This window comes from Orbus sasakiae, from assembly GCF_039542345.1.
GTDB lineage: Bacteria > Pseudomonadota > Gammaproteobacteria > Enterobacterales > Orbaceae > Orbus > Orbus sasakiae.
The window spans coordinates 1,095,761-1,211,103 of the sequence record NZ_BAABHY010000001.1 but is presented as its reverse complement, the minus strand read 5'-3'; the positions used below and the strand labels follow the sequence as shown (position 1 = coordinate 1,211,103).

The following is a 115,343-nucleotide window of genomic DNA, read 5'->3' as shown; positions in this document are numbered from 1 at the left end:
TATAAATTTGAACACTTAGCGCAAATTATTGATCAAGTCGAAGATAAATCAAGAGTTGGTGTGTGCATTGATACTTGTCATGCCTTTGCTGCTGGTTATGACTTACGAACGAAAAAAGCTTGTGAAGAAACGTTTGCTGAGTTCGAAAAAATTGTCGGTTTTAACTATTTACGCGGTATGCATTTAAATGATGCAAAAAGTGAATTGGCAAGCCATGTTGACCGACATCATAGCTTAGGTATGGGAAATATTGGTAAGGTTGCATTTGAGTTTATTATGCAAGACCCACGAATTGATGACATCCCGCTCATTCTTGAAACTGTCGATCCAGATATCTGGCCAGATGAAATTGCGTGGTTAAAATCACTTTCAGCCTCAGCATAAAGCTATCATTGCCTCACTAAACTGGCTAATTATAGCCAGTTTGTCGATTTTATTAACTTTCCTACAACGCTACTCACGACTTTTAATGGTTATTGCATCAACATTATGTGATTGGTAAGGTATAACCAAATCCTTATATTGCAAGGTTCGACTAAATTTTTCTTATAATTGTTCGCACTCGCGCATTATTCTTATATGATAATCAGCTCGATTATTTTTAATGATAAATTAGCCCAATTGCTCCTTTATAGTTGTGCATGTGTAATCGCGTATGAATCATTACTGATGATTAAATCAAATCTTGGTTTTCGTCGTTAAAATTTAAAATTCTGATTATATGGCATAACTTTTGCAATTGTGTAACAAGATGAAATTCAATTAAAATCATAATTAAATAAAACAATACGTAGGAGGTATTTTTCGTGTCTGATAGTAAAGATAGTGATAAAGATAATAAGATGCCAATAAGAATTGGTGTCAAAGCTTATCTTGCTTTAATTATTGCCATTTTATTCTTTTCGGGACTTTTCTTTAATGTTAATGGTATGAAGTGGCTTGGTGCTTTTGACTTTACCACATTAGGTGGTTCATTTGGAACCATGCAACATCCAGAAAAAAATACCTTTGTTGGGGAAGGTGGGATTAGCGCGAAAGCAGGCTTTTTATTTGCACTTTCATTAGTACCAACGGTGATGCTTGCGCTCGGTTTACTTGAAATATTTACCCATTATGGTGCAATTCGTGCCGCTCACAAGCTTTTAACCCCGCTTTTAAAACCTGTATTAGGTATTCCTGGTTTAACTGGGCTTGCACTGATCACCGATTTACAAAGTACCGATGCCGGTGCAGCATTAACCAAAGAGCTTTATGACAATAAAGAGATTCGTAAAAAAGATCTGATTATTATGGGAGCCTGGCAATATTCTGGAGCAGGGCTTATTAATAACTATTTTGCAATTGGTTCGGCGATGTTTGCATGGTTAATTGTACCTGTTGTCATTCCATTAATTTTAATGTTTGTAATGAAATTTGTTGGTGCGGTATTTGTCCGTATTGTTTTAAATACGTTTTATAAAAAGGATTTTACTGATGAGTAATCAAACCAAAAAAGAGACCAATAATCCCTTCGATATTTTTATCATTGGTGCGCGCAAAGGATTTAATATTGCGATCAATAACTTATTACCGAATGTACTTATGGCTTATGTGATTGCTCAAATTCTTAATTTACTCGGTTTAATGGACGTATTAGGCATAATATTTTCACCTGTCATGTCTGTGTTTAGTCTACCAGGTGTTGCTATCACTGTATTGTTAACAGCTTGGCTATCAGCATCAGCTGGTACGGGGGTTGCGGTAAGTTTATTTGCTCATCAGCAATTAGGAATTCAAGATATCACGATATTAGCCCCCGCTATTTTCTTAATGGGTTCACAATTACAATATATGGGGCGTTTATTGGGCGTCGCGGATGTTCCTAAACGTTACTGGCCATTATTAATGTTAACCAGTATTTTAAATGCGATTATTGCCATGTTTGTGATGCGTTTAATCATACAGTTTTAATTTGAGGTAGCTATCATGTCACAGGTATTTAAACATTATCAATATTTACATACTATTCCTGAATTGGGTTTTGAAGAGCATAAAACATCAGCTTATATTAGTGAGCAGCTTAAAAAAGCCGGTTATCAAGTTACAGAGCATGTTAACGGTACAACAGGTCTTGTTGCACTTTATGATAGTGGTAAATCAGGACCGACACTTGCTTTGAGAGCCGATATGGATGCTTTAGGCCATATTATCGATGGTAAACATTGTGCGATGCATACGTGTGGGCACGATGCTCATTCATCAATTGCGTTAACGACTGCACAGCAAGTTATGCAAGAAAACATTGTCAAAAAAGGTCGTATCAAGTTTATTTTTCAACCCGCAGAAGAGTTAGGTTCAGGTGCCCTCGCTATGATCGAAGGGGGAGCGATTGATGATGTTGATATCATTATGGGGTTACATTTGAGACCTAAAGAAGAGTGTCCGAAAGGGTTCGCAACCCCTGCAATGTATTACTCTGCCTCTACGACTATCGAAGTCGATTTTATTGGCGTGCCAGCTCACGGCGCTCGACCACATCTGGGTATCAATGCTCTTGATGCTGCGTCACTTGCTATTCAGTCGGTTAATGCCATTCATTTGAATCCTGCACTCTGTTATAGCGCTAAAGCAACACGTTGTCTTTGTGATGCGGGTGTGACTAATTCGATTCCAGCCAAAGCAAATGTATGTTGGGATTTGAGAGCCCCCACTAATCAAGCGATGGATGAACTAAAAGCAAAAGTATTACAAGCGATCGAATTTGCAGCTCGTTCTATCGGTGCAAGTGCTAATGCTGTGGTATCAAAAGAGATTCCTGCTGCTGAAATTAATGATGAAGTGACAGAGATTATTGCACAAGGGATTAAAGATGTACTTGGCGATAAAGGATTAATCGCTCCCGTTTATACGCCAGGTGGTGAAGACTTTTTTAATTACCCAAGACAAAAACCTACTATCAAAGCGGGATTTTGGGGACTAGGGGTCGATCTTCAACCAGGTCTGCATCATCCTAATATGCATTTTGACCTTGATGCAATGGATATTGGCGTTAACATATCAAAAGCTTGCGTGCAACGTGTATTAGGTTAGTTGTATTACATTATCAAATAAGGTTTGTTTGCGAAAACACAAACCTTATTTATCTCATTTTTTCTTATTTCTCCATACACCACTTCTCTATTGTATTTGTCATAATGCCGTCACAGATACTATTTATAGTATGTCATAGGTTTAACACAATCACTGGGGCATATCATGTATTCGCTAAAACGACTCATTCCTTGTCTAGCCATACTATTTTCAACATCCTCATTTGCTGACAAATTAACACTTTATACAAGTCAAATACCCGTTGATGCACAAATGACAGTCGACAGTTTTAATCTCATGTATCCTGATATTGAAGTTGATTGGATTCGAGATGGCACTACACAGCTAGTTACTCGCCTAGAAGCAGAGATTAAAGCGGGAGTGACTAAACCAGATGTTTTGCTTATTGCTGATTCAATTACAATGGCATCATTTAAGCAGCGCAATCTGCTATATGCCTACAAAAGTGAACAAGCACAATATTATGATACCTCATTTTATGATAGTGATTTTTATTATTATGGCACCAAACTAATCACGACCGGTATTGCTTATCATCGTCAAGCTGACTTTAAACCGACGCAATGGCAAGATTTGGCTAATCCCGCTATTAAAGGACAAGTTGTGATGCCAAGTCCTTTATATTCAGGTGCTGCAATGATTCACTTAGCAACATTAACGGCAATCCCCCAACTTGGGTGGAACTATTATGAAGCGTTAAAAGAAAATGGTGCTACTGCACAAGGGGGGAATGGTGGTGTATTGACCGCTGTTGCAAATGGTACTAAACCTTATGGCGTCTTAGTTGACTATATGGCGATTAGAGCTAAAGCCAAAGGCTCTCCCATTGAATTTATTTTCCCAAAAGAGGGCGTGAGCATTGTGACAGAGCCTGTTGCTATTATGGCTAATAGTCAAAATCTTTCTGCTGCACAAAAATTTGTCGATTTTGTATTATCACAGTCAGGTCAGCAATTAGTGCTTAAAATGGGGTATATTCCAGCTATGAATGATATGCCCATGCCAGCTGGTTTTCCAGAGCGAAACGCAATTAAATTGCTGTCGGTAGATAATCAAAATATCCTAAATAATGAGCAGGCAGCCAAAGCACGTTTTAAAACATTATTTACGCAATAAATACGATTGGACAATTCAATGCTTAATCACTATATGAAAAAGATACCGACCTATCTTTTTTGGGGCGTACTTTTTATTATTTGTGTTTTACCCATTATTCGAATCTTGCTTGAGGCATTGTGGGGAGTCAGTACGGATAATTCGGTATGGTTTGAGTTGATGTCAGATCCGCTTACTTATAGTGCGTTATATAATACGGTAGTAACTGGTGTATTGAGTACAATCGTTGCAACGGTATTAGGTACCTTCTTTGCCATTGTATTATCAAATTCAAAGATACGCTTTAGTGCAGTGTGGATTTTTGCCATTATGGTGCCATTGATTATTCCGCCACAAATTACCGCGCTAAGTTGGTTACAATTATTTGGTCCATCGAGTTCACTGTTACAAAGTATTAATTTAGCGCCTGCAATAGGTAGTCCTCAACCCTTGTATTCAGCTGGGGGGATTTCATTATTGATGGGGATACAACACATGCCATTAGTTTTTTTGACGGTAAGAACGCATATTGCATCTATTCCAAGTTATTTAAGTGAAGCGGCTAGTTTATCAGGTGCGTCACCGATTAAAATTTTATTGACGATTATATTACCATTATTACGTTCAGGTATTATGGCGGGCGCAGCTATTGCGTTTGTTGCCGCAATTGGTAATTTTGGTATACCGGCTATATTAGGTATTCCGGTTGGATATTATGTATTATCTACGCTTATCTATCAAAAAATGGCTTCATTTGGTGGTTTAATGATAGCACAAGTGGCTATTTTATCTTTATTGGTGATTTTATTAAGTTTGATTGGTATCGCTTTCCAACGAAGATTACAGCGGCATAGCATATACCAACTAACGGTGACATCTGGGTGTTCAGTGCAGATCATCTTTTCTAAATTTATTACCCGATTAATTTTAGTGATAATGGTATGTGTGTTGTTATTTATTTTAGTTGCACCAATGGCGGCATTAATAGTAAGTTCATTCGTTCCTTCAGTTGGTATTCCGCTTTCGTGGGAGACGTTGAGTTTCCATGCATACTATGAAATGTTGTTTACACAACCAATAACATTAAGGGCGTTTAAAAACAGTTTATTACTAACCAGTACCACTGTTGTGATTTTAATGTTCATTAGTGTACCGTTTGTATGGATATTACATCATACAAGAAGTCGCATATTACAACTTTCCGCTTCATTGTTTGACTTACCCTATGCCATCCCGGGTACAGTATTGGCCATTGCCTGTATTTTATTATGGGCTAATTTTATTCCTAATTATAGCTTACTTGGTACGATAACGATTATTTTGCTCGCTTATTTAGCGCGTTTCTTTGTTATCGTTATTAAGCCAGTTCAAGCGAGTTTTATACAACTTGACCCTGCGCTAGAAGAAGCGGCTAGACTAAGTGGCGCCTCAAGCTGGCAATCCATGCACCATATTGTTAGGCCGATTATTGCACCATCCATTTTTGCAGGTGGTTTACTTGTTTTCCTTTCGGCATTAAATGAATTAACCGTATCGGCATTATTATGGAGTGCCGGAAATGAAACATTAGGCGTATTAATTTTTAATTTTAATGATAGTGGCGATTCCGTCCTTGCCGCGGCGATATCTGTTGTGATTACACTATTCGTGTTGTTAGTGATGTTTTCTACGATTATATTTGGTCGATATTTACCGAAAGGGGCTATTCCATGGCAGGCTTAATGCTAAGAAACATCCATAAACAGTATGCAAAGCAAACCATCGTTCACGATCTGAATTTAGATATTGACCCAGGATCATTTATTGCATTATTAGGCCCTAGTGGATGTGGTAAAACAACAACATTAAGAATGCTTGCCGGATTAGAGAATCCAGATTGTGGAATAATAAGCTTAAATCAAAAATTATTATTTGATAGCACTCGTCAGACGAACATTCCCGCCGAAAAACGTAATATGGGGATGGTTTTTCAGTCTTATGCGTTATGGCCACATATGAGTGTGGCGGATAATGTGGGTTATCCCATAAAATTAAAAGGTATAAAAGGGGCTGAATATCAAAAACGCGTGAGTGAGGCGCTAGAAACAGTACAATTAGCGGATAAGGCGTCTTACTCACCATTAAAACTCAGTGGTGGTCAGCGACAACGTGTCGCGCTTGCCAGGTGTTTGATAGCCGAACCATCAGTAATATTACTTGATGAACCCTTATCTAATTTAGATCGTCATCTTAGAACGTCAATGGAGATGACTTTTCGTCAGTTTCATCGGCGTACAGGGGCAACCTTTGTCTACGTTACTCATGACCAAGCAGAAGCCATGGCCTTAGCGGACAAGATTGCAGTATTAGATAAAGGTGAAATTGTTCAATGGGCAACACCTGATACCATTTACCAGCAGCCTCAAAATCAATGGCTTGCTCAATTCATCGGCAATGGTTGCATTATTTATACTTCTGTTAATTATTGTCATCAACAGCTGAACACCGCTCAATTACAATCTATTTTTGCATCGTCAACTAAAGGTTCGTATCCCATCGTCATTCGTCCACAACATGTTCATATTATTGAACGTAATGGAATTAAAGCCAGAGTGATTGACAGTATTTTTAAGGGGGAGCGATATGAAATTACATTATCTTTTTTTGATGAGCAAGTGTTACTCGCATACCATCCTTTACCGTTATTACCTAATTGTATTGTTGATCTTCATATTACACAGGCTTGGGGCGTTGCATTATAGCCTTGGAGAGTGATATTTGCCTATTTGCCTATTTGACTCGTTTTAATCGTCATTGATTCATCAATTTTGTGTAATGTAGTGCTATGTACAAGAACGATATAACTAAATGCTATATCTTTATGCTTAATTCATATTTATTAGCTGCAATTTTTATTGTTAGATTATAAATGCAGCAACACCCTTAAATATTAAATTAGGAGTAAATAATGAAAAAGCTATTAACACTATTTTTGCCATTGATATTTATTGGTGGTTTAGTTGGTTGTGATAAATCAAATAATACGGTCAGTGCAGATAATCAACAAATCATTCGAGTAGGTACATCTCCAGGTCCTTATAGCGAATTGTTTATGACCGCCATCAAACCGATTCTAGAGAAAGAAGGGTATATCATTAAAACAACCGACTTTTCAAATTTAAGGTTAGCCGATATTGCGCTTAATGATGGTGACATTGATTTAAATGTTGATCAGCATACGGCTTATTATCAAGATTTTAATAAAAGCACCGATGGTGACTTAGTCGGTATCACTAAAATCCCCACAGTACCTGCCGGTATCTATGCAGGTAAAAAAACAGCATTAAATCAGGTAGCGAAAGGTGATAAGGTAGCCATTCCACAAGATCCATCAAATACAGCAAGGGCATATGCATTGTTGCAAAAGGCTGGCTGGATTACATTAAAAGATGGCACTATTTTAACTAAAGCAACAGCCAATGACATTGCGCAAAATAAATATGGTATTGACATTATTGAAATGGATAGTGCGACCATTCCAAGATCACTTGCCGATCTAGACTATGCCGTGATAACGGGCAGTATTGTGTACGCTGCAAAAGTTGACCCGAAAACGACACTATTACAAGAAGATATTCTCGAACCACTTGTATTAGTCGCAACCGTAAAGCAAACCAATAAAGAGTCTAAATGGGCTAAAGCCGTTGTGGAAGCTTATCGTTCTGATGAGTTTAAACAGTACTTAAAAGATAACAACCCTAATAACTATTGGTTTATTCCAACAGAATTACATTAAACATTAAGCCAATGTTTATGGTTAGTATTGAGATTACCATAAGCATTGCTAATTATTAAATAAGTCAATCAATATGATTAAATTATCGCATATAGATGTTGTTTTTAAAGATAAGCATAAACAGCCAGTGTATGCTGTTAATGATGTGTCATTGTCTGTTGATAAAGGTGAAATATTTGGGATTGTTGGTTACAGTGGTGCTGGTAAATCAACTTTAGTGAGGGTTATCAATTTGTTACAAAAACCGACTCATGGTCAGGTTGTTGTCAACGGTAATGATATGGTAGCCTTGGGTGAAAGAGAATTGCGAAATGCCCGTAAAAAAATTGGAATGATATTTCAGCATTTTAACTTGATGAACTCACGCACAGTTTATGGCAATGTATTATACCCCTTACGTCACACTTCTCTTAGCAAGCTTGAAAAGCAGCAAAAAATTAATCAGTTACTAGAATTTGTCGGATTATCAGAAAAACGTGATTTTTATCCATCGCAATTATCGGGTGGACAAAAACAGCGAGTGGCAATAGCAAGGGCATTAGCAAATGATCCAAACGTATTACTCTGTGATGAAGCAACGAGTGCATTAGACCCAAAAACAACGCAATCGATCTTAAAATTACTCAAAGAACTTAATCAAAAATTAAACTTAACCATTGTGATTATTACTCATGAAATGCAAGTCATTAAAGAGATCTGTGACAAAGTTGCCGTGATGCAGCATGGTCAGGTTATTGAACAGGGCGATATTGTGAGTATTTTTAGTTGCCCTAAACAAGCTTTAACACAAGATTTTATACGCAAAGCATCTAACATTGAGCAAGCGTATGATTCCATTTTCAATCATCCTTCTTTAGCCGAAAAATTGAAAGATCAACATTTACTCGAACTCCAATTTGTAGGCAATAATCATTTTAGCCCTTTTATCAGCCAGCTTTATCATCACTATAATATTGAGACAACCATTTTATATAGCAATTTAGAGATTATTCATGATCTACCGGTTGGTACTTTGATCGTATTATTAAGTGGTGATAACCATACTTTAGTTGATGCAGAGTCTTTTTTTAATAAACATCATATTTCAGTGAGTCGGCTCAATTCGTTGCAGCATGAAAACAATTATTCAATATAGTGGAGAGATAAATATGTATCAATTGTTTGAGCGCTATTTCCCCAATGTGATTTTGTTGCAAGATCGTTTTATTCAAAGCACTATTGAAACGATTTACATGACATTTTTCTCAGGGCTAATTGGCGGTTTGATTGGCGTATTATTTGCGATTATATTAGTTGCCACAAAACAAAATGGGATTTTAGAAAAGCGCGTCTGTTATTCTCTATTAGAAAAAGCCATCAATATATTACGTTCAATCCCCTTTGTGATTTTATTAGCACTTATCTACCCTTTAACACGATTGATTGCTGGTACCACCATCGGTTTAAATGCGTCGTTAGTACCATTGACGATTGGTTTTGCGCCTTTTTTTGCAAGACAAATTCAAAATGCATTACTTGAGGTTGATGAGGGAATCGTAGAAGCTGCGAAATCAGTGGGATCATCGCCGATTGATATTCTGTTTAATGTGTATGTTAAGGAAGGTTTACCCGCCATTATTCGTGCATCAGCGGTCAGTATTATTAGTTTAATTGGATTAACCGCTATGGCAGGGGCTATTGGTGCCGGAGGATTAGGTAATCTGGCGATTAATATAGGTTATAATGGTTTTAAAACTGACGTTGCGGTTATGAGTACATTCATTATTTTGGTGTTGGTTTTTATAACACAATGGATTTGTAACTTACTGATTAAAACCGTTACTCATTAAATGCGAGGCTATCATGATTATGAATTCAGATAGCCTCAAATCTCATAGTTTTAAATGCTCATCTAGGTTACTAAATGACTCGTTATTTTAGGCTGATTTCAACGGTTTTTAGTATACCTTTCTCTTCAACTTCTACTCTATTATGATAGGGGGAATGCTCTTTACTTGCCGTGATCATATTTTGTATATCAAAACCATATTGATTTAATGAATCAATAGCTGCTTTAGGTAAAATCGTATTGAGCATTGAAATGAATGCTATTGGGACAGTAAAAGATTCATCTAACTTACCTTGAATATATTTTTCTATTGTCAGTTTTTTCATTATGATTAACCTTATCGAGTTAATGGTTTTATTTAAAAACGGTACATGATACCTGTACCAATTAATCCAGTTGCTGAACGTGAGGTCATTGGGCTATCTTTCACGGCATGACTGACTCGACTATAACGCGCTAATACAAAGGCTTGCCAGTTTTGATTAAAATTATAAAAAGCATTTACGGCAACGTAAGGTGTTGTGCCATTGTTTGCTGAATAATAGTTAAGACCACTGCGTGATGATTCACTACGGCTAACACCAAAATAGTAGTCGTTATATTTGTGATTTTGCCATTCAACGCCAATTTTAGGTTCGATATAAAATTTATCAAACTGGAACGAGTATCCATAAGCCAATTCTGCTAGCGTACCATGACTTTTGCCACTTATATCGGTCATAATATTAGCATAAAGGCTACCCCATTTAGCATGATGGCTATAACCAACGCCGGCCATAAAAGATAACTTGCGATTATCAAGTTGTTTTAATGCAGCATTATCTGTACGCGATGTTTTAAACTGGCCGGGTAGGTAAGCGATATTAAAGTATAATTTATCACTTTCCGTATTAAACGCATAAACTCCTGCACTTGGACCTTTAACAAAAACATACTGATTTTGATAATTAATAATCGGCATAGGATAAATTTGACGATCATAATCCCGATAGGCTGTTTGCTCAATTAAGGCACCAGCCCCTAAAGAAAAAGAACTCGCCTGAGCAACGTGAGAAAGGATTGGCAATGAGATTAACATACTCATGCTAAGTCCTTTTAAAGCGATTGTAAGATTATTATTTCTATTCATTGTGGTTCCTTGCATTTTATAGTAATGAATGTTGTGACAAAGTCAGACGACTAAAAAAGATTTTTTGTTCAAGATAAATTAATAACATACTGATTATCAATAGGATTAAGGTAATAATAAATTTTGTTTCGGGCTCAATTTGTAATAATTCTGCTGATATGACTAGCATAAAATGAAACAAAATGATTGCAACGATATTGCGTTTACATCGGTAGTAGAGCCAATTTGCAAAAATTGTAGCTGGAAAAATACTGATAAAAAAGTTAATGATGTAAATTGGGCCTAATTCATATAATCCATGTTGATAAGTTTGATTAATAAAAAACAGTGGAACATGCCAGATTCCCCATAATAAAGCAAAATAGCAAGATGCCACAAATAAGCAGCGATGAGCTAATAGGCAGTCTATTCCATAACTTCGCCAGCCAAGTTCTTCAAAGGTTGCTGCAATCAATGCAAATGGCAACATACTCAATAAAAGACGTGAAATCGTCAATTGTTCAGCAGGAAAACCGAATAACAATGATATGAAAACAGCGACAAATAATGTGGTAAAAATAATGCTAATCATCAATAGCATAGCAAACCAAGATATATTATTGAGATTCGCAAATCGTCGTTTATAATCATCAAACAAGTTGTTTGCATCAAAAAAAATCATCATAATAGCCGCAACCATTGGACCTAATAAACCAGCAAAGGCGAATAGTATTGTGAGTACTATATGATCTATCTGGTAACTCATATAAGCCGAGATAAACCAGCAAGACCAGCTGATTAAAAAAACGAGACAGTAAAAAAGTACCGGGCGGTACGTGATGTTTGGTAAGATTATGCTCATCGTTTTTCCTCATTTAAACATTGGTTTAGAGCTATAATCATCGATCCAGGCTGGGCGCCAAAAGTGCGTTCTATTAGGATAATCATGGATTGTATTCTGGCTTGAGCTTGCTCGGGGGGCCAATTAAAGACACCTTCACCAAATAAAAACAGTGAACCCGCTAAAATAAACTGAATGGTACTTAAGGGATCCTTTACATCAAATAGGCCTTGCTGATTACCTTGTTCAATGACTGTTGCTAGAATTGGACCAAAAGTTAATACAATTTTGATGTTAATACGCTCATGAAGTTGTCGATTATCAGGAAGATGCATACTATCAACGACATTTTGTTGCTCGCTTTGCAGACGATTCTGTTCACTAATAATGGTAACTATTTTTTCAATTGCATTAAGCTGAGTATGATTTGCAATCTGTTCTGAATGGTAAGCCATATCAAGTACTAGCTGGTCGGCAAGGGCATCGAGAATCTGTTCTTTTGATTTAAAATAGTGATAAAACGTCCCTTTAGCAATACGTACTTTATTCACTATTTGATCAACGGACGTTCTGCTATAACCTTGCGTTTGAAATAATTGATTAGCGGCTGCGAGTATTTCAGATCGTCTTACATCCGGTGCTTTGACAACTCTCATTGTTCCACCCTGAGCTTTTCGATTTGTTGATACACTACATCACCGACCGACGGTCGGTCAATTTATTTTTAGCCCAAATAGGATAAAAAAAACAAAAAGATTGTGTAGATTTAAATGAATAGAAAGCTAGCCAGCCAGCCTGATTAAGGATGGCTATATAGATATTGGATTGGTAAGGTAAATGAAAAACGACTGCCTTTACCTAATTCACTGCTAATCTCCAATTTGGTATTAGCATGATTGAGTAAAGCATGTTTTACGATAGCAAGTCCAAGGCCGGAGCTGTCTTTTTCATGGGTTCTGGCACTATCAACTTGATAAAATCGTTCAGTTAATCGGTGTAAATGGTGTGTTGGTATACCTTGACCTGTATCTGTAACGCTAAAAAAAGCCCCTTGAGATGTTGGCTTCCAACAAACATGAATAGCAGTGTTTTCTGGTGTATGTTTAATGGCATTATAAATGAGATTACTCACAACACTGTATAGTTGATCTTTGTGACCCGTAATGAGCAATGTGTTATCAACATCAAAATGAAAACGATATTTGGGGTATATCTGACAAATATTGTGTTCAATTTTATGTAAGATTTCAGGCATATTAATTAACTGTAACTGATTTTTGATCGGGTTATTTTCAATATGACTGAGGGTGAGAATCTGACCCACTAATGATTCCATGCGGGTAATTTGCATTTGCATTGTATTAAATATTTGCTTTTGTTTATCTGCAGATACAAGATCATCACTTAACATATCCAAATAGCCTTTAACTACGGTTAGTGGGGTCCGGAGTTCGTGGCTAGCATTTGTAAAAAAGTCATGACGTTGTTGCTCGGCTAAATAAAGTTGATCAACGTCACGAACGATAATGACCCAATGGTTTTCAAAGTAGGGAATAATCCGAAATTCAATATAGTTTTTATTATTAAATAATAATGTTAATGGCGTGGCAAAATTTTTTTTACGCATATAATTAGCAAATTGAGGATGACGGATCAGATTAATAATGTTTTGACCTTTATCATCTGGCCAACGAATATAAAGTTGGTATTGTGCAATTTTATTACACCATTCAATTTTACCCTCTATATCGGTTAGCAATAATGAATCGGGAATTGATTCTGCGCCATATCGAAAACGTTTGATGATTTCTGCAAGCTCATTTTGTTTTTGACGCATTCTTTTTTGGCGTTTATGCAAGCCATAAGAGATAACGTCAAAACTGCCAATGCTGTTTGGCGGGTATAATGCATTTTGTTGCCATATCCAAGTCGATAACTTATGCAGGTTATAAGTATTCCAAACTAGCAATAATGCTAATGCTAACATTAAAAATAGCATCACATTATGACAGACGAAACCGACAATAGTTGCAATTAAAATAATCGCGCTAATCTCGATTAATGCACGTTGCCAAAAAATTTGTTTTAACAAAATAGCTCCGACTTATTTTTGCGTTTTTGCAGAAAATCGATAACCAGAGCCTCGTACAGTTTGGATAAATCGGTCATGCCCAGACTTTTCAAGCTGTTTACGTAAACGCCCTATGTGAACATCAATTGTTCTATCGTCAATGTAGGCATCGTGCCCCCAGACATGATCAATCAATTGATCACGGGTAAACACTCGTTCCGGTTTATTCATAAAAAAGAGTAGTAGCTTATATTCAGTAGGGCCTAGCTCAATTTCGATATCTTTAGCCATCACGCGATGTGACTGGGTATTAATTTTAAGATCATCAAACTCAATAATATTACTATTTTCCGGATAAGTACGCCGTAGTATAGCATTAATTCGAGCTATCAGCTCTTTATTCGAAAAAGGCTTTGTAATGTAGTCGTCCGCTCCAGAATCGAGACCAATAATTTGATCATCTTCTTGTTGCTTAGCGGTTAGCATGATAACGGGAATATTTTCAGTCTGTTCTTGTTTTTTTAGTTGCTTAATAAATTGAATTCCACTACCACCAGGTAGCATCCAATCTAATAAAACAAGATGAAATTCACTTGACTGACTCAATTTGAGTGCATCAAGGTAATCTTTCGCTTCAATCACATTGTATTCATGGTGCTCTAATAACATTTTGACCATATCACGAATGGCATGGTCATCTTCAACAATCAGAATCGTTTTTGTCATAACTTTAATGATTAACCGATAAATTATATGAATGCGACAATTATGTAACAATTATATGACAATTTTATGAAATGGGGAAAAAAATGTTCAAAGCGCAGAAATATAATAGTTTTTTAGGATGATTCAATGTGATGAATCATCCTATTATTTGCCGCTGTCATCAAAGGTTAAACTGGTATTCAATAATAAACTCACCTGAGATAGAGCTACCGCGTTTAAATTGACCATTACTGTAAAAAAGTGGTTGTTTGTTATCAATATTTTGATATGTGAGGCCTTTACCAATCATTGTCGAAACAATCAGGTTTTTTAATCTTGGATCACTTGGTGTCCAGCGATTGATAAAGTTGATTTCACCTACTTTAAAATGATTTTGTTTATAATGAAATTGACCATAATTAATCTGGATTGCCGAATAAAAATCGGGGTGATATTGATAATCAGCAAGTAAAGTTAATGCAAGTTCACCATCACGTTGATAATGGTAGGCGGCTTCAGTCATTGTATCAAAACGCCAGCGCGTATTATCAACGACATTGCGCTTGAAATAACCGAGATCACCATTATCCTTATTCGCTTTGGTATAAGCCACACCAAACTTGATGCCGATATCATCTTGTTGCCATTTTACATCTGCAGCATAATACCAAGCATTTCCATCCGCAGCTTTTAGCGATGATGGCATTTGGTTGTAAATTGATAGAGGGTGATTAATGTAGATTTGACTACCTAAGGTGAGTTGTTCAATCGGTTTGTAACTGATATCAAAGAGGTGGCGTTGCATATAGTGATCAGCTTCACCAAAGGCATAGGCAACGCTCAGCTGATCGGTTTTATAATTGATTCCTGCTGAGAGAATATGATCAATGTGTTTGTTATTTTCACTTAAAAATTGTTTTTTCTGCGGTGAATCACGGTCGATATAGCGAGTCACATAAAGCGTATCAAGTGAATAATTATGATTACCTAGTGTTCCAGAGTAACCTAAATAGGTATTTTTACTCAGTTGATTTGAAACTCTCAGTACACCGTACCGATCAAACACTTGCCAGCCTAATTTGGCGTTATAATTAATCTGTTGATCGTCGCCGAGTTTGATTTTGATATAGCGTTGGTCAAATTTATTAAAACTTTTTGCATTATGCTTATCAAAACCGGGGCCATCATTCCATAGTAATGATCGACTTGCAAAGTATTTGCTAGCACCTAATTTAACAACCCCAACAAAAGATCCATCGACACCGATAAAATCAGCAAAATAGCCTGAGGTGTAACGCATGGCAAAGGCTTGTCCCCAAGCAGTATGAACCATTTTATTACCAGCCATCTCATCATCATTCAAATACTTACCGTAATTACGTAATGATACTTGGATTTGTGAATCACGGGCAAATGCCGAATTGGCGATATTATCAAGCGTACTGGATTGTGATGGTTGCTCGGCATAAACTGAATTGATGAGTAGCATTAATATAATACAAATACCGGTTTGTTTTATCATTGTTTCTCCTTATTTAGAAATAAAAAAACCTAAATAATAACGTGGGTTACGCTACTATTTAGGTTCTGCCTACTCGAAGTAGTTACATCCTAAATGATGCAATTTTATTATTGTGCTTAATTTTTTAGGTTGTCATTTCAATATGATTGATGTGTTTGGCTCCTTGTCTCGCTATCATTTATGCAAAAAAAAACCTAAACTCACCAATTAGGGTGAATTTAGGTTTTGCCCAAAATAATATTATTATTTGGTAACAAGCCTATATCTTACTTGAATAAATCGTTAATAATCGTACTTAACAAAATAAAAACAGGGAAGCGGGGATTGTCATTTTTGTGATCAAATTCAAAATAATAAAAATTGTTGTTGCATAACTAATTATTTCATGACTATTATAGATTTAAATAGATACCTGATTTATTAGGTATGTCACTAGCTCGACTAGGCATAAACCTAAACGAAACTGAGTTCAATACAAATGGCTCAATTTTGTTTAGGTTTTTTTATGGCTAAAACTACTGAATAATTCATGAGGTGTGATTTGTATACAGTCAGCAAAACCATCAACAATAATGCAGTGCAAGTCTATGATAAGACTGGGAGAGAGATGATCATTGTTGGCAAAGGCATCGGATTTTCAGCGCGCAGAGGCGATATTTTGAATGATGATGCAGATAATCGTGTTTTTATTCATAAAAAAGAGGCTGAAATATTACATTTTATTGATTTTATTCCCGTCGATATCATTGAATTAACCAACAAAATCATTCAAAAATCAGAGCATCATCTTGATGAAAAACTCAGTGATTCTTTATTAATTGCATTAGCTGAACATATTTCTTTTGCAATCAAACGATTTGAAAAAGGGAATAGTGATGACATTCATATTCATGAAGTTCAGTTTCTTTATTTAAATGAATATGACATTGGTAAACGAGCTGTTGAATATATTAATAAAATAAAAAATATCCAACTCCCGGATTCAGAAGCCTCGTTAATTGCACTACATTTTGTCAACGCTCGCTTAAATAATAAGAATGTAGGTGAAACGTTAAAATTAACTAAACTGTCTTATCAAATCGCGAATTTAATTAGTTACCATTTTCATATAACAATTGATAAGTCATCATTAAATTTTTCGCGTTTCATTATTCATTTGAAATTATTGATTGTACGCTGTAAAGAACTGCAATTACATGGGATGAATAATAAATCATCGTCGTTAATTGATGATCTGAAAAGACAATTTTTAACTCACCACGCTTGTGCTGAGAAAATTGTGAAATTAATTAGTCATGAATACAATTTAACGGTACCCGATGATGAAATATTTTATTTAACCGTACATATAGAACGTTTATTACAAGTAGATTAACACATAAACAGCCCTCACAGGTGTGTTACTAGCATAAAAGACTAGGCATAAACCTGAACAAAATGACATGTATACGTTGTTTTGTTCAGGTTTTTTTTTGATCAATAGCTGAGCAATTTTTTGCTATTGAGTAATTAAGTATTAATAGGTGAAAAATGGATAATCAACAATTAGCACAACACATATTGGCTAAAATTGGTGGTAAAAAAAATATTAACCAACATTGGCACTGTATTACACGATTACGCTTTAACCTTAATGATAAACGTTTGGCTAATCTAGCTGAATTAAGCGCATTGGATGGTGTAATGGGTGTTCATTTTCAGGGGGATCAATTACAAATTATTCTTGGTAATAAAGTGAGTAAAGTATTTAATGAGCTCGATAAATTGGTTGGGGATACTCACCCATCAACAGCGGTCCATAAACCAAAACAGAGCATGATTAATGGTATTTTTGATTTTTTATCCGGTATTTTTACACCCATTTTACCGGCAATCGTTGGAACTGGATTATTAAAAGGGATACTGAGTTTACTGGTTGTGCTTAATTTTTTGTCTACTAACGATTCTACCTATAATGTTTTATACGGCATCTCAGAAGCTGCATTTTATTTTTTACCTATTTTAGTGGCATCATCAGCGGCTAAAAAGTTTAAAACCCATGAGTATTTAGCGATTACATTAGCGTGTATTTTACTTTATCCTTCACTATCAGCATCTTTACTCATTGACTCATTTACCCTTAGCGACGCCAATACTTTGGTTTTCCCTGAACGGCCTTCTTTTAACTTATTTGGACTATCAATTCCGAACAATATAGATTACCACGCCAGTGTTATCCCAATCATATTAAGCGTTTGGTTACTGAGTTATATCAATCGTTTTGTTGAAAAAGTAATACCCGCGTTATTCAAAATGATCTTAACACCCATTATTGTATTAGTCGTTACGTCGATCATTATGCTTATTGTGATAGCGCCTTTAGGATCTTATCTTGGTTATTATTTATCAGAAGGATTCAAATTATTATTCGATAGTGCTGGCCCCATTGCTGGCTTAGTCATGGGGGGAGGGATGTCACTATTAGTCATTACAGGAATGCATTATGCCATTTTCCCCTCAACCTTTGAGAATTTCAGACAACTCGGCTATGACTTTATGCTGTTGCCAATTAGTATAGTGAGTAATTTAGCACAAGCTGGTGCGACGCTAGCTGTGACAATAAAAATCAAACGGAATAAAGCGTTTAAATCACTGGCCTTTTCTTCGGCAATTTCAGCGATGCTGGGGATTACCGAACCAGCAATATATGGCGTGACAACTAAATTACGTAAACCATTCTATTGTGCACTTGTCGCTGGTGCGATGGGTGGGGCAGTCGTCGGCTTTTTTGCTGTTAAAGTATATCAATTTAGTCTACCTGGTTTAACGGCTTTACCAACCTATATCAGCACAGAGGTCAACGATCATGCTAATTTATGGTATATCATTGTTGCTATTTCGTTGAGTTTTATCAGTGCATTTTTGATGACTTTATGCTGTCAGCTTGATGAAAATTTAGTGAACTCACAAAACGAATCAGAGAAAAACATATCCAACAAATCATCTTCATGTCCAACTGCCATATTGACATTAATGGCTCCAATTAGTGGTGAAGTCGCACCTCTTGCACAGGTCCCTGATCATACTTTTGCAGAAAAAATCATGGGAGATGGCATTGCGATTTTACCAATAGAAAATCAAGTACTCGCCCCATGTAACGGTTATGTGTCAGTGATTACACCAACCCAGCATGCTATTGGCATCATATCAGATGAAGGCATTGAACTGTTGATTCATGTTGGCATTGATACTGTTTCGCTTAAAGGCAATGGTTTTAAATGTTTTGTAGAACAAGGGCAGCGAATCAGTGTCGGTGAATTATTACTTGAATTTGATATTGCACTGATTGAACACGCTAACCTTACAACCATTACACCGATTGTAATAACAAATAATGATCAATTTAAGATTGACCATTTTACTCAAGCACATCATGTCAAAGCTGGACAAGATGTTTTAATGAATATTAACAAGTCTATTAATCAATGAGGTATATATGAAATATAGTCAAATCAAAAAATTAAATACACATTTTCCAAAACATTTTTTATGGGGTGGCGCGACAGCCGCAAATCAAATCGAAGGGGCATTTGATAAAGATGGTAAAGGATTATCAACGTCCGATATGGCGGCTTATAAAGATCCTTATGCATCAGGTAAGGTGGATAATTTTACGTTTAATGTGACATCTAAAGAGCTAGAATTTTATGAAAATCATCCTGAAAAAACACTATTTCCAAAACGTTGGGGGATTGATTTTTATCATAATTATAAAGAAGATATCGCACTATTTGCCGAGATGGGTTTTAACGTCTTTCGTTTATCGATTTCATGGGTAAGAATATTTCCTACTGGTTTAGAGTCAGCACCTAATGAGGCCGGTCTTGCTTTTTATGACAAAGTATTTGATGAGTGTGCGAAGTATGGTATTGAACCATTAGTGACAATGTCACATTATGAAATGCCTATTGAATTGACTAAAAAATACAATGGCTGGGTGAACAGAGCTTTAGTTCAAATCTTTGAAAAATATGCCAAAGTGATCCTTGAACGCTACAAACATAAAGTTAAATATTGGATTACATTTAATGAAATGAATATGAATTTAAATAGTTTGTATACGGGGGCTGGCGTCCTTGCTGATTTAGTTGACAATCCATTACAAGCGGCATATCAAGCATCACATCATCAATTCTTGGCAAGCGCTTTAGCGGTAAAAGCTGCTCGTGATATTATTCCTGACGCTAAAGTTGGTTGTATGATTAATCATATTGAATCCTATGCGAAAACAACAAAACCAGAAGATCAATTACAATCAGTTAAATCAAATCAATTAAATATGTTTTATCCTGATGTGCAAGCTCGAGGTGAATATCCTTCTTATATAACTCGTTATTTTGCTGATCAAAATATTGATATTCAGATGCAAGATGAAGATGAAGCCATTTTACGTGAGGGTAAAGTTGATTATGTTGCTATTAGCTATTATATGTCACATGTTACTGAAGCACGTGAAGATGCGGCTAAATTAGCAGGTTCATTTGATAGTCCGATAAAGAATGAATATCTAAAATTGACACAATGGGATTGGCCGATAGATGCAACTGGATTAAGAATTGCCTTAATTAAGCTTTATGATCGTTATGAATTACCTTTATTTGTTGCTGAAAATGGCTTAGGTGCCAAGGATGTATTGAGTTCAGATGATAACATTCATGATGATTATCGAATTGATTATTTAAAACAGCATATTGCTGCGGTAAAAGATGCGATTGAAGATGGTGTTGATGTTTTTGGTTATACTGTATGGGGTTGTATCGATTTAATCAGTTGTGGGACATCTCAGATGAGTAAGCGTTATGGCTTTATTTATGTTGATCAAGATGATCAAGGTAAGGGCAGTTTAAAACGTATTCCGAAAGATTCTTTTTATTGGTATAAAAAAGTGATTGCTTCTAATGGTGAAGATCTTACTTAATCGAGATATCATTATGGGATAGTAAATTTTATGATGGCTCTTAGCGTTGGTTAAATAGACCAACGCTAAGTTTAGCGACAAAAAAACCTTAACATTAAAGCAATCACTGTTTTTTTAGCGGCTGTTTTTATCATTTATTTTTACATTGTAAATTATTCATTTAAAGTGTGGAAAATAAGGAATTTTTATCAGTTTTGTTCTACAATAATCAAACAATAATTCATCATAAATAAATCTAATTAAAGGAATAAATATGTCAATCAAACTCGTCGCTATTGATTTAGATGGCACTTTGTTAAATACCCATCATCAGATTTCAGCCGGTGTAAAAGAAGCTATTGATTATGCTATCAATAAAGGGATTTATGTTATTTTGGCTACAGGTCGACCTTTTTCAGGAATTACGCCTTACTTAGATGAATTGGGATTAAAACGTCAAGATCAATTTTGTATTAGTAATAATGGTAGTGTGATTCATGACACCAGTACTGGTAAACATCTGATGGAGTTTCCGCTGAGTTTTGACGATTACTTAGCAATTGAAAAGCTATCGCGTGATATTGATATTTCGATGCATGCGCTTGCCGATAATAAGATTTTTACGGCCAATGAAAATATTAATCACTATACCGTGCATGAGTCTTATATTACTAATACACCATTAATGTTTAGGCCTGTTGATAAAATGGATCCAAGCTTACGTTTTAATAAAATTATGCTATGCGGTGAGCCTGAGTTACTTAATCTTGCTGAAAGTAAAATTCCCGCTGAATTTTTTAATAAATATACGATGTTACGCAGCACACCATTTTTCCTTGAGTGCTTACATCCCGATGCGAATAAAGGCACCGCAGTTAATGCATTAGCAAAGAAACTCAATATTACAGAAGATGAAATTATGTGCATAGGTGATCAAAATAATGATTTACCAATGTTTGAGTTTGCTAAACATAAAATTGCAATGGGTAATGCGATCGATGCAGTAAAAGAGGCCGCCACATTTGTGACTAAAGGTAATGACGAAGATGGCGTAGCTTTTGCAATAAAAACATTTATTTAATTACCCATACATAAAAAGATAGCTAAGAAAGTCTATCTTTTTATGTGTCATTATGTTTAATTTGGGATTTAACGCTGATCACTCATCATTTCTATAACAAATTTACCTTTATTGGTATAGCAGATATTGGTTACAGTTGAATAATTAAGCCACAATATTGATAATATTTTAAGTTTCATTAATGCATTCTGAAATGAATCAATATGCTTTTATCGCATGAATGGTTTGTTGTAATGCACATATTCTGCGCTAGGAAAGTTAGGCAAGCCATGTTCGACTTGCCTATCATGTTAATCGATTACTTTAATGTTTCCCCATTTGACTGAATCACAGATTGGTACCAATAAAAACTTTTTTTACGGATACGATTTAATGTACCACTTCCATCTTGGTTCAAATCAACATAGATAAAACCATACCGTTTGCTAATTTCTGCTTTAGAGGCACTAATTAAATCAATAGGCCCCCAACTGGTATATCCCATTACTTCAACGCCATCTTTAATGGCTTCTCGTACTTGGACTAAATGGTCATTCATGTATTTAATGCGATAATCATCATGAATGCTGCCATCTGCTTCAACAGTATCTTTAGCACCTAACCCATTTTCAACGATAAATAAGGGTTTTTGATAGCGTTCATAAAGAAGGTTAAGTAAATAACGCATACCAACAGGATCAATTTGCCACCCCCATTCTGAAGCTTCTAAATAAGGATTCGGTACCATATCAAGAATATTACCTTTTTGACGCAATGAATTATCAGCAGTTGCACAACAGCTCATATAATAGCTAAATGAAATAAAATCGATGGTCTCTTTCAAGTCGTCACAATCTTGCTTGGTAATATCAAGTTTAATATTATTATCTTTAAAATAGCGTTGCATATAACTTGGATAGTAGCCACGGGCTTGTACATCACCAAAATATAACCAACCATGATTTTCTTGATGTGTAGTCCAAACATCTTCAGGTTTCGGGGTTAATGGATAAGCAATTGCGCCAAGTAACATATTACCAATTTTACTTTCCGGTATAATGTCATGGCACAATTTGACTGCACGACTGCTTGCTACCAATTGATGATGGATTGCTTGATAAATTTGTTGCTTATTACTTTTCCTATCAAGACCAACACCGGTAAACGGTTCATGTAATGACATATTGATTTCATTAAACGTCAGCCAATACTTAACTTTGTGCTTATAGCGAGTAAAGACTGTTTGAGCATAATGTGTAAAAAATGCAATCAGTTTACGATTACCCCAACCGCCATACTGAGTAATCAGATGATATGGCATTTCATAGTGCGAAAGGGTAACAAGTGGTGTTATCCCATATTTCGCCATTTCATCGAATAATTTATCGTAATATTCAAGACCTTTTTGATTTGGTTCGGCTTCATCACCATTTGGGAAGATACGAGTCCAGGCAATTGATACGCGCAAACAGCTAAACCCCATTTCCGCAAATAAAGCGATATCCTCAGGATAACGATGGTAAAAATCGATAGCAATATCTTTTAGTCCGTTGATCTCAGTTTTAGTACGATCAACAATATCACCAAAAATACCATTAGGCGTGCAGTCTGAGGTCGAAAGGCCTTTACCATCTTCTAAGTAAGCACCTTCAACTTGGTTAGCAGCAATTGCGCCTCCCCATAGAAAGTCATTTGGAAATTTTAAAGACATAGTTTCTCCTTATTTTTGTGATAACACTAAAAGTGATTGACCAAAAGCAATATCTTCTTGCTGACAAAGTGATTGTACATCATGATAGTTATCACTATTACTAACAATAATTGGGGTCGTGATTTCATATCCAGCTTGTTTTATCGCCTCAATATCAAAACTAACCAGTTTTTCACCTTGTTTAACTTTATCGCCCATTTCAACATGAGCAGTAAAATGTTGCCCATCTAACTTTACAGTATCCAGACCGATGTGAATCAGTATTTCGACTCCGGAATCCGTTAAAAAGCCAATTGCATGTTTTGTTCTGAATAATGAAACAACTTCACCATCTTGTGGTGCAACCACATAACCTATCGTTGGAATGATAGCGACACCTTTGCCCATCAGTTCACTAGCAAAGGTTTGATCATTTACTTGAGATAATGCAATGACTTGACCTTGCATTGGACTATCAATGATGATTTGATCAACAAGTTGATTATCAACGTTTGATGATAAATCAGATTGCATCGTATTAGCGGTTTTTTTTGGTAATCCGAAAAAATAACTTAGTAGCATAGCTATTGTAAATGCTGCGATGGTTGCAACGATAGCGGCATAGAAAGCGGCATTTATGCCCGTGGCAGGAATGATCTGAATAAAAGTAAAGACACTTGGAAAACCAAATGAATAAATTAATGTTTGGTATAAACCCATAATTCCGCCACCAATGCCAGCACCAATACAACCAAAAATAAACGGTTTTTTATTCGGTAAGTTAACACCATATATAGCGGGTTCTGTGACGCCAAATAACCCTGATAACACTGATGAACTAGCTAATGATTTAAACTCTTTATCTTTAGATCGTAACATCACTCCTAATGCAGCACCTGTTTGACCAAATACAGCAGGAATTAAAATAGGCAGAATAAAGTCAGAACCTGATGATACGATATTGTTCATAAATATTGGCACTAATCCCCAATGAACGCCAAATATGACCAATATTTGCCATACTGAAGCTAAAATCATTGAAGCCAATACGGAATTGAGCTGATATACAAACATAATACCATTTGAAATCGCATCACTTAAAAATGTTGCGACAGGGCCAATTAAAGCAAATGTTAATGGCACAGTAATCAGTAGTCCAAACAGCGGGGAAATGAACTTTTTAAATGAATCATGGAAAATTTTATTTAAGTTTTTTTCAACTAATGAGTAAAACCATGCGGCAAAAAACACAGGTATAACCGATGATTGATAGGGAATCAATTCAATGGGAATTGAGAAAAATTCAGTTTCCGCTTGTAAAGCTCCGCCCATCATCGCGACAATACTTGGATGAACCAGTGCGCCTCCTAGTGCCATACCAAAAAATGGATTACCGCCAAATTTTTTGACTGCACAGTACCCTAAAATAATGGGTAAATAATAAAAAGCGGAATCAGCAATGACGGATAAAAACGTATAGCTTGAGGTATTAGGATCGATGACCTCTAATATGGTTAAAAAAGAAACGATGCCTTTTAAGATACCCGCTGTAACAAGTACCGTCAGCATTGGTGCAAAAATGCTGGAAATAATATCTATCAGTTTTGACAGTATATTACGGCTATTTTTGCTAGCAGAGCTCGCATCGAGTTCGTTAAAATGGCCAATTTCCATGATGTCATTATAAACATCATTTACATTATTGCCGATAACAACTTGAAACTGGCCACCACTTTCTACGACCATGATCACGCCTTTTTGTTTTTTAAGCGTCTCTGCACTGGCGATAGTATTATCTTTGAGCACAAACCGTAAGCGAGTAGCACAGTGAACCAGACTCATAACATTGTCCTTACCACCGACATTTTTAATAATTGACTCAGCAAGTTCTTTATTTTTCATAAAAAAATCCTATTTTTAGGCCAAAAAAAAACCTAAATCCCCCGCGGTAGAGAGATTTAGGTTTTGCCTGTATTTATGTTTATCAAATAAACGTTACAGTAACAATCCAATAACTTGTTTTTTTAGACTAACACTATTTTAAATCATTTGAAAAGTAGAAATATAAATCACAATTTAATTTTGTGATCTATGTCGCATTTACTCTGATACAGCCATAATTTGCAATTCGTTACGCAAACGCTCAATGTGAATGGTCAAATAAAGACTTTCATCATCAGTGAGTGGATGTGCATATTGTTGAATCAAATGGAGATCGATTCGCTTCGTGCACAAATAAGCCTGATGATATTTTTCTTTGACGATTTCATATAACGAGATGTCTTGGCTAGCCACAAAATTATTATTCAGTATACGTTGAGAAAAAAACTTCAAGTGTGTTACAAAACGTTGATAGGTCAGGCTATCTTCATCATATTCAAATTTAAAATGGTATTTTACTATATTGAGTATCTCTCGCATAATTTTGGTCATCGTCACAATATTGGGCATCGTATCATTGAGCTGTGCGTTGATAATGTGAAAGGTTATAAAACCAGCTTCATCTTCTGGTAATATGACATTTAAACGTTGCTTTATGGTTTCAAGTGCAAAAAGTCCAATTTTAAACTCTTTATTGTAAAGTTTTTTTATTTCCCACAAAAAACCATTCGGAATATCAAAACCTTGTTTATGCCTTTCAATAGCGAAGTGAATATGGTCAGTTAATGAAATATAAATACTATCTTGTAATTTGCCATCTAATTGGCTTTTGGCTTGATTAATAATGATTTCACTGACACTTATAACGCTCAGTGGTATTTCAGATAAGAGTTCTGCAAACTTTGGTAAAATTTCGTTATTTGTTAAAGAAAACTGTTTTTCAATCAATGTTTGATCAACAAAATCGCCTTCTTTCTTCTTAAAAGCAATGCCGCGTCCCATAATGATCTGCTCATTACCTGATTTATCAAGTATTATAATTACATTATTATTTAATATCTTATGAACTTTCATTATTAATTTTATACACTAATTAAGGTAAAAGGTACATGATATTGTTATTTTTAACAATATGAAAAGAAATAATGTTATAGAGTGTGACCTACATCCAATTTTACAAAAATTTTTAAACAAAAATAGTCAAATAATTTAGTTATGGACAGAGGGGAGTATTTTTTTCATTTTTTTGATCTCATCGGGATTGACACAATAACGTAAAAATTCATTATTTGCAGTTTGGCTCATATTGACAAAGTGATTTTGATGTTGCATTAAAGAAGGTACAACCTGTGTTGCGGATGAATGGAATTCATTTAATCCAAGTTGTATAAACGGTGCTAAGTTGTCAGATCGAATACCACAGCCGGGCATTATTATGGTCGATTTTGACTTGTTTTTCAGTTGTTCAATTAATTCTATTCCCATCAGCGCATTTGCTTGTTGTCCTGAAGTCAATAAACGATCAATCCCGAGTTCATTAATTTGTTGTATTGCTTTCAGTGGTTGATGGCATACATCAAATGCTCGATGGAAGGTAACAGAAAGTCCTTTGGCTGCATTCATCAGTTTTTCCATGTTATCAAGATCGATGGAACCATCTGTTTGTAAACAACCAAATACTACGCCAACAAAATTCAGTTGTTTTATCAGCTTAATATCATGGCGCATACTATTGATTTCAAATTGGCTGTAACAAAAGTCACCACCACGGGGTCTGACGATGGGATGAATAGCAATCGGCAAATTAAGCTCTGATAGTTGTAATAAATCACCATAGCTCGGCGTTAAGCCACCATCACTGCGGCCTGAACAAAATTCAATGCGATCTGCACCATTATGATAGGCAGTTAAAATATCATCAATACTGTAGCAGCAAATTTCAAGTTTCATGGTTATTTTCTTCGAGAATATGACATTAATTGTATTATATCGATTGTTGTTAAATGATACAGGATTATAATAGATCAGTTTTATTTAAAAAGGTCATATTATGTTTTGTGATTCTGCTTTTCGGCAAAAACGAACCATTATTTTTGCCGCATTTTTACTTAGTACGTTTATCGTTGGTATTGCTGGTGCATTACAAGCCCCCACGTTAAGCCGTTTTTTATCATATGAAGTCAATGTTAATCCGATTTTTGTCGGGACATTTTATTCACTTAATGCAATTGCAAGTATTATTGGTAGTTTTATGCTAGCTAAATATTCAGATGTGAAAGGTGAACGTCGATATATTGTGATATTCTGCTGTTTAATGGGATTGTTTAATAGCCTTACTTTTGCTTATACTCGGCATTATTTTGTACTCATCACGGTTGGTATTTTCTTTGCTGCATTAGCGTCAGCAGCAATGCCGCAGATTTTTGCCCTAGCTCGTGAATATGCGGTAAAAACAGGACGTAATGTCGTTGCATTTAATTCTTTAATACGCGCTCAATTATCGTTAGCTTGGGTCATTGGACCGCCATTATCGTTTGCATTAGCTATGAATTATGGTTTTACAACGATGTATTTAAGCGCTGCCACGATGTATGTTATTGCCATGATTGTTATCATGCTATTTTTGCCATCGGTTGAACGTAATCCCGTATCAAAAGCTGATTTAAACGCGTTACCTAGTGATCCAGACCAACCAATTTTTAAAAACAAAAATGTGGTTTTTTTATTTTTGGCAACCGTCTTTATGTGGACAGCTAATATGATGTACCTGATAGATATGCCATTATACGTTGATGAAGTATTACATTTATCTACGTCACTACCTGGTAAATTGATGGGGATCGCAGCTGGAATTGAAATTCCCGTCATGCTTATTGCTGGATATTTAGTGCCTTATATTGGCAAGCGTAATTTGATTCTGTTTGCGGTGATCTGTGGTGTATTATTCTATATTGGTGTTATTACATTCCGTGGTGAGCTAGCTTTATTGCTACTACAATTATTTAATGCCTTGTTTATTGGTATCGTTGCGAATATTGGTATTATTTATTTTCAAGATCTTCTCCCAACTCGCATGGGGGTTGCGTCAACACTATTTAATAATGGTGTTACGTGCAGTGTTATTATTGGCGGGATGATTCAAGGATTTATATCTGATATGTATGGCCATGAAGTCATTTATTATATTGCATTGGCGATGATGTTCATTTCTTTAGTACTCTGTTTGCAGGTTAAAACAGCTAGATAATCTCTAGCTGTTACAAATATGATTATCTTATGTGTTGTTTGAGTTGTTCGATTTCTTTGATCCATTGCGCGTTTAATTTTTTAGCATGCCGAGGCATGTGCTTTATTCTAATTTGATATTCATTCAGTCTTATTTTTGCTTTATCAAACTCACCCCACTGTACTAGTGCCCTTAAATATTGAGATAATGCTTCAAGGCTAGGGTAATAGTCAATTAACGCTGAAAACTCCTCATTAGCACCTATTTTATCATTGAGTGAAACTAAAATTCTAGCATACAACAAGTGCCCTTCATCTGAACGAAAGCTAGGGTTATGTGTTCTTAACGTGTCAAGTGTATCGCGAGCTTTGAGGTAATCTTCACAAACAAAAAGTGCATAAGCATATTGCAATAAAATATCAGGTGCATATTGATAAATTCCAGTTAATGCATTTTGATAATAAGGCAAAGCATCTTTTGCTTTACCATTATCAACCAAGGCTTTTGCTAATCGTACTGTCGCATCAATTGTGGGAGATATTTCATAAGTGTTTTGCGCTTCTCTTAAGGCTTTATGCGGATCGATAGCTTTACGCAATGTTGATTCGATTTGGTAGCCAGCGCGACTTGTTCTCATACTTGGAATAAAAACAGCCAAACAATAAACAATACTACCAAGAAAGGGAAATACAAATAAAATAAACAGCCAATAACTATTTTGCCCACTTCGTACAGCATGAATAGCAAAGAAAATAGCAATAATCGTACTTAACCCAATTCCAATAAATGGCATAAAGAATCCTTATTTTAATTTTTATATTACTGAGTGATCAAGCTAATAGAAGTTACTAGTCGAATAATATCATCATAATATGATGGTTCTAAAGTCATATTATTTAATACTAAGCTAAAAGGGCAGTTAAGCCCTTTAAATGCTATTGAGGGATAATTAAACAAGTTTATCCGCTGACTTTAAAATAGATAACAATAATTGCCAGTATTTTTCAACGGTGTCAATGTTTACTTTTTCATCTGGTGAATGAGGGGAAACAATAGTTGGTCCAATCGAAATCATGTCTAAATAAGGATAGTGTTTAGTAAATAATCCGCACTCAAGTCCAGCATGAATAACGGTAATCTTAGCTTGTTGATTGAAAATATTTTGATAGTTATTTTCAGCTAATTTAAGTAATTTCGAATCCAAATTTGGTGTCCAGCCTGAATATCCACTACTAACTTCATAGTTTGCATTGATTAATTGGCTGTGAGAAATGAGCGATGACACAACTGCATCTTTTGCTGAGTCAACTTGTGAACGAATTAAAAAGTATGCTGAAATTTGATTTTCTTTAATTTCTACAATGCCTAAATTAAGGGATGTTTCAACAACACCAGCGATTTCATTACTCATTCTGACAACACCATTGGGTGCGCTGTTTAACCAGTCAAGAATTTTTTGTTGATGGTCCGTTGTCATAACGCGTTTGACTTTATTTTTTTCTAATGCTGTGTACGATAAATTGATATTCGGTTCAACATGCTTATATTCATGTTGTAATATTTCTTCAAACTCTTTAATCAGTAATTGTAGCGCAGGTAAGTCTTTTTGACTTAACGTGATTTCAGCAAATGCTTCACGAGGTATGGCATTACGTAAAGATCCGCCTCGAAAATCGGATAATCTAAACGGAATATCTTGTGCATACTCGGTTAAGAAACGAATTAACAATTTGATTGCATTGCCACGACCTAGATGGATATCACAACCTGAGTGACCACCTTTTAAACCTTTTAATGATAAACGAAGGTACGTATCATGAAAGTCAGGAATAACAGCATAAGTGACGGCAAACGTTGATTTAAAATCAACCCCACCGGCACAGCCAGTAAAAATTTCCCCCTCATCTTCAGAATCAGTATTTATCAGGAAGCGACTATTAAACCAGTTTGGTTGTAAACCAAATGCGCCAATCATTCCTGTTTCTTCAGAGGCAGTGATTAAAACTTCAAGCGGGCCATGTTCAACGCTTTCATCTGTTAACGCCGCAAGCGCGGAAGCTAATCCAATGCCGTTATCAGCTCCGAGTGTTGTACCTTGTGCTTTAACCCATTTACCATCAATATAAGGTTTGATTGGGTCGATTAAAAAATCATGTATGGTATCTTCATTTTTTTGAGGGACCATATCCATATGTGCTTGAAGAATAATCGATGGAAAATGTTCTTTACCTTGAGTTGCATTTTTACGTAAAAGAATATTACCTACTTTATCTAACTGACACTCAATTTTATGATGTGCAGCAAAATCGACAATATACTTAGTTATCATCGCTTCGTGATGTGAAGGATGTGGAATTTGACAGATCTGATTAAAGATAGTCCAAAGGGATTTGGGGGTAAGTGATGACAGCATAATAAACCTCAAGATTCTATTAATAAATTAGTAGTTTTTATTTACTACTCACACTATAATTAGGTGCAATTTTACATTCATTTTAAGTGTATTGATATGGCAATTTATGCGATAACACTATTTAACACTTAATTCTTCAAAATTGTAGGTTGTTTATTATGTCAACAAAGCAAAATGAGCTTGTCGAAGACGTCAAAGCGCAAAAACAAATCAAAGCCCAGCAAATTGCTGAAAAGAAAAAATATACCGTAACCTGGGATATGTTACAAATGTATGGTCGCGAGTTAGCTTGTCGATTATTACCCGCAACACAATGGAAGGGGATTATTGCGGTCAGTCGCGGAGGATTAGTGCCTGCGGCAATTCTTGCTAGAGAACTCAGTATCCGTTATGTAGATACGGTTTGTATCTCAAGTTATGACCACAATCATCAACGTGAAAAACTCATTTTAAAGCGCGCAGAAGGCGATGGTGAAGGGTTTATCGTTATTGATGATTTAGTTGATACGGGCGGAACGGCTCATTCAATCCGTGAAATGTACCCTAAAGCGCATTTTGTTACTATTTTTGCAAAACCAGCGGGTAAACCGTTAGTTGATGATTATGTTATCGATATTCCGCAAAATACCTGGATAGAGCAACCTTGGGATACGGGTATTTCGTTCATTAAGCCATTAAGTGACAAAGAATAATACTATCCGCACCATTGTGTGCGGTGAATTGATGTTAATGGAATCTAATAGGCATTACTATTCATGACCTCAAATAAAAATTTATCTGAACAGTTGTTTAAACCACAGTTTAATTATCCCGAAACATCATCACTGATTCATCGTGTTGATGTCGGTAACCATCAAGCTCGTTCATTACTTGATGGGGAAGGGCGTAATAATTGGTATAGAGTGATTAATCGATTGTCATGGTATTGGCATGGATTACCATTGATTGAAGTTGAGGAAGTCTTATCACGTATCGCTGCATCGCCACGAAAACGAACTAATGAGGCTTGGCTTGATACTGTTGAAGGTTATCAGTTTGGTAATTGGATATATGAGTTTTTAGCGCAATCAGTCAAATGGCAGCAAAAAGCAGAACAGTGTCATCAAATTACAGAACAATCGCAAGCAAAAGCTGGGTGCCATAAAGCGTGGTTGACGGCCAGTTTATTTGCAGGCCTTGCCAGTTACCCTTATTATCGTAACGATGATTTAGCCAATCAAGCGCAAGTGTTTGCTAATCGCTATTATCGTGAAGCGATGAACTATTCACCTTACCAAATTAAAGAATTAGAATTTATCGTTGAAAATAAATCGGTAAAAGCAATATTACATACACCATTGTTACACGATGATCAGCCAAAAGCATTTCCCGTGGTGTTACTTTGTGCGGGTCTGGGTAATTTACAAATCGATTTCTACCATTATTTTTCAAAATACTTAGCTCCACTTGGTGTTGGTTTGTTGACAGTTGATACGCCGTCAATAGGTAATAGTAAAGCATTTAATTTATCGCAAAATACTACGATTATTCACCAAGCTGTACTTGAGCAAATTAAATCGGTTCCATTGATTGATTATAGCAATATTATCCTAATGGGTTATCGATTTGGTGCTAATATCGCTATGCGACTAGCTTATTTGATGCCAAATAAAATAAAGGGGGTAATCAATGTTGCACCGATCATTCATCAATTATTTGTTGATAATCAGATGCAGGCAAAACTCCCTCTGATTTATCGCGATATGATAGCAAGTCGTTTAGGCTTAAATTCAGTCTCTAATCAACAATTAATGGCTGAATTGCGGTTTTTCTCTTTAAAAGAGCAAGGATTATTATCGAGGCCTTGCACTGTACCGGTATTAAATATTGTCTATGATGGTGATGCGATGAGTACACAGGAAGAAATGAAACTGATTACTTCTAGTAAAAAAGTGACGCAGATACAAATTAAAACGTCGACGTTGAAAGAGAGTTTATCGCAGTCATCAGATTTATCATCTAAATGGATTCAGACATTAATTAAATAATTTTATTCTCATTGAACGGTTAAAAAATGAAGCAACAAACTATTGTTATCAAGCTTGGAACAAGTGTATTAACTGGCGGTTCAAAAAAGATAGATCGCGCTAGGATTTTAGAATTAGTGAGGCAGTGCCACCAATTAATTGAGCAAGGTCATAACATTGTTGTCGTCACCTCAGGCGCAATCGCCGCGGGTCGTGAAAATTTGAATTATCCTGAATTGCCTAAAACGGTCGCGTCTAAACAACTGTTAGCATCTGTTGGGCAAAGTAAACTGATTCAAACTTGGGAACAGTTATTTTCAATTTATAATATCTATATCGGTCAAATGCTGCTAACGCGCGCTGATCTAGAAGATCGAGAACGTTTTCTCAATGCACAAGATGCACTAAAAGCGATGTTAGATAATCATATTGTGCCGGTTATCAATGAAAATGACGCTGTAGCGACCGCTGAAATAAAAGTTGGGGATAATGATAATTTATCTGCGCTAGCCGCAATTTTGGCGCAAGCAGATAAATTAATTTTATTAACCGACCAAGAAGGGTTATTTACCGCAGATCCGAGGAAAGACCCCAACGCAAAACTTATTACAGAAATTGAAACAATTGATACCGCATTAAAAGCCATTGCTGGTGATAGTATTTCCGGTTTAGGAACGGGGGGAATGGGGACTAAATTACAAGCGGCTGAAATAGCAGGTAAAGCAGGAATTGAAGTCATCATTGCGGCAGGTAGCAGACCGAATGTTATTCTTGATGTTGCTAAAAATATCGCTGTTGGAACCCGTTTCATGCCGAAAAAAACACCATTAGAACACCGGAAATACTGGTTGTTTGGTGCCCCGCCTGCGGGCAGTATTTTACTTGATGATGGTGCTGTAAATGCGATTTTGAATCAAGGTCGTTCCATTTTACCTAAAGGAATTGTTGAAGTTAAAAACAATTTCTCACGGGGTGAAGCTATCGATATCTGTAATCAACAGGGTGTCAGTATTGCTCGTGGGGTCTCTCGTTATAACAGTGATGCATTAAGGCAAATAGCCGGCCACCATTCACAAGACATTAGTAAACTTATTGGTTATGAATATGGTCCAGTTGCCGTTCATCGCGATGATATGATTGTTAAATAGCTTATTGTTAAGTGGAACCTATTATTATTAATATCACTATATAAATATATAGTTGAAAATATAAAACACATTAGGACTTATTAAAAGGAATCTCAGATGAAAACAAGTGCACGTAATTGTTTTTATGGTGAAGTGGTAGAACTTAAAAATGGTACTGTTAATGATGAAATTACACTTAAATTACCCAATGGAACATTAATTACAGCCATCATTACTCACGAAAGTACTTTAGCCTTAAATTTAAAACTAGGCGCATCAGCCTTTGCTTTAATAAAAGCATCTTTTGTGATCTTAACAGTCGGACCTAATACGATAAAAGTATCCGCACGTAATCGTTTATCTGGCAGAATCATAAAAATAAACCAAGGTGCTGTTAATTCAGAAGTTTCTATCGATTTAGGTCATGGGCAAATCATTGTTGCTATTATAACTAATGAAAGTTGTGAGAATCTAGAATTTCAAGTGGGTGATGATGCAACGGCAATGTTTAAAGCTTCACATGTCATTGTTGGCGTTGAGGATTAAGCATAACTTAAAATCATCGTAATATGAATGATCATTTCGTCTCACCAAATTATTATATTGATATGTATTTGAATACCACTGTAATAGCACTTATATGAGGTTATAAACTATGTTAGAGCAACTTGGTAAAGCAGCCAAAATCGCTGCATTTGAATTATCACAATGTTCAACAGCACAAAAGAATGCAGCGCTAAGTTGTATTGCCGATCTACTCGAACAACACTCAGCAAAAATCTTAGCAGCGAATTCGATTGATATTGAAGCTGCAAAAGCTCATGGCACAAGTGATGCTATTTTGGACCGGTTATTATTAACTCATGAGCGTTTAGCGACTATTGCTAATGATGTCAGAAAGGTCATTATGCTTGCCGATCCTGTTGGTGAGGTGATTGATGGATATACACTGGATAGTGGTTTAAAGTTACAACGTCACCGAGTGCCGTTAGGGGTCATTGGAGTTATTTACGAAGCGAGACCAAACGTAACTATCGATATTGCGACCCTATGTCTAAAAACAGGTAATGCTGCCATTTTACGTGGCGGTAAAGAAACAACAAATACAAATAAAGTGATGATTGAAGTCATTCAAGATGCACTGGCTCAAACACAGTTACCTTCAGCCGCAATCCAGTCAATTAATAATCCTGATCGTAAATATATCAATGAATTATTAAAACTTGATAAATATGTTGATATGATTATTCCGCGTGGTGGAGCTGCCTTGCATAAGCTTTGTCGTGAACATTCAACAATCCCTGTTATTACAGGTGGAATTGGTGTTTGCCATATGTTTGTTGATCAAAGTATGGATTTTGATACAGCCTTTCCAATTATAATTAATGCTAAGACCCAGCGTCCAAGTACCTGTAATACATTAGAAACATTACTGGTGCACACTGAAATTGCCGACCTGTTTTTACCTAAATTAAGTCAAATCATGGCAGATAACAAGGTGGTATTGCATGCCGACTCGTCAGCATTTGAAGTATTAAAACATGGTGTGGCTAATGTTTTACCCGTTAATGATGACGAATTACGTAATGAATGGTTATCAAAGGATCTAAATGTTGTCATCGTTGATTCTTTAGAACTCGCCGTCGAGCACATTCGTGAATATGGCAGTGCTCATTCAGATGCGATTTTGACACGTTCATTAGCCAGTGCTGAAAAATTTGTGAATTTGGTGGATTCAGCTGCCGTCTATGTCAATGCATCAACGCGATTTACTGATGGTGCGCAATTCGGATTAGGCGCTGAGGTTGCGGTAAGTACACAAAAATTACATGCAAGGGGCCCAATGGGGCTTGAAGCATTAACAACCTATAAATGGATTGGTTATGGTGATGATCTTATTAGGTGCTAATTCAAACATATTTTTTTACATTAACGCCGATATAATATTATCGGCGTTTTAACAGACAATCCCTCATTTCCTCTCACTTTATCTGAACAAATCGCAATGAATTTTCACTCAATTATTGCTAAAATTGATCTTGGCTATCATGATCCAAATGATTATAATAGCCGCAATTTTATAGGCTATGTTTTGTGAGATACTGCTCATTTACATAATGGTTAATCTTTTGATGTTATAAATAAAACATATATTCGAAAGATTGAAATAAATAATTGTCGGCTTATTCATCTTGTATCAAATTATCATATGCAATATAAAATAGTAAAAAAAATAATAAATTTATGATGAATTAAAGGAAATGAAAATGAAGTGTGTCAATTTCGTCTTCAATCGTTTGTTTTTAACAGCGGTTGGTTCGACAAGTATTGCTTTTATTCCCCAAGCGGTTGCTAATTGTGTCAGCGTACCAGCCAATAGTTTTAATTATGTTTGTTCAGGGGTAATGTCTTCAACTGAAGTCTTAATGAGTGATCAATCGCTTAATGTGTATATTGATAGTTCCTATCAAAATAATACTACTGATGAACGAGGATTAATACTTGAATCAGTTGTTGGTAGTAGTGGTAATTTGACTGTCGTACAAGAAGAAAACAGTGTAATTCATGCTAGTGATATTGGTGTTATGGCTAGCAACAGCGGGCCGGGTGTTGCGTCAGTGACAACCGCGGGGAGCATTTCTGGGGAAAAAGGCATTGGCTTGCAAGTTGATACAACTGGTGATGCAACGGGCTTATATATCGAACAAAAGTCAGGTTCAATTACGGGGTATAAAAATGGTATTTATGCGGTAAATTGGGCAAGTGGTAAATCCACAATGATCAGTTCTGGAAATATTACAGCTACAAGCGATGGCGCATTAGCTGCGCTTTATATCGAAAATGCCAATTCTAATGGTACAGATTTAATCGTAGAACAAAAAGCGGGTATAATCTCAGCAGGTCCAAGTTCAACGGCTGTTCTTGCTTATAATCATGGCACTGGCAGTACGATTGTTGACATCTCTGGCACGGTGATCGGCGGCGTTGGTATCAATACGGCAACAGGTATTGCCGGTAAAGAAACGATTATTACTATACATGATGGTGGTGTTGTTTCTGGGACGTCAGGTACTGCAATCAAAGATGATAGCGGTAATGCCACTGTCACGCTAAAAGATGGCGCTAAAGTGATTGGCAGCATCGTACTCGGTGGTGGCAGTGATACCTTAAATATTGATCAGGGAGCTGACGTTTCTGGACTCACTGTGCTTGATGGTGGTTCAGCGGATGGTACAACTAGTCGCACTGATACAGATACCGATACTTTAAATCTCAACCAATCGTTAACGGGTTCATCAGGCAGCATAGGGCAAGCAGGGAATATTTCGATTGTTAATTGGGAAGCCATTAATATTGGTACGAAAAGTAATGCGGCTTTAAGTCTATCTGGTGAGTTAACCGCTAACGATGTCACCGTTGATACCTACGGTACGCTTAATCTAGCAAGTGGTGTGGCTGATGCGAACGTTAATAGTAATGTTACCAACCGTGGTATTATTGATTTATCAGCAAGCTCTACCGCGGGGAGTACACTGACGATCAATGGTGACTATACCGGCGATAAGGGGCAACTAATCCTTAATAGTGTGTTAGGTGATGACAATTCCGCAACCGATAAATTAGTGATTAATGGCAATGCGTCAGGCACCACTTATGTGTCGGTCAATAATCTGGGGGGCAGTGGAGCACAGACTGTTGAAGGCATCAAAGTGATTGATGTAACAGGGACATCAAGTACTGATGCATTTGTGCAACAAGGGCGTATTGTCGCGGGCTCATATGAGTATTATTTAGGACATGGGACGGCCAGTGGTACTGATAACAATAGTTGGTATTTAACCAGTAAGTATATCGATAATAGTGAGGCCACAATCAGGCCAGAAGCGGGTTCATATTTATCTAATTTGGTCGCAGCCAATAGTCTATTTAATTTACGTTTGCACGACCGTTTAGGTGAAACCCAGTATACTGATTTACTTAACGGGGAACAAAAAGTAACCAGTATGTGGTTACGTTACCAATACGGTAATCAGAAGTTTAATGCTGGACATCAACTCAATAATAAGGCGCATTGGAACATCGTACAACTGGGTGGTGACATAGCGCAGTGGACAACCAATAATCGCAACCGTTTGCATTTTGGTATCATGTGGGGCTATGGTCGGAGTTCAAGTGATAGTGATTCCCAGTTAAGCGGCTACCGCTCAACGGGGACAATTGATGGGTATAGTGCTGGTGTATATGGCACCTGGTATGATAATGATGCTGATAAAAGTGGTTTATACATTGATAGCTGGTTATTGTGGAAAGACTTTGATGCTTCAGTTAATGGTCAAGAGTTGAATCAAGAAAGTTATAATCTCAGAGGCCTGACCGCTTCATTAGAATCGGGTTATAATATTAAATTAGGTCAAACAGCGGCTTATAGCTACTGGTTACAACCAAAAGGGCAGTTAACTTGGATGAATGTGGATGCTGATGAGCACCGTGAGGCAAACGGGACGCACGTTACAGGCAAGGGCAATAACTGGCAAACCCGTTTTGGTCTTCGCGCTACTATGAGCTCAAGCGATACGGTCAACCAACGTACCCATCAAGCAGGTCAGTTATTTATTGAGGCTAACTGGTTATATAATACTAAACCCTTTGCTATCAGTATGGATGGACAGCAAATCCAACAAGATGGTGCACATAATATTGGTGAAATCAAAGCGGGTTTAGAAGGCAATATTGCAAAACAGACCAACGTGTGGTTTAACTTGGCGTATCAATATAGCGATCACCATTACAGTAACAGTGCAGTGATGTTAGGGCTCAAATACAGCTTTTAGGTCACGATCTATTTTCACACTAAAAAAGGCACCGATGGGTGCCTTTTTTGGGTTGTTTAGAAATTACGCATTAATAGTGCATAATCAAGATTAATATCTTCAGGGATTGGGATATACACAATATGACCATCACCGAGTCCAGCAGGCACAGGTTGTCCTTTTTTATTTTGCATACTTGTTATTTCAAACGTAATATTGCCTTGTGGTGTCATCATTTCAACACTATCACCAACTGAAAATTTATTTTTAACAATAACTTCAGCTAAGCCATTTAGACGTTGTCCACTAAATTCACCGACAAATTGCTGTCTTTCAGATACGGAATGACTGTGCTCATAGTTTTGCAACTCTTCATGATTATGACGACGTAAAAATCCTTCCGTATAGCCGCGGTGAGCAAGGGAGTCTAGTTCAACTAAGAGTCTTGGATCAAACGGTTTTCCTGCTGCTGCGGCATCAATAGCATTACGATAAACTTGTGCTGTACGAGCGCAATAATAAAATGATTTCGTACGACCTTCGATTTTTAAAGAATGTACGCCGATTTTAGTTAAATCTTCAACTAATTCAACAGCTCTTAAATCTTTAGAGTTCATGATATAGGTACCATGCTCATCTTCAAAAGCTTGCATGTACTCACCTGGTCGTCCTGATTCCTCAAGCATGAAGACCTTGTCAGTCGGTCCATCGAGCACTTCGTTAGCGCCTACTTGTTTTACTTCAATAGGTTCATATTTGTGAACGATTTGACCTGTTTCGTTTTCTTTACCTTCAGCCACATTGTACTTCCAACGACAAGCATTAGTACATGTACCTTGGTTGGGATCGCGTTTGTTAATATAACCCGATAATAAACAACGACCAGAGTAAGCCATACACAATGCGCCATGAATAAAAACTTCTAATTCCATTTCGGGGGCTTTTTCACGAATTTCAGCGATTTCATCGATGGATAATTCACGTGATAATACTACTCGGGTAAGCCCCATTTGGTGCCAGAATTTGACAGTAGCCCAGTTAACTGCATTTGATTGTACTGAAAGATGAATTTCCATTTCAGGAAAATGCTCGCGAACAAGCATAATCAAACCCGGATCTGACATGATGAAAGCATCAGGTTTCATATCTACAACCGGCTTTAAGTCACGAATAAAGGTTTTAAGTTTTGAATTATGTGGTGCAATATTAACAACAACGTAAAACTTTTTACCTTGCGCATGAGCTTCGTTAATCCCAATGGCTAAGTTTTCATGATTAAATTCGTTATTACGTACGCGTAAACTATAACGAGGTTGCCCTGCGTAAACGGCATCTGCTCCATAAGCAAATGCATAGCGCATGTTTTTTAATGAACCAGCCGGTGAAAGCAGTTCGGGTTTAAAAGATTGTGTTTCCATTTAATAAAATGCCTCTGATATCAAGTCAGTGAGCTAACGTATTTATACATCTTGCTAACTCGTCTTAAAGCATTGAATAATTATAATTAATTACTATTTGCTATTCTAAATTTAAATGTGTCATTATAGGCTTGTGCCGTAAATGTGACATTGCTTGAATATTCTATCATATGTTCAGCGTTCAAATGAGCATATTTATTTACCATTTCAAGCGTCTCCCAGCCACCCATTGTTTTAAGTGTATATAATGGCGTTCCCGATTGGACATGCCAGCTTGCCCATGTATGACGTAAATTATGAAATCTAAAATTATCAATTCCTGATGCTTTTAAAGCTGATTGAAAAGCACCATGATCTACCTTGTTAATCCTCTTATTGTCTTTTCGAGTAAAAACATATCAATCATCGCTTTTAAATCTCAGTGACCTTAATAACTCAATTACATTATCATTTAAGCTATGCCTGATTTAGCGTTATTGGCCGTAACTAAAGCCACCTTATTAACGAAATCAACATTATTCCAAGTTAATGATAATATTTTGCTTTGTCTGGCTCCAGTTGATAGTACAAAAAAACAAACATCATATAGCCATTTTTGTTTTATGTTTTTAAGTAACAAGGTAGCTTTTTCTTTAGTTATCGATCTAACACGTACTTTTTGCAGAGCAAGTTGGAAGTAATCCCGTATGCTTTATACACAATCCGTCAATTTCTTCTTTTAATTCTTCTGTAATCATTTAGTCACCTATAAACTGTAATGCTTCATCTTCTGTTAAAAAATACCAATCTAGCGTATCAAGATAAGTTTGATATTTACCTCGACAAGATAAAGTCACCAACTTTTTAGAAATGCTGTTTAGATAGGGGAGAGGGTTGTTGACGCTAGAAATAATGCTGATTTGAAAAACTTTTTAAGATAAGGTAATAGTAATGGTAGTAACATAACTGTTAACGTGCCTGTAAATATAGGTGATCGCTCCGTAACAGAAGGCGACAGCAAGCAGCTAGGTCAGATGATAACGCAATCGATTATGAAGCATTATTCAAGAGCAAATGCGACCTAGTGGATTACTGAATAAGCGTTGATTTACTGATTTAAATTTCATACTATTAATTCACTTTAATTATTGGATTAATAGTATGAAAAAAATTGCTGCTTTATGCTTTATTAGTACTTTATTAGGTGGGTGCAGTGTTCATCATCAATTTAATGATCGCTTATCTTACCAATCTGTAAAGAAAATTAAATCTGAGGTGCATTTAAACTCCCGCCCAAGCTTAGATATTACATGGATTCCGACAGATTTTCCATCACGAGTAGACATTCAAGGCGCTTCTGGATTTATTGGTGGAGGCTCTCGCACAAGGATTCCTACAGGAATAGGAATATCATCTAGAATAGAATAGAAGAGGCCATAAATACATATGCTGATTTAAATAATGACGGGAGAAAATTATCCATAACAGTTAATAAAGCTGAAACAAATTTTACTTACGGAATGAGTAATATAGATTCGGCATATGTGTATTTGAATGTGACATTTGATTTAGCTGGGAAAAAATGGGAAAAAGAGTTTGTAACAAAACAAAATGATAAAGGGGTAAAGGATGCAAAAGTCACATCGACTATTGAGTATGCGTGGGATCAAATTGCTTTAGATGTAGCAAGAAATGTTGCTGAAAATTTATAGATAATTGAGGAAATATAATGAGAAAATTATTACTTATTATTTTTGTTTCACTTGGGTTGATTGGATGTTCCACTACACCACCATCCCAGAATGAAATAAAAAACGTGCCAATGGATAGAGTATTTAGTTATCAAAATAATGATAGCTCAAATATTATTGTTGTTCGTGATAAAGGTATTGTCGGTAGTGCTTGTTTTATAAACTTTTTTATTAATGGCAAAGAATCGGCAAAATTAGAAACTAAAGAAAGAGCCTCATTTTATGTACCTAGTGGTGAAATAATATTAGGTGCATCATTAGAAGGTAGAGGATTATGTAGCTTTAATGCGCCGAGACGGGAAAGGAGTTTTATTTTAAAGGTTGGTGATGTTCGCTATTTTAGGTTGTCAATAGATCCAAACGGCAATACAGATATAATGCCTACCACCTTATATTAAATAAAGCCCTTTCGGGCTTATTTAAATCTTTTGTTAAATGCTTGAGAGCTTTCTTTTCTTTCTAATCTGTTACTGCAGTATGGGCATAGATATTGTTTTTTACCTTCAATATTCCATTTATAATATTTTCTTTTGAATCGACTTTCGATAGCTTATAGAGTTTTTGGTTCATAGTCTGGATTCATCGGACTTAATGCTAATCTTGGCTCAAGTTGTAACTTTTTAATTGTGAATTCACTGTTAAGCATAACGACAACAACATCACTACCATGTTTAGCCTGTATTGACGAATCCGCCATTTTAAATCCTACCGTCACGCATCGATTCACCAAATACGCACAGTATGTAACTTGTTAGCCGACATTTTATCAGCAATTCATTTAAACCTGTATTGCTGTTATTTTTTCTGTTCATATATACAGTGCATATTTAATTTAGACAAAATCAATATCGATATAGCATAAACTTATTTTTATGATCACTAACTAATGATCATGAAAATTAACTTGTGCCATATTTGTGCCGTAAAATATATAAAATAAGTAATAAACAGTGAATAAATATACAGAAAATTAAGCTGATAACTTCATGATAATAATAGATTAAAAAATTGATATGAAAAATATAGCTCTGATGTCAAGTCAGTGTTGAACAAGTTGCTCAACGTAATAAGCAGTAATATGCGGCGCAGATTTTACGCTGAGGTTGTCAGAATAGCAAATTTATTATTTAACAGTTAAATCATAAGGTTATATTTCTATCAATTTTCGTTCTATAATAAAGGTCATTTTTCAGCAGAGGTAATACAATGAAACATAATCTCGGTTTTGAAACCTTATGTAAGGCAGCTCGTCAAACTGTGAAAACATGTTCTGTCGATGATGTAAAAAAGTTATTAGATAATCAGCAGTTACCTTTACTTATTGATGTAAGAGAAGAAAGTGAATGGAATCATGATCATTTACCTCATGCGGTTCATCTAGGACGGGGAATTATTGAACGAGATATCGAAACCCTTGTTCCAAATCAAGAGACCACCATCATTTTGTATTGTGGTGGAGGCTATCGTTCTATATTAGCTGCAGAAAGTCTAACTAAAATGGGGTACCGAAATATTATTTCGATGGATGGGGGTTATCGGGGATGGAAAGAGGCGGGTTACTCGTTAGTAAAAGAGTAATGTTCGTTATTTTTTTATCATAACATCTGATTATAGTGTAAAAATCACAATTTATTGCATTAACAACTTTATAAATGATAAATCAATACACCGTTGGCTGAATGTGAATTGTGTTGACAGTGTATTGATTAGTCCTAAAGATTACCTTCATAATCTACAAAGCAGCATTAACGGCCACATTAATCGCTGCTCCCCCTATGATTAGCCAAACAAATATGAAAAAACCTAATAATAATGGTTTAATCCCCGCTTTTTGAAAGGCTGAGTAATGGCTGGTTAAACCGAGTGCTGCCATCGCCATAGTCAGTAGAATGTTATCAAGCATAATAATAATACTGACAAACTGTTTGGGTAAGATATTGAGTGAATTGAGGCAAGCCATTAACAAAAAACCGATAGCAAACCATGGAATAACCAGTTTACGTTTTTGAGAATTGCCTTGTTGGTTTTTAATTAAATAGGCCGATAATACAAATAAGAAAGGTGCTAACAATAATACTCTGAGCATTTTACTAATTACTGCGGTTTCAACCGCTGGTTCACTTATGGCATTACCTGCAGCAACAACTTGGGCGACTTCGTGAATGGTAGAACCAATATAGATGCCAAAATAGCTGTCAGAAATAGCAAAATGAGTGGCAATATAAGCATAAAAGAAAGGATAAATAAACATTGCCAGTGTACCAAATATTACAACAATTGCTACTGCTATGGTCACTTTTTCTGGATTCGTGTTTATGGTTGATTCAGTGGCAATGACAGCCGCTGCACCACAAATTGAACAACCACTTCCAATTAAAATTACGCTATCTTGATCAAGATGAAATAACTTAATCCCCATCCACATAGTTAATAAAAAAGTACTGACTACCATTAATATATCGATAAGGATGCCTTGATAACCGACTAAAGCAATATCTTGAAAGGTCAGTTTGATACCAAACAAGATAATGGCTAAACGCAAAATTTTCCCTTTGCTAAAATCAACCCCAACATAGCAATAATGACTGAGTTTAGGATAAACACTATTACCTATCAGCAAACCGAGAATAATCGCTATCACAATTGACGATAAGCCAAGATGTTTAATATAAGAGATATTTGCAATTAACGAGGCAATCATCGCCAATAATAACGATAAGCTGATACCGGGAATATATTTTTTAACTTGCATGATAAATAAACTCTTCATTAAAAATAAAAACTACTATAACGTTGTTATTTAAATAAATAAAATTAATTTAATTTCTCTGATATATTAGATTTATTAATTAATAATATTGTGATTATCATGCCAGCAAAAATAACCTTAAAAGAGTTAACCGTTTTTCATTATGTTGTTAAATATAACACGGTAAAGATGGCTGCAGATCATTTGCATATTACTCAATCTGCTGCAAGCCAAGCATTGTTAAAATTAGAAACAATCTTAGATTCACCGCTGTTTGACCGTCACGGTCGGCAACTTATTCTTAATGAAAATGGGCGATTGTTATTACCGATGGCGATTAATATTCTTAATTCTGTGCAAGAGGTTGAAAATTTATTTTCAACTCATCCGACCGCGATTAAAATTGGTGCGAGTACAACGATTGGTAATTACATCATGCCAAATATGTTGGCATTATTTCGTCAACACTATCCATCTTCGACATTAGATATGATGGTGAGCAATACAGATGCTATCATTACTGCGGTAGCTAACTTTGATATTGATATTGGTTTGATAGAAGGAAATTGCCATCATGAAGATATTATTGTTAAACCCTGGCAAGACGATGAATTAGTGATGTTTAAAGCATTCTCTAAAGAACAAAAATATTTTGATCACCAACAATTATCATCAGCTCCGTGGCTATTAAGGGAAAAGGGCAGTGGTACAAGAGCAATAGTTGAACGGTTTTTACACGCACAATTGAATCAATTTCAAATTAGCATGGAGTTGGGTAATTCTGAAGCAATAAAATATGCGGTAGCGGCAGGTCTAGGCATAAGTTGTTTGTCGCATTATGTAGTAAGTGATTTACTTGCACAGCAAAAAATTAGTTTAATTCATTGTGATTTACCTAAATTGACGCGCCAATTTTATATTATCACTCATCGTAATAAAAAACGGACCCAAGGAATGACAAGGTTTATACAGCTACTTGAATCGAAAGAGTTTATTATCAACTGTATTACTGCTTAAAGCTATATGTAGATTTAGTATGAATGCAATTGCGTTAATTTTTTTTAGTTTGATATATTAAAGATTTACTTAACAGGTTAATTGAATAAGGTCTTTTTAATTTATTATTACTGTATTTAGCTATATAAGCGTCATCATAATTGGACCCTTGCTTTCTAATTTAAACATTTTAGATAAATCAGTGTGTTCAATATTTATCTTTTTATCCGAAGTAAAAAATAAACAAACAGTAAGAACAAAATATTTACAGTTATTGTTTGTTTAAACTTTACATATACTATGGCTAGCTCTGGTTGTATGGTGAACATTTATAGGTGCATACTTCCAGCGATTTTACTGCATTTATGTATTTCTCGGATGTCTTAAGATTTATTTTATTTTATAAAACATAATGATTGATGTATCCTAAATCACTTAATTTTTTAACCTTTATTTTATCTTGCCATTTCAATTCGCTAAAATTCAGCTAACTATTTTAATTCTAGCTTTAAAACGTTAGGACAAATATTCAAATATCCAATTTTTATGATATTTTCAGCTATTTCATGTTGATATATCACATTCATATGATATTTAATATTTCAGAGCAATGTCTTGTTCTATTTCTTTGAATAATTCATCTAATTCCATTTTTGATATGTCGTCGCCAATAGACGTCCTTTTATACTCTTTAGTAAATATTTGTTTGGCATTACCATAATTAGGCGCCCATGCGATATTGCTGTCAAATTCTCCTATTTGCATATTACTATAAATACTAATTAGTTTTTTATTGAAAGCATTACCAACATGTACTATAGACGTATCAACAGATATTAATAAATCACATAATTCAACTAAAGCAATCGATGCAAAAAAACTTGAAAAATTACCAATAAATACGTTTTTATGTACATTATTGATAAGTGATAATTTATTTTTTTCGCCAATAATAATCAACACAGAATCTTCATATTTTGACATGAAATTGATGATATTATTAATTTGCTGGTATGAAAAACTTTTTTCTGAAAATGAGCCAAAGGGATTGAAAGCAATAATTTTTTTGTTATTTATTTTATGTTCAAATAAAAAATTATTAACTTCATCGTAAGCTGATGGGGGTAAATTAAAATAATATTTTACATCATTGAATTTAACATTTAATAAATTTAATATTGTTGTCATTCTACTTGTAAAATGGTCATGATATTTTTTGTATTTTATTGATGTGTCGTACACGTGATTTTTTTGATTAAAGCCGATCGTATGCTTTGGTTTTATTGTATGAATAATTTGTATTCTTTTTTCTGTTAAATCATTAATATCCATTAGGTCAATTAACAAATCTATTCGATTGTCTTTTACTTGTTTTTTTAGCAAATCTAGGTCTCCAAAAAGTATCTTTTTATCAACGTCAATAAATCCGTCAAATAAATATGCAATTCTTTCTTCAACAATCACGCTGACATTAAACGATGAGTCTCTTAATGATTTTATTAAAAAAGAGGCGACTATTACATCTCCAATTCCGAGATCAGTCATTAATATAGTTATATTTTTATATTTAGCAGGAACTAATGAGGATCGTATTTTGATCAGACTAATGTAGGAGAAATAAATTTTCTTTTTTAAGATTTTAGTTTTTAGATTCCTTTGTCTATTTAGGTGTTTTAGCTTGTCCAACAATCGTTTTAACGACATCATCCATTCTCATCTATTATTTATATCATTAAATTATATCACAAGCCTTGGTAATTAACTACTTAGACGGCCTTACTCTAAGCTGTAAGATATTACGATTTTTTTGTTAAAAGCCAGGACTTATTTGATATTGATATCATAATCTTTATGATTTAGTTCTGATTAATATGTTTACTACATTGCTCTAACTAATTGAAATGATCTTGATACGTGAGATATAAATCTAAAACATAAAATAACATCAATAATGAAATAATCAAATTTAAAAATAGTAAAACACTAAAATACTAAGTGCTTACCCTAAATAGATAAAAATGTTCAGATAATTTATAACAATATCGAATAGCCCCTTATATACCGATAAATAGAGTTTTAGTAAAATTGTAGAACATAGAAAATATCATTTGCCATGATTTGATTGAAATTTTAATATACTCAATTTTTTAATACGGGTAGTTTAGATGAATAGTATATATTCTTTTAATAGTTTAAGATTTATTTTAGCTATTTTTATTTGTTGGCATCACACAGTAATAATTATTTATGGTAATGATAGTTATGAAAGTAAATATTTTAAAGCTGCACATCTAGCTGTAGAGTGTTTTTTTATTTTGTCAGGGTTTTTAATGGCGAAATCTTTTTATGCTAAATCATTAATCTCTCAAAATCCTACTGGATTAGGAAACTTTTTTTTAGCAAGATTTAAACGATTATATCCGCAATTTATTTTTTGTTTATTTGTTTTGTATTTCATTACGAAAAGCTTTGGAATTCACACTAGTACGAGTAGTTTCTTTTTAAGTAATATTTTATTATGCGACTTTAGTCGTATACCCACAATGATAGGTGGCATGTGGTTTGTAACAGTTTTGTTTTGGTTAGGTAGTTTTATTTATGCTTTAATGTTCTTTTTTAAAGAAAAAGCACTTTATCTTTTTATTCCTGTTTTAGCTATTTTATCATTATGCTATATGACTGCAAACATAGGTCAAGTTGCAGGGCATTCACAACCAATTATTTTAAATTTTTTATCTCAAGGTATCCTTAGAGGGACGCTAGGATTATCAGTTGGTATATTTGCTTATATGATTGTAGACTTTATAAATAAAAATGACTGGGGTAAATTAAATAAAAAAAGATGGAATGTGATTTTAATAATTTTGGAACTATTTTGTATCATTGAACTATGTAGACTTATTTTGTTTAGGAATGGAAATAATTTAACTGATTTTAATATTTATTTTGTTTTTTCATTTATTATTATTTTATTATTTTATAAAAAAGAGAAGTTTTTAAAAATACTATCTAATCCTTATTTAGCAAAAACTGGGGATATATCTTATATACTGTATTTATCTCATACTGGTTTGCTAGTTATTTTAAGTAAATATGCTGTTTTTTCAGAAATGAATAAAGTTTTAATGTTTACAGTTGTCACATTTTTATGTGTTATATTTGCAACAATATTGTATTTCTTATTTAAGAAAGTCTCATCAACAATAATAAATTTTATCACGGTAAAAAATTAGCAAAATCAAAAAAGCATATAGTATTTTTATTGATGACTATCACTGCTTTTTTTGTATTACTTATTGTTTTTTATGTGTACTTTGCATATCAAAAAGTAATCACATTAATCTTGAATAGACCGAAATACTTGAGTTAAGTGTCTATCAACAAACGAATTAAGACTGCTAACAGGCATTTATTACGTTCATTTAATTAATTCTGATACTTAATATAAAAACCAACTCATAAGATATCTAAAACATATCAAATTAAGTACAAAGTATTCTAATTAGATATTTAAGTAAGTTAACTTGATTTTTATCACTATTGATTTTAAATATTAAACTATTTATGGAGGCGCGTCCCGGAATCGAACCGAGGTCCGCGGATTTGCAATCCGCTGCATAACCACTCTGCCAACGCGCCAATCGTCTCTTTAATGATTATAAAAATATTATCGAGAGTTTGGAGCGGGAAACGAGGTTCGAACTCGCGACCTCAACCTTGGCAAGGTTGCGCTCTACCAACTGAGCTATTCCCGCATTGAGATATTACATTTTGAAATTGGTGCCCGGGGCGAGACTTGAACTCGCACGGCCAAAAAGGCCGAGGGATTTTAAATCCCTTGTGTCTACCGATTTCACCACCCGGGCTCAAAACAGCTACCTAAAGGTAATTACGTTTTGAATGCAGTGCATTTTACTCATCTTATCCGTTCAGTCAATAAAAATTTTAAATAAATCGGTTTGATTGGTTAATGTTTAGTTAATCTGTATGTAATATTAGCAAAATAGACGAATAATAGGTCTTATTATCACTAAGATTTAACTTATATTCCACCCCTGGTTTTGCTGCTGTATGGTATATAATTTATAAAATAATCCTGATTGTGCCATTAATGACTTAAAATTGCCTTGCTCAATAATATGACCATGATCCAACACGATAATTTGGTCTGCGTTTGTGATCGTTCTTAATCGATGAGCAATAACAATCACGGTCCGATTGTAAATAAGTTCTGAGATTGCTTGCTGAATTAATACTTCATTTTGTGGATCGAGAGATGCCGTTGCTTCATCAAGTAAGATGATCGGTGCATTTTTGAGGAGGGCTCTTGCAATCGAAATCCGTTGCCGTTCACCACCAGACAAAGTACCTCCATTTTCGCTCAATACGGTGTCATAGCTTTGTGGTAAGCGCATAATAAATTCGTCACAACGCGCTTTGCGCGCTGCATCATAAACTTGTTCTGCTGTTGCATTTTCATTACCAACACGAATATTATTAAAAATAGTATCGTTAAATAATATAACATCTTGGAACACAAAAGACATATAGCTCATTAATTTGTCGGGGTCAATATCCCTAATAGTTTGATTACCAATGATAATTGATCCTGATTTGACATCCCAAAACCGACCAATGAGGCGGGATAAGGTTGTTTTCCCACTTCCGGATGGCCCCACAAATGCTGTCACCTTATTGGCTGGAATCGTTATTGTGGCATGTTTTATGACGTCGACTTGATTATAAGCAAAGGTAACGTCGTTTAATGAAATATCAAAATTCGTTAGATCGATATCAGTGCGTCCATTCATTGGTTCTGTTCGCCTTAATTTTTGCATACTTTTGAGGGATTGTAAGAAGTGGAAAAATTCAGGCAATAATGTCATTAATGCAATAATAGGGGCATAGATACGAGTACTGACGAGAATAAACGTTAAAAAAGCAAAAATATTCAGTGTACCATTGCTGACTAACGTTACGCCAACTAAAATCACAATACCGATTCCCGTTTGTAATAAAATGGTGGAACCTGTCACAAACATACCCGCTAAAAATTCGAATTTAATGGCGGCTTTCATCATATTTTTAAGGCTAGAATCCAAATGTCTAAATTTCTGTTCAGATAAACCAAACGCCTTGATGACTTTAATGCCTTCTAAATATTCTTGTACTTGATCTGAAACCGCTAATTTAGCTTTAATATGTTGCTGTGATAACCCTTCTTCCAATTTTTTCCCAACAAACACAATAAAGGCAGCTAAAGGTAAAACACAGAATATAGCCAGTGCCATTCGCCAGTCATACACAGCAAGCATAATACAGGCAATAGTACTAGAAAGTGTATAGCCAATCATTTGCGGAACAACATGGCTCATGACATGCTCAATCGTAAAACAATTTGACATTAAATTGGTCGTTAAGTCAGCTAAATTACGTTGATTAAAAAAACTTAACGGCAGTTTACGCATTCGTTCAGCAACTTCAACACGAGTTGCCATAGATTCATTATAAGCCGCTGTATATGTCTTACGATATTCAATACGGTAAACAATAAAAAAAAGCAGAGCGGATAAAATACCAAATGCAAACAACATCCAAAGATGGTTGGTATCCAATGGCGTTTGTGTGACTAAAGGCATAATTAACGTAACGATCATTTGTAGCAAGACTACAAATGGTAAAAACAATGTTAAGTTTTCGAGCGTACATATAATAATGGCATATGTTAAGTTTTTATTACCTTCGCTAGTGAGGTTTAATGTATTTTTGAACATGAATTAATCCTCTGATTTTGTTGACACAATTTGCCAATTTAAGGTTTGGGTATAGCTTTGCCACATATTTTTGTAATACCCATGTTGAGCAAGTAAGGTTTGGTGTTGACCTGATTCTCTTATTTTACCTTGGTCTAATACTAAAATGTGATCAGCATGAATGATCGATGAAAGTCGGTGGGCAATGATAATGGTTGTTCTGCCTTTCATTAATGCAATCATCGCCTGCTGAATTTTATGCTCGTTTTCTGGATCGGCAAAAGCAGTTGCTTCGTCTAGAATTAAAATGGGGGCGTTTTTAATTATTGCCCTGGCAAAAATGAGCCGTTGGCGTTCTCCACCTGATAAATGGATGCCGTTACTCCCGACAACAGTATTGTAACCATTAGGAAGAGATTCAATAAAATCATGACATTGTGTTGCTTTAGCTGCGTCAATAATCTGTTCCATTGTTGCGTGATTATTACCAATTTTTAAATTATCAAGAATGGTTTGTTTAAATAAAAAAACATCTTGAAAGACAAAACTGACTAAAGATTGCAAATATTCGTTATCCATATTACGAATATCAATATCGCCAATTTTTATGCTGCCTGAATCAACATCAAAAAAACGTGGAATCAGATTTGCTATTGTACTTTTTCCACTTCCAGATGCGCCGACTAATGCTGTTATCGTCCCTTGTTTAGCGGTAAATGTAACATCATCAATTGCTAAAGGTGCCAACGGTAATTTTTGTTGATAGATAAAGCTGACATGATCAAAATGAATAGTGTAATTTTGCACCGTTTGAGGGTTTTGAGGTACGGGTAGAAGCTTTGTTAACAAAATATCATCAAGATGATCAATCCCCGTTGAAACGAGTCTTAATTGGTTAGAGACATACATTAATTTTAAAAAAGGTCCGGTAATAGAAACAGAAAAAACCAGATAAAAAATCGTCGATAATGCAAAATCAAAATAATTATCAATATGGAAAGATAACATGATAGCTAAGGGGATTAAAAATAGATAAATATTATTGAGAAGGAGTAAAAATAATCCCATGCTTGTCTCAAAGCTATGAGTGATTTTTAAACAGTAATCACGATATGTTTTGACGATGTCATAAAACTTTTTAAATGAAAAAAATGTGAGATTAAATGCTTTTATAATCGAAATACCGCGTACATATTCAACTGAAACATTATTCATGAGTTCTTGTTGTCGATGATAATTTTCAAAATGTTTTGTCGCACCTTTTTGTCCATAACTTTTAAATAATATGATGTAAGCTAAGATGACTGGGAATAATGTGGCAAGGCCAAGTCGCCAGTCAAAAAAGATTAATACAAAAAATAAAATAATCGGCATGGCAAAAGAACCCATTAGATCAGGTAATTGATGCGCAATAAATAATTCAATCTTTTCTATATTTTCATCGACAACTTTACGTAGTTCGCCTGTTGAATGATGGCTATAAAAACCCAGAGGCAATAGCGACAAGTGTTTAATAAAGTCTAATTTTAATTGGTAAAGCGTTTTAAATGCAGCAAAATGAGAGCATGCTAAGGCTGTAAAGTTCAAGAGTACTGCTGCAATTGCCGATCCACAGGCAAACCAACCGTAGCCAATCAGTTGTGCGCTATCCATCGCAATCCCCGTGTTTAAATAGGTCAGTATGGCTTTGATAATAAAATAGATAGCGATAAAGGGTAATGTTGCAAAAATTGCACTTAATATTGCCAGTAAACATGCGAATGAAACGAGTATTCGATGCGTGAATGCCAGTTGCCAAAGTCTGGCAGAGCCACGTTTTATCGCTTGGGGGGATTGCGTCATATCTTCGTCCTTAACTCATTTAATAATTAACATTTAGTTTAATCATTGGTATGAATATCGGTCATCTGAGGAAGGTATTTAGTATAACTTTAAATGATAATGATTATCAATATCATAAAAATAATTTAATGATCATCATCAATAGTGTAAATTTAATTCATTAATCGTTAGCGTAGGTTTAATCATGTGGTTCAACAGCATTAATCAAAAATCAGGGGGCGGTGCTATGTGTGGGAGTAAACAAAGCTGTAAGATCAACACCTTCAAGCTCAAGTAATTTAATTTTTTTATCAATACCACCTGCGTAGCCCGTTAAACTCCCATTTGATCCGACTACTCGATGGCAGGGGATAATGATTGAAATCGGATTGTGTCCAACCGCACCACCTACCGCTTGGCTAGACATTGTTTTACGGTTCATCAGCAATGCGACTTTCTTAGCAACATCACCGTAGGTCGTTAATTCTCCATAAGGAATTTGGTTTAAAATATGCCAAACATGCTGGCGAAAAGGGCTACCTGTTGGTGCTAATGGTAACCTATTGATGGTTGGGTTTTTAGCTAAAAAATAATTATCTAACCACGTTTTAGTCAAATTAAAGACGGCCAAATTATCATGTGGCGTTACAATCGTATCAACGCTGTTGGCAAAATATTTTTCATTTTCAAGCCACAATCCAATGAGTTGATTATTTTTGCTCATTAACGTAATTAAACCAATCGGGGATGAATAGGTTGATGAGTAAAACATTAAGGACTCCTTCGTCATTACCGCTGAGTGAATTAATTTGTTTTGTGATATGGATATAACCAAAGCTTATTATTATGCCATTCAGCTAAAAATATATCTTCTATTGCATAACCTTGTTTAACAATCTCAATATTTAACCATTCTTCAGTAAGGGATAATTCACTTAAATGATTATGATCGATACTACCACCTTCAATTAAAACAATAGCCATTGCGGTATCGCCTTTTTTTACTACTGTCATTTGCCCATTATATTCAAACCAAACATTTTGTAATTCATCTAAATTTGGGTAGCCACGTTGGTGTAAAAGCATAATAAAGTCACGAACTGATAATTTCGCCTGACCAAAATTTTCGGATAATACTTTACCATTTTTCATTAATTGAATAGAGCGTCCATCTACGACGTTTTTGACAATATTGCGTTTAAAAGAAAGATAGCGTACTAATAATAGCAAACCTGCCCATGCGCTGGCCGTACCTACTAATAAAACAATACTAATAGCTGGGTTGTATAAAGGTCCTCCAATAATAGCACCGAGTACAACATTACCAACTTGATCTAATGAGGAAATAGGGGCTAATGATCCTTTACCGGATAAATTAATATAAACCAGTAGAATAAAAAATGCGGCGGCCATTTTTATCATAATATTCATGTAGATTGAATCCATCAGATTATTCCTTACTTTTAACGATGCAAAATACCTAAATCTTATTATTCACTAATATTTTTAGAATCGCTACTGCATCAATCACTTATTTTATTTTTTAGTGTTTAATTAATAATCAATTCATAAGAAAAAATTTATATCATAAAAAACGTTATATAAAACAAGTTATATCGCAGAATAAATTAACTGAATAATTGATTTTTTGTTGTGGGTAATTAAGTGCGCAGTCTCTTATTTTTCAGTACTTTTGTGTTTTTTTATTAACTGATTATATTTTTTAAAATTAGTGATAAAAATGCGCTGGCTTGATACTTTTTTTTAACCATTATTTTTAATAATGAGGGTTTTATTTTCACAAAAGTAAAATTATTTAAGTAGCCGTCGTTGATAATTAGAATAAAATTTTGTATTTTAATATGCTAATCGGTATTGATTATCAGTTTAGTGTGTTTTGATGGTTTTTTATAAAAAAGACACCATTTTAATGAGTTTAAAGGCAATCAAATCGGTTTAAAACTGAATAATAAAGTTGTTGGCTCGGTTACAAGAGGTGTTTATTTTATTGATTCATTTTATGTCCTAAATAATGAACCATTTCAGTAACTAGCTTAATTCCAAGTTGTATTTGTTGTTAATTTTTCTTTTACTGATAAACGGATATAAATAAATGAAATACACAAAACTTACGCCTTACCAATCAATTTTTTATTATGAATGGTTAAATAATCCAAGCCGAAGTGATTACAACATCGTTATAGATAATACGGTAACAGGAAAGCTTAATCCACAACGATACAATGAAAGTTTTGAACAATTACTAAATGAACACTTTATTACTCGACATGTGATTAAAGACACGAAGCAAGGACTTTGCTGGCAGCTTGTTGAGCCGATTGTCAATTTAACGACATTTCATGAAACCCCATTAACAGACGAACAAATTTACGCACTTGTTACAAAACCTTTTGATTTGCACCATGGTCCTTTAGTTCGCATTCATCTTATCAAGTTAGCTGATGAGCGTTATCGTATGATCTTTATTTTCCATCATATTGTGGTTGATGGTATTAGTACGGCTGAAATATGGGATAAATGGCGTAATTTATATAATGGCGTCACATATCAAGTTCCCGCATTAGCTGACCAAACTATGATGCATCAAAGCCTGTATGACTATTTTGAGCAACTGTTTGCGGAACATTCAAGCACGATGCGAGCATTTTGGCAAAAACACTTACAGGGTATCCAAGGCGTTGATTTAAGTTTTTTACAAACTACACATAAACCGAAAAACCAATCAATATCATCATTTACTGAGTATCTTTTTAGTTATGACGAACATGTCACAAAACAAGTCAATGCGCTGCGTCGTCAATATAAGATCACGCCTTACTTATTTGGTCAAATGGTCATGGCGACCTTATTGCATAAAATGTCGGGGAATAATAACATTGCTTTGGCTTATCCTATTGCCATTTTAGAAGGTAAAGAGTTATTGTATGGTTCACACATCAATACAATGATTATTGACTACCGATTTGATGAGCACACCACACTCGACGCTTTAATTAAACAGACCTTATCGTTCTATAAAGACTTAAAAACGTCTCATGCGAAATATTTACCAATTAACGAAATTATTCGCTGTGGCGGTGATCCTTCAATCCTTAATATTGCCTTTGCACAAACTTTTTATCGTGATCATGAAGCTGGATTGATGAATGTCAAAAATGAATCTGTCAATCATGAGTTTCAAGTCGATTTAGCCAGTACATTACTTTTTGAACAGCAAGAACATAATCATCAAATTAATTATCGAGTACGGTTTGATAGTCAAATTCTTGACCAAAATTTGATTAAAAATTTGATGCTGTATTATCAAAAATTATTTATCGAAATGTTAACTGCGCTGACCTCTGGCCAGGCACAAACGGTAATTAATAATATTGATCTTATTGAACCAAAACAATTTTTGGCTACAACACTGACTAAAACAATAGAACAACCAGTGTCAAACAATGTGGTCACTCAATTTGAAGAGATTGCAAATAAGTATCCCGAACGGATTGCTGTTATCTATAATGATAACAAACTGACTTACCAACAGCTTAATCAGTATTCAAACCAACTTGCACACCACCTAATCTCGCACTATAAATTACAACCCGATGACCTTGTTGCATTATGCCTTGAAAAGTCAGCATTCATGCCAATCAGTATTCTTGCTGTGTTAAAAACAGGCGCGGCTTATGTTCCGCTTGATCCCAAGGCGCCAAAGCAAAGGTTAAGTTATATATTACAAGATACGAAAGCTAAAGTTATACTGTCTGAGCAATCAGCCAATGACTATTTAGTTAGTGTCATTAATGAAACACAAACACCGCTTATTTGCTTAGATAACCCTGAGTTCTTTCATAAATTATTAACTACTGATTCAGATAATTTGAATATAAATTTACATCCTCATCAATTAGCGTATGTTATTTATACCAGTGGTACAACCGGTTTACCTAAAGGGGTTATGCTTGAGCATATTGGACTAGGCAATCTGGCCGCGGTACAAGGCAACGCTTTTGGTCTTGCATTTGATTCTCACAACACTAAAAATTGTTTATGGTATGCAAGCTATGTTTTTGATGCGCACGTTTCAGAAATGTTTACTGCGATCGCTAATGGTCATGTTTTACACATTCTTAATGAGACATGTCGGCTTGATTTTAATTTACTCGCAGATTACATTGACAATCAACATATTGATATAGCAACGATTCCTCCCGCTCTACTCAATAAAGATCATTTGTTAAAATTATCGACACTGGTTGTGGCAGGTGAAAGCTGTAATATTGAAATTATGGAGCGTTATTGCCAACAAGGTACACAAGTCATTAATGCCTATGGACCGACAGAAAGTACAGTGTGTGCTACGCTACATCATTATCAACATGGTGATAATAATCTTAACATTGGTTTACCTCTTATTAATCTCGATGCCTACGTATTAGATAAGAATTTAAAACCAGTACCAGCAGGGGTAATCGGTGATTTATATATTGGTGGTATTGCATTAGCTCGGGGTTATTTAAATAACCCACAACAAACCGACCAGTCTTTCATTAATCATCCATTTAAAATGGATGCTCACTCGTCACAACGAGTATATAAAACAGGTGATTTAGCAAGACAAATGCTTGATGGAACGATTGAGTATGCAGGCCGAAAAGATTTTCAAGTTAAAATCCGTGGTCATCGCATCGAATTAGCTGAAATCGAAAACAGTCTGATTCAAATTCCACACATTAGTCAAGCGGCGGTATTAGCACATACGCTAAATACAGGTTTAAAAAGTTTAGTTGCTTATTATATTGCGCCACAAGCCATCGATGAAAATCAAATATTACAGTATTTAAGTGATTATTTACCTGAATATATGCTACCAAACGCATTTGTTCATATGAATGATTTCCCTTTAACTGTCAATGGTAAACTTGATCGTACTGCGTTACCTGAACCTAATTTTACTCAACAAACCGTGTATTGTGCGCCATGTAACAAGATCGAAACTGTGTTATGTAAGATTTATGCCGAAGTATTAGGCGTTGATGGCGATAAAATAGGGATTCATGATGATTTCTTTAAACTTGGTGGTGATAGTATAAGTGGTATTTTATTAGTCAGTAAAATACGACATAAACTTAATGCCAGTGTCAGTATTAAAGATATTTTTGCAACCAAAACAGTCCATCTGTTAGCGAAATGTATTAGTGCCGGTAAGATTGAACAAAATACGGTAATTGTGACCGAAAAAGGGCAATTATCGGGAACATTTAAATTATTGCCAATTCAGCAGTGGTTTTTTGAACGCGTTAAGCATGGTCAGTTTTTAGATTATCAGCACTGGAATCAGACATTTATTTTAGATGTACCAAAATTAGATGTGCCTTTATTACAGCAAAGTCTCAATATATTAGTCAGCTATCATGATGCGTTGCGGCTTACATTTTATCGCGATCAAGATGGACAATATTGCCAACAATATCATACAGAAATCAATGATATTAAGTTTGATGCAATTAATTTAGCTCATAGTAATAGCACTGAACAACAGTTGTTTGAACAATGGCAACTTGGTTTTGATATTGAAAATGGACCATTGTTTCATGTCGGTTACATTGAATCAGAACATTCACAACTCGCTAAAATCCATTTTGCGCTACATCATTTAATTGTTGATGCTATAAGTTGGCATATTATTAAGCAAGATTTACAAACGATTTATCAGACATTATTAACTCATCGACAAGCATCATGTTCAGCTGTCGATATTCTTGGTGAAAAATCATCAAGCTATCGTCAATGGGTTGCTCAAATTCATGATTATGTAAATCAAGGTCAAGTTGCGCAAGAAAAAGCATACTGGCTAACGATGACCGAGGGCATTGCGTGCTATCGACAAAAGGTTATACCCTTATTTAAACATGAACGACTTAACAGCGTGACACGACAATTAGATTGTGTGTATACCACTAATTTGCAAAGTAAAATTCATCGCGTGTTATCAACACAAGTTAATGATGTTTTATTAGCAAGTTTTGTTCATGTTCTTAAACTATTTACTGGGATTGAACAGCAATATATTACGTTGGAAGGGCATGGACGTGAAGCGTTGTCATCTCGTATTGATGTCAATCGCACAGTGGGTTGGTTTACCAATATGTATCCGATTGCTTTAGTCGCAAAAAGTCATGTTTTAACTCATGTAGCTCAAATTAAAGATTGTTTATCAGCCGTACCTTCACGAGGAATTGGGTTTGCTCCACTATTTGGTTACCAAGATACAATGCTTTCACCGATAGGTTTTAACTATTTAGGGCAGTTTGATGGTACATCAACAGAGGAATGGCAATTTTCGTTAATGGATCCCGGTACAGCAATCTCATCAAAAAATCGCATGATGAATGTATTAAATCTTGATTGTGGTATTGTTGGTGGCGAACTTAAAATTAAATTGTCAGGATACTTAGAAAATTCAAAACTTGAGCAGTTAGCTGAAAATTATATTGCCTTACTTCAAATCACTATTGATCAGTTAGCCAATAGTGACCGAAGCTATTTAACCACAGCGGACATTAACTACACTTTATCGGCAAACCAATTAGAACAACTACAAAAGCATGTTGAAATAGAATCCATTTATTTAGCAAATAGTTTGCAAGAGGGATTTATTTATCATGCGATTAGCCAAGGTGATATTGATGATGCTTATCGTACCCAAATGTTTTGGGATTATGAAAATGAGCTTGATGTTGAATTATTGAAGAAAGCGTGGCAGTCATTACAAAACAATTATCCAAGTTTACGTTTACGCTTTAATTGGGATGAAGAACTTGTTCAAATTATTGATAAAACTGCCGAGTTAAATTGGTCATATTATGATATTTCAAATCAATCTGCTCACCAACAACAAATCTTTTTAAATGAACTTTATAAGCAAGATAGAAATCAAGCTTATGACTTATCCGTAGCAGGATTATTCAGAGTCTATTTAATCAAACGTAGTGAACAGCATTATAGCTGTGTCTTTAGTAGCCATCACGCTATTTTAGATGGTTGGAGTAACCCTATTTTGATTAAAGCTGTTCACGATATTTATATTGCCTTACTTAATAAGTATCCTTGTTCGCAATGTAAAGACCATTCATACCCACTGGTACAAGAATACCTGCAAGCGAATCGTGCTGAACATTTAGATTACTGGCAACAATATTTAGCGAGACAAGAAACTAAAGAAGATTTGAGTTTGCTATTAGCAAGTCATGCTAAAGGTCTTTTGTTAAGCGATTATAAGCATATCACTAAGCCATCCCATAAAACACTATCATTAGATGCAAATATCTTTTTAGCACTAAAAGGCATTACAACACAATATGCATTAACGACGAATGCAATATTACAATATTGCTGGCACAAAGTATTAAGTGTGTACACAGGAAGTAGTGATACGATAGTCGGGGTTGTCGTTGCTGGACGTAACTTACCGGTTGATGGAATCGAACAAACGGTAGGATTATTGATCAATACTTTACCGTTAATCGTTAATCATCAACCATCAATTTCGTTGTGTGATGTGATAGGAACATTACAGCATGATATTCATGAGGCCAATAGTCGTAGCAATGTCAATTTAGCTAACTTACAACAATCAGGTGAACGACTCTTTAATTCGCTGTTTGTCTTTGAAAATTATCCTATTCCTGAAAACTGCTTTGAACATGAATTAACGTTAAACTTTTTAGGCTCAGAAGAAAAGCAAGACTATCCATTAGTCATGACTGTGTTAGAGGAAGAACAGCGTATTGCACTCAATTTACATTATGCTGGCGAGTTGTTTGACGATGATGTCATTGACCATTTGCTGACAACATTTAAACGGATTGTGATGCAGATTGTGGCCCAACCACATACTAAACAAAATGAAATTAGTTACTTAGATGAGCAGCAATATCAAACTATCATTTATGATTGGAATAAGACTGCATGTAATTATTTTCCAGAAGAAACGGCAATTCGTCTTTTTGAACAACAAGTTGAACGTACACCAAATCATCTTGCCGTATTATTTAACGATATCACGTTAACTTACCAACAATTAAACCAATCTGCAAATCAGCTTGCTGACTATTTACAAACACAGTATCAGCTAAAAGCGAATGAGTTGGTTGGTCTATATTTAGATCGCAGTGAACAGATGGTTGTCAGTATTTTAGCTGTATTAAAAGCAGGGGCGGCTTATGTACCAATGGATACTGATGCGCCAGATGAGCGAAATCAATATATTATTGATGACGCGAAAATCAAGACAATTATCACATGTCAGTCACATCAAGCAAAAGTGAGTCAATTTGTTGACAATCTCATTAATATTGATCAACCACAATTGCGTACAGAATTATTACAGTACAATGTGAATAATCCGAAAAACCAGACAACAGGGCACGATCTGGCATATTGTATCTATACCAGTGGAACAACAGGTAAACCGAAAGGAACACTAATTAATCACAATAATATCAATAGATTAGCTTTAAATCCTGATTATACTCAAATCACCTCAGATGATCGAATTCTGGCGATTTCAGGTTATCAGTTTGATGCTTCAATCTATGATATTTTTGCATCATTATTTAATGGTGCGAGTGTTGTGATTGTTGAAAAACATATCTTGCTCGATTTAATCAAATTTAATCAACTTTTGACAGATAAAAAAATCTCAAACTGTTTTATTACAACAGCATTTTTTAATACACTAGTCGATGCAAAATTATCAAATTTAGCTCAATTAAATTATGTATTAGTCGGTGGTGAGGCATTATCAGTCGATCATGTTAATCGTTTTAGACGCTATTACCCAAACGTTAAATTAGCCAATATCTATGGTCCAACAGAAACAACAACATACGCAGTATCCTATTTAACGAATCAAGTTGATATTGAATTTAATCATTCAGTCCCAATTGGTCGCGCTATTAATAATACCACCTTATATGTACTTAATAGTGAACTTTGTCCGGTACCTTTTGGCGCTGTCGGCGAATTATATATAGGTGGAGCAGGTGTTGGGCGTGGTTATTTAAATAATTCAGCATTGACGGCTAAAACATTTGTTCATAATCCGTTCCAAAGTGAGCTTGAACGAGCGCAAGGATATAATGACCGTATATACAAAACCGGTGATTTAGTCCGTTACCTAAAAGATGGTAATATCGAATATTTAGGTCGTAATGATTTTCAAGTCAAAATTCGAGGTTTTCGTATCGAATTAGCTGAAATCGAAGCTAAACTGATAAAATATCCTGCGATTAAGCAAGCGATAGTGATTGCTAATGATAATGGAATGGGGGATAAACAGTTAATAGCCTATTATGTTGCAGAAAAGCTAATCAATCGTGAACAGTTATTTGATTATTTAAAACAAAGTTTACCTGAATATATGATACCGGCAGCTTTCATCTACCTCGAAGCGTTGCCTCTCAATATAAATGGTAAAGTCAATCGTGCAGCCTTACCCGCAGCGACCATTGATACGCAGACTCACTACGTTGCGCCAATCAATCAAACACAACAAGTTATTTGTCAATGCTATGCCCAATTACTGGGGTTGAATATTGATTCGATCAGCGTTACTGATGACTTTTTCAGAATGGGTGGGAACAGTATTTTAGCGATTAAGCTAGCTAGCCGTTTAACGGCCAATTTTGCTAAAACCGTCCATGTTGCTGATATTTTTAAATTTAAAACGATTGAGGCTTTGAGTCAGTTTATTGAACAAGATTTAACCGATCAGACTTTATCGATTACGATTAGAACAGTTGATTGCGTGCAAGATCAAGTGTTGTCATTTGCGCAAGAACGTTTATGGTTTATTGATAGCTATGAAGGCGGTAGTGATGCATACAATATCCCGTTAACACTACTGTTAAAACCTACCATTTCATTAGTAAATATAATCAAAGCACTTAATAAAGTTATCGAACGTCATGAAGTCTTACGTACGTTGATTAAAACCAATGCGCAGGGCGAAGGTTATCAACAAGTTATTGCTACCGATGAAATAGAACTTAAGTCTTGCCACACCATATGTGATACGCTTGATGAACTCAATAGCCACATTAGCCGACATGTTCATTGTGTGTTTGATTTAGCGAACCAAATACCGTTATCAGTTGCAAGTTATCAATTAGCAGAAAAAACGTATTTAAGTATCGTCATTCATCATATTGCATTTGATGGCTGGTCAATTGAATTATTAAGTAAAGAGTTAAATCACTATTATATGTTTTATAGTGATAGCAATAATACACCGGAATTACCAAACATCGATGTTCAATATAAAGATTTTGCTTTATGGCAGCGAGAATATTTACAAGGTGAACGGTTACAATCTCAATTGGATTACTGGCGCTCTACGTTAGAGGATTATCAAGCATTAAATTTAGCGACGGATTATGTGAGACCATTAAATATTGATTATCGTGGTCAAGATATACCCTTTAAGTTAACCACTCAAACAAGTCAACAATTAAGACAACTTGCCGCTGATTTAAATGTGAGTTTATATACAGTCTTATTAAGTGGCTATTATTTATTCCTAAAAGGCTATAGTAATCAATCTGATATTATTTTAGGGTCGCCAATCGCAGGGCGACATTACCCCGGTATTGAAAATACGTTAGGCTTTTTTGTTAATACACTGGCTTTAAGACGTCAAATTAATGATCAAGATAATTTAGCTGATTTTATTAAGGCTACAGGAAATTTACTAAGTGATGCTCAGCAATATCAAGATTTACCTTTTGAAAAGTTAGTTGACGGCTTACAAGTTGAAAAAGATTTGTCTCGACATCCTTTATTCCAAGTCATGTTTAGTGTGCAATCATTTGGTTTTGATGATGTTGATACTGATAATTCTATATTTACACCTTACATGACAGATAACGCTCAGTATAAAGTGGCGAAATTTGATCTATCGACGATGATTGATGACAGTCAAGCATCAATTCGCGGTATTTTCAATTATGCAACAGCATTGTTTAAACCAGAAACGGTTGAACGATTTATCGAGGTCTATTGCTATATATTAGAGCAACTTAGTGATTTAGTTAAGCAACAACAACCGATCAGTCGTTTAAGTTATTTAAATGATACACAATATCAAACCATTATTTATGATTGGAATCAAACTGAAGGTGATTATCGTGCTGATAAAACTGTCATCGACCTATTTGAAGAACAGGTTAAGTGGTTTGCACATTCACCCGCAGTCATGTTTAATGATCTTATACTCACTTATGAAGCGCTTAATCAGCAAGCCAATCAATTAGCACATTATTTAAAAACGACCTACGATATTAAACCTAACGATTTTGTTGGTTTGTATTTAAATCGAAGTGAACAAATTGTAGTCAGTATGCTTGCTGTGCTTAAGGCTGGCGCTGCCTATGTACCGATAGACCCAGATACACCTAATGAACGAAATGCTTATATTATTCAAGATGCGAATGTGAAAGCGGTCATCACTCAAGCATGCTATGAAGCGAAAATTAAGCAATTTTCAAGAGATGTTTCATTGGTTGTAGTGGATAAAGAGCATATACGTAACACTGTTTCGTTACAGTGTAACAAAAATGTAAGTGTTACAACCAAACCAACAGATTTAGCATATATCATCTATACAAGTGGTACCACGGGTAAACCTAAAGGAACCTTAATTTGTCACTATAATATCAATCGTTTGGTGGTTAAACCTTGTTATACTGAGATATCACCGAATGATAGATTTCTTGATATTTCGGGCTATCAATTTGATGCTTCGATTTATGATATTTTTGGGCCATTATTGAATGGTGCAAGTGTCGTTATTGCTAAAAAAGAATGCTTCTTGGATCTTGAGCAGTTTAATCAATTGTTATCAGATTATAAAATTAGTAATTGTTTTATCACCGCCGCATTCTTCAATACGTTAGTTGATGCTGATGTCCCTAATTTAGGACTATTAAAATATATATTGGTGGGGGGAGAAGCGCTATCGGTTTATCACATAAACCATTTTAGGCAACGACATCCGCAGGTAAAATTGGTTAATGGTTATGGTCCAACTGAAACGACGACTTTTGCTGTCACGTATCTGATTAATTCAGCCGAGAAACCGTTTAGTTATAGTGTGCCAATAGGTCGGCCAATTAATAATACCTCGTTATATATTTTAGATAGCTATTTACGCCCAGTACCATTAGGGGGGATTGGTGAACTCTACATTGGCGGTGAAGGGGTGGGACTTGGTTACCTTAATAACCCAGAATTAACGGGCAACGTATTTCTTGTCAATCCATTCCAAAGTGAACAACAACATCTTGAAGAGCGCAACGCGAGACTTTATAAAACGGGTGATTTAGTCCGTTATCTGCCTGATGGCAATGTTGAATACCTGGGTCGAAATGATTTCCAAGTTAAAATCCGTGGTTTCCGTATAGAACTTGCTGAAATTGAAGCATGTTTACACCGTCATCCATCAATAAAACAAACTATCGTGTTAGCGAATACCGACGCAAGTGGTAATAAATATTTAGTGGCTTATTATGTTGCCGATGAGGTGATTGGCCGCGATCAATTATATGATTACCTACTTGAACATTTGCCTGAATACATGATTCCTTCTGCATTTATGTATCTTGATGCGATGCCGTTAACCATTAATGGTAAGGTGAATCGCACTGCTTTACCAACAATCAGTCAAGATACAACAGCCGAGTGTATTGCACCAACGACTGTGACGGAAAAGCAGGTTGCACGGTTATTTGCACAACTTCTTAAACTAGAACTTGATCAGATTAGTGTGACCGATGATTTCTTTAGAATGGGCGGTAACAGTATTTTAGCGATTAAGTTAGCTAGTTGTCTTGTTGATAGTTGCAGTAAAACGGTTCATGTTGCGGATATTTTTAATCACAGAACGATTCGCGCATTAAGTCAATATATTGATACGCAAGCGGGTCAACAATACACCATTTTAGCCCAAGATATAGAGCAAGTTGAGCAACAGTTATTGTCCTTTGCCCAAGAACGATTATGGTTTATTGATAGTTATGAGGGGGGAAGTGATGCATATAATATTCCTCTTACACTGAAATTGAATAAAAACATATCATTAACGATATTGGCTAACGTACTTAATAAGATTATTGAACGTCATGAGATTTTACGGACTATTATTAAATCAAATAGTCAGGGAGAAGGGTATCAACAAGTTCTATGCAGCAAGGATGCCAAGCTTTCTATACCGCATAAAAAATGTCAGCATCTTGATGAATTGCACCACAGTATCATGGAACATGTACATTGTATTTTTAATTTAGCTAGCCAAATTCCGATTTCAGCGCAAAGTTATCAATTGGAAGATGACATCTATCTTAGTTTGGTTATCCATCACATTGCATTCGACGGTTGGTCAATTGATTTATTGATAAAAGAATTAAATCATTATTATCAGTCGTTTACGGCAACGGGCGAGGTAATTGAATTACCATCAGTTTCCGTACAATATAAGGATTTTGCGATATGGCAACGTCAATATTTGCAAGGTGAAAAGCTTCAATCACAGCTTAACTATTGGCAATCAGAATTAGCTGATCATCAACCCCTAAATTTACCGCTTGATCATCCAAGGCCTTTGCAAATTGATTACCGTGGTGAAGACGTTAATTTTAGTCTTAGCTTAAGTGTAAGCCAAACATTACGTCAATTAGCAGCTAATTTAAATGTCAGTTTATATACGGTGTTACTAAGCGGTTATTATTTGATGCTGAAAGCGTACAGTAATCAATCTGATATTATTTTAGGAACCCCAATTGCCGGTAGACATTATTTAGGTATTGAAAATACTATGGGCTTTTTCGTCAATACATTAGCATTAAGGCGAGAAATTGATGATCAAACCGATTTGGCGGATTTTATTCAAACAACCGGACAGAAACTGGGTGAGGCGCAACAGTATCAAGATTTACCATTTGAAAAATTAGTTGATGCATTAACAATTACGCAAGATCCTTCACGACATCCTCTGTTTCAAGTCATGTTTGGCGTTCAGTCATTTGGGGCATCAAATCACCCGTCAGAGGATTGCTTATTTACACCGTATGACGCTAATTCAAAACAATATAATATTGCTAAGTTTGATTTAACCACTATTTTGGATGATAGCAAAGCGTGTATTACAGGGCACTTTAATTATGCAAAAGCATTATTTGAAGCCGAAACAATTAATGGCTATATCAATGTATATTGTCACATCTTAGCGCAGTTTGGTCAGTTATGTGAGCAGCATTTACCCATTGCTAAACTCAGTTACTTAGATAATTTGACCTATCATCAAGTTATCCATGATTGGAACCAAACTGAGCATGATTATCCCACAGATAAAACGCTTGCACAAATGTTTGAGGAGCAAGTCATCAGGACACCGGATCATATTGCGATTGTTCATGATGATATGAGTTTCACTTATCAGCAATTAAATGAACGAGCTAATCAGTTGGCAAATTATCTACATGATCAGTTTTCAATTCAAGGTGATGATTTAATTGCGATATGCTTAGATAAAACACCACAAATTATTATTAGTATTCTTGCTGTGTTAAAAGCAGGTGCAGCTTATGTGCCATTAAGTCCAAAATTACCTGACGAGCGGCAACAGTGGATTGTCGATGATACGCAATGTAAAGCTGTTATCACAACCTTAACTTATCAAGCTAATTTGAACAATATCTTAACCCAAACGAATACCCAGGTTGTTTGTTTAGATGACTTTAATATGCAAACCACGTTAGCAAATTATTCAAGCTTACAAACAAAATCAACAGCAACCGCTCAAAATCTGGCTTATATTATTTATACCAGTGGCACAACCGGAAATCCTAAAGGGGTTATGATTGAACATCACTCTGCGATTAACGCGACATTTGTACAGCACGAGGCAATGGGGTTAAGTTTATGTAATGCCGGTGATAAAAGTAAAAGCACATTATGGTATTCGGATTACACATTTGATGCACATGTGTTGGATGTTTTTGTCCCATTATTGACGGGTAATTGCCTACATATCTTCGCTCAGGATAAACGGTTAGATCTGCAAGCATTGATTGATTATGTTGCTACACACAGTATTGATTATGCTTTTATTCCACCTGTATTATTAGATAAAGATCGAATTATCCCGATTGGACGACTTTTAGTTGGCGGTGAAGGATTATCTCAACATATTGTTGATCATTATTGCGAATATGAAAGGCCTTTAGTTAATGCTTATGGGCCAACGGAAGCTTCAATTTGGGCAACTTATCATCTGTATCGCAAAGGTGATATTAATACCAACATAGGTAAAGCTATTTATAACGCTACATTATACGTACTCGATAACATGTTACGTCCTGTACCAGTGGGGGCAATTGGCGAACTGTATATTGGTGGTGTCGGCGTTGGGCGCGGTTATTTAAATAACCCGACATTAACTGAAAAAGTCTTTATTGATAATCCATTCCAAAGTGATGAACAACGCCTACAAAGGAAAAATAGCCGACTTTACAAAACTGGCGATGTCGTTCGTTATTTGGCAGATGGTAGCGTGGAATATTTAGGCCGTAATGATTTCCAAGTTAAAATTCGTGGTTTTAGAATTGAACTCGCAGAGATAGAAAGCCGATTATTGACGCACCCAGCTGTTAAACAAGCATTAGTATTAGCATGTGATCTTCGTGTCGGGGATAAGCAATTAGTTGCATATTATGTGGCAGAAGAGCCAATAAGTAATGATGAGTTATTTCATTATTTGCAACAATCTTTGCCGGAATACATGATTCCTGTCGTCTTTATTCATCTCGATACGATTCCCTTAACGTTAAATGGCAAAGTTAATCGCGCTGCATTACCACAACCTAGCTTTAATGTCAGCATTGATTCGATTAAACCAACGACCGATACTGAAATTTTGGTTGCTACAATCTACAGTGAATTGCTTTCAATACCATTTGATAGTATCAGCATTACAGATGATTTCTTTAGAATGGGTGGTAACAGTATTTTAGCGATAAAACTTGCTGCTAAACTATCCGACAAAACCGAAAAATCAGTTCATATTTCAGACATATTTAACTATAAAACCATTAAAGCATTGAGTGAACAAATTGATGCGAATGATGCCCAATTTATGGTCATAGAAGCCCCTAAAATTGAGCGAATACAAGATCAATTACTTTCATTTGCCCAAGAACGTTTATGGTTTATTGATAATTATGAAGGGGGAAGTCATGCATATAACATTCCGCTCACCCTTACATTAAGTTCTAATGTATCCTTAATTGCTTTGTCAAAAGCGCTGGTTAAGATTGTTGAGCGTCATGAAATTTTACGCACAATTATTAAAGCTGATAGTGAAGGCATGGGCTATCAATGTGTATTAGCGCCAGATAATGTCGATGTCAGAATTAATCATCTGGTTTGCCAAGATGTAGCAATGCTTGATCGGTATATGACAGATCACATTAATCAGATTTTTGATCTATCTAAACAAATTCCTATATCGGCACAGAGTTATCAATTGGCTGAACAACATTATTTGAGTATAGTCATTCACCATATTGCATTCGATGGGTGGTCTGTTGATCTGTTAATAAAAGAATTAAACTATTATTATCATTTCTATAGCGCCACAAATGCACAAGTTGATTTACCCGCAGTACAAGTACAGTATAAAGATTTTGCATTGTGGCAACGCAAATATCTACAAGCGCAAAGGTTACAAGTACAGCTTGATTATTGGCAAAATAGGCTCAGTGATTATCAACCACTCAATTTGCCGATTGATCATACTCGACCGATGCAAATTGATTATCGTGGTGCTGATTGTGGATTCACTTTAAGTGAATCCACCAGTCATAAACTAAGACAACTCGCCGCCGATTTAAATGTGAGTCTTTATACTCTGTTACTCAGTGGGTATTACCTGTTGTTAAGAGCTTACAGTAATCAGTCAGATATTATTGTTGGGACCCCCATTGCTGGTCGACATTATCCTGGAATTGAAGACACAATGGGCTTTTTTGTTAATACACTGGCCTTGCGGCGTGAAATCGAACCACAACAAAATGTCGCTGATTTTATTCGTCAAACTGGGGTCTTAGTTAGTGAGGCACAGCAATATCAAGATTTACCATTTGAAAAATTGGTTGATGCGCTACAAATCGAAAAAGATCCATCAAGACATCCATTATTCCAAGTCATGTTTGGCTTACAATCATTTGGTTTAGCAGATAAAACAAATACGCATGAATTATTTAAACCCTATCAGGCAAACAGCACACAGTATAATGGTGCTAAATTTGATATGACAACAATGCTTGATGACAGTAAAACATGTATTAGTGGTAATTTTAACTATGCAACAGCACTTTTTGATCGCCAGACAATTAATGAATATATCAATGTTTATTGTTATATTCTGGAACAATTAAGTGAATTAGTTATCGAGCATCAGCCAATTAGCCGATTAAATTATTTAGATGAAGCGCATTATGATAAAGTGATCTATCAGTGGAATGACACGCGTAAAGCGTATCCAAATGATAAAACAATTCATCAAATGTTCGAAGAACAAGTAGCAAAAACGCCGGATAACATTGCGGTTGTTTATGAAAATAATCGATTAAGCTATGGCCAATTAAATGAAAAAGCTAATCAGTTAGCACATTATCTAAGAGAGCATTTTGCGATTAAAGGGGATGACTTAATTGCGCTTTATCTCGATCGTTCATTATGTATGCCGGTCGCAATTTTAGGCGTACTGAAATCAGGCGCTGCGTATGTACCTATTGATCCATTAGCGCCTGCCGACCGATCTCATTACATTTTGAATAATACTCAGGCTAGTGTGATTTTGACTGTCACAGCCTGTTATGAGAAATGTAAAACACTTGCAAAAGATGGACAGATAGTGATTAACCTTCAGTCTCCACACATTGTAGAGCAACTTTTTGCATACAGTAAAACCAATCCGTTACCGATTGCTAAAGCCAACAATTTGGCATATGTGATCTATACCAGTGGTACAACAGGTAATGCGAAAGGTGTTATGCTCGAGCATCAAAGTGTTATCAACAAAATTGTATGGCGACATAAGCAGTACCCAATTACTGAACATGACAGGATTTTACAAAAAACTAACTATTCCTTTGATGTTTCAATATGGGAACTATTTTGGGCAAATTGGTATGGTGCTAGTATTATATTTGCGCATTCTGAATCCTATAAAGATAATATCTACTTAGCTGAATTGATTATGCAAGAAGGGATTACAACGCTTCACTTTGTGCCATCAATGCTTTCAACGTTCCTTGAAACGGTAGAAGGGCAAGTTTCGCTAAGAACTCAGTTAGCAAGCTTACGATATCTATTTTGTAGTGGTGAAGCGCTGAATCTGGATGATGTAAAAAAATGTCATCGATTAATACCACATTGCCAAATTCATAATCTGTACGGACCGACTGAAACAACTATCGAGGTATCCTATTACGACTGTAATGATCGCAATATTAGTAAGGTTTTAATCGGACGCCCAATTGCTAATTCAACTGCTTATGTTTTAGATGATAACTTACAAGCAGTACCACTTGGCGCTATCGGTGAACTTTACATTGGTGGTGATGCCGTCGCACGAGGCTATTTGTATAATCCAACGTTAACGGATGAACGTTTTATTGCTAATCCATTCCAACATACTAATGAGAAAGCTGAAAATTATAATCACCGAATTTATAAAACGGGTGATATTGTTCGATATCTGGCTGATGGTAACATTGAATATTTAGGACGAAATGATTTTCAAGTTAAAATTCGTGGTTATCGTATTGAACTCAATGAAATTGAAGCATGCCTAGGACAACATGAGCAAATTATTCATGCTATTGTGATTGCCTATGAGCGTTCAGCCAAAGATAAGTATTTAGTTGCTTATTATGTAGCAAATACGCCATTAGATGATGATGAACTTATTAATCATCTACGACAATCGTTACCGGAATATATGGTACCTGTTGCGTTCGTGCACTTAGATGTATTACCAACAACTTCAAACGGTAAACTGGATCGTAAATTGTTACCTCAACCCGAATTCAATCACACTGTTGCGCATATTTTGCCTGCAAACGAGCTTGAAAGAGTGTTAGCCGAAATATTCTCAGATACGTTGAATATCGCCAGTTCTGAGATCAGCATGGAACACAGTTTCTTTGCATTAGGCGGAAACAGTATTTTAGCCATGAAACTTAATAGCCGTATTAATCAAGTGTTCCAAGTGCGATTATCATTGGTGGATATATTGAATGCACGCAATATCCGTGAGTTAGCAATAAAAATTGCTGAAACCGATAAACAAGAGTTTAATCCGGTGGTGCCATTAACAGCACTGAGTGATAAACCGCAAATCTTTATGATTCACCCTGGAATGGGCGGTTGCTCAGTTTATTTATCATTAGCCAATAAACTTGAAACATATTATTGTTGCTATGGCGTCGATTCATATAATTTCTATCATGATGATAAAATTGATAATTTACCAAAATTAGCGCAATATTACTTATCTTATATTGATCGTGTATTGGATTTAACAAAGCCAATTGTTTTTATGGGGTGGTCATTGGGTGGGCAAATTGGTTTAGAAATTGCCAGTATTTTAGAAGCACGAGGATTAAAAGATATTAAAGTCATTGCGCTCGATACTTGGTTATTAAAAGCTGAAGATATCAATGAAAAAGAACCGTTAGTTGATTTAGACCAACTGATGGCTGAACTTAACATTCCAAAATATCTACGTGCTAATGTGGTATCGGTTAGTCAGGTTGATAAAACTATCGCATTACAACCGATTTCAGCGAAGCTTAATTATACACAAGTTATGTTATTTAAAGCTATGGAAGAAAAGGGCTTTGGTGCTGCTAATGAAGGATATCAGGCAAATAATCTTGGTTCCTGTTTAAGATCTACACAGCAGTTATCGGTGATTGAGTTAGAGACAGATCACTATAAAATTTTAGAAAAGGATCAGACGATAATTGACAATATTCGTTCTTTTACATCAATTTGATAGGCGAGATGGACGTACGTTTATATGAGTAAACGTACGTCATATTCAAGGGGAGTAAAAGCAATGAATTACCTCTACGCTATTCGTCTAACGGATTTAAGTTGGCCGGATTTGGTTAAATACTTAAATATAATACCGTTATCAGAACAGCAAAAAATTAGCCAGTTACGTTTTGATGATGATAAGTTACGTAGCCTATTAGGTAAACTTTTATTATTTTATGTTTTAAAAAAACATCATGATGATCAAACGAATACGTTACCGGCTATTCGCTATCATCAGTATGCTAAACCTTATCTTGAAAAATTAGAAGGGGGCTTTAATATTTCTCATTCAGGTGAATGGATTGTATGCTTATACAATCCCTATGGCGTAGTAGGCGTTGATATCGAAAAAACACAGCCTATTGATATCAATGACTATCGAGAAGTATTAACACTCACTGAATATAATGCTATAAAAAATGGTTTACTTGATTTTATACAATTATGGACGCTAAAAGAAGCAATAATTAAAGCAGATGGGCGCGGGTTTTATTTAGCACCCAATTCCTTTGAAATCCCCCTACCTTTTGAGAATCATACAAAACTTGATTTAGCTGATCACTCATGGTTTATCGCGTTATTCGATTTTTCCACCGATTATAGCCTTGCTATTGCGAGTATGACCGATACACAGCAAACTAGCATACAAACTGTTGATATTGAGAGTTTAGTACAGAAGTTATTATAATTTAATATAGTGTAACAGATTTGAATAGCATGTTTTCTTTATAACTTTAATTTGATGTTTGAATAGTAAAATAAAGTTAAAAAGAATATTACTGAGGATTATTGACTTACATGCTAAAATTGTCGTCAAATTCACTTTTTTAATTATAGTGTTAAAACTGATACTGATATGGCCTTTATTAGCTCTGGCGTTGAATACGCACTACATTGTTTACTTTACCTCGCTGAACCTATCAATGCAAGGGGGGCAAGTGTGCGTGATTTAGCTGCTTTACAAGATGTTCCTTATGAATACCTCGCAAAAATTTTTACTAAAATGCATAAGGCTGAGATTGTCATTGCAACCGAAGGTATAAAAGGGGGCTTCTCACTGGCTAAATCAGCAGAGCAAATTACGATTCATGATGTCATTGTCGCAATTGATAATTATAAACCGCTGTTTGAATGCAAAGAAATTCGCTCTCGTTGTGCCATTTTTAATGGTGAACCCCCAATATGGTCAACAGATGGAATGTGTGCGATTCATCAAGTTATGCAAAATGCGGAGCAGCAGCTACGTTTACATTTGACTCAGCAAACCCTCGCAAGTTTAGCCCAGCAACTGACCGATAAAGCACCAGATGACTATTCACAACAAGTTATAGCTTGGCTTGATAATCGAATAGATCACCGCTAATAACACATGATAATAATTTTACTTGCCATTAAATAATGAATCAGATAAATTAACTCCGACTATTTTTGTCTTAGTTTGGAGGAATAATGAAAATACTACATATTGATACGAGTTCCAAAAAACCTGAACAATCAAATTCAAGAGCGTTAGGCCAATTTTTTTTACAACAATTAAAGGAACGTGGCGTTGATACGCAAATTGATTATTTAGATTTAACGATAGATGTGCAGCCACATCTTAATGCTGAATTTGTAACGGCGACGTATAAATCTGAAAACGAAAGAACAGAGCAAATGAAAGCCGTTTTAAAAGATTCAGATGCGATGTGTAAACGGGTAATGGATGCCGATCTCATTGTTTGTGGCTTACCTATGTATAACTGGACGATACCAGCAACGTTTAAAACGTTTCTCGATACGATTATTCGTACAGGCATAACGTATGAGCTATTACCCGATGGGACGACAGAAGGTAATTTAAATGATAAAAAATTGTTTTTATTACGACAAGAGGGGCGGATTTACGATCGGGTGATTTTCAACATATGGATGCAATGACACCGGTACTTAATGCTTGTTGTCAGTTTTTGGGTATTGATAAAAAGTGGCTTGTTGATGCTCAGCCGTTACAATTTACTAATCAACATGAACGGGAACAAGCACTAATCAGGGCAAAGCAAGCGTTAACAGCATTATCACATTTATTTAAGGTTTGATGCGTTTAATCATATAATCAATATCTATATTACAGGCACAAAGACCATTTTTATAATCGTTGTGCCTGTATAAGTAATGCATTAATGCAATATTTTTATTCGCAATTGATAATCAATACAAGGGTGATGAATTAAACTTTGAGTTAATCATAACATGTTATTCTAATTCGATAATAATGGGATTTGCGTTTTGCAAATAACGGATTAATATCTGATAACTATCACGACTAAAACTCGGCAATGGCGCTATACTAAGATGATTTAATTCATTAACTGAACCTAAGTAGCGCCATTGATTAATAATATGGTATGTTTTATATTCATAAAGTGGGGATTCTTCAACAATTGCAATAGCAGATTGCCAAGGCCAAGTTATCAGCGAATATTGTTCAAAGGCTTGAATCAATCGATGATTATGTATTTCAAGTGTTTCTTTACCACAGCATGCACCTTTACAACGCCTTAACTGATAATTAAAACAACATTCTCTATGATTGAATTCTAACCCCAGTACTTTGGCGCATAATTGATTTTTTTCAATAAGATCTAAGAGCCATTGTTTAGCTTTTATTTGTGATGGATATAAGCCAACACAGATTTTATCATTAGGTATGGTATCAACGTGTTGCAAAATGGGAATAAAATTATCATTCAGAACCCATGAGTATAATTTCTGATGTTTTCTAAGGCGTTTATTAAATACGGGCTGATGTTTTTTATTTCAGCAGATTCGAGTAATAATGCACCTAACTCTCCTGCGGTACATTTAACATCAATATGAGTGGTTTGCTTAATTAAATTAGCATGATGCTTAGTTTCATCAGGACGATAATAGTGAGATAACACTCTTTTTCTAATATTTTTGCTTTTGCCAATATAAAGTAAAATGTTGTCTTTATTATAAAAATAATAAACACCAGGCCCTTCGGGGAATGAATAGCAACAATCAAGAATCATTATGTTAACCTTAATCGCTTATTTTAAATTAAACATAAATTATATCTGCAATGTATAAGCTGATATTTTCAGATTTGAAGTGGTGATAACGATTTATTAATTACATTTATATTTGATATGTATCAATAGCATAAGTAAAAAAATCAAAAAAGATTAATTATTAGAACTGTATTTGATGTAAGTACTTTATATTAATTGGAGCGGGAAACGAGGTTCGAACTCGCGACCTCAACCTTGGCAAGGTTGCGCTCTACCAACTGAGCTATTCCCGCATTGAGATATTACATTTTGAAATTGGTGCCCGGGGCGAGACTTGAACTCGCACGGCCAAAAAGGCCGAGGGATTTTAAATCCCTTGTGTCTACCGATTTCACCACCCGGGCGTTTACAACATATTTGCTGAAAACCAGTGCATTATACGGTTCTGGATGATTACATCAAGTAGAATTTTGCATATGCTAGTTTGTTTGCTTAATTTTAAATCATTCGTCATCATTAAGTAGATCAGTTTGTGCAACCATGAGGTACTGACACATTGACCAGAGTGTTAAAAATGCCGCGATATATAGGGCAATTAAACCTGCATAAATGACCAAATCGCAAGGGCGCCACAATAGCCAAGTTAAAGCCGTCATTTGAGCCACCGTTTTAATTTTACCCGTAATTGAGACTGCAACACTATTACGTTTACCTATTTGCGCCATCCATTCACGCAGTGCTGAGATAATAATCTCACGTGAAATCATAATAATAGCTGGAATTGTGACCCACCAAGCATCATAGTGCTCGGTAATGAGGACTAAGGCAATTGTGACCATAATTTTATCGGCAACGGGATCTAAGAAAGCACCAAAACGGGTTGTTTGCCCCAGTTTTCTTGCTAAAAAACCATCAAACCAATCTGTCACGGCGGCAATTAAAAAAATCAGTGCTGTAAAAAAGGCAGACCAATTACCCGGAAAATAAAATGCGACAACAAAGAAAGGAATCAAAACGACTCTAAACAGTGTTAAGTAAATTGGTATGTTGAGTTTCATGGCTAGGCTCTAATATTAAATGTAAAATAAAACAAATGGACAAATTATAACGTGCAGACTAACTATTATACTACCATGTTGCACTAATAACCCTGATCTTTCAATGATTATTAAATTATTGTTGCAAATTATCGTAGATTTTTTCAGCTAACGATTTAGATATTCCTTGGACTTGAGCAATTTCGTCGACAGTCGCACTTTTAAGTTCACGTAGCCCACCAAAGTGTTTTAGTAATGCTTGACGACGTTTGGCACCAATACCTTCAATATGTTCAAGTGAACTATCTGTAAGCTGTTTGGCATTTTTATTACGTTGACCTATGATGGCATGATCATGCGATGCATTACGTATTTGTTGGATGAGCAATAAAGCCGGTGAGTGAGCATCGAGATAATGACCATGGCCATGTGCTTCAAAAAATAATGTTTCAAGACCTTCTTTGCGTTCTGAGCCTTTTGCAACGCCGACTAAAATAGGGTGATGTTTATCCCAATTGACATTTAATGATTCAAATAATTTGATCGCTTGGTTTAGTTGTCCTTTCCCTCCATCAATAAAAATAACATCAGGAATTTTTTCTTCTGGTAACTCTTTTTTGCTATAGCGCCGCGTCAAGACTTGATCCATTGCCGCATAGTCATCACCTTCGGTAATACCGCTGATATTATAACGCCTAAACTCAGACTTAACGGGCCCTTTATCATCAAATACAACACATGATGCAATGGTATTTTTACCCATAAAGTGGCTAATGTCGAAACATTCCATTCGATTAAGCTGATTAATACCTAAAAACTGTTTTAACTCATCATAACGCTGTTTTATTGTTGAACTTTGTAATTGTTTATTTTGGACTTCTTTTTGTGCATTTTGAATGGCAATGGTTAAAAGTTTAAGATTATCACCTTTCGGCTCATCGACTAATTTTACCTGATGATTAGCCAGTTGAGACAAGGTATCTTCCATGGCTTTTTTGTCACTGAGTGAGTAATTCAGTAATATTTTCTTTGGAATATTGCGATTAGCATTACCTTGTAAGTAAAACTGTCCTAAAAAGGTTTCAATGACTTCTTCAAGTTCAGTATTTGATGGGACTTTCGGGAAATAAGCCCGATGACCAAATGTCTGACCATTGCGGATAAATAGGATATAAACGCATGCAATACCAGTTTGGTAATGGAATCCAATGACATCTAAATTGTCGTTATTATTGTAGATGACTTGCTGTTCTTTTATTTGTGTTATTGCGCTGATTTGATCCCGTAATTTGGCTGCTTTTTCGAAATTAAGTTCAGCACTGGCCTTTTGCATATCTTCCGTAATGATGCTGACGATGTCGTCAGATTGACCCCTTAAAAATAATCGGACGTAATTAACTTGTTCATTATAATCCTCATCACTAACGAGTCCGGTAACGCAAGGGCCTAAACAACGTTTAATCTGATACTGTAAACAAGGTCGGGTTCTGTTTTTATAAACAGCATCAGTACACTGACGAATTGGAAATGTTTTTTGCAATAAATGCAATATTTGTTTGACCGCATAAGAGCTCGGGTAGGGGCCAAAGAACTCATCTTGTTTTCTATTAATGGATCCACGGTAAAGTGAAAGCTGCGGGTGCTTTTCTTTGCTAATTTTGATGAACGGATAACTTTTATCATCTTTGAGCAACACATTGTATCGAGGCTGATATTTTTTGATGTAGGTTTGCTCAAGCAGTAATGCTTCCGTTTCTGTGTTAGTGAGGGTGAATTCGACATGCGTAATTTGACTCACTAAAATGTCTGTTTTGAGCGTTTTTTTACTACTGTTGAAGTAACTTTTAAGACGGTTATTAAGATCTTTCGCTTTACCCACATAAATGATGATATTCTTATCATTAAACATCTGATAAATACCGGGTTTATGTGGGACTGTTTTTAAAAATGTGGTTGAATCAAAACTCTCATGTTTCATAAAAAAGCGGTCACATTGCAAAATGCTATTAATTATTAACGTTCTCAAATCGAAGAGCACGTTTCTCTATTAATCTCATAATGATGCTTAATAACCCATTTATCAAGAGGTAAATACAACCAGTTGCAATAAAAATTGAAAATTCATAATATCGGCCATTTAATAACTGGTTATATCCCATTACATCCATTAAGGTAATCGTTGTTGTTAGAGCGGTACCTTTTACAACAAAGATGACTTCATTAGAATAGGTGGATAATGCCCGTTTTAATGCATACGGTAAAATCACTCTTAAAGTCTGCATTCTATTCATACCAAGAGCGACACAAGCCTGCCATTGACCTTGTGGTACAGCTTTTAGCGCACCGGAAAATATTTGGGTCGTGTAGGCAGCACTATTTAGCGTTAAAGCCAGGTAAGCACAAAACCATGGTTGTGACAGCAATTGCCAAAGTATCGGTAGATGTTTGCTAATAAAAGAAAACTGGGCTGGACCATAATAAATAATAAATAACTGAACCAAAAGCGGTGTCCCAGTAAATAAAATAATATAGCCTTTAATCAGTTTTGTCATAAACCATTTGTTTGACGTTAATAATACAGCAAGGAGAACCGCGATCAAACAAGCACTAATAATTCCGGCTAGACTCAATGATAAAGTGACAGGTAAGCCTTGTATTAATACCGAGAAATAATAAAAAATTTTATCTGACATATGTATACTCCTTATTTCTCAGTCACGGTGGATTTATTTTCAAAATAAAGCGTACGCGCTTCGAGTACACTCAAAACCCGTTGACTAATTAAAGAAATAATCAGATAGATAACTGCTGCGATTAAATACCAGGTAAAGGGTTCACGTGTGTTGGCAATAATGCTACGAGTTTGCATCATTACATCATTAACGGTGATCAGTGAAACTAATGCCGTATCTTTGAGTAACACTAACCATTGATTACCAAGTCCAGGTAACGCATGACGCCAAATTTGTGGAATGATAATATGAAATAAGGTTCGAGACTTACTTAAACCCAGTACTTCAGCAGCCTGTTTTTGACCAATTGGAATGGCCTTAAATGCGCCGCGTAGCGTCTGTGATGCGTAAGCTGCGTAAAGTAATGATAGGGCAATGATACCGCATAAAATTGGACTGACATCAAAATTGGTGATCTCTAAATGAAAATTAAGGTCGGTAAAACCGAGTGGAATAGATAAATCTAGCCCACCACCAAGGACTTCATCAGCAAGGAAAATCAGTAATAAAGGAATACCGTTATAAATAGCGATAACAACAAGTATTTCGGGTAATGCTCGGATAACAATGACAATGATGGAAATAAGCCATGCGACAGGTTTAAATCGCCAGGATTCAAGCACGGTAAATAGAAATGCCAAGATTAAGCCAATCACGAGTGAGGTGATGGCAATAAGCAACGTTGTTTTTGTTGCATCCAATAGCGGAAAAAAATAATTCAACCAGTCAAACATAATTCAATTTATCTGTTTTTGTCATAATATTAAAAAGAAAATAGCCGCTATTACGCGGCATATCATAAAGCAAACTTAGGTTAAATTATTTTTTATCAAACCATTTTTTATAAATGGCATCATAGCTACCATCGGTTTTCATTTTGCTTAATGCTTGATTAAATTGATCTAATAAGTCAGTATTGCCTTTACGAACGGCAATTCCTAAACCAGTACCGAAATATTCTGGATCAACAACTTTATCACCAAGCTGTACTAAGGTAGATTCTTTTACTAACCATTCGTCTGCAACAGCGGCATCACTAAAGATTGCATCAATACGGTCTGCTTTAAGATCAAGTACGGCATACTGATAACTATCATAGCTAACCACTTCAATTTGAGGGAATTTATCCATCAAATATTTTTGATGGGTGGTTCCGTTTTGAATACCAACACGTTTACCGTTAAGGTCATCAATTGATTTAAAACTATCTTTCTTGATAATAAATTCAGCAGAATTATCATAGTAAGATTGGGTGAAGTCGACTTGTTCACTACGTTCAGGTGTAATATCAATACCTGAAATTGTGGCATCAATACGACGCGTTTTTAAACTCGGAATCAAACTATCAAATGATTGATTAGTGAATTTGCATGTATATTGTAGATTTTCACAAATCGTATTGGCGATATCAACATCAAAGCCAACAAGTTGGTTTTGCTCATTATAGAATTCAAATGGCGCATAAGTTGCCTCCATACCAAAGGTGATATCTTTGGCTGTTGCAGTAAACGCCAAACTAGCAAGTGTTGCAGCAATAAATACGTTTTTCATAATTTCACCTTTTGGGATATTAATGAGATAAATACATTTGTAATTGTGGTGACTTAGGTTGTTCAAAACAACTTGCATCACCTTGTTCAATGATTTTTCCTTTTTCAAGATAAATCACTTGTGAAGCAACTTTTTTTGCAAAGTCGACTTCATGCGTTACAATAATTTGAGTTATCCCTGTTGCTGACAACTCATTAATGATTTCGGCAACTTGTGAAGTAATTTCGGGATCTAATGCTGCAGTGGGTTCATCAAATAACAATATTTGAGGTTCCATCATTAGTGCTCTAGCAATAGCTACGCGTTGTTGTTGCCCACCAGATAAATGGAGTGGGTAACGATTACTCATCGTATCAAGTTGTAACCTTAATAAAATCTTATGAGCTTTATCTACTGCTTGTTCTTTAGGCATTTTTAATACCTGACAAGGTGCTTCGATCAAATTCTCAAGTACCGTCAAATGTGGCCAAAGATTATAGTTTTGAAATACCATACCAACATTTGTTCTAAGTTGCTTAACTTTTTCTTCAGTCGGTTTTGTTGTAAATTGAAAATCCAAATTTGCAATTTTCATACTGCCAGAGGATGGGACCTCAAGTAGATTAAATACTTTTAGTAAGGAGCTTTTGCCTGCTCCACTAGGTCCAAGCAACACAATTGTTTCACCCAGTGGGTAACAAAATGAGATGTCGCATAAAGCCTGATGTGAACCATAAAAACAATTAATATGGTTTAACTCAATGTTCATAAGCTAACTAATATAATAATAAAATTTAAACTGACTAAATATTATATTTTGTTGCATAAAAATGCAATCTAATTTATGAGATTATTGTGTTTAAGGCATAAGCAAACTAACTATTTATCGATTTTATCGTTATTTTGGTTGTCAGCAATAATCGGTAACATCGGCCCTAAATATTTTGGCTCTTTATTCAAAATATACAAATCGACAAAAGCACCCAGTCGTGCAAACATTTCACGTATTCTCACCATGTGTATATTATCTGGAGTAGGGACAGCAAAACACTTGGCATCAATACCTTGATATTGAGCAATAAACAATGCGCGTTCACAATGAAATTCTTGAGTTATAATTGTAAATTGGTTAACATCAAACACTTTGTTAGCTCTAACAATTGAGTCTAGCGTTCTAAAACCCGCGTAATCAAGCACAATTGCTGTTTCGGGGATTCCTGCTTTGAGTAAGTCTCGTTTCATCGTGATGGGTTCGTTATAGCTCATTAGGGCATTGTCACCACTTAATAAGAGATAATCGACTTTTCCTAGCCAATAAAGGTCAATTGCACCCTCTATACGGTTTTTATAAAAGGCATTGATCCCTCCGCCTTTAATATATTTTGAGGTGCCAAGAACGACGCCCACAGTATTGTAGGGCAGTGTATCATAATCGTTATATATATCAGGTTCAGTTTTTAAACTAATCCAATAGTCTAATGAAAAAATCATGGCGATGATAAAAATCAGTGCACAAAATATAAATTTTGATATTTTCTTTATCATCAAAGTACCATTAGAACACGTTATGAATAAGGACCATTATTGGGAATAAAAAAGGTGCTGTCAATGATGTCATGATTCCACATAAAACTAATGCTAATGAGCTATAAGCACCTTCATGGTAATCGACTTCAATACATCTTGCTGTACCTACGGCATGTGAGACAGAACCGATTGCGAGTCCTCTAGCTGCTGCTGATCGTATTTTAAATAAATTAAGTAATTGATGACCTAAAATAGCCCCTAAAGTACCGACTAAAATCACACACAGTGCAGCAATTGATGGCACTCCACCTTGATTTTCGGCTATCGTGACAGCGATGGCTGTTGTTACTGATTTCGGTAAAATAGACGCGGCAATTTCAATATTACCACCTAACCAAAATGCGATACAAACACCGGAAATCATTGACGATAGTGTCGCAATAAACGTAATGAACATGATTGACTTCCAACGTGATTTTATCTGTGGAATCAACTCATACAGTGGGTAGGCTAACGCAACGACTGAATAGGGTAGCAATTCATGAATCCATCGTACATTATAAAAGTACTCGTTATAAGATGTATTTGTTAGCAATAAAATCGGGATTAAAACGATCACGGAAATCACTAGTGGATTAAATAGCGTGCTTTTAATTTTAATTGCCAGTTTGCGGATCAGGAGGAAAATGACAACAGTCAAGGGTAACATCCAAATCATGATTGTTCCCCTTTGCTCACATCATCACTTACTGCTGGTAATGAACGTGAATGTAAATGTTGGGTTAACCAGCCGATAAATATCATGACCACAAAAGTACTCGTGACACTGCCAATGAGAATTGGCGCCCAACTGTGGATCAAATACACATAATTATCCATTATTCCCATCGCGGCAGGAATAAATAAGATGGTCATGTAACGCATAAATAAATTACACCCATTACGTACCCAACTCGTTGGAATTAGCTGAAAAGCAAGTAAAAAGAAAAGTACGAGTAATCCAATGATGCTACCAGGAATGGTGATTGGTAATAATAGGGAAATTAAATTACCAAACCAAAGACAGATAAACAAAATCAGAAAACTACGTCCGTAGCTAAAAAGCGTATAGTAAAGCGAATATAAACGATGGCGAATTGTAGCGTGCCGCGCTAAAAAGTGTTTCATGACGGATTCGGTTATCAATAAAAACAAGTTTTTGAGATCGTCATGATACGCCTTTATCCAAAAATGTGCAAAAACCTCAGGTAAAAAATTAGGGAGAATTTAATGATTAATCGCAATAGTACCGAAGTTAATACCGATCACAAATAAAATAATTTGAATAGACTCAATGAGTATCAAATTGTGTTTATGGTTATGATGTATAATCTTTTGAAATTGAGTTTGATTTGTTACGCATGATAAGTTGATCTCAATAATAGGCTTTAAATGTATTCCTCTGCTTACCATGAAAATAAATGATGATACCGGATATTAAAAAGTGATTGAGTCTGATAAATAAGATTCATGATAGGGAGCAGAGGAAACTATAATCACATAACTACATAACTACAATCGATAAAACACATCATACCGATACCAAACCGGCTAATAAACATATCAACCTCACTTTGTTATAATAATAATGACATTATTTATACAAAATAAGGTCGATCTGATTATTCATTTTGAGCAAAAAATAACAAAGATATTTGTTAATTACTCAACATTGTTTTTAAATTAGCTAATAATTCGGGTTTGATATTAACCCATTTTCTTACGCTATTGATAAAGGCGATTTTATCAGCTTTCATAATATCATTTAACATTAATGAGGACTCACTGATTAGACCCTGATTTATATAATATTGACGCATAATGCCGGGGAGTAAACCTGATGTTAACGTCGGCGTAAGCCATTGATTATTAATTAACAATACGATATTACCATTAACGAATTCGGTTAGTTGATTTTTTTCATTATATATTAAGCGCTCTTCACCCACTTGTATTTGCGGTAAGTGATCACGGTGAGCGGTTTTATGATAAAGGTAAATGTTTTGACTATTAACACATTTTGGCGCTAATGACAGCGCATCAATTGACATCAAATGAGTGATTGGTGTGACTTCAATGGTAAACAGTCCTGTTTTCATTAAACATAAGCGAACTTTATAGCTGCCATGTTGATATTGATGAGAGAGTTGACCAAGCTGGTTTTGTATCTCTGTTATTTCAATTGGGTAATCAAAATAGATAGCTGTATTTTGTAATCGTTTGAGATGCTCTTCAAGTAAAAATAACTCACCATCAGTAAGTAATAATGATTCAAGAAGATAATTTGGCAATGATCGCGTCGAATTTAAAATTGCCGTCTTTTCAAGAATTTCGTTATATTCTCCCTGTTGAGTGGAGTCCCATGTAATCCCACCTCCCACACCATAAGAGGCTTGTCCGTCGTGAATGGTCAGAGTGCGAATTGGAATATTAAATATGGCTTTATGCATAAACGGCTCAATGACACCAATTGTTCCACAATACACTTCGCGGGGTGCCGATTCAATATTCGCAATTATTTTCATTGTGCTTGCTTTAGGGGCACCCGTAATTGAGCCACAAGGGAAAAGCGCCTGAAAAATATTAAAAAGCGGGGTGTTTGGTTTTATTTTCCCTTGAATGGTTGACGTTAATTGCCACACAGTAGGGTATTTTTCTGCGGTAAATAATTCAGTCACACAAACACTGCCTGGTTCAGATATACGGCTGAGATCATTTCTGAGTAAATCTACAATCATCATGTTTTCAGCCTGATTTTTTTCTGAAAATAAGCTGTTCCGCTTTATCACATCATCTTGGTTATTCACTCCTCGTGCGGCAGTTCCTTTCATTGGTTTCGTGGTAATAACACCATGCTCGTCTATTTTGAAAAAAAGCTCTGGTGAAATGGATAAGATATTGATCATTTCATACCGAATGTAGGCACAGTAATTAGCATGATTATGCTGTTGTAAAAAGTGATAAAATGCCATTGAATCACCTTTAAACGGTGCATTAAACGCAATGGTATAGTTGGTTTGATAAGTATTACCTAACTCAATCTGTTGTTTAATATAATTAATATTTTGGTTATATTCATCTAAGGTTGTATTACTCGTTAATTCAAGTTTATCAAATTGCTGATTATTTTCTCGATTATCCACTGTTGTATAATTTTCAAAAATACCAATCAGCAATAACGGTAATTGGTTATTTTGAGCTGGCTTGGTAAAATTAAATGAATTAAAGGCAGCAGCACTTTCATAAGCCAAGTAACCTACTGCGTAATAGCCTTGATTCACATAGGCTTCAATACTATCAATCTGTGTCTGAATTTGATCAAGCCTTTTTGCTAAAAAGACCTTAACTGGGTGCTGAAATATCTGACAATGACCTTCAAAATCAATTCGTATGTACATATTTAAGCTCACTGATTAACAAAGTTGGTGATAATTTGTAGGCCACTTTCTGTTTTAATCGCTTCAGGATGAAATTGCACCGATTCAATTGGTAAATGTTGATGCCTTAATGCCATAATCAGTCCGTCTTTATTTTTAGCTGAAATGACTAATGGACCGTTCGACTGTTCTTTTACGATCAGTGAATGGTAACGCACGACAGCTAAAGGATTTTTTAGATTCCTAAAAACACCTTGGTTATCGTGATAAATGGTGTCAATTTTACCATGCATTGGCTGGGGAGCTTTAGTGACAGTGTAACCAAAATGCTGTGCAATAATTTGATGACCTAAACAAATACCTAAAATCGGGATGTCATGGCAAAATGTTTTTACAACCGATAGTGAAATACCTGCTTGATCTGGATTACCCGGTCCAGGTGAAATGACAATTTTTTGAATATTTAAAGATTTTAATTGTTCAATCGTGACTTGATCATTTTTAACAATCGTCACATTCTGATGAGTACGGCAAATATAATCATAAATATTAAATGTAAAAGAGTCATAATTATCAATTAACAGTATCATTATTTATCAACCTTTTAAAACCACATCAAGATCATGGTATATCACTAACTTATTGCTAGCATAAAAAGCCATTCATATTAGTCAAAAACAAAGTTTTTTCAATCAATTGTTTTGTATTGAGAGAGAGACGAATAGCTCGAAACATAGCGTATTATTGATTGAGTAAGCCGCTTACCATTTGTAATCTTTAATAACAAAACCATTTTTGATAAGTTATAACATTTTAATTTATCAGTGTTTTTAATTTGCATAACCGTATCATTACTTTTAATATAAAACTCATTTTTTCATTATGTTCTTACTGTTTGAGCAAAAGATTGCGTGATATTTATTACGATAAAATCAATAAAAGGATCTGTTTTATTATGAATCGTGTTTTTCGAAAAGAATATAACCCGTATGTATTTTTTGGTTCCTTAATTATTCTCATCATTATGGTCGCTTATGTATCACTTTTTAGAGAACAAGCACAATACCAAATGTCTGAAACGAAAGAGTGGATCAATACAAACTTTGGTTGGTTTTATATTTTGACCGTCGCTATCATTCTAGTGACCGCGGTATTTCTGTTTTTTAGCCGTTATGGTGACATCAAACTTGGACCTGATCACAGTAAACCTGAATATAGCAATCTATCTTGGTTATCGATGCTGTTTGCCGCGGGTATGGGGATTGGCTTGATGTTCTGGGGCGTGGCTGAACCCGTAATGCATTATCTGGTACCACCAGATGCTCAACCTGAAACGTTAGCGGCGGCGAAAGAATCGATGAAGTTAGTTTTTTTCCATTGGGGGCTGAGCGCATGGGCAATTTATGCGCTAGTGGCGGTTATTCTTGCTTATTTTGCTTTCCGCCAAAATTTACCGTTAACGTTACGTTCAGCGCTATATCCATTAATCGGTGAGCGGATTTATGGCGGTTGGGGACATGCTGTTGATATATTTGCTGTGTTGGGGACCATTATAGGGGTATCAACAACATTGGGCATGGGGGTACAACAGATCAATGCTGGTTTAAATTATCTGTATGGATTACCGATTGGCATTGATATTCAAACATTACTCATTATTGTGGTGATGATTTTGGTCGGATGTTCGGTATTTAGCGGTATGGACAAAGGTATTAAACGCTTGTCTGAGCTGAACATGATTTTTGCCATCGTATTATTACTCTTTATTCTAATTCTAGGCCCAACATTATTTATTTTACAGACATTTATGCAAAATCTGGGCGGGTATATTTCTGAACTGGTGAGCCGTACATTTAATTTATATGCTTATGAGTCAAATGACTGGGTTGGGAATTGGACGATATTTTATTGGGCTTGGTGGCTTTCGTGGTCTCCATTTGTTGGATCCTTCATCGCCAGAATCTCACGAGGTAGAACGATTCGTGAGTTTATCGCGGGGGCAATGTTTGTTCCGGCGTTATTTACCTTACTTTGGATGACCGTATTTGGTGATACTGCATTACACCTCATTTTATATAATAACGCACAACAATTAGCGGATATGGTGCGTTCTGATTATACCATGGCATTATTTGCATTTTTAGAGCATTTTCCGTTCTCGTCGATTGTGAGCTTTTTTGCTGTTTTCATGATTTTCCTATTTTTTATAACCTCAGCAGACAGTTCATCAATGGTTATCGATATGTTTGCCTCTAATGGTAAAACCGATACACCTGTATGGCAAAGTCTATTTTGGGTTTTTGTTGTTGCCGTTGTCACTATAGCCTTGATGTATAGCAACGGATTACAAGCCTTACAGACTGCCAGTATTGTCAGTGCATTACCTTTTGCTATCACGCTGTTGATAGCAATGTGGGGCTTAATCAGAGCTCTATTTTTAGACTCAACTAAAAAAGAGCTACAAAAACAATCTCTTAATTTTTCAAGACCCGCTCCTCGCAGTGCGGGAGGATGGCAACGTCGTTTACGAAATTTGACGATGTTTACACGACGTAGTCATGTCATTCGATTTATTGCTGATGTCGTGAAGCCTGCATGTGATGAAATTGCAGAGGAGCTATCGAAACAAGGTTATAATGCAAACGTTGTCTGGGCTGAGAATGAAGGTTCAATTCAATTAGATTTAATTCATGAGGATAAAGTCTATTTTAGTTATGGTGTAAAACCGAAACCTTACCCATTACCGGAAGTTGTTACCCGAGGAATTGATGACGATAATAACGATAGTCAAGAGGGGTTAATGTATTTTCGAGCTGATGTCTACTTGCTTGAAGGGGGGCAGGATTACGATATTATGGGGTGGAGCAAAGAAGATGTTATTGCCGATATATTGGACCAATATGAAACCTATTTACATTATTTACATATGATACGCGAATAAAATGACTGAATGATGAGCATGCAATTGACTACTGTATAGGTATAGATTAGTTGCTCATCTACTCTTATAATAAACAATCGAAATCTAACAGTATAAGTAAGGATATTTATGACTAAGAAATTAGTAAATCGTGTTCTATTAATCAATGATGATGGTATTGATGCCCCCGGTATTGCACTTCTTAAAGAGGTTGCTCATGATATTGCCCATGAAGTTTGGGTCGTGGCTCCAGTAATTGATCAAAGTGGTGTATCTTGTGCAATTAGTCTAAAAACACCGTTTAGAATTGCTAAACGTTCTGAGCATGAATATGCCGTATATGGTACGCCAGCTGATTGTGCTGCATTTGCGCTACGTTATGTTATGCGTGATAATCTTCCTGATTTGGTTTTATCTGGGATTAATAATGGGTCTAATTTAGGGTTTGAAACCGTACTGTCTGGTACCGTGGGTGGTGCAATGATGGCGATGGTGATGGGAGTTAGGTCAATCGCATTTAGCCAAGTGACTGCAGAGGGAAGTGGTGTCACAAATTGGCGTAGTGCTAAGCATTATACGTATCGTGTTATTGAAAAATTATTGAATACACAATGGCCTAATCATATTTGTATGAATGTTAACTTTCCAAATTGTGATGAAGATGATGTAAAAGGGATTAAAATTACAGTTCAAGGTGAGCCAGATGTTGATGGATTAACTATTACTCCAGTTAAAGATCCTGAAAACAATGATTACTTTTGGTTTAGAGCTGCCCATGGACATGATACCCATAATCCGAATAAGGAACTTGATGCAACGAATCTTAACTATGTTGCGATTACACCATTATCTTATGAGCGAACGGATGCTAATGTGTATCAGCAATTGCTTGAACAGTTTAAGTAACTGATTACAATATGAAAAAAACGCTATTTATTGTATTAGGTTTTTTATCGTTTTTTTTAGGTACGGTTGGGATATTTTTACCATTATTACCCACCGTGCCGTTTTATTTGTTGACGGGATATTTATGGTTTAATAGCTCTGAAAGATTACATCGTTATTTAGTCAATTCAAAATACTATCAAAAATATATCCATCAGACATTGGTTGAAAAAAAGGTAACCCCTAAACAATTAGCCAAAATGTTGTTAGCAGTATTTATTATGCTATCTATTCCTTTTATTTTAATTGATTCATTGCATGTTCGAATTATTTTAATTATCGTCTTTATCGCCCACATTATTGGTGGATATTTCTATTTCATCAGAAAACCAACTAAATCCCGCTAAGTTTTTTACACTATAATTACATGTTATGACAATAAAATAACGAAACTCAATTACTATATAAAAACCACATAACTTCAATTGAGTCTCATATTAATCAGCGTATAATAGCCCGCTTAATTTACTTATTGCTCTCAAAACACGATGATTCACTTAACGGATAAAAACTCACCTCTGCATGAAAAGTTAGAAATCGGTCTCCTTTTGGCCATTGTTGGTGGTTTTTTAGATGCTTATTCCTTTCTATGCTACGGTGGGGTATTTGCCAATGCACAAACCGGCAATATGGTGCTACTTGGCATCACGTTAATTAATGGTGATTATGTTCATTTTGTACATTACTTGATCCCTATTATTGCTTTTTCATTTGGTATTTTGATGACGGAGTGTTTATTAAAATATTTAAGTGGTAGTTTTTATATTTGGGTATTAATTACCGAAATTGTTATCCTCTTTATTATTGCCTTTTTACCAGATGGAATCCCGCAGGTGATTGTCACTGCCGCTATATCATTTATGTGCTCAATTCAAATTGGCAGTTTTAAGAAAATATGTGGTGCACCTTACACCAGTACAATGTGTACGGGCAATCTACGTTCAGCAATGGGATTGTTGTTTGTTGCTATATCCGCTAAAGATAGTGAGTCGTTAGTACAAAGTTTACGTTATTTAGCGATCATTTTATTTTTCTGTATTGGGGCAGCAGTCGGTGCTATTTTTGTTGACTGGTGGGGCAAGTTGTCGGTCTTAATATGCTGTTTGCTCTTTTTTATCTTATTATTATTGATGATTAAAGATATTGTTCATATTCGACGCAAACAGCAGCAACTTGCTGATGTTATTAAAAAATAGAGACGAATAATTATTATTAATTTAAGATATAAGTCATTTAATGTATTTGATATTAAAGTAGGTGCTCGATGTTAAAAATATTTATGGATTGGTATCGTCGACGATTTAGCGACCCAAATGCGGCATCGTTAATGATCGTTATTGTGTCATTGTTTATCATTATCTACTTTTTTAATAAAATTTTATTACCTGTTTTTATTGCTATTGTATTGTCTTATTTGCTTGATACGCCAGTGAAATATCTAAGTAATAAAGGGATACCTAGAACCTTATCTGTCATTATGGTATTACTCATTTTTATTTCAATTGTATTACTTAGCGTCGTGATTTTATTACCACTTATATGGCAACAAGGGGTGAGTTTAGTCAGAAACATTCCAGCAATGTTAACTTTTTTAAATGAATTTTTAACGACTTTACCACAAAAATACCCCGAGCTAATCGATGTTGGATTGTTTGATTCGGTTATTCAAAGCATTAAAGACCGAGTTGCACAAACAGGGAATTCACTCTTACAGTTTTCAATTGTGTCTTTATTTAGTTTACTGTCAGTTATTGTTAATGCGGTATTAGTACCGATAATGATGTTTTTTTTATTAAAAGATAAAGAAAAAATCTGGAATTATTGCTCTAAAGCATTACCACGCAACCGACGTGTTTTAAATAAAGTCGCGACAGAAATGGATCAGCAAATTGGCAATTACATTGTCGGTAACGTTCTACATATTATTATCTTGTTTATCGTTATGTATATTCCATTTTGGTTTTTAGGTTTAGATTACGCGTTATTACTAGCGTTTATTGTAGGTCTTTCTGTTATTATTCCTTATGTGGGTATTATCATTTCAACGATACCAGTCATTCTAGTTGCGTTATTCCAGTGGGGCTTAAGTGCTGAGTTTGGTTTTCTTGTTGCAGCCTATATTGTGGTGCAGATGCTTGATGGTAATGTTACAGTACCATTACTGTATTCTGAAAAACTGAATCTTCACCCAATTGTGATTATTTTAGCTGTATTGATTTTTGGTGGGTTATGGGGTTTTTGGGGGGTCTTTTTTGCAATTCCTTTAGCGACACTGGTAAAGGCAATCATCAACTCATGGCCTAAAACACCACCAACAAAGTTGACCAAACAATCAAGTTAACAGGTTCAAGTCTCATAAAAAAAGCGCTAAATAGCGCTTTTTTATTATCTTTAAATAAGCATTAGTGATGCTTTAAATAGTCCAAAACCACTTCATGGTGGTTACTGGTTTTGAAATCATCAAATACATGTTCAATGTTACCATCTTTGCCAATTAAAAAGCTAATACGGTGAATTCCATCATAGGTTTTACCCATAAATTCTTTTTGACCCCACACACCAAATGCTTGTGCAACTTCATGGGTTTCATCAGACAACAGTGTAAAGTTGAGCAATTCTTTTTCAGCAAAGCGAGATAGTTTTTCTGGTTTATCTGTGCTGATACCAATAATAGCAACGTTATACTTTTTGAAATCCTCAAAATTATCACGTAAGTTGCAAGCTTGAACGGTACAGCCTGGTGTCATTGCTTTTGGGTAAAAATAAATTAAGACTCGCTGATCTTTAAAGTCTTTAGAACTAATTTCTTCACCATCTTGGTCAGGAAGTGAAAATAGTGGGGCTTTTTCACCTGCTTTAAGTGGGTTAATCATATCATTATCACCTATACAAAATTATAGCTATTTAAGTGTTTTAAAAAAGCGGTTTGCAGCATCGATGGTATGATTAATCTCTTCATCGCTATGTGCAAGTGACATAAATCCTGCTTCGAAAGCAGATGGTGCAAAGTAGATGCCTTGCGAGAGCATATAATGATAGAATTTTTTAAATAATTCAATATCACTTTGCATGACATCGTGATAACTGGTGACTTCTTCTCCAGTTGTAAAAAATAATCCAAACATTGCGCCAACATGATTTATCACCATTGGGACATTATTTCGTTTAGCAACATCTGAAAGGCCGTTACATAATTGTGTTGTCAAACTATCGAGTTGTTGATAGATGCCAACATCGTTTAATAAATTCAGTGCGGTATAGCCTGCGGTCATGGCAATGGGATTTCCTGACAGTGTGCCAGCTTGATAAATGGGGCCAGTTGGTGCCAATTGTTGCATAATATCAGCTCGACCACCGAATGCACCAACAGGCATACCGCCACCAATTACTTTACCTAGACAAGTTAAATCCGGTGTAACGTTATAATAGTCTTGTGCACCGCCCAATGCGACACGAAAACCCGTCATGACTTCATCAATAATAAGTAGCGTACCATACTGATCACATAAATCACGTAAACCTTGTAAAAATGACTGTTTAGCTGGAACACAGTTCATATTACCTGCAACCGGCTCAACAATAATTGCAGCAATTTGATCAGGGTATTGTTCAAAGCTCTTTTTAACAGAATCAAGATTATTATAGTCACAGACTAAAGTGTGTTTAACAAAATCTGAAGGTACACCTGGTGAAGTAGGATGGCCGAATGTTAAAGCACCTGAACCTGCTTTAACTAATAAATAATCAGCATGCCCATGATAGCAGCCCTCAAATTTAATGATTTTATCACGTCCTGTAAAACCACGAGCCACACGAATGGCACTCATTGTTGCTTCAGTCCCTGAGTTAACCATTCGCAACATTTCAATTGAAGGCATGATACTGGTGACTAAATTAGCTAATTTAACTTCAATTTCGGTTGGCGCACCAAAGCTTAAACCATTACGAACTGCTTTACATACTGCATCGGCAATGTCAGGGTTGTTATGACCTAAAATCATAGGTCCCCATGAACCGACATAGTCAATATAAGCTTTACCATCGGCATCATAGATATAAGCACCATTAGCTTTTTCAATAAATAATGGTGTACCACCAACCCCATTAAAAGCGCGTACGGGGGAGTTAACACCACCAGGCATAACTAAATTAGCTTGTTCATAAAGAGACTGCGATTTATTCATTACGGATTCCCGTTCAACATAAAGTGTGTATTTATTCATAAAATTAATTGAAATTCAAGTTTATTGATAAGCAATTTTATTGATTGGTTTTATTTGTAATTTAATATTTAGTCCTTATATGAATTGTAATATAATAGTTCATTATTAATATTTCTTTGTTATGTCAGACATCTTATACAAAGGATAGCAGGAGAGAGCAATGAGTGATGCATTACCGTTAGTATTTACTGATGCAGCCGCAAATAAAGTTAAGTCATTAGTAGAAGAAGAAGAAAATGCAAACCTAAAACTACGAGTTTATATCACGGGTGGTGGTTGTAGTGGTTTTCAATATGGTTTTACATTTGATGAAAAAACCAATGAAGATGATCTTATGATCGAAAAAAATGGTGTGGCATTAGTTGTTGACCCAATGAGCTTACAGTATCTCGTCGGTGGCGTGATTGATTATGTTGAAGGCCTACAAGGTTCACGTTTTGTGGTTAATAACCCAAATGCTACAACCACGTGTGGCTGTGGTTCTTCTTTCAGTGTTTAACGTCATGATTTATTGCTAGCAGATAAAACCTGCTAGCATCCACTTTAAGCAATTTTATTAAAATAATTTTTTACCTAAAATCACTAAATCTCGTTTAACACCATCGAGTTCCGCCACTTCAGGTAACATTCCCCATTGCTGATAACCTAATTTAGTAAATAAGTGAATGCTCGGGTTATTGTGCCTAAAAATATAACTTAATACTGTTTCGATACCATGTTGGCGAGCATGCTGCTGAATTTTTTCTATACTGTATTGACCAATTTTTTTAGCGCGAAAATCGAGTGCAATATACACACTCATTTCGACAGTTTTATCATAGGCGGCACGGCCATAAAATGTTGATAGACTAATCCACCCGCAATCCTTCCCGTGATACTTAATAATCCAAAGCGGCCGTGTTGTTTGGTTATGAGCATTTAGCCAATTGATACGACTGTCAGTATCGATCGGTTGTAAATCAGCTGTCACCATTCGACTGGCGATAGTTTGATTATAAACTTCAACAATAAAGGGTAAATCGGTGAGCTTGGCATCAGCAAAGCTAATAGCACTATTCATATTGAAATCGCTTATGTTACATAAAGAAAAGATTATTATGATCGTATTGTTAAAAGTTTGGAATAGGCTATCCAAATTATTTGTAATAAATCCTCATGAAATTTGTGTATTTAAGGATATAATAACAACAAAATCAGTTTGTTTTTTGTGAATATTATGATTGACCAAATTGAAATTTTTGAGTTGCCAAGCCCCTGTAAGCGGGTCTGTGAAACAGATCAACAAGGTTATTGTTCAACCTGTTTTCGTTCGCGTGATGAACGATTTGGTTGGCTAACATTTTCCAACACTCAAAAACAAGAGGTATTAAGATTATGTCGCCAGCGCTCATTAAGAAAACGCTATTATCAATATCAACAACAACTTAAACAAAACGCATCTATAAAGCTCGTTGATGATAAAGAACAATTGGACCTTTTTTAATGCTGAGCAAAGTACTCAGCATTGAATTAATTTATTTAAGCTTTTTTGACAAAACACGCTTTTAGCATAATTTTTATGCCGTCAATTTTACAATCAATTTCATGATCACCTTCAACGAGACGAATGCCTTTCGCTTTTGCGCCTTTTTTCAAAACACTCGATGAACCTTTTAGTTTAAGATCTTTAATCAAAATAATATCATCACCATCTGCAAGCAAATTACCATTGCTATCTTTAACGATTAAATTGTCACTACTTGATTCTGATTGGTCACTTTCGTCCCACTCATGAGCACATTCTGGACAAACAAAAAGTGAGCCATCATGATAAGTATGTTCTGATTGGCAAAGCGGGCAGTTAGGGATTGATTGCATTGTTTTAATTATTCCTGTTGTATTGATAAATATCATTACAAAGTATAGCAAAAAAACACTAAAAAGTCATGCTAATGCTGATAGAGCGTATATCACTTAAAATAATATCGGTATTGAAAAGTCTGTGTCGCTGGAGTAGGATTTATTTATTCACGTATTTTTAGTGTGGGTTTAAATATGAAAATGTGTATTGCTTGTGGTATGCCTATGACACAAATCGCTGATTATCCATTGTATGATATTTCTAAAAATTATTGCAAACACTGTGCAAATAAAGATGGTACCATGAAAACCTTTGATGAGAAATTAGCCAGCTTAACACTGCGCTATATGCAATCCCATGATATGGATTGTGCAATTGCCAAACATACTGCCTATGTTATTTTAAAAAAACTCCCTGCTTGGAAACAAAAATAGTGAGATGATTTTTTACATTGACTGCATAATTTTCTATTATTTCTTTTGCTTAATATTATAATAGCGCCATCATAATAAAAATTTTAACACTAAATGGAATCGTCAAATAATGATGGGTAAAATGAATAATATCAAATGTCCACGTTGTCAGAGTAACCATAATACGCCATTAGCAAATACGTTTTATCATTGTCTAAAGTGCGGCAATAATTATTATTCCGATGCTGACAATGGTGATGGGTTAATCGTTCAATCATCAAAATCAGCAGAAAATAAAAGCGGCCTATCAAGTAAACTAAAATACTTTATTCCTGCTTGTGTTATTGGTGTATTGGCTGTCTATTTTGTGTTACCGCTAATACATTCTAATAATAATGATGTGCCTGTTACGAATGTATTAGCTGCCGAAAATGATGATGATACTGCTGATACAGATACTATCCTTAAACCTTGGGTTGAAAATGGTTATCCGCGTGTCGCTTATGTTTTCTATCATGATAAAGATAGTAATGAAAACTATTTATATAAAGCGAATTTCTTAACGCATAACCGAGATCCAGATGATCAAAATGTTGTTTCTATTAAAAGCGAAAATGATGAGTTAGTGGGATACGATAGTTTAAGCGGTGAAGTTATTCCTAATTTTACCCAATTAGTTTCAACGCCTTTTTCGGCCGATGCGGCGGTTCTTTATGTAGATAATGACAATATTATTGTGAAAAATAAAATTGAGTCAGGCTATCAACTTGAAATGGTTTCAGCCTATTCAGGACAAATTATCTGGACATTATCAAATAAAGAGTTGCCAGGGCTTGATATATTACCCGCTTATCATCTCGCTAATGAAGGTAAAAGCATTGAACTGTTCCGCAATAATTTTAGAATTAAACTTACCCCCAATTATTATATTGTCGATAAAAAAGGGCAGGTAATTGGCTACGGTAAGTTGAATTAATTAAAATTTAGATAAGTCCTCTAAGTGGGACTTTTTAATTATCTAAGATAATACTTGCATTAATAATCAATTTATGAGTAAATAGTACCAAGCAGATAACCTGCATTGATACAATATTAGTATACTTAGTTTTAGTCAAAAATGATTCCTTTCTTGTTTTAAATCTATCTTCTTAATAATGTAATGTAGAAATCTTGCGTAAACAGTCAGTCTGACTGAAGTTAATTTATTAAAGGATATATTTAAATGTCAAAGAAAACAGGTTTAGTTAAATGGTTTAACGAAAGTAAAGGTTTTGGTTTTATCACTCCTGATGATGGTAGCAAAGATTTATTTGTTCACTTTTCATCTGTAGTTGGTGATGGTTTCAAAACGTTGCAAGAAGGTCAAAAAGTACAATTTTCTGTTGGTGATGGTCCTAAAGGTCCAGCAGCAAATGATGTTGTTGTATTATAATAATGACAAAATATTATTTTTTGGCAAAGCGAAAAAATCGCAAAAAGCAATTAACTAATCATTAATCTTTTATGCCAAATAAGCCCGCTAAAGCGGGCTTTTTTATGGCATCGATATTGTTTTATTTTTGTTTGATGTTAAATCGATATTCAATTTGGCTATTAATTTGATCCAAAAGCGTATAGCGATTACGATATTCAGAACGCTTTTTACTGCTTATCTCTTCAATTAATTTTCTGGGTACGGCAATAGGTAGTTGATAACCATGTTCAATGGCATGGCCATTAAGACTACACCAAAACTCATCATAATTAGCCATAAATTTATGCTGTTTTTTTGAGCGATAACGCCATTGTTTATAAATATGTACATCATTACTCACCGCATGGATCACGCTTATTCCACACAATTTCATTAGAGCACAAAATCCTTCATATAAAACTCGCTTAGGAAAGAGTCCATAGCAGGCTTTAGTCGCTTTTTTTATAATATCTTGTTCATTTGCACCAGCACCTTGCAGCCCTGCAATATAAGCGATTGATTGATGATTATGACAAATGAAAGTAAACGATAAATTTGCCACAGTAATGTGCTCAAAATTTAAAGTCAGAGTAATTTCGCCTTCCTTATCATATTTAGATGGCATACAAGTCATCGTAAAATCAATATCATCTTTACCTTTAAAATCTGCCAATAAACATGCTTGGTCGGATAATAGGGCTGATTTCAAATTGGGATTTATTAAATGTTGAATAAAGTAGTAGTGGTGAACAATCGCATTGGCGCGATCTTTGACGCCAAGGCGTTTATGCAAATATGGACGTTGTAACTTTGTTGGTACAAAAGGGCGCTTTTCTATAATTAATTTAGCGTCATCAAGCTCCGATAGCTTTTTTATATATTGAACGGTAGTGATAGGATTGATTAATGTTTTTAGTCTGAATTTGCAACGATAAAGCGGGCAGTCCCACCAATCATCTTGTTGCCATCTCCCTAAAAGTAAACTTGAGAATAAACTCTCCCCAATTAATTTAGCCATGTTACTTGTATATCTCTAATGCTTTATTAAAAAACTGTAAAGTTTGAAAATATTATTTAAAAATTTCGTTAATTATTGCATAAATTAAAAGGAGGTTCAACATTTGTGTGAAATTCGTTGAGTCATCAATATTTAGTCGTATTGATTGAATCTACACGTATTGATATGGGGACACACATTTAGTAAATTAGCCATAAATTATCATTAGATAGGGCAACAAATAGCATAATAGGGTAGTTAAAATGCACTGTTCGTATGTTAGCGGTAAATCTAGTTTGTGGCGGACTGTTTCACTATATAATAACTATGATAATTACAATATACTACGACCATCTGAAATGAATCATTATGAATGGTACGCCCGGGTGGACTCGAACCACTGACCCCCACCATGTCAAGGTGATGCTCTAACCAACTGAGCTACGGGCGTATATAAGAACATAAACTACAGGCGCAAATATTAACGATATTAAGCCTTTCTAGCAAGTAAAAAAAAATAAAAATAGCTTGTTTTTTAGGCTGTTGAGTGTTTTCGGTTACGAAACCAACAATTAGAAGGTAAATTCTAATCATTGGTTACTATTTTATCTCGCTGCTTGTTTAAGAATTCTATCAGCAGGCTGCTTTTGAATATAAATCATTCGGCAAATCAGCAATACAGCAGCAAACGTTAATCCTGCAATGATACCGATCCAAAACCCTGCAGGTCCCATAGGTTTAACCAATATATCGGTTAAGGCAAACATATAGCCTAGAGGTAAGCCTATAATCCAATAGGAGACAAGCGTGATATAAAGAATGCTCTTAGTATCTTTATAGCCTCTGAGAACATTGCTTGCAGTGACTTGTAAGTAATCCGATAGTTGATAAATTGCTAACAAAATAATTAATTGCATACAAATTGCAATAATCGTGGCATCTGTTGTAAACCAAGCAATAAAGAACGTTTTAAATAGCACTAATATGACAGCAATCGTTAAAGCACAGACTAACGCAATACTTAAACTGATATATGCTGTTTGTTTGGCGTGTTGCAACTTTTGTTTACCAAGTAAGTAACCAACACGAATACTGGTGGCAACACCTAAAGATAATGGTATCGCAAAAGTCATACTGCTTATTGTAAATGTAATTTGATGAGCGGATACGGCTTCTTTACCAAGTGGGGCAATCATCAATGCAATAATCGCAAATAAGCTCACTTCAAAGAAATAGGCTAAAGCAAGTGGTGTACCTAATAACGTGATACGCTTAATAATAGTCTTATTAAATAACGCTTTAAATGGCGTTTTTTTAATGTCTTTTTGGCTGCTGGCAATTAATGTGAAACATTTAATTAAGATAAACATTAACCAAAAAATGATTGCAGCAGTAATACCACAACCAACACCACCAAATTCGGGTAAACCAAATTTACCATAAATTAATACATAATTAATTGGTATATTAGCAATTAAGGCAATAAGCATGATAAACATAGCGGGTTTCGTATTAGATAAACCTTCACACTGAAAACGATACACCAAGTAAAATAAGAAGCCCGGTACTCCCCACATGATTGCTCGCAAAAAATTGACGGCAACATAGACCATTTCGGGATCAATTGGATTATCAATACTACTACGTAGCGCAATCAGCTTATCTGAATTATAGAGGAACACCATTATTAAAACGGAGAGAATCGAGGCGATAACTAAACCTTGTCGAGTATGATCGGCAATTTGTTCTCGTTTGGCAGAGCCATTTAAATTAGCAATAATCGGTGTTAAAACGGATAATAATCCTTGCCCAAACAAGATTGTGGGTAGCCAAATTGATGCACCTATTGCAACACCAGACAGTGCTGCTGCACTATAATGACCCGCCATAATGGTATCAACAAAAGTGATACCAGTTTGGGCTAATTGAGCAAGTATGACAGGAATAGCCAGCTTTATAATGATTTTAACTTCTTTTGTATAAATATGTTTCATAATGGTTATTTTATTATGCTACCCCAAAGATCATATTCATCAGAGTGTTCAATCTCAACATTGACTACATCACCAACATTAACCGAAAACTCTTCATTTAAATACACAACACCATCAATTTCAGGTGCATCAGCCATACTTCGTCCGATAGCACCTTCTTCATCGACTTCATCGATAATAATTGGTAGTGTTTTGCCAACTTTATTGGCTAACTTTTCCGTTGAAATTGCTTGTTGTAACTGCATAAACTGTTCAAATCGATCTTGTTTCACATCTTCAGGGATTTGATTTGCTAATTGATTAGCTGCAGCACCTTCAATAGGACTATAAGTAAAACACCCCACACGATCAAGTTTAGCTTCAGCTAAAAAGTCTAATAATAATTCGAAGTCATGATCTGTTTCGCCAGGATAACCTACAATAAATGTTGAGCGCAGCGTGATATCGGGACAAATCGAACGCCATTTATGAATGCGTTCTAATGTACGTTCAATAGATCCCGGCCGTTTCATAGATTTTAAAATGGCAGGGCTAGCATGTTGTAATGGCACATCAAGATAAGGTAAGATTTTTCCTTCGGCCATAAGCGGAATTAAATTATCAACATGTGGATAGGGATACATGTAATGTAATCTGACCCAAATACCTAATGACGAAAGTTGTTCACAAAGTGATAAAATATCACTTTTAACGGGTGCGCCATTCCAAAAACCTGTTCGGTATTTAATGTCTGCACCATAAGCAGAGGTATCTTGTGCAATCACTAAGAGTTCTTTGACTCCGCTATCAGCAAGGCGTTTTGCTTCATCAAGTATGCTACCAATAGGACGGCTAACCATATCACCACGTAATGATGGAATAATACAAAAAGTACAACGATGATCACACCCTTCAGAAATTTTTAAATATGCGTAGTGTTTTGGTGTTAATTTGACACCTTGAGCCGGGATTAAGCTGGTGTATGGATCATAAGTAGGTTTAGGTGCATATTTATTCACGTGAGTCAGTACTGTCTCGTAACTATGAGGACCTGATATCTCCAAGACTTTAGGATGAATCTTACGGATTTGGTCCTCTTTGGCACCTAGACAACCCGTGACGATGACTTTACCGTTTTCATGTAAAGCCTCACCGATTGCTTCTAATGATTCTTGTACTGCACTATCAATAAAACCACAGGTATTTACAATAACAAGATCGGCATTATCGTAGCTGGGTACAACTTGATAGCCTTGGGTTCTTAATTCAGTCAATATTCTTTCTGAATCGACAAGGTTTTTTGGACAGCCTAAGCTGACAAATCCAATAGTAGGGGATATATTCATCATAATAAAATTATATAGTGTAGTGTGAAGAATTAAATTGTTTAAAATCAATTATTTGAGAAATGATTTAGTGTTGGGTATTTTAGCATAGAAAAAAAAACTTCACTAATGATTTCTCAGACACAAATACAGATTATGTCACACTCAGCGGTGGGGCAAAATTTAGGGTAAACTGTTAATTAGGCGAAAATGATTTAACAACATTATAAATGCTATGACTATCAATAAAGACAGGTAATTAAGGTTGGAGTTGATGATAAAATATTAAATTCCGTGAATAAAAAAAACCGGAAAATTTCCGGTTTATAATAACACATCAATATGAATTAAAGATCGTTAGCGTGTTGTTTTAAGAAACTTGCAACACCGTCTGGACTGTCTTTCATACCTTGTTTGCCTTTAGTCCATTGAGCAGGGCACACTTCGCCGTGTTCTTCATGGAATTGGAATGCGTCTACGATACGTAGCATTTCATCAATATTACGACCAATTGGTAAATCGTTAACTGTTTCATGACGAACAATACCACTTTTATCAATAAAGAATGAAGCACGTAACGCAACACCAGCTTCAGGATGTTCGATACCGTAGGCTTGCATCACTGTATGTTTAACATCAGCAACGATAGGGAATCTTACTTCACCAATACCACCTTTATCTTGTGGTGTTTTACGCCATGCGTTATGAACAAATTCAGAGTCCATTGATACGCCAATTACTTCTACACCACGTTTTTTGAACTCATCTAAACGGTGGTCAAATGCGATAATTTCTGATGGACAAACAAATGTAAAGTCCATTGGCCAAAAGAATACAACTGCATATTTGCCTTTTGTAAAATTAGAGAAACTGAAGTTATTAACAATTTCGCCATTTCCTAATACTGCAGCTGAGGTAAAATCAGGTGCTTTACGAGTAACTAATACCATGATATATCTCCTAGATTATAATATTACTTAGTAGGATGTATTAAACATCGTTATCTTACTGATACAAATCGAAAGATGTAGGTATTATAGCGTTGTTACCGAATTATCAAACATGGTAACAACAATTGTTTTTATAAGTTTTAACTATTAAGCTTGGCTTATTGATAATTTTTTCTTAGGTTTACCGATATTTTTGGTATCCCGATGACGTAATTTTTTCTTTTTAGCCTCTTGTAGTTTTTCAGCTTTTTTTGCTTTTGCTTTATCCGATAGCTTTTTCTTTTTAGCAACGGACGGTGCTTTTGATTTAGGTCTTAATGCTTCAACCACTCTTAATTTAATCGGTTCTTTAATGTAGCGTTCTATTTTTTTCAACAGATCATAATCATGAGCTTCAACAAGTGAAATTGCCGTTCCTTTTTTACCAGCTCGGGCTGTTCGACCAATACGGTGAAGATAGACATCTGCTGTTTTTGGCATATCAAAGTTAAATACATGACTGATATCATCAAAATCGAGTCCACGTGAGGCTACATCGGTTGCAACCAATATATTCACGGTATTGTTTGACATGCGAATAATGGCTTCATTACGTTTTGCCTGAACCATTTCACCTTCTAAATAGCAAGTGCGAATTTTTGCTTCATTTAACCAGCTAACTAATTCATGAACGCGTTCACGTTTACGAACAAAAACAATACTTTTGGTGACGTCAGGTTGTTTTAATAGTTCAATTAATAAGGCTGTTTTATGTTTAATGTCATCAGCACGATAGTAAAACTGTAAGATTTTTTTACGTTCTTTGCGTGATGGCTCAGCATTGATCTCCTCTGGTTCATGTAAAATACGTTTAGCAAAATCATACAGACCGTCACCCTCAAGTGTCGCTGAGAATAATAATGTCTGAGTACGCCAACGCGTTTCAGCAGAAATCGTTTCAACATCTTGTGCAAAGCCCATATCTAACATACGGTCTGCTTCATCAAGAATTAACATTTCAACCGCACGACAGTCAAAGTTCTCTTCTTTAATGTATTGTAATAAACGTCCCGTTGTGGCAATCACAATATCTTGATTTTTGCTAAATACTTCAGCATGATTCATATAGGCGACACCGCCTGTAATCGTTGCTGTACTCAATGTTGTAAATTGTGTCAGTAATTTAGTTTGCTCCGCAACTTGCATCGCTAGCTCTCGCGTGGGTGTCAAAATCAGTATGCGCGGCGGACCCGGCTTGCGTCTTGGAAAATCTAATAAGTGCTGAACAGCTGGAATTAAATAAGCTAACGTTTTCCCTGTTCCTGTTGGTGCAGATCCTAAAATATCTCGATTGTCGAGTGCACAAGGTATCGTTTTAGCTTGGATTGTTGTGGGCACCGTTATATTTTGTGTATTGAGTGCTTTTATAATTAGTTCATCTAAATCAAAAGATGAAAAATCATCATTAGTCATGTTACTTTCACAATTAAGAGTAAAGTCATCAGTGTAACATATTTGTTGAGTTTAGAAGATAGCAAATCGTTGATAAGGGCGTAATAAATATAATTTACTGACAAAACCAACGCAGACCTAACATATCCCGTTTTATAATAAATCAAATTTGCAATAGCTTGATTTTGATGATGGCGTTAATATACTTAATCGTCTACATTATTATAATAAATGCTTTAAATATAGGTAACTCAAAAGAATTATATAAATTTATGCAAAATAAAGCACTTTGGTATCACCAATTTGGTCAACCTAAAACAGTTTTACAATTAGAGTCATCGTTAATTCCACAAATTACTGATAGCGAATTATTGGTTAAAATGCATATGGCTCCCATTAATCCATCTGATTTAATTCCAATCACAGGAGCCTATTCTCACCGAATTACCTTACCATTAATTGCCGGTTATGAGGGGATTGGTACGGTGATCAAAGCGAATAATCCAACATTAATTGGCAAACGCGTATTACCGTTACGGACGAGTGGAACTTGGCAAAACTATGTTATTTGTGATGCTAATTGGGTCATTGAAGTGCCTGGATTTATTCGTGATGAACTGGCTTGTCGAGGTTATATTAATCCCTTAGCTGCCTATGTGATGCTCAATCAATGTGATCTTAAAGATAAAAAAATTATTATCACTGCAGCCGGTTCTTCTTGTGCCAATATTATTGCGCAATGGGCTTACCAATTAGGCGCAAAGCGTGTCGTAGGAATCTATCGTTCGGCAAAGCATATCAGTAAGTTAACGTCATTAGGTGTAATACCGATTGCTATCTCAGATTATCACTGTATTACACACTACGCTTTAGATTCACATTATGTATTTGATGCCGTCGGTGGTGATTTGGCGACTTTACTGCTTCAATCTTTAAGCCGAAATGCTAAATTTTTATCTTATGGTTTATTATCTGGCAAAATGTATCAAATTAAACCTGATAATATCTTACCTACACGCTTTCACCTGCGAGATTATTTAGCTGACGTAACAAAAGTGCAATGGCAAGATGACTTTAAACAGATATGGCAATGGCTCAATATTACACAACTAGCTGATATTCAGCATTTTCAGCTTACTGATTGGCGTAATGCATTGGATTATTTTGATATAGTAGGCCGTCAAACAAAGCCCGTATTAGTGATGGAAAATGAATAGTAGGTAAGATGGTGGGTTGTGGGGGGATCGAACCCACGACCAATTGATTAAGAGTCAACTGCTCTACCGACTGAGCTAACAACCCACTTACAACGTTTTATTATTTTACCTAAACTGGTATTTAAAATCAAACTTAAAGCAAAAATGCGCAATTTTTGGTAAAAAAGACTAAATGGCCTGCATTGATTTACGTTTTTATTTGTTATTTTATGCTTATGCGATTCAATTAACTGAATGACATTTATTATTACATTTTTGTCATTTTTTCTAAATTTATTAATATGATATCTTAAAACAAATTAACAAAATATACTTGCTATCTATACGCGAATATGCGTTAATAGTTGTCGCATATAACATGCATCTTTTTTATAACATTAGAAATCGAATATAAAAGATTAGTCGGTTGAATAGTTTTTACTTTATACCATCTCAGTGTTAAAAATGAGTTATGTGAGTTTATGTTAATGCGCATATTAGAAAATATGTTGTAGGTTTTATTATTTAGGAAAATGTTTAAAATGACAAAGAAAACTGGCCAAGTAAAATGGTTTAATGAAAATAAAGGTTTTGGATTTATCACTCCTGCAGATGGTAGTAAAGATGTGTTTGTACATTTTTCAGCTATTATGAATGACGGATTTAAAACATTAGCAGAAGGGCAAAACGTTGAGTTCGTTATCCAAGATAGCGCGCGTGGTCCTGCCGCTGCTGAAGTTAAAGTAATCTAATTATATTATTACTTTTATTCGTTGAAACCCGCTGTAATAAGCGGGTTTTTTTTATCCTATTTATTACGCCTAAATTCCCACGGCGCAACAGGCTTTTTACTTTGCCATAATCCCAGTCGCTTTTGTTTTGCTTGTGATTCTAACAAGACCATCGTTTGATTTGTTGCTTTATTTTTATATCGATATGCCCATGCATAGCCGTTTGATACCATTTTGGCATTAACATTTATTTTTTTGACATAAATTGTACCTAATGTACGTTGATAGATATCTTTTCCTTTATCCTTAACAAAGACCTGTTTGCCTACAATCAACGTCGCTAGAAACTGTCGAGATTTTTCACCATAGGGTTGTCCACGCTCTGGCGCATCAATATCAGCAAGTCGAATACGGATTTTTTTATTCTGAGCAATAAGTAAGTCTACCGTATCACCATCGATTACTTTAACAACGTTACCTGAAAAATCTGTATGAGCCCAGGAACTGAAAAGCAATAGTAGCAACAATAAATATTTTATCATGATAGTAAGTATTCTTCGGGTAAATAAATGATCCGATAAACTAGCATATTCGCATGTATTTAAACAATAAAATTGCGTATAATAGGCTCATTTATTGATGTTCCACGACTACCTGTAATACTGTTATCGGGTTTTTACAACAGGATTAACCATTAATGTATCTTATATCATTTCAAGAAGCTCAATTTGCGCATACTTTCGTTGATTATATGGCAACCAAAGGTGTCTCTTTACGGATTGAACTTGATAATGATGGAAATAGCCAATTATTTCTAAATGTCAAAGATAAAGATAAATTAGAACTGATTACAGAAGAACTAAAACATTTTGTTAAAGACCCATACAATAAACGTTATCTTGATGCCACTTGGCAACAAGGAGAACGTCATCATAGCGAAATAAAAAATAGCTCGCTAAAAGCGATTTTGCCACGTTTTGTTTCTGTGGGTCCAGTCACATTGGTGATAGCTTTAATTTGTGTCGTATTATATCTACTTTTACTCGTCGTTGGCCCTCGTGTCATTCTTGCGTATCTAGGCTATCCATTTTTTGAAAATAATGATCAGCTATGGCGTTATATTACCCCTATTTTTATTCATTTTTCCTTATTACATATCGTATTTAACCTAATGTGGTGGTGGTATTTAGGGGGTATGATTGAAAAATTGAGGGGAAAATTAAAACTTATTGAGATTATGTTTGTGTCTGGCATTTTATCCAATTATGCTGAAGCGAGTGTAAGCAGTCCTTATTTTGGTGGACTTTCAGGTGTTGTCTATGCACTCATGGGTTATGTTTGGTTATACGGTGAACGACTACCTTCGTCTGGATTGCGTTTTGACCGCACTATGATTGGTATTGCACTTATCTGGTTAGTTGCTGGTTTTATTGGTGTACTAGGCTCGATTGCGAATACAGCACATTTAATTGGTCTGATTGTCGGTTTATTACTCGCTGCTAAAGATATTTGGTTACTCAAAAAATAGTCGCTAATGGGGAGCAATAACTAATTGCTCACGACCCCGCGTGATATTTCCAATAAAAAGCTCAAGGTCAGCAAGCTTATCTTCTGTAATGGCAAATTGTAGTTTTGTGCCAAGAGCTTCAAAAGATTGTTGTTCAATAATCGCACCAGCTTCTTTCAGTCGATTTTCTAAAATAGGCCATTCGCTGTACAAGCAGGCAACATGACAATTGATGCGTAAAATGATTGGTGTGAGTTCAGCTTGTTGTAAACAGTGACTAGCACTGCCACCATAAGCACGCATTAACCCCCCTGTACCTAATTTAATCCCCCCAAAATAGCGGGTTACAACAATCAAGACTTGGTCACAATTTCGACCTTCAATCGCTGCTAAAATAGGGCGACCGGCTGTGCTTGTAGGCTCTCCGTCATCGTTAAAGCGATATTGGGCACCTAGTTTCCACGCCCAGCAGTTATGAGTTGCTGATGGATCACTTACTTCTTCAATTATCGCACTTGCTTGTTCAATCGTATTAATTGGCAATGCATGGGCAACGAACCGACTCTTTTTTATCTCTTCTGTAATACTGCACGGATTAATAAGTGTAAATGACATGCTATTTTCTGCTAAAATAATTAAACGGATTAATCATACTGAACATATATTAAATGTCTATTGATTTAGTGCAACTAAAACAGCAGCAAGTTGAATATGCCAAACGCATTATTTTACGTGATGAGTTCAACTTTACGATACCCAAATTAATCGGTGGTACTGATGTTGGTTTTGAAGATGGTGGACGAGTGACACGTGCAGCGATAGCGGTATTATCTTACCCTAATTTAGAGTTACTCGACTACCAACTCGTTAAAATGCCGACGACATTTCCTTATATTCCTGGGTATTTATCCTTTCGCGAGTATCCTGCACTTGTTGCTGCATGGCAGAAAATTACGCATAAACCAGAACTCCTTTTTGTTGATGGGCAAGGTACTGCCCATCCTAGAGGGCTAGGGATAGCTAGTCATTTAGGCTTATTACTTGATATACCTACGATTGGTGTAGCTAAAAAACGACTTTATGGGCAATATCAGCCACTTGCTGAACTGCCATTATCTAGTGAACCTTTATTAAATAAAGCGGCGAAAACACAAATTGGGTATGTATTACGCAGTAAAGCAAAATGCAATCCTCTGTTTGTTTCGGCGGGACACCGTATCAGTCAACTATCAGCACTCAACTGGGTTTTAACGTGTTTAAAAGGGTATCGATTACCTGAACCTACGCGGTTTGCTGATGCAATAGCATCAAATAAGCCGTTGTTTAAAAAATGGTTAACAAGTAAAGATAAATCATGACCACATTAGCCAAAAATGGTTTCACATTTAAGCGTTTTTTTATTGCTCACGATAAAAGCCCTATGAAGGTGACAACCGACAGCTGTTTACTTGGGGCATGGGCGCCAGTTTGCGCAAAAACTCACACAGTATTAGATATTGGTTGTGGGTGTGGGATTATTGGGCTGATGTTGGCTCAGCGTCTCGAACAACAGCAATATCAAGTTGATGCAATTGATATAGATCAAAATGCCGTTGAGCAATGCATCCAAAATATGCATAATTCACCTTTTAAACACCTAAATGCAGAGTGCATTGATGCCAAAAATTATCGATATGATCAACAAAATCACTATGATTTAATTGTCTCAAATCCGCCATATTTTGATGTCGCGGTCTCATGCCGTAATGAACAGCGACAACAAGCTCGTTATACACAAAGCCTTAATCATATTCAGCTAATTAGTGTTGCAAAACGATTATTAAAAGCGGAAGGCTTTTTTTGTGTTGTTTTACCTTTTGATTTGGCTCAACAATTTAGTCAGTTTTGTCTCGATAATCATCTTTATTTACATCGAGCTATGACGGTGAATTACTCACAAACATTACCGGCTTCGCTGAGTCTTTTGTGCTATGCAAAATACAAAACTGACAATCCTCTGATGCAGTCACTGTGTATGAGAGATCAAAATGGGATTTATACGATAGAATTTAGGCAGTTACTAAACGAATTTTATCTTTTTAATAAGCCTATTTATAAGACATAATTTGGATATATTACATTTATAAATAGGCCAATAATTACAAATTAGGAATGACATAAAAATATAAGATAGCCGTTATTGCCAATAGGATAATAACGATTGCATAGCATTTATCATGGATAAAACTAAAAGCGGTAAGTTGACGTTGTCGTCTGGCATAGAGATAAAAACCCAGACCAATTGCATACAAAATCATCGATAATAACAGATAAGATATCCCACCGGCATAGATTAACCAAATACCATAAATGGTTCCGGCAACGCCTATGATAATTAAGTAAGGCTTACGACTTTTCAATGCTAACTTAAAGACAAATGCAGCTGATAATAAGTAGGGGATAAGTACCATCGATGTCGATAGTTGAATTAAAGTATTATATCCAGATTGATAAAAATGCGCCAAAATAATCAAAACAGTAATAAAAATGGTGGTTAACCATAATGCATTATGTGGCGTACCTGCATGATTTAATTGGCCAAAACACTTTGGTACAGTGTGTTTTTCACCACGTCCTGCTAAATACAACATTTCAGCAGCAAGCATAATCCATGATAATAACCCGCCACTGACTGAAACGATTAATCCAATGTTGATTAATGTTGCACCCCAGCTACCGACGACTCGCTCAATCACTAATGCCATTGAGGGATTTTTCATTGCAGCAAGCTCAGCCTGAGGAACAATACCCAATGATAAAATTGACACGCAAACGAGTAATATGCTGGTGATTAAAAAACCTAAAAAGGTCGCTCGGCTGATACTGATAATACCTTTAGCTCGTGAGGCATAAACAGTGGCACTCTCAATACCCAAATAGACCCACACAGTATATAACATAGTATGTTCTATTTGCTGCATAATAGAGCCTAATTGTGGTGCTCCCCAAAAATCCAGTTTAAATGTGTCCAATTTAAAGGCTAAAATAATGCAGACAATAAATAAACCAATTGGGACAATTTTAGCCAATGTGACAAGGCAATTAAGTAAAAATGCAGTATAAATACCACTTAATACAAAAAAATGTACGATCCATAAAAAAATCAGTCCACCAATTACGGCAACCAATGTCGTTCCATCACCAAAAAAGTGCAAGCTGCTAAATGAACCTAATGCACTAAATAGAATGACCAGATAACTTGCACATGCCATCCATGCTGAAATCCAGTAGCCCCATGCAGCATTAAAGCCAATGTAATCACCAAATCCTTCCCGTACGTAACCATATAATCCGTCATTAATTTTATAAAATCGGATCGATAAATATTGAAATATACGGGTTAGCATCAACATACCAAACAGTGTTATTGCCCATGCGATAAGTATTGGGCCAGCGCCAGCACCTTCTGCCATATTTTGTGGCAAACTAAAAATACCACTGCCAACAATACCACCAACGACAAGCAGCGTTAGTGGCAACAGTCCAAGTTTTTTCCTAACGGGATTATTCATTATCAATTCTTATTAAATGATATATCAGTAATTAAAAACGTAGCGACATACAGCTTACGCCACCATCAATTTTACGATATTCAGATGTATCGACTTCAATCACATTATAGCCCAATGCCGCTATTTTTGACTTGGTTATAGGGTAGCCTGAAGGCATAATGACATTACCATTAACCCAGATACAGTTGGCTGCATAGCTTTCTTGTTGTGGAATCTCAATAATGTTAAGATGCTGAAATTCTGGTTTGGTGATAAATTCACCAGCTGCAAGTAAATTATTATTTTCTAAATAAGCTAAACCCGTTTTTAAATGTAAGACTTTTTCGAGTGTTACGATAGATCCAGTTAATCCATATTTTTCTAAAATGGTGATCATTTGATTGGCACCATCTTGATTCGTTCGTGCAGATAAACCAATATAGTAATGGCTACCAACCATCATAATATCACCCGCTTCAACAGTACCAGGCGCTGTGATTCGCTCTACCTTTTTAGGATAAAAACGCGTTACTGACTCTTCAATAATTTCTGTCTCTTGACGGCGGCTTTCAGCACCCGGTCGCGTGATAATGACACAATGGGGAGTACATAAAGCAGTATCTTCGACAAAAACAGAATCGGGAAATTTTTCATCGGGCGGTAAAATTGTAATATCAACATCGCATTGTTGTAATGCACGAATGTAATCATTATGTTGATCTAACGCTTTTTGATAATCGGGCTTACCTAAATTTGCTGAGGTTAATCCGTCAACAAGGGCTTTACAGGGTGTTCTTGCAATGATGTGTTTAAATCTAAGCATAATAAACCTTTTTAATATTTATGTTGTTTTTTTGAATAATAATTCATTTTGAGCATAAATCAAGAAAAAAAATGACTTTTTATTCATTTGGTGAATATTGAAGCAGCTCATAAAATCAGCGCAATAAAAAGCCCACATATTAGTGGGCTTTGAGATATCGGATTAATGTTTATCCGGTAGGGCGTAAGCAATCACGTAATCTCCTCGTTCTGGAGATTGTCGAGCCCCCCCAGCAGAAATCACAATATATTGTTTACCGGTTTTAGGTGAAATATAAGTCATTGGTGTACCTTGACTACCAACGGGTAAACGTGCCTTCCAAATTTCTTCGCCTGTTGCACTATCAAAAGCTCTTAAATAAAAGTCTTGTGTCGCAGCAAAAAAAACTAAACCAGATTTTGTTGTCATTGGACCCCCAATTGTTGGCATTCCAATCGGGATTGGCATATGCATAGCGATACCAAATACACCTGTATCCATAACCGTACCCAGTGGTTTTTGCCATACAATTTGTTTTGATTTCAAATCAATAGCGGTCATTGTACCATAAGGTGGTTTTTGGCATGGGACACCAACAGGAGACATAAAACGAAGTCGCATTGCACCAAATGGTGTACCAGTTTGTGGCACGATTCCCATTTCAATCCCACTCGCATTAGCCGGAATATCTGCTCGCGGAATCATCCAGTTGGTAAGACCAATACGCATATCATTGACATACATAATATTTGTCTGAGGATCGACTGCAACACTTCCCCAGTTCATCCCCCCTAAAGAACCAGGATATTGCAATGTTTTACTCATGCCAGGAGGGGTAAATAACCCTTGATATTCCGAACCGACAAAATCAATACGACATAACAGTTGATCAAAGGGGGTAGCTCCCCACATATCTGCTTCGGTTAAGGTTTCATTACCTATTGATGGCATTTCAACAGAAAATGGTTGGGTTGGGGCATAATATTCACCTTTAACATCACCTTGTGGAACCGGACGTTCTTCGACTTTTGCAAGTGGGGTTCCGGTTGCTCTATCTAACATAAAGATTTCACCTGATTTGGTGGTCTGTATAATCGCTTTTTGCACACCACCATTACCATCAGGTATGTCATAAAGTAGCGGTTGAGCCGGCAAATCATAGTCCCATAAATCATGGTGCGCTGTTCTAAATGACCAACGTATTTGGCCTGTTTTACGGTCTAAAGCGACAATCGATGAGTTATATTCATCATCATATTTGGTACGCAGGCCACCGAAAAAGTCTGGTGTAGCGTTACCTGTTGGGGCATAAATTAAATCTAAATCCGGGTCGTAGGCCATCGTAGTCCAAACGTTTACCGTACCACGGGTATATGTTTCACCTGGTGGTGGAACATCGGTAATACTTGGATTACCTGGATCCCATGCCCAGACTAATTGACCTGTATGAACGTCAAATGCACGAATGACACCACCAGGCTCACCAACTGAAAAATTATCCGCAACACGACCACCAACAACAATGACATCATCGGCAACGAGGGGCGCGGATGTAATGGTGTAATAGCCAGGAGGGATGTCACCCATATTCTTTTTCAAATCAACGATCCCATTATCACCAAACGTATCACATAATTGACCTGTTTGTGCATCAATGGCCACTAATCTTGCATCAAGTGTGTTCATAATAATACGACTTGAACAAGCCGAAGTTAGTGTTGCGTTAGGCGTAAGCTCAATAGGCTCTGATGGCTTTTGATTGCTGGAATCAGCATGGTATGCTAAACCTCGGCAACGTTGCCAGTTTGGTACTGAAGTTTTAGGATCATAAGTCCATTTTTCAGTCCCAGCATCAGCATCAATTGCAATGACAACATTATTTGCGGTACATAAGTATACTGTATCATTAATTTGTAATGGGGTATTTTGATCTTCAGCACCTGAACCATTACTTTGTGGGAAATAACCAGTACGGTAGGTCCAAGCAACTTCCAACTGATTAATATTCTCTTTGGTGATTTGGT

General features: G+C 35.5%; 95 protein-coding genes, 7 tRNA genes and 2 pseudogenes (2 of these 104 running past the window's edge). 47 read left to right on the top strand and 57 right to left on the bottom strand.

Annotated features, from left to right (window positions below; translation table 11 throughout):
* The 10 genes from nfo to ABEA36_RS05230 all read left to right on the top strand — a co-directional run.
* Positions 1 to 384, top strand: partial view of a deoxyribonuclease IV gene (gene nfo, locus ABEA36_RS05275; RefSeq protein WP_345489547.1) — the end only. Its footprint begins 465 nt before the window's first position; 384 of the gene's 849 nt are visible here — the last part of the coding sequence; its start codon lies off the left edge, out of view; its stop codon occupies positions 382 to 384.
* 458 nt (positions 385 to 842) lie between these two features.
* Positions 843 to 1,481, top strand: a complete 639-nt coding sequence (locus ABEA36_RS05270; protein WP_425571893.1) for a nucleoside recognition domain-containing protein — start codon at positions 843 to 845, stop codon at positions 1,479 to 1,481.
* A complete protein-coding gene (locus tag ABEA36_RS05265; protein WP_345489543.1) occupies positions 1,474 to 1,950 on the top strand; it encodes a YjiG family protein in 477 nt (158 codons plus the stop codon). The genes ABEA36_RS05270 and ABEA36_RS05265 overlap by 8 nt, the downstream gene beginning before the upstream one ends.
* Positions 1,951 to 1,965: 15 nt before the next feature.
* Complete coding sequence (locus ABEA36_RS05260; RefSeq protein WP_345489541.1) at positions 1,966 to 3,069, top strand: amidohydrolase; 1,104 nt, start codon at positions 1,966 to 1,968, stop codon at positions 3,067 to 3,069.
* A gap of 165 nt (positions 3,070 to 3,234) precedes the next feature.
* Positions 3,235 to 4,206 (top strand): ABC transporter substrate-binding protein, encoded by a 972-nt coding sequence (locus ABEA36_RS05255; protein WP_345489540.1) that lies wholly within the window; start codon positions 3,235 to 3,237, stop codon positions 4,204 to 4,206.
* Between the two features lie 18 nt (positions 4,207 to 4,224).
* Positions 4,225 to 5,907, top strand: coding sequence for an ABC transporter permease (locus ABEA36_RS05250; RefSeq protein WP_345489538.1), 1,683 nt, complete (start codon positions 4,225 to 4,227; stop codon positions 5,905 to 5,907).
* Positions 5,895 to 6,926: an ABC transporter ATP-binding protein gene (locus tag ABEA36_RS05245; protein ID WP_345489536.1), complete on the top strand. Its 1,032-nt coding sequence runs from the start codon at positions 5,895 to 5,897 to the stop codon at positions 6,924 to 6,926. The genes ABEA36_RS05250 and ABEA36_RS05245 overlap by 13 nt, the downstream gene beginning before the upstream one ends.
* Before the next feature lie 206 nt (positions 6,927 to 7,132).
* Positions 7,133 to 7,960 (top strand): MetQ/NlpA family ABC transporter substrate-binding protein, encoded by an 828-nt coding sequence (locus ABEA36_RS05240; protein ID WP_345489534.1) that lies wholly within the window; start codon positions 7,133 to 7,135, stop codon positions 7,958 to 7,960.
* A 73-nt stretch (positions 7,961 to 8,033) separates the two neighbouring features.
* The gene (locus ABEA36_RS05235) at positions 8,034 to 9,095 is read left to right on the top strand and encodes a methionine ABC transporter ATP-binding protein (protein WP_345489531.1); all 1,062 of its coding nucleotides are present in this window, start codon (positions 8,034 to 8,036) and stop codon (positions 9,093 to 9,095) included.
* A 13-nt stretch (positions 9,096 to 9,108) separates the two neighbouring features.
* Positions 9,109 to 9,789 carry a methionine ABC transporter permease gene (locus tag ABEA36_RS05230; RefSeq protein WP_345489529.1) on the top strand — a complete coding sequence of 227 codons (681 nt, stop codon included), beginning with the start codon at positions 9,109 to 9,111 and terminating at the stop codon, positions 9,787 to 9,789.
* An 82-nt stretch (positions 9,790 to 9,871) separates the two neighbouring features.
* Here ABEA36_RS05230 and ABEA36_RS05225 read toward each other — a convergent pair whose 3' ends face one another.
* The 7 genes from ABEA36_RS05225 to ABEA36_RS05195 all read right to left on the bottom strand — a co-directional run bounded on the left by ABEA36_RS05225 (position 9,872) and on the right by ABEA36_RS05195 (position 16,035).
* The gene (locus ABEA36_RS05225) at positions 9,872 to 10,114 is read right to left on the bottom strand and encodes a hypothetical protein (RefSeq protein ID WP_345489527.1); all 243 of its coding nucleotides are present in this window, start codon (positions 10,112 to 10,114) and stop codon (positions 9,872 to 9,874) included.
* A gap of 32 nt (positions 10,115 to 10,146) precedes the next feature.
* Complete coding sequence (locus tag ABEA36_RS05220) at positions 10,147 to 10,872, bottom strand: MipA/OmpV family protein (RefSeq protein WP_345489525.1); 726 nt, start codon at positions 10,870 to 10,872, stop codon at positions 10,147 to 10,149.
* Positions 10,873 to 10,933: 61 nt separating this feature from the next.
* Entirely contained in the window at positions 10,934 to 11,758 is an 825-nt protein-coding gene (locus tag ABEA36_RS05215) for a CPBP family intramembrane glutamic endopeptidase (RefSeq protein ID WP_345489523.1), read from the bottom strand.
* Positions 11,755 to 12,393 carry a TetR/AcrR family transcriptional regulator gene (locus tag ABEA36_RS05210; RefSeq protein WP_345489520.1) on the bottom strand — a complete coding sequence of 213 codons (639 nt, stop codon included), beginning with the start codon at positions 12,391 to 12,393 and terminating at the stop codon, positions 11,755 to 11,757. The genes ABEA36_RS05215 and ABEA36_RS05210 overlap by 4 nt, the downstream gene beginning before the upstream one ends.
* 143 nt (positions 12,394 to 12,536) lie before the next feature.
* Positions 12,537 to 13,829 (bottom strand): phosphate regulon sensor histidine kinase PhoR, encoded by a 1,293-nt coding sequence (gene phoR / locus ABEA36_RS05205; protein ID WP_345489518.1) that lies wholly within the window; start codon positions 13,827 to 13,829, stop codon positions 12,537 to 12,539.
* A 12-nt stretch (positions 13,830 to 13,841) separates the two neighbouring features.
* Positions 13,842 to 14,534, bottom strand: a complete 693-nt coding sequence (phoB, locus tag ABEA36_RS05200; RefSeq protein WP_345489516.1) for a phosphate regulon transcriptional regulator PhoB — start codon at positions 14,532 to 14,534, stop codon at positions 13,842 to 13,844.
* Positions 14,535 to 14,694: 160 nt separating this feature from the next.
* The gene (locus ABEA36_RS05195) at positions 14,695 to 16,035 is read right to left on the bottom strand and encodes an OprD family outer membrane porin (RefSeq protein ID WP_345489514.1); all 1,341 of its coding nucleotides are present in this window, start codon (positions 16,033 to 16,035) and stop codon (positions 14,695 to 14,697) included.
* Between the two features lie 541 nt (positions 16,036 to 16,576).
* Between ABEA36_RS05195 and ABEA36_RS05190 the strand changes: the two genes are divergently transcribed.
* The 4 genes from ABEA36_RS05190 (at position 16,577) to yidA (ending at position 22,052) form a co-directional block, all read left to right on the top strand.
* On the top strand, positions 16,577 to 17,410 hold the full coding sequence (locus ABEA36_RS05190; protein WP_345489512.1) for a PRD domain-containing protein: 834 nt from the start codon (positions 16,577 to 16,579) through the stop codon (positions 17,408 to 17,410).
* 155 nt (positions 17,411 to 17,565) lie between these two features.
* On the top strand, positions 17,566 to 19,503 hold the full coding sequence (locus tag ABEA36_RS05185; protein ID WP_345489510.1) for a beta-glucoside-specific PTS transporter subunit IIABC: 1,938 nt from the start codon (positions 17,566 to 17,568) through the stop codon (positions 19,501 to 19,503).
* A 7-nt stretch (positions 19,504 to 19,510) separates the two neighbouring features.
* Positions 19,511 to 20,992 carry a glycoside hydrolase family 1 protein gene (locus ABEA36_RS05180; RefSeq protein ID WP_345489508.1) on the top strand — a complete coding sequence of 494 codons (1,482 nt, stop codon included), beginning with the start codon at positions 19,511 to 19,513 and terminating at the stop codon, positions 20,990 to 20,992.
* A 253-nt stretch (positions 20,993 to 21,245) separates the two neighbouring features.
* Positions 21,246 to 22,052 (top strand): sugar-phosphatase, encoded by an 807-nt coding sequence (yidA, locus tag ABEA36_RS05175; protein ID WP_345489506.1) that lies wholly within the window; start codon positions 21,246 to 21,248, stop codon positions 22,050 to 22,052.
* A gap of 298 nt (positions 22,053 to 22,350) precedes the next feature.
* Here the strand turns inward: yidA and ABEA36_RS05170 are convergent, their stop codons facing one another.
* The 4 genes from ABEA36_RS05170 to cutC all read right to left on the bottom strand — a co-directional run bounded on the left by ABEA36_RS05170 (position 22,351) and on the right by cutC (position 27,552).
* Positions 22,351 to 23,742: a glycoside hydrolase family 1 protein gene (locus ABEA36_RS05170; RefSeq protein ID WP_345489504.1), complete on the bottom strand. Its 1,392-nt coding sequence runs from the start codon at positions 23,740 to 23,742 to the stop codon at positions 22,351 to 22,353.
* A gap of 9 nt (positions 23,743 to 23,751) precedes the next feature.
* Positions 23,752 to 25,623, bottom strand: coding sequence for a beta-glucoside-specific PTS transporter subunit IIABC (locus tag ABEA36_RS05165; protein ID WP_345489503.1), 1,872 nt, complete (start codon positions 25,621 to 25,623; stop codon positions 23,752 to 23,754).
* A 198-nt stretch (positions 25,624 to 25,821) separates the two neighbouring features.
* Positions 25,822 to 26,676 carry a BglG family transcription antiterminator LicT gene (gene licT, locus ABEA36_RS05160; protein WP_345489501.1) on the bottom strand — a complete coding sequence of 285 codons (855 nt, stop codon included), beginning with the start codon at positions 26,674 to 26,676 and terminating at the stop codon, positions 25,822 to 25,824.
* A gap of 135 nt (positions 26,677 to 26,811) precedes the next feature.
* The gene (gene cutC, locus ABEA36_RS05155) at positions 26,812 to 27,552 is read right to left on the bottom strand and encodes a copper homeostasis protein CutC (RefSeq protein WP_345489499.1); all 741 of its coding nucleotides are present in this window, start codon (positions 27,550 to 27,552) and stop codon (positions 26,812 to 26,814) included.
* Positions 27,553 to 27,652: 100 nt separating this feature from the next.
* Here cutC and ABEA36_RS05150 point away from each other — a divergent pair, with 100 nt between their 5' ends.
* The gene (locus tag ABEA36_RS05150) at positions 27,653 to 28,849 is read left to right on the top strand and encodes a sugar efflux transporter (protein ID WP_345489497.1); all 1,197 of its coding nucleotides are present in this window, start codon (positions 27,653 to 27,655) and stop codon (positions 28,847 to 28,849) included.
* 22 nt (positions 28,850 to 28,871) lie between these two features.
* Here ABEA36_RS05150 and ABEA36_RS05145 read toward each other — a convergent pair whose 3' ends face one another.
* Both ABEA36_RS05145 and ABEA36_RS05140 read right to left on the bottom strand, forming a co-directional pair.
* Positions 28,872 to 29,621, bottom strand: a complete 750-nt coding sequence (locus ABEA36_RS05145) for a hypothetical protein (protein ID WP_345489495.1) — start codon at positions 29,619 to 29,621, stop codon at positions 28,872 to 28,874.
* Between the two features lie 156 nt (positions 29,622 to 29,777).
* The gene (locus tag ABEA36_RS05140; protein WP_345489493.1) at positions 29,778 to 31,241 is read right to left on the bottom strand and encodes an aminoacyl-histidine dipeptidase; all 1,464 of its coding nucleotides are present in this window, start codon (positions 31,239 to 31,241) and stop codon (positions 29,778 to 29,780) included.
* 158 nt (positions 31,242 to 31,399) lie between these two features.
* Between ABEA36_RS05140 and gpt the strand changes: the two genes are divergently transcribed.
* The 6 genes from gpt to ABEA36_RS05110 all read left to right on the top strand — a co-directional run bounded on the left by gpt (position 31,400) and on the right by ABEA36_RS05110 (position 39,206).
* Positions 31,400 to 31,933: a xanthine phosphoribosyltransferase gene (gpt, locus tag ABEA36_RS05135; protein WP_345489491.1), complete on the top strand. Its 534-nt coding sequence runs from the start codon at positions 31,400 to 31,402 to the stop codon at positions 31,931 to 31,933.
* Between the two features lie 63 nt (positions 31,934 to 31,996).
* On the top strand, positions 31,997 to 33,268 hold the full coding sequence (locus ABEA36_RS05130) for an alpha/beta hydrolase (protein ID WP_345489489.1): 1,272 nt from the start codon (positions 31,997 to 31,999) through the stop codon (positions 33,266 to 33,268).
* A gap of 26 nt (positions 33,269 to 33,294) precedes the next feature.
* Complete coding sequence (gene proB / locus ABEA36_RS05125; RefSeq protein ID WP_345489479.1) at positions 33,295 to 34,395, top strand: glutamate 5-kinase; 1,101 nt, start codon at positions 33,295 to 33,297, stop codon at positions 34,393 to 34,395.
* Between the two features lie 96 nt (positions 34,396 to 34,491).
* On the top strand, positions 34,492 to 34,920 hold the full coding sequence (locus ABEA36_RS05120; RefSeq protein ID WP_345489477.1) for a TOBE domain-containing protein: 429 nt from the start codon (positions 34,492 to 34,494) through the stop codon (positions 34,918 to 34,920).
* A gap of 109 nt (positions 34,921 to 35,029) precedes the next feature.
* Positions 35,030 to 36,283, top strand: a complete 1,254-nt coding sequence (gene proA / locus ABEA36_RS05115) for a glutamate-5-semialdehyde dehydrogenase (RefSeq protein ID WP_345489475.1) — start codon at positions 35,030 to 35,032, stop codon at positions 36,281 to 36,283.
* A gap of 358 nt (positions 36,284 to 36,641) precedes the next feature.
* Positions 36,642 to 39,206, top strand: coding sequence for an autotransporter outer membrane beta-barrel domain-containing protein (locus ABEA36_RS05110; protein WP_345489472.1), 2,565 nt, complete (start codon positions 36,642 to 36,644; stop codon positions 39,204 to 39,206).
* Between the two features lie 56 nt (positions 39,207 to 39,262).
* Here the strand turns inward: ABEA36_RS05110 and trhP are convergent, their stop codons facing one another.
* The 3 genes and pseudogenes from trhP to ABEA36_RS13250 form a co-directional block, all read right to left on the bottom strand.
* Positions 39,263 to 40,603: a prephenate-dependent tRNA uridine(34) hydroxylase TrhP gene (gene trhP / locus ABEA36_RS05105; RefSeq protein ID WP_345489470.1), complete on the bottom strand. Its 1,341-nt coding sequence runs from the start codon at positions 40,601 to 40,603 to the stop codon at positions 39,263 to 39,265.
* Between the two features lie 86 nt (positions 40,604 to 40,689).
* Positions 40,690 to 40,989 (bottom strand): annotated as a pseudogene (locus ABEA36_RS13255) (tyrosine-type recombinase/integrase); the annotation flags it as partial.
* 65 nt (positions 40,990 to 41,054) lie between these two features.
* On the bottom strand, positions 41,055 to 41,243 hold the full coding sequence (locus ABEA36_RS13250) for a tyrosine-type recombinase/integrase (protein WP_425571892.1): 189 nt from the start codon (positions 41,241 to 41,243) through the stop codon (positions 41,055 to 41,057).
* A 500-nt stretch (positions 41,244 to 41,743) separates the two neighbouring features.
* Here ABEA36_RS13250 and ABEA36_RS05100 point away from each other — a divergent pair, with 500 nt between their 5' ends.
* The 3 genes from ABEA36_RS05100 to ABEA36_RS05090 all read left to right on the top strand — a co-directional run bounded on the left by ABEA36_RS05100 (position 41,744) and on the right by ABEA36_RS05090 (position 42,731).
* On the top strand, positions 41,744 to 42,010 hold the full coding sequence (locus ABEA36_RS05100) for a hypothetical protein (RefSeq protein ID WP_345489467.1): 267 nt from the start codon (positions 41,744 to 41,746) through the stop codon (positions 42,008 to 42,010).
* A gap of 92 nt (positions 42,011 to 42,102) precedes the next feature.
* Positions 42,103 to 42,294: a hypothetical protein gene (locus ABEA36_RS05095; protein WP_345489465.1), complete on the top strand. Its 192-nt coding sequence runs from the start codon at positions 42,103 to 42,105 to the stop codon at positions 42,292 to 42,294.
* Positions 42,295 to 42,311: 17 nt separating this feature from the next.
* Positions 42,312 to 42,731 (top strand): hypothetical protein, encoded by a 420-nt coding sequence (locus ABEA36_RS05090; protein WP_345489463.1) that lies wholly within the window; start codon positions 42,312 to 42,314, stop codon positions 42,729 to 42,731.
* 152 nt (positions 42,732 to 42,883) lie between these two features.
* On the opposite strand, the gene ABEA36_RS05085 is transcribed toward ABEA36_RS05090, so the two are convergent.
* Positions 42,884 to 43,030: a S24 family peptidase gene (locus ABEA36_RS05085; protein WP_345489461.1), complete on the bottom strand. Its 147-nt coding sequence runs from the start codon at positions 43,028 to 43,030 to the stop codon at positions 42,884 to 42,886.
* 509 nt (positions 43,031 to 43,539) lie between these two features.
* Between ABEA36_RS05085 and ABEA36_RS05080 the strand changes: the two genes are divergently transcribed.
* Positions 43,540 to 43,911: a rhodanese-like domain-containing protein gene (locus ABEA36_RS05080; RefSeq protein WP_345489459.1), complete on the top strand. Its 372-nt coding sequence runs from the start codon at positions 43,540 to 43,542 to the stop codon at positions 43,909 to 43,911.
* 154 nt (positions 43,912 to 44,065) lie between these two features.
* Here the strand turns inward: ABEA36_RS05080 and ABEA36_RS05075 are convergent, their stop codons facing one another.
* Complete coding sequence (locus tag ABEA36_RS05075; RefSeq protein WP_345489457.1) at positions 44,066 to 45,085, bottom strand: YeiH family protein; 1,020 nt, start codon at positions 45,083 to 45,085, stop codon at positions 44,066 to 44,068.
* 117 nt (positions 45,086 to 45,202) lie between these two features.
* Between ABEA36_RS05075 and ABEA36_RS05070 the strand changes: the two genes are divergently transcribed.
* On the top strand, positions 45,203 to 46,099 hold the full coding sequence (locus ABEA36_RS05070; RefSeq protein ID WP_345489454.1) for a LysR family transcriptional regulator: 897 nt from the start codon (positions 45,203 to 45,205) through the stop codon (positions 46,097 to 46,099).
* 573 nt (positions 46,100 to 46,672) lie between these two features.
* Here the strand turns inward: ABEA36_RS05070 and ABEA36_RS05065 are convergent.
* Positions 46,673 to 47,785 (bottom strand): glycosyltransferase family 9 protein, encoded by a 1,113-nt coding sequence (locus tag ABEA36_RS05065; protein WP_345489452.1) that lies wholly within the window; start codon positions 47,783 to 47,785, stop codon positions 46,673 to 46,675.
* Positions 47,786 to 48,243: 458 nt separating this feature from the next.
* Between ABEA36_RS05065 and ABEA36_RS05060 the strand changes: the two genes are divergently transcribed.
* On the top strand, positions 48,244 to 49,311 hold the full coding sequence (locus ABEA36_RS05060) for an acyltransferase family protein (RefSeq protein WP_345489450.1): 1,068 nt from the start codon (positions 48,244 to 48,246) through the stop codon (positions 49,309 to 49,311).
* 332 nt (positions 49,312 to 49,643) lie between these two features.
* Here the strand turns inward: ABEA36_RS05060 and ABEA36_RS05055 are convergent.
* The 7 genes from ABEA36_RS05055 to ABEA36_RS05025 form a co-directional block, all read right to left on the bottom strand.
* Positions 49,644 to 49,717: transfer RNA gene (locus tag ABEA36_RS05055), tRNA-Cys, on the bottom strand.
* Between the two features lie 40 nt (positions 49,718 to 49,757).
* A tRNA-Gly gene (locus tag ABEA36_RS05050) sits at positions 49,758 to 49,833 on the bottom strand.
* 23 nt (positions 49,834 to 49,856) lie between these two features.
* Positions 49,857 to 49,944 (bottom strand) — tRNA-Leu (locus tag ABEA36_RS05045).
* 171 nt (positions 49,945 to 50,115) lie between these two features.
* Positions 50,116 to 51,852 carry an ABC transporter ATP-binding protein gene (locus ABEA36_RS05040; protein WP_345489448.1) on the bottom strand — a complete coding sequence of 579 codons (1,737 nt, stop codon included), beginning with the start codon at positions 51,850 to 51,852 and terminating at the stop codon, positions 50,116 to 50,118.
* Positions 51,853 to 51,855: 3 nt separating this feature from the next.
* Entirely contained in the window at positions 51,856 to 53,673 is a 1,818-nt protein-coding gene (locus ABEA36_RS05035; protein ID WP_345489445.1) for an ABC transporter ATP-binding protein, read from the bottom strand.
* A 211-nt stretch (positions 53,674 to 53,884) separates the two neighbouring features.
* Complete coding sequence (locus ABEA36_RS05030; RefSeq protein ID WP_345489443.1) at positions 53,885 to 54,424, bottom strand: methylated-DNA--[protein]-cysteine S-methyltransferase; 540 nt, start codon at positions 54,422 to 54,424, stop codon at positions 53,885 to 53,887.
* A 32-nt stretch (positions 54,425 to 54,456) separates the two neighbouring features.
* Positions 54,457 to 55,098 carry a DUF421 domain-containing protein gene (locus tag ABEA36_RS05025; RefSeq protein WP_345489441.1) on the bottom strand — a complete coding sequence of 214 codons (642 nt, stop codon included), beginning with the start codon at positions 55,096 to 55,098 and terminating at the stop codon, positions 54,457 to 54,459.
* Positions 55,099 to 55,765: 667 nt separating this feature from the next.
* On the opposite strand from ABEA36_RS05025, the gene ABEA36_RS05020 reads away from it, so the two are divergent.
* The 5 genes from ABEA36_RS05020 to ABEA36_RS05000 all read left to right on the top strand — a co-directional run bounded on the left by ABEA36_RS05020 (position 55,766) and on the right by ABEA36_RS05000 (position 75,905).
* Positions 55,766 to 73,783, top strand: coding sequence for an amino acid adenylation domain-containing protein (locus ABEA36_RS05020; protein WP_345489439.1), 18,018 nt, complete (start codon positions 55,766 to 55,768; stop codon positions 73,781 to 73,783).
* 24 nt (positions 73,784 to 73,807) lie between these two features.
* Positions 73,808 to 74,515 (top strand): 4'-phosphopantetheinyl transferase family protein, encoded by a 708-nt coding sequence (locus ABEA36_RS05015; RefSeq protein WP_345489437.1) that lies wholly within the window; start codon positions 73,808 to 73,810, stop codon positions 74,513 to 74,515.
* A 168-nt stretch (positions 74,516 to 74,683) separates the two neighbouring features.
* Positions 74,684 to 75,190: an RrF2 family transcriptional regulator gene (locus tag ABEA36_RS05010; RefSeq protein WP_345489435.1), complete on the top strand. Its 507-nt coding sequence runs from the start codon at positions 74,684 to 74,686 to the stop codon at positions 75,188 to 75,190.
* Between the two features lie 86 nt (positions 75,191 to 75,276).
* Positions 75,277 to 75,747, top strand: coding sequence for an FMN-dependent NADH-azoreductase (locus ABEA36_RS05005; RefSeq protein ID WP_345489433.1), 471 nt, complete (start codon positions 75,277 to 75,279; stop codon positions 75,745 to 75,747).
* Entirely contained in the window at positions 75,735 to 75,905 is a 171-nt protein-coding gene (locus ABEA36_RS05000; RefSeq protein ID WP_345489431.1) for a hypothetical protein, read from the top strand. Before ABEA36_RS05005 ends, ABEA36_RS05000 begins: the two co-directional genes overlap by 13 nt.
* Positions 75,906 to 76,062: 157 nt before the next feature.
* On the opposite strand, the gene ABEA36_RS04995 is transcribed toward ABEA36_RS05000, so the two are convergent.
* From ABEA36_RS04995 to ABEA36_RS04925, 15 genes and pseudogenes are all read right to left on the bottom strand, one after another.
* Positions 76,063 to 76,536, bottom strand: a complete 474-nt coding sequence (locus ABEA36_RS04995; RefSeq protein ID WP_345489429.1) for a hypothetical protein — start codon at positions 76,534 to 76,536, stop codon at positions 76,063 to 76,065.
* 20 nt (positions 76,537 to 76,556) lie between these two features.
* Positions 76,557 to 76,862, bottom strand: coding sequence for a nucleotide excision repair endonuclease (locus ABEA36_RS04990; protein WP_345489427.1), 306 nt, complete (start codon positions 76,860 to 76,862; stop codon positions 76,557 to 76,559).
* 196 nt (positions 76,863 to 77,058) lie between these two features.
* Positions 77,059 to 77,134, bottom strand: a tRNA-Gly gene (locus tag ABEA36_RS04985).
* Between the two features lie 23 nt (positions 77,135 to 77,157).
* A tRNA-Leu gene (locus ABEA36_RS04980) sits at positions 77,158 to 77,245 on the bottom strand.
* A 99-nt stretch (positions 77,246 to 77,344) separates the two neighbouring features.
* Entirely contained in the window at positions 77,345 to 77,899 is a 555-nt protein-coding gene (pgsA, locus tag ABEA36_RS04975; protein WP_345489425.1) for a CDP-diacylglycerol--glycerol-3-phosphate 3-phosphatidyltransferase, read from the bottom strand.
* Positions 77,900 to 78,014: 115 nt separating this feature from the next.
* Positions 78,015 to 79,856, bottom strand: a complete 1,842-nt coding sequence (uvrC, locus tag ABEA36_RS04970; RefSeq protein ID WP_345489416.1) for an excinuclease ABC subunit UvrC — start codon at positions 79,854 to 79,856, stop codon at positions 78,015 to 78,017.
* Positions 79,857 to 79,884: 28 nt separating this feature from the next.
* Positions 79,885 to 80,559, bottom strand: a complete 675-nt coding sequence (gene artM, locus ABEA36_RS04965; protein WP_425571891.1) for an arginine ABC transporter permease ArtM — start codon at positions 80,557 to 80,559, stop codon at positions 79,885 to 79,887.
* 23 nt (positions 80,560 to 80,582) lie between these two features.
* On the bottom strand, positions 80,583 to 81,332 hold the full coding sequence (artQ, locus tag ABEA36_RS04960; protein WP_345490869.1) for an arginine ABC transporter permease ArtQ: 750 nt from the start codon (positions 81,330 to 81,332) through the stop codon (positions 80,583 to 80,585).
* Between the two features lie 97 nt (positions 81,333 to 81,429).
* Positions 81,430 to 82,161, bottom strand: coding sequence for a lysine/arginine/ornithine ABC transporter substrate-binding protein (locus ABEA36_RS04955; RefSeq protein WP_345489412.1), 732 nt, complete (start codon positions 82,159 to 82,161; stop codon positions 81,430 to 81,432).
* 19 nt (positions 82,162 to 82,180) lie between these two features.
* Positions 82,181 to 82,909 (bottom strand): arginine ABC transporter ATP-binding protein ArtP, encoded by a 729-nt coding sequence (gene artP / locus ABEA36_RS04950; RefSeq protein WP_345489410.1) that lies wholly within the window; start codon positions 82,907 to 82,909, stop codon positions 82,181 to 82,183.
* Positions 82,910 to 83,052: 143 nt separating this feature from the next.
* A pseudogene (locus ABEA36_RS04945) lies at positions 83,053 to 83,673 on the bottom strand (ElyC/SanA/YdcF family protein); the annotation flags it as partial.
* 22 nt (positions 83,674 to 83,695) lie between these two features.
* Positions 83,696 to 84,385 carry a CidB/LrgB family autolysis modulator gene (locus ABEA36_RS04940; RefSeq protein WP_345489408.1) on the bottom strand — a complete coding sequence of 230 codons (690 nt, stop codon included), beginning with the start codon at positions 84,383 to 84,385 and terminating at the stop codon, positions 83,696 to 83,698.
* Entirely contained in the window at positions 84,382 to 84,834 is a 453-nt protein-coding gene (locus tag ABEA36_RS04935; RefSeq protein ID WP_345489406.1) for a CidA/LrgA family protein, read from the bottom strand. The genes ABEA36_RS04940 and ABEA36_RS04935 overlap by 4 nt, the downstream gene beginning before the upstream one ends.
* Before the next feature lie 530 nt (positions 84,835 to 85,364).
* The gene (gene pabB, locus ABEA36_RS04930) at positions 85,365 to 87,104 is read right to left on the bottom strand and encodes an aminodeoxychorismate synthase component I (RefSeq protein ID WP_345489404.1); all 1,740 of its coding nucleotides are present in this window, start codon (positions 87,102 to 87,104) and stop codon (positions 85,365 to 85,367) included.
* 8 nt (positions 87,105 to 87,112) lie between these two features.
* Complete coding sequence (locus ABEA36_RS04925; RefSeq protein ID WP_345489402.1) at positions 87,113 to 87,673, bottom strand: anthranilate synthase component II; 561 nt, start codon at positions 87,671 to 87,673, stop codon at positions 87,113 to 87,115.
* A gap of 365 nt (positions 87,674 to 88,038) precedes the next feature.
* Between ABEA36_RS04925 and ABEA36_RS04920 the strand changes: the two genes are divergently transcribed.
* The 5 genes from ABEA36_RS04920 (at position 88,039) to ABEA36_RS04900 (ending at position 93,289) form a co-directional block, all read left to right on the top strand.
* Positions 88,039 to 90,024, top strand: coding sequence for a BCCT family transporter (locus ABEA36_RS04920; protein ID WP_345489400.1), 1,986 nt, complete (start codon positions 88,039 to 88,041; stop codon positions 90,022 to 90,024).
* Between the two features lie 108 nt (positions 90,025 to 90,132).
* Positions 90,133 to 90,909: a 5'/3'-nucleotidase SurE gene (gene surE, locus ABEA36_RS04915; protein WP_345489398.1), complete on the top strand. Its 777-nt coding sequence runs from the start codon at positions 90,133 to 90,135 to the stop codon at positions 90,907 to 90,909.
* 11 nt (positions 90,910 to 90,920) lie between these two features.
* Positions 90,921 to 91,295 carry a YbaN family protein gene (locus ABEA36_RS04910; protein ID WP_345489395.1) on the top strand — a complete coding sequence of 125 codons (375 nt, stop codon included), beginning with the start codon at positions 90,921 to 90,923 and terminating at the stop codon, positions 91,293 to 91,295.
* Positions 91,296 to 91,436: 141 nt separating this feature from the next.
* Complete coding sequence (locus tag ABEA36_RS04905; protein WP_345489392.1) at positions 91,437 to 92,144, top strand: YoaK family protein; 708 nt, start codon at positions 91,437 to 91,439, stop codon at positions 92,142 to 92,144.
* Between the two features lie 68 nt (positions 92,145 to 92,212).
* Positions 92,213 to 93,289 carry an AI-2E family transporter gene (locus tag ABEA36_RS04900; RefSeq protein ID WP_345489390.1) on the top strand — a complete coding sequence of 359 codons (1,077 nt, stop codon included), beginning with the start codon at positions 92,213 to 92,215 and terminating at the stop codon, positions 93,287 to 93,289.
* A 61-nt stretch (positions 93,290 to 93,350) separates the two neighbouring features.
* On the opposite strand, the gene bcp is transcribed toward ABEA36_RS04900, so the two are convergent.
* Together bcp and hemL are read right to left on the bottom strand one after the other, a co-directional pair.
* Positions 93,351 to 93,818 (bottom strand): thioredoxin-dependent thiol peroxidase, encoded by a 468-nt coding sequence (bcp, locus tag ABEA36_RS04895; protein ID WP_345490867.1) that lies wholly within the window; start codon positions 93,816 to 93,818, stop codon positions 93,351 to 93,353.
* Between the two features lie 30 nt (positions 93,819 to 93,848).
* The gene (hemL, locus tag ABEA36_RS04890) at positions 93,849 to 95,132 is read right to left on the bottom strand and encodes a glutamate-1-semialdehyde 2,1-aminomutase (RefSeq protein ID WP_345489388.1); all 1,284 of its coding nucleotides are present in this window, start codon (positions 95,130 to 95,132) and stop codon (positions 93,849 to 93,851) included.
* A 199-nt stretch (positions 95,133 to 95,331) separates the two neighbouring features.
* On the opposite strand from hemL, the gene erpA reads away from it, so the two are divergent.
* The gene (gene erpA / locus ABEA36_RS04885) at positions 95,332 to 95,670 is read left to right on the top strand and encodes an iron-sulfur cluster insertion protein ErpA (RefSeq protein WP_345489385.1); all 339 of its coding nucleotides are present in this window, start codon (positions 95,332 to 95,334) and stop codon (positions 95,668 to 95,670) included.
* 57 nt (positions 95,671 to 95,727) lie between these two features.
* On the opposite strand, the gene ABEA36_RS04880 is transcribed toward erpA, so the two are convergent.
* Positions 95,728 to 96,231: a GNAT family N-acetyltransferase gene (locus ABEA36_RS04880; RefSeq protein WP_345489383.1), complete on the bottom strand. Its 504-nt coding sequence runs from the start codon at positions 96,229 to 96,231 to the stop codon at positions 95,728 to 95,730.
* Between the two features lie 156 nt (positions 96,232 to 96,387).
* On the opposite strand from ABEA36_RS04880, the gene ABEA36_RS04875 reads away from it, so the two are divergent.
* Positions 96,388 to 96,654, top strand: a complete 267-nt coding sequence (locus tag ABEA36_RS04875) for a DUF1289 domain-containing protein (RefSeq protein ID WP_345489381.1) — start codon at positions 96,388 to 96,390, stop codon at positions 96,652 to 96,654.
* A gap of 35 nt (positions 96,655 to 96,689) precedes the next feature.
* Here the strand turns inward: ABEA36_RS04875 and ABEA36_RS04870 are convergent, their stop codons facing one another.
* Entirely contained in the window at positions 96,690 to 97,028 is a 339-nt protein-coding gene (locus ABEA36_RS04870; protein WP_345489379.1) for a zinc ribbon domain-containing protein YjdM, read from the bottom strand.
* Between the two features lie 177 nt (positions 97,029 to 97,205).
* On the opposite strand from ABEA36_RS04870, the gene ABEA36_RS04865 reads away from it, so the two are divergent.
* From ABEA36_RS04865 to cspE (ABEA36_RS04855), 3 genes are all read left to right on the top strand, one after another.
* Positions 97,206 to 97,445 (top strand): zinc ribbon domain-containing protein, encoded by a 240-nt coding sequence (locus tag ABEA36_RS04865; RefSeq protein WP_345489377.1) that lies wholly within the window; start codon positions 97,206 to 97,208, stop codon positions 97,443 to 97,445.
* Between the two features lie 121 nt (positions 97,446 to 97,566).
* Positions 97,567 to 98,400 (top strand): hypothetical protein, encoded by an 834-nt coding sequence (locus ABEA36_RS04860; RefSeq protein ID WP_345489375.1) that lies wholly within the window; start codon positions 97,567 to 97,569, stop codon positions 98,398 to 98,400.
* 246 nt (positions 98,401 to 98,646) lie between these two features.
* The gene (gene cspE, locus ABEA36_RS04855) at positions 98,647 to 98,856 is read left to right on the top strand and encodes a transcription antiterminator/RNA stability regulator CspE (protein ID WP_345489373.1); all 210 of its coding nucleotides are present in this window, start codon (positions 98,647 to 98,649) and stop codon (positions 98,854 to 98,856) included.
* A 121-nt stretch (positions 98,857 to 98,977) separates the two neighbouring features.
* On the opposite strand, the gene ABEA36_RS04850 is transcribed toward cspE (ABEA36_RS04855), so the two are convergent.
* The 6 genes from ABEA36_RS04850 to srmB form a co-directional block, all read right to left on the bottom strand.
* Entirely contained in the window at positions 98,978 to 99,895 is a 918-nt protein-coding gene (locus ABEA36_RS04850; RefSeq protein ID WP_345489371.1) for a VirK/YbjX family protein, read from the bottom strand.
* A 353-nt stretch (positions 99,896 to 100,248) separates the two neighbouring features.
* Positions 100,249 to 100,325: transfer RNA gene (locus tag ABEA36_RS04845), tRNA-Val, on the bottom strand.
* Between the two features lie 154 nt (positions 100,326 to 100,479).
* Positions 100,480 to 101,868: an MATE family efflux transporter gene (locus ABEA36_RS04840; protein WP_345489369.1), complete on the bottom strand. Its 1,389-nt coding sequence runs from the start codon at positions 101,866 to 101,868 to the stop codon at positions 100,480 to 100,482.
* Between the two features lie 5 nt (positions 101,869 to 101,873).
* Complete coding sequence (gene rimO / locus ABEA36_RS04835) at positions 101,874 to 103,196, bottom strand: 30S ribosomal protein S12 methylthiotransferase RimO (RefSeq protein ID WP_345489367.1); 1,323 nt, start codon at positions 103,194 to 103,196, stop codon at positions 101,874 to 101,876.
* A gap of 323 nt (positions 103,197 to 103,519) precedes the next feature.
* A complete protein-coding gene (locus ABEA36_RS04830) occupies positions 103,520 to 104,122 on the bottom strand; it encodes a peroxiredoxin C (RefSeq protein WP_345489365.1) in 603 nt (200 codons plus the stop codon).
* 147 nt (positions 104,123 to 104,269) lie between these two features.
* Complete coding sequence (gene srmB / locus ABEA36_RS04825) at positions 104,270 to 105,574, bottom strand: ATP-dependent RNA helicase SrmB (protein WP_345489363.1); 1,305 nt, start codon at positions 105,572 to 105,574, stop codon at positions 104,270 to 104,272.
* 251 nt (positions 105,575 to 105,825) lie between these two features.
* On the opposite strand from srmB, the gene ABEA36_RS04820 reads away from it, so the two are divergent.
* Positions 105,826 to 106,770 (top strand): zinc-dependent alcohol dehydrogenase family protein, encoded by a 945-nt coding sequence (locus ABEA36_RS04820; RefSeq protein ID WP_345489361.1) that lies wholly within the window; start codon positions 105,826 to 105,828, stop codon positions 106,768 to 106,770.
* A 9-nt stretch (positions 106,771 to 106,779) separates the two neighbouring features.
* Here the strand turns inward: ABEA36_RS04820 and ABEA36_RS04815 are convergent.
* A tRNA-Lys gene (locus ABEA36_RS04815) sits at positions 106,780 to 106,855 on the bottom strand.
* Between the two features lie 436 nt (positions 106,856 to 107,291).
* On the opposite strand from ABEA36_RS04815, the gene cspE (ABEA36_RS04810) reads away from it, so the two are divergent.
* Positions 107,292 to 107,501, top strand: coding sequence for a transcription antiterminator/RNA stability regulator CspE (gene cspE / locus ABEA36_RS04810; RefSeq protein WP_345489359.1), 210 nt, complete (start codon positions 107,292 to 107,294; stop codon positions 107,499 to 107,501).
* 56 nt (positions 107,502 to 107,557) lie between these two features.
* Here cspE (ABEA36_RS04810) and ABEA36_RS04805 read toward each other — a convergent pair whose 3' ends face one another.
* Complete coding sequence (locus tag ABEA36_RS04805) at positions 107,558 to 108,022, bottom strand: thermonuclease family protein (RefSeq protein WP_345489357.1); 465 nt, start codon at positions 108,020 to 108,022, stop codon at positions 107,558 to 107,560.
* 155 nt (positions 108,023 to 108,177) lie between these two features.
* On the opposite strand from ABEA36_RS04805, the gene glpG reads away from it, so the two are divergent.
* Positions 108,178 to 109,008 carry a rhomboid family intramembrane serine protease GlpG gene (gene glpG / locus ABEA36_RS04800; protein WP_345489355.1) on the top strand — a complete coding sequence of 277 codons (831 nt, stop codon included), beginning with the start codon at positions 108,178 to 108,180 and terminating at the stop codon, positions 109,006 to 109,008.
* Positions 109,009 to 109,011: 3 nt separating this feature from the next.
* Here glpG and ABEA36_RS04795 read toward each other — a convergent pair whose 3' ends face one another.
* Complete coding sequence (locus tag ABEA36_RS04795; RefSeq protein ID WP_345489353.1) at positions 109,012 to 109,602, bottom strand: IMPACT family protein; 591 nt, start codon at positions 109,600 to 109,602, stop codon at positions 109,012 to 109,014.
* A 59-nt stretch (positions 109,603 to 109,661) separates the two neighbouring features.
* Here ABEA36_RS04795 and nfi point away from each other — a divergent pair, with 59 nt between their 5' ends.
* Positions 109,662 to 110,345 carry a deoxyribonuclease V gene (gene nfi / locus ABEA36_RS04790; RefSeq protein ID WP_345490865.1) on the top strand — a complete coding sequence of 228 codons (684 nt, stop codon included), beginning with the start codon at positions 109,662 to 109,664 and terminating at the stop codon, positions 110,343 to 110,345.
* Positions 110,342 to 111,091, top strand: coding sequence for a tRNA1(Val) (adenine(37)-N6)-methyltransferase (locus ABEA36_RS04785; protein ID WP_345489351.1), 750 nt, complete (start codon positions 110,342 to 110,344; stop codon positions 111,089 to 111,091). Before nfi ends, ABEA36_RS04785 begins: the two co-directional genes overlap by 4 nt.
* 34 nt (positions 111,092 to 111,125) lie before the next feature.
* On the opposite strand, the gene ABEA36_RS04780 is transcribed toward ABEA36_RS04785, so the two are convergent.
* The 3 genes from ABEA36_RS04780 to ABEA36_RS04770 all read right to left on the bottom strand — a co-directional run.
* Positions 111,126 to 112,538 (bottom strand): basic amino acid/polyamine antiporter, encoded by a 1,413-nt coding sequence (locus tag ABEA36_RS04780; RefSeq protein WP_345489349.1) that lies wholly within the window; start codon positions 112,536 to 112,538, stop codon positions 111,126 to 111,128.
* A gap of 31 nt (positions 112,539 to 112,569) precedes the next feature.
* Positions 112,570 to 113,340, bottom strand: coding sequence for a dimethylargininase (gene ddaH / locus ABEA36_RS04775; RefSeq protein ID WP_345489347.1), 771 nt, complete (start codon positions 113,338 to 113,340; stop codon positions 112,570 to 112,572).
* A gap of 162 nt (positions 113,341 to 113,502) precedes the next feature.
* On the bottom strand, positions 113,503 to 115,343 hold the 3' portion of the coding sequence (locus tag ABEA36_RS04770; RefSeq protein WP_345489345.1) for a membrane-bound PQQ-dependent dehydrogenase, glucose/quinate/shikimate family. The gene runs 556 nt beyond the window's last position; only the last 1,841 of its 2,397 coding nucleotides appear in the window; the start codon falls outside the window, past its right edge — the gene reads right to left on this strand; its stop codon occupies positions 113,503 to 113,505.

Coding starts and splice junctions, on each gene's coding strand:
- ABEA36_RS04925 (WP_345489402.1), bottom strand. CDS start 87,673: ATGATACTGTTAATTGATAATTATGACTCTTTTACATTTAATATTTAT.
- ABEA36_RS05250 (WP_345489538.1), top strand. CDS start 4,225: ATGCTTAATCACTATATGAAAAAGATACCGACCTATCTTTTTTGGGGC.
- ABEA36_RS05015 (WP_345489437.1), top strand. CDS start 73,808: ATGAGTAAACGTACGTCATATTCAAGGGGAGTAAAAGCAATGAATTAC.
- ABEA36_RS04850 (WP_345489371.1), bottom strand. CDS start 99,895: ATGGCTAAATTAATTGGGGAGAGTTTATTCTCAAGTTTACTTTTAGGG.
- ABEA36_RS04905 (WP_345489392.1), top strand. CDS start 91,437: ATGATTCACTTAACGGATAAAAACTCACCTCTGCATGAAAAGTTAGAA.
- ABEA36_RS04860 (WP_345489375.1), top strand. CDS start 97,567: ATGAATAATATCAAATGTCCACGTTGTCAGAGTAACCATAATACGCCA.
- ABEA36_RS05060 (WP_345489450.1), top strand. CDS start 48,244: ATGAATAGTATATATTCTTTTAATAGTTTAAGATTTATTTTAGCTATT.
- ABEA36_RS05020 (WP_345489439.1), top strand. CDS start 55,766: ATGAAATACACAAAACTTACGCCTTACCAATCAATTTTTTATTATGAA.
- ABEA36_RS05215 (WP_345489523.1), bottom strand. CDS start 11,758: ATGAGCATAATCTTACCAAACATCACGTACCGCCCGGTACTTTTTTAC.
- ABEA36_RS05010 (WP_345489435.1), top strand. CDS start 74,684: ATGGCCTTTATTAGCTCTGGCGTTGAATACGCACTACATTGTTTACTT.
- ABEA36_RS05195 (WP_345489514.1), bottom strand. CDS start 16,035: ATGATAAAACAAACCGGTATTTGTATTATATTAATGCTACTCATCAAT.
- hemL (WP_345489388.1), bottom strand. CDS start 95,132: ATGAATAAATCGCAGTCTCTTTATGAACAAGCTAATTTAGTTATGCCT.
- ABEA36_RS05180 (WP_345489508.1), top strand. CDS start 19,511: ATGAAATATAGTCAAATCAAAAAATTAAATACACATTTTCCAAAACAT.
- ABEA36_RS04880 (WP_345489383.1), bottom strand. CDS start 96,231: ATGAATAGTGCTATTAGCTTTGCTGATGCCAAGCTCACCGATTTACCC.
- cspE (WP_345489373.1), top strand. CDS start 98,647: ATGTCAAAGAAAACAGGTTTAGTTAAATGGTTTAACGAAAGTAAAGGT.
- ABEA36_RS05235 (WP_345489531.1), top strand. CDS start 8,034: ATGATTAAATTATCGCATATAGATGTTGTTTTTAAAGATAAGCATAAA.
- ABEA36_RS05130 (WP_345489489.1), top strand. CDS start 31,997: ATGACCTCAAATAAAAATTTATCTGAACAGTTGTTTAAACCACAGTTT.
- ABEA36_RS04870 (WP_345489379.1), bottom strand. CDS start 97,028: ATGCAATCAATCCCTAACTGCCCGCTTTGCCAATCAGAACATACTTAT.
- ABEA36_RS05210 (WP_345489520.1), bottom strand. CDS start 12,393: ATGAGAGTTGTCAAAGCACCGGATGTAAGACGATCTGAAATACTCGCA.
- ABEA36_RS04990 (WP_345489427.1), bottom strand. CDS start 76,862: ATGATTCTTGATTGTTGCTATTCATTCCCCGAAGGGCCTGGTGTTTAT.
- ABEA36_RS05225 (WP_345489527.1), bottom strand. CDS start 10,114: ATGAAAAAACTGACAATAGAAAAATATATTCAAGGTAAGTTAGATGAA.
- ABEA36_RS05230 (WP_345489529.1), top strand. CDS start 9,109: ATGTATCAATTGTTTGAGCGCTATTTCCCCAATGTGATTTTGTTGCAA.
- yidA (WP_345489506.1), top strand. CDS start 21,246: ATGTCAATCAAACTCGTCGCTATTGATTTAGATGGCACTTTGTTAAAT.
- ABEA36_RS05245 (WP_345489536.1), top strand. CDS start 5,895: ATGGCAGGCTTAATGCTAAGAAACATCCATAAACAGTATGCAAAGCAA.
- ABEA36_RS05030 (WP_345489443.1), bottom strand. CDS start 54,424: ATGTTTTACTCATCAACCTATTCATCCCCGATTGGTTTAATTACGTTA.
- artP (WP_345489410.1), bottom strand. CDS start 82,909: ATGAACATTGAGTTAAACCATATTAATTGTTTTTATGGTTCACATCAG.
- ABEA36_RS04910 (WP_345489395.1), top strand. CDS start 90,921: ATGAAAAAAACGCTATTTATTGTATTAGGTTTTTTATCGTTTTTTTTA.
- ABEA36_RS04955 (WP_345489412.1), bottom strand. CDS start 82,161: ATGAAAAACGTATTTATTGCTGCAACACTTGCTAGTTTGGCGTTTACT.
- ABEA36_RS04830 (WP_345489365.1), bottom strand. CDS start 104,122: ATGGTATTAGTTACTCGTAAAGCACCTGATTTTACCTCAGCTGCAGTA.
- ddaH (WP_345489347.1), bottom strand. CDS start 113,340: ATGCTTAGATTTAAACACATCATTGCAAGAACACCCTGTAAAGCCCTT.
- ABEA36_RS05000 (WP_345489431.1), top strand. CDS start 75,735: ATGGATGCAATGACACCGGTACTTAATGCTTGTTGTCAGTTTTTGGGT.
- ABEA36_RS05085 (WP_345489461.1), bottom strand. CDS start 43,030: ATGGCGGATTCGTCAATACAGGCTAAACATGGTAGTGATGTTGTTGTC.
- ABEA36_RS05270 (WP_425571893.1), top strand. CDS start 843: ATGCCAATAAGAATTGGTGTCAAAGCTTATCTTGCTTTAATTATTGCC.
- rimO (WP_345489367.1), bottom strand. CDS start 103,196: ATGATGAATATATCCCCTACTATTGGATTTGTCAGCTTAGGCTGTCCA.
- phoB (WP_345489516.1), bottom strand. CDS start 14,534: ATGACAAAAACGATTCTGATTGTTGAAGATGACCATGCCATTCGTGAT.
- cutC (WP_345489499.1), bottom strand. CDS start 27,552: ATGAAACTTGAAATTTGCTGCTACAGTATTGATGATATTTTAACTGCC.
- ABEA36_RS05265 (WP_345489543.1), top strand. CDS start 1,474: ATGAGTAATCAAACCAAAAAAGAGACCAATAATCCCTTCGATATTTTT.
- ABEA36_RS04780 (WP_345489349.1), bottom strand. CDS start 112,538: ATGAATAATCCCGTTAGGAAAAAACTTGGACTGTTGCCACTAACGCTG.
- ABEA36_RS05035 (WP_345489445.1), bottom strand. CDS start 53,673: ATGACGCAATCCCCCCAAGCGATAAAACGTGGCTCTGCCAGACTTTGG.
- proB (WP_345489479.1), top strand. CDS start 33,295: ATGAAGCAACAAACTATTGTTATCAAGCTTGGAACAAGTGTATTAACT.
- trhP (WP_345489470.1), bottom strand. CDS start 40,603: ATGGAAACACAATCTTTTAAACCCGAACTGCTTTCACCGGCTGGTTCA.
- ABEA36_RS04935 (WP_345489406.1), bottom strand. CDS start 84,834: ATGAAACACTTTTTAGCGCGGCACGCTACAATTCGCCATCGTTTATAT.
- licT (WP_345489501.1), bottom strand. CDS start 26,676: ATGAAAGTTCATAAGATATTAAATAATAATGTAATTATAATACTTGAT.
- ABEA36_RS04875 (WP_345489381.1), top strand. CDS start 96,388: ATGATTGACCAAATTGAAATTTTTGAGTTGCCAAGCCCCTGTAAGCGG.
- ABEA36_RS04820 (WP_345489361.1), top strand. CDS start 105,826: ATGCAAAATAAAGCACTTTGGTATCACCAATTTGGTCAACCTAAAACA.
- ABEA36_RS05005 (WP_345489433.1), top strand. CDS start 75,277: ATGAAAATACTACATATTGATACGAGTTCCAAAAAACCTGAACAATCA.
- cspE (WP_345489359.1), top strand. CDS start 107,292: ATGACAAAGAAAACTGGCCAAGTAAAATGGTTTAATGAAAATAAAGGT.
- ABEA36_RS05075 (WP_345489457.1), bottom strand. CDS start 45,085: ATGCAAGTTAAAAAATATATTCCCGGTATCAGCTTATCGTTATTATTG.
- pgsA (WP_345489425.1), bottom strand. CDS start 77,899: ATGAAACTCAACATACCAATTTACTTAACACTGTTTAGAGTCGTTTTG.
- erpA (WP_345489385.1), top strand. CDS start 95,332: ATGAGTGATGCATTACCGTTAGTATTTACTGATGCAGCCGCAAATAAA.
- srmB (WP_345489363.1), bottom strand. CDS start 105,574: ATGACTAATGATGATTTTTCATCTTTTGATTTAGATGAACTAATTATA.
- glpG (WP_345489355.1), top strand. CDS start 108,178: ATGTATCTTATATCATTTCAAGAAGCTCAATTTGCGCATACTTTCGTT.
- ABEA36_RS05100 (WP_345489467.1), top strand. CDS start 41,744: ATGAAAAAAATTGCTGCTTTATGCTTTATTAGTACTTTATTAGGTGGG.
- ABEA36_RS05140 (WP_345489493.1), bottom strand. CDS start 31,241: ATGCTGTCATCACTTACCCCCAAATCCCTTTGGACTATCTTTAATCAG.
- pabB (WP_345489404.1), bottom strand. CDS start 87,104: ATGTACATACGAATTGATTTTGAAGGTCATTGTCAGATATTTCAGCAC.
- ABEA36_RS05240 (WP_345489534.1), top strand. CDS start 7,133: ATGAAAAAGCTATTAACACTATTTTTGCCATTGATATTTATTGGTGGT.
- ABEA36_RS05150 (WP_345489497.1), top strand. CDS start 27,653: ATGTTTTGTGATTCTGCTTTTCGGCAAAAACGAACCATTATTTTTGCC.
- surE (WP_345489398.1), top strand. CDS start 90,133: ATGACTAAGAAATTAGTAAATCGTGTTCTATTAATCAATGATGATGGT.
- ABEA36_RS05185 (WP_345489510.1), top strand. CDS start 17,566: ATGGATAATCAACAATTAGCACAACACATATTGGCTAAAATTGGTGGT.
- ABEA36_RS05025 (WP_345489441.1), bottom strand. CDS start 55,098: ATGGATTCAATCTACATGAATATTATGATAAAAATGGCCGCCGCATTT.
- ABEA36_RS05065 (WP_345489452.1), bottom strand. CDS start 47,785: ATGATGTCGTTAAAACGATTGTTGGACAAGCTAAAACACCTAAATAGA.
- ABEA36_RS05260 (WP_345489541.1), top strand. CDS start 1,966: ATGTCACAGGTATTTAAACATTATCAATATTTACATACTATTCCTGAA.
- ABEA36_RS05145 (WP_345489495.1), bottom strand. CDS start 29,621: ATGCCATTTATTGGAATTGGGTTAAGTACGATTATTGCTATTTTCTTT.
- ABEA36_RS05255 (WP_345489540.1), top strand. CDS start 3,235: ATGTATTCGCTAAAACGACTCATTCCTTGTCTAGCCATACTATTTTCA.
- ABEA36_RS05095 (WP_345489465.1), top strand. CDS start 42,103: ATGAGTAATATAGATTCGGCATATGTGTATTTGAATGTGACATTTGAT.
- ABEA36_RS05170 (WP_345489504.1), bottom strand. CDS start 23,742: ATGTCTTTAAAATTTCCAAATGACTTTCTATGGGGAGGCGCAATTGCT.
- uvrC (WP_345489416.1), bottom strand. CDS start 79,856: ATGAAACATGAGAGTTTTGATTCAACCACATTTTTAAAAACAGTCCCA.
- ABEA36_RS04805 (WP_345489357.1), bottom strand. CDS start 108,022: ATGATAAAATATTTATTGTTGCTACTATTGCTTTTCAGTTCCTGGGCT.
- ABEA36_RS04785 (WP_345489351.1), top strand. CDS start 110,342: ATGACCACATTAGCCAAAAATGGTTTCACATTTAAGCGTTTTTTTATT.
- ABEA36_RS05165 (WP_345489503.1), bottom strand. CDS start 25,623: ATGAAAAATAAAGAACTTGCTGAGTCAATTATTAAAAATGTCGGTGGT.
- ABEA36_RS05070 (WP_345489454.1), top strand. CDS start 45,203: ATGCCAGCAAAAATAACCTTAAAAGAGTTAACCGTTTTTCATTATGTT.
- ABEA36_RS05080 (WP_345489459.1), top strand. CDS start 43,540: ATGAAACATAATCTCGGTTTTGAAACCTTATGTAAGGCAGCTCGTCAA.
- ABEA36_RS04795 (WP_345489353.1), bottom strand. CDS start 109,602: ATGTCATTTACACTTATTAATCCGTGCAGTATTACAGAAGAGATAAAA.
- ABEA36_RS05110 (WP_345489472.1), top strand. CDS start 36,642: ATGAAGTGTGTCAATTTCGTCTTCAATCGTTTGTTTTTAACAGCGGTT.
- ABEA36_RS05040 (WP_345489448.1), bottom strand. CDS start 51,852: ATGTTCAAAAATACATTAAACCTCACTAGCGAAGGTAATAAAAACTTA.
- ABEA36_RS05220 (WP_345489525.1), bottom strand. CDS start 10,872: ATGAGTATGTTAATCTCATTGCCAATCCTTTCTCACGTTGCTCAGGCG.
- ABEA36_RS04900 (WP_345489390.1), top strand. CDS start 92,213: ATGTTAAAAATATTTATGGATTGGTATCGTCGACGATTTAGCGACCCA.
- proA (WP_345489475.1), top strand. CDS start 35,030: ATGTTAGAGCAACTTGGTAAAGCAGCCAAAATCGCTGCATTTGAATTA.
- ABEA36_RS04865 (WP_345489377.1), top strand. CDS start 97,206: ATGAAAATGTGTATTGCTTGTGGTATGCCTATGACACAAATCGCTGAT.
- gpt (WP_345489491.1), top strand. CDS start 31,400: ATGTCAACAAAGCAAAATGAGCTTGTCGAAGACGTCAAAGCGCAAAAA.
- ABEA36_RS04940 (WP_345489408.1), bottom strand. CDS start 84,385: ATGATTTGGATGTTACCCTTGACTGTTGTCATTTTCCTCCTGATCCGC.
- ABEA36_RS05090 (WP_345489463.1), top strand. CDS start 42,312: ATGAGAAAATTATTACTTATTATTTTTGTTTCACTTGGGTTGATTGGA.
- ABEA36_RS04920 (WP_345489400.1), top strand. CDS start 88,039: ATGAATCGTGTTTTTCGAAAAGAATATAACCCGTATGTATTTTTTGGT.
- ABEA36_RS04840 (WP_345489369.1), bottom strand. CDS start 101,868: ATGAAACATATTTATACAAAAGAAGTTAAAATCATTATAAAGCTGGCT.
- ABEA36_RS05120 (WP_345489477.1), top strand. CDS start 34,492: ATGAAAACAAGTGCACGTAATTGTTTTTATGGTGAAGTGGTAGAACTT.